Source organism: Lelliottia sp. RWM.1 (assembly GCF_016859735.1).
In the GTDB taxonomy this organism is placed as follows: domain Bacteria; phylum Pseudomonadota; class Gammaproteobacteria; order Enterobacterales; family Enterobacteriaceae; genus Enterobacter.
The window spans coordinates 1-81,449 of sequence record NZ_WLVC01000019.1 but is presented as its reverse complement, the minus strand read 5'-3'; the positions used below and the strand labels follow the sequence as shown (position 1 = coordinate 81,449).

Below are 81,449 nucleotides of genomic sequence, written 5' to 3'. Positions count from 1 at the left end.
TTGTGGTGAGTAAGCAGAGATATTCCGGCATGGGCATTCTTCAGGCTATAGCCTTACAGGAGCAATCACCACCTCCCTAGGAGGTGGTTTAAGGGTGACAACAAAAAACCCGCCGAAGCGGGTTTTTTAGAGTATCGCAAACATTACTGCAGCAATGAAATATCCGCCACGCGCAGGAACAATTCACGCAGTTTTTCGAGCATAGAGAGACGGTTAATACGCAGATCTTTATCTTCTACGTTTACCATCACTTTCTCAAAGAAGGCGTCGATAACATCACGCAGTTCAGCCAGTTCAACCAGCGCTTCCTGGTAGCGGCCTTCCGCGAAGTATGGCTCTAGCTTATCGCGCAGCACAACAACCTGCATCGCCAGAGCAATCTCTTCCGGCTCTTTCAGCGTCGCAGCGTTCACACGCTCGTTCAGAGTCTCGTCGGATTTTGCCAGAATGTTGGAAACACGCTTGTTAGCCGCAGCCAGCGCGGATGCCGCTTCCAGAGTACGGAAATGCGAAACCGCCTTCATACGCGCATCGAAATCTGCCGGACGGGTTGGGCGACGTGCCAGTACCGCCTGAATAATATCGACAGTGTAACCTTCGTCCTGATACCAGGCACGGAAGCGACCCAGCATAAAGTCGATAACATCATCCACAACGTTAGCATTCGTCAGCTTGTCGCCGTACAGGCGTACAGCTTCTTCCGTCAGGGTCTGAAGATCGAGGTTCAGGTTCTTCTCAACGATGATACGCAGCACACCCAGTGCGGCACGACGCAGCGCGAACGGGTCTTTGTCCCCTTTCGGATGCTGACCGATACCGAAGATACCCGCCAGGGTGTCCATCTTATCGGCAATCGCCACTGCACAGGCTACCGGGTTAGACGGCAGATCATCACCCGCAAAGCGCGGCTGATACTGCTCGTTCAGCGCAACAGCGACATCTTCTGCTTCGCCATCGTGACGAGCATAGTGCATGCCCATCACACCCTGAGTATCCGTAAACTCGAACACCATGTTGGTCATCAGGTCGCATTTGGACAGCAAACCAGCACGGGTGGCGTGATTAACGTCTGCGCCGATTTCACGTGCGATCCAGCCAGACAACTCCGCGATACGGTCCGTTTTGTCACGCAGCGTACCCAGTTGTTGCTGGAACAATACGGTCTGCAGACGTGGCAGGTGATCTTCCAGACGTTTTTTACGGTCGGTGTTAAAGAAGAACTCCGCATCCGCCAGACGTGGGCGAACCACTTTTTCGTTACCGGAGATAATCTGTACCGGATCTTTGGACTCAATGTTGGCCACAAAGATGAAGTTTGGCAGCAGTTTGCCGTCGTTAGCGTAAACCGGGAAGTATTTCTGGTCACCCTTCATGGTGTAAACCAGCGCTTCAGCAGGAACCGCGAGGAACTTCTCTTCGAATTTCGCCGTCAGCACAACCGGCCATTCAACCAGAGAGGTCACTTCTTCCAGCAGGCTTTCACTCAGATCGGCGTTACCACCGATTTTACGTGCCGCTTCTTCAGCGTCCGCTTTGATTTTGGCTTTACGCAGTTCGTAGTCAGCAATGACTTTACCGCGTTCCAGCAGGATAGCAGGATACTGATCGGCATTATCGATGGTGAACTCTGGCTCGCCCATAAAACGGTGGCCGCGGATCACACGATCGGACGCAACACCCAGAATGGTGGCAGGAATAACGGTATCACCCAGCAGCAGCGTCACGGTGTGCACAGGACGTACGAAATGCACATCGGAGTCGCCCCAGCGCATCAGTTTCGGGATCGGCAATTTCGCCAGGGACGTCGCAATCATGTTTGGCAGCAACGCTTCAGCGCTTTCACCTTTCACATGAGCACGGTACAGCAGCCATTCACCTTTATCGGTAGTCAGACGTTCGGCCTGGTCAACGGTGATCCCGCAACCACGTGCCCAACCTTCTGCCGCTTTGCTCGGGTGACCGCTAGCGTCGAACGCCTGGGCAATCGCCGGGCCGCGTTTTTCAACTTCACGGTCGGGCTGAGACGCAGCAAGGTTTGCCACTTTCAGCGCCAGACGGCGTGGAGCCGCAAACCATTCAACATTACCGTGAGCGAGGCCAGCGTTATCCAGCTCCGCAGTCACGTTCGCAGCAAAAGATTCCGCCAGGCTGCGCAGGGCTTTTGGTGGCAACTCTTCAGTACCAATTTCCACCAGGAAAGTTTTCTCAGACATCGCCGCCTCTTATTTGTTTCGGTTGCACATCGGGAAGCCAAGGGCTTCACGGGACGCGTAGTAAGCTTCTGCAACGGCTTTGGTCAGCGTACGAATACGCAGAATATAACGCTGACGTTCAGTCACGGAGATCGCTTTGCGGGCGTCCAGCAGGTTGAAGCTGTGGGCGGCCTTCAGAATACGCTCGTAGGCTGGCAGCGGCAGCGGAGTTTCCAGCGCCAGCAACTGCTGCGCTTCTTTCTCGTACTGCTCGAAGCAGGTGAACAGGAAGTCCACATCCGCGTATTCGAAGTTATAGGTGGATTGCTCCACTTCGTTCTGATGGAACACGTCGCCGTAGGTGGTTTTACCCAACGGACCGTCGCTCCAGACCAGGTCGTAAACGCTGTCTACGCCCTGAATGTACATGGCCAGACGTTCCAGACCGTAGGTGATTTCACCCGTAATTGGCTTACATTCCAGACCACCAACCTGCTGGAAGTAGGTGAACTGCGTCACTTCCATACCGTTCAGCCACACTTCCCAACCCAGACCCCATGCGCCCAGCGTTGGGTTTTCCCAGTTATCTTCCACGAAACGAATGTCGTGAATGGTTGGGTCCATACCCAGCTCTTTCAGCGATCCGAGGTACAGTTCCTGAATATTATCCGGAGAAGGCTTAATCACCACCTGGAACTGATAGTAGTGCTGCAGACGGTTTGGGTTTTCGCCATAACGGCCATCAGTAGGACGGCGGGATGGCTGCACATAGGCGGTTGCCATCGGTTCTGGCCCCAACGCACGTAAGCTGGTCATCGGGTGTGAAGTGCCTGCGCCTACTTCCATGTCCAAAGGTTGAACAATGGTACAGCCCTGGCGAGCCCAGTAATCCTGTAAGGTCAGGATCAGGCCCTGAAAGGTCTTGGTATCAAACTTTTGCATAGTATGTCGTGCTGGATACGTGTGGTTTTAAATGGAAGGGATCAGTATACCCGCTGACTGCAAGATATACAGTACGAAACGGGTTTGTTTAGGGAAAATTGGGAAATAAGCCTTTCAGCCAGAGTACATAAGGGATCTGGCCGATGTGTGCACCTACACGTTAGCGCATAGAGAGATGTAAAAACTGACCATCCGAATCAAAAGAGCAGACAAAGCCCTCTTTACGGGATGTATAGCCCCGCATCTCATAGCTCCCCTGAAACTGTTCAAACCCGGTGACATCGATCTTCTTCAAACCGGTGTTATAGCGGTAGGCAGCCTGATCTTTACACAATTGCTCCATATCCAAAGAGCGTTTCACACTCACTTTTCCTTGTTGTGCTTTTTGTACCGGAACCTCTTGCGAAGCACTGCATCCGGCAAGCAGGGTCAGTAGAAAGAGTGACACCGTGCGCTTCATCATCATTTTTATCACTGCCCTGGTCTCTGGCTGTTATTTTTAGTATCAACGTCTTTATAGATTACGGCTTCGCATTCTGCGAATCTCGTGGCCCTCATACAAGCCCGCAAAATAAAACTCGGAATTATCCAGTGAAAGACGATCACACAATGACAGTCACACTGTATTTATAAAAGACATAGAGGAACTGATGCAGTCAAAAATTAACTGGATTGATAACCTGCGAGGCATTGCGTGTCTGATGGTCGTCATGATCCATACCACAACCTGGTATGTCACCAACGCGCACAGTATCAGTCACGTTAACTGGGATATCGCCAATGTGCTGAACTCTGCCTCTCGTGTCAGTGTGCCGCTGTTCTTTATGATCTCCGGTTTTCTCTTTTTTGGCGAACGGAGTGCCCGCCCCAGACATTTCGCACGTATTGCCTCATGCCTGCTTTTTTACAGCGCGGTTGCTCTCCTCTATATCCTGCTGTTTACCCCAATTAATGCCGGATTGTCACTGAAACTGCTGCTGCAAAAGCCGGTGTTCTATCACCTGTGGTTTTTCTTCGCCATTATCGTTATCTACCTGGTTTCACCGCTGATTCAGGTAAAAAAAGTGAGCGGAAAAATGCTGCTGGCGCTGATGGTCGTGATTGGCGTAGTGGCGAATCCCAACACGCTTTCGCAAAAAATCGGCGGCTTTGAGTGGTTGCCCGTCAACCTCTATATCAGCGGCGATACGTTTTACTACGTGCTGTACGGCATGCTGGGCAGGGCGATTGGGATGATGGAGACGCGTAAACCCTGGCTGAACGGAATTTGTGCCTCGTTGTTTATCATCGGCGTATTTATTATTTCGCGCGGGACGCTTTATGAGCTGCAATGGCGCGGCAACTTTGCCGATACCTGGTATCTTTATTGTGGTCCAGTGGTCTTTATCTGCGCGGTGTCACTGCTGATCCTTGCCAAAAACACGCTAAACGAACGCCCACTTCCTGTTCTGGGTTTTATCTCACGCCATTCTCTGGGCATTTACGGTTTTCATGCCCTGGTGATCCACGCCCTGCGTACACAAGGTGTTGAGTTCAAAAGCTGGCCAATACTGGATATCGCCTGGATTTTTTCCGTCACGCTTATTGTCAGTTTACTGTTGTCGATGCTGCTGCAACGCGTCGATGCACGCCGGTTTGTGAGTTAGTTTTTTCATAACGATCCCGACAGATACGTTCTGTCGGGATCTGTTTTTCAGGACATCAGAGGTAATAGCTGCTGATAAATTCTGCGGAAAACATCTCGCCGTTCAGCGTAGCAGGCATGACGGGACACATCGGGCTGATGACGCTGCTCCAGCGGCAACTGTGGCAATAACTCAGCAAGCGGTTGATCAGGGTGAATGGCGATTTGTGCCAATCTGGCGGCTCCCAGTGCAGGCCCGACATCTCCCCCCGTACGATAATCAAGCTGCAATCCGCTAATATCTGACAACATCTGTCGCCAGTAACTGCTCCGCGCCCCCCCACCAATCAGGGTGATACTCGAAGGTTTCAGCCCACAGTCATGGACCACATCCATCCCGTCAGCCAGTGCATAGCCCACACCTTCAAGGACGGCTCGTGCTAACTCGGCAGGACCATGCTGGTGTGTTAAGCCAAAAAAAACACCTTTCGCTTCAGGATTATTATGCGGCGTGCGCTCTCCAGAAAGATAAGGTAAGAACCATACGGCGCCGGCAGACTCATCCGCCTGCTGCGCAGCTGATATCAGCGCTGGCACATCCGCCATGCCGGTGAGTTTCGCTGCCCAGTCCAGGCAAGATGCGGCACTCAGCATTACTGACATCAAGTGCCATTTGCCTGGAAGAGCATGGCAAAAGCTGTGAACGGCACTGTCAGGGTTACTGCGATAACCGTCGCTGACCGCAAAATAGACACCGGAAGTCCCGAGTGAGAGCATCGCTTGCCCGGCGTCAACCATCCCCACACCAACCGCGCCCGCCGCATTATCACCGCCACCAGCAACAACCGGTACGGCAGGTATATTCCAGCGTTCGGCAATAGCCGCCTGTAACGTGCCCGTGATGTCGCAGCCTTCAAAAAGTGCAGGCATATGATCCCGAGTCAGGTGACAGGCCGCAAGCATCGCCTCGCTCCAGTCACGTTTAGAGACATCAAGCCACATCGTCCCTGCGGCATCAGACATATCGCTGGCAAAATCACCCGTCATGCGAAAACGCAGATAATCCTTCGGCAACAGGACCTTCGCGACTTGTCGGAAAATATCCGGTTCATGCCGTTGTACCCAAAGTAACTTAGGTGCAGTAAACCCCGGCATCATCAGGTTCCCCGTGATATCACGGGACGTCGGCACGCGCTCTTCAAGGATCGCGCACTCTTCGCCACAACGGCCATCGTTCCATAAGATCGCGGGCCGTAGCACGCGATGCTGGTTATCCAGCAATGTTGCACCATGCATTTGCCCGGCAATGCCCAGCGCTTTTACCTCACGCAGGCTGTGTTGCTCGCTGAGAGCCTTGATTGCACGATCCGTTGCCAACCACCACTGTTCCGGGTCCTGCTCCGACCATAACGGATGTGGGCGTGAAACATTCAGCTTTTCTGTTTGTGTTGCCAACACGTCGCCCTGCTCGCTCAGCAGGATGGCTTTCACACCCGATGTGCCAAGATCAATCCCGATATACATTGCGGTGACTCCTTTTACAGAAATGCCCGGTAGCGTGACGCTGCCGGGCCTGACTACGTCTTAACTATTCATTATTTGTCGAACAGATAATGGTTCACCAGGTTCTCGAGCAGTTCCTGATGTCCACTCTGGTGCTGTGGGGCCAGGTTGTGTTGCTCAGCGTACTTCGCAATGTCCGCAAGGGATAACTGACCTTTCAAAATTTGCTGTCCCAGCTCACTGTTCCAGCCGCTGTAACGCTTCGCTACACGTTTATCCAGTTCGCCATCTTCAATCATCCGAGCAGCCACTTTCAGCGCCAGCGCCATAGTATCCATCGCGCCAATATGTCCGTAGAACAGATCATATTTATCGGTGCTCTGGCGGCGGACTTTGGCATCAAAGTTGAGGCCGCCGGTCGTGAAACCACCCGCTTTGATAATTTCGTACATCACCAGCGCATTCTCTTCAACGCTATTCGGGAACTGATCGGTATCCCAGCCCAACTGGGCATCACCACGGTTCGCATCGACAGAACCAAAGATGCCCAGCGCAATGGCAGAGGCAATTTCGTGATGGAATGAGTGGCCTGCAAGCGTGGCGTGGTTAGCTTCGATGTTCACTTTGATCTCTTTTTCCAGACCAAACTGCTTCAGGAAGCCGTATACGGTGGCAACGTCATAATCATATTGATGCTTGGTCGGCTCTTGCGGTTTCGGCTCAATCAGCAGCGTGCCACGGAAACCAATTTTGTGTTTATGGTCGACCACCATCTGCATAAAGCGGCCAATCTGTTCGCGTTCCTGGCGCAGGTCGGTGTTGAGCAGCGTTTCATAGCCTTCACGCCCCCCCCAAAGTACGTAGTTTTCGCCCCCCAGTTGGTGCGTGGCATTCATGGCAGTGACAACCTGCGTGCTGGCCCAACTGAACACTTCAGGGTCAGGATTAGTCGCCGCACCCGCGCCGTAGCGTGGGTTGGTGAAGCAGTTTGCCGTGCCCCACAGTAGCTTCACGCCACTTTGCTGTTGTTTTTCAGCCAACACGTCAACCATCTGGGCGAAGTTATTCAGATACTCTTTCAGCGACGCTCCTTCTGGCGACACATCCACATCGTGGAAGCAGTAATACGGCACATTCAGTTTGTGGAAAAACTCGAACGCGACATCGGCTTTACGTTTCGCCAGCTCAAGCGCTTCACCTGGCTGCTGCCATGGACGATTAAAGGAGCCCACACCGAACATATCGGCCCCATTCCAGCAGAAGGTATGCCAGTAACAGGCGGCAAAGCGCAGATGATCTTCCATACGCTTACCCAGCACCAACTCGTCCGGATTGTAGTGACGAAATGCTAAAGGGTTGGTGGATTTTGGGCCTTCGTAACGAACGCGATCAAGTTGGTCAAAATAAGCTTGCATATTCAGCTCCATAATCAAGGGATGCGGCGAGTAGTCGAGACTTAAGTAATAGTGAATACACATTCGCGCTTGCTCAATTACGTTATTTCACACTGCTATTGAGAGAATACGCAAATGTGCGCTGGCTCTCAAAATAATGCGCAAGCGAACTATTTCTCGGCACTTATTCCAGATTCGTATGTAATTAGTAAGTTACGCATTTTAAAATCAGATCGCGGTCATAAATTCAGAAATAAACCAAATATCATAATGAGAAGATAAAAATCTGTAATTGCCAGCCAGCCATTCCACGTTAAAAATTTGCTGCGTCTACAGCAGTGAATGTTTCTTTTATCTCAGCAGCAACATAACCCTACAAAAGGCACTATAATTATGAAGATAAAGAATCTGTCCCTTACTCTCTGCACTACTCTCCTGCTTGCAAGCTTCACCGGGCATGCTAAAGAAGTAAAAATTGGCATGGCCATTGATGATCTGCGTCTTGAACGCTGGCAAAAAGATCGCGATATTTTTGTGAAGAAAGCCGAATCGCTCGGCGCAAGTGTGTTTGTTCAGTCGGCTAACGGCAATGAAGAAACGCAAATGTCACAAATTGAAAATATGATCAACCGTGGCGTCGATGTTCTGGTCATTATTCCTTATAACGGCCAGGTGTTAAGTAATGTTGTTAAAGAGGCGAAACAAGAAGGCATTAAAGTTTTAGCCTATGACCGAATGATTAATAACGCCGATATTGATTATTACATTTCCTTTGATAACGAAAAAGTGGGTGAGCTACAGGCACAAAGCCTGGTTAACAAAGTGCCACAAGGAAATTATTTCCTGATGGGTGGCTCGCCTGTTGATAACAACGCCAAATTATTCCGCGAAGGCCAGATGAAAGTTCTCAAGCCCTTTATCGACGACGGGAAAATTAAAGTAGTTGGCGACCAATGGGCCGATGGCTGGCTGCCTGAAAATGCGCTGAAAATTATGGAGAACGCATTAACGGCCAACAATAACAAAATTGATGCGGTCGTCGCCTCCAACGATGCAACGGCAGGCGGGGCAATTCAGGCGCTCAGCGCACAAGGTCTTGCCGGAAAAGTCGCTATTTCAGGCCAGGATGCCGATCTCGCAGGCGTGAAGCGCATTATTGCCGGTACACAGACAATGACGGTCTATAAACCTATTACCGAGCTTGCGAATACCGCAGCAGAAATAGCCGTTGAATTAGGCAATGGTAAACAACCTAAAGCAGATGCCTCGCTGAACAATGGATTGAAAGATGTGCCGGCTCGTCTGCTTACTCCAATTGAAGTCAATAAAGAGAATATTGACGCCACCGTGATTAAAGACGGTTTCCATAAAAAGAGTGAACTGTAATCCAGCGCTGCCCCTGCACTGCAGGGGCGCATCGACTTGTGCTGTTCTTCCTTCGGGTCACGTGGAGCAGTTATGCCTTACTTACTTGAAATGAAAAGTATCACCAAGGCCTTTGGCGCGGTGAAAGCTGTCGATAACGTTAGCCTGCGCCTGAATCCTGGTGAAGTTGTTTCACTGTGTGGTGAAAATGGTTCCGGTAAATCCACACTGATGAAGGTGCTTTGTGGGATCTACCCTCACGGCAGTTACGATGGTGAAATTGTTTTTGCCGGTGAAGTCATACAAGCCACGCACATCCGTGATACCGAACGCAAAGGTATCGCCATCATTCACCAGGAACTGGCGCTGGTGAAGCACCTCACGGTGCTGGAAAATATCTTCCTGGGGGCAGAGATTTCACGTTATGGCGTGCTTGATTACGACACCATGACGCTACGCTGCGAAAAACTGCTGGCTCAGGTAAGCCTGTCGATTTCCCCCGACACACGCGTAGGTGACCTGGGCCTCGGTCAGCAGCAACTGGTCGAAATTGCCAAGGCGCTGAACAAACAGGTTCGCTTGCTGATCCTTGATGAGCCGACCGCATCACTTACAGAGCAGGAGACCGCCGTTCTGCTCAATATCATCCGCGATCTGCAAAACCACGGCATCGCTTGCATCTACATTTCCCACAAGCTCAACGAAGTCAAAGCCATTTCTGACACCATCTGCGTGATACGCGATGGGCAGCATATCGGGACGCGTACTGCGTCGGGCATGAGCGAAGATGACATCATCACGATGATGGTCGGCCGTGAGCTAACCGCGTTATATCCTAATGAACCTCACACCATCGGAGACGAGATCTTACGCGTTGAAAATCTGACGGCATGGCATCCCGTTAACCGCCATATCAAGCGTGTTAACGACATCTCTTTTTCGCTTCATCGCGGTGAGATCCTGGGAATTGCCGGTTTAGTCGGTGCGGGGCGAACCGAAGCTGTACAGTGCCTGTTTGGCGTATGGCCTGGGCGTTGGGAGGGCAAAATCCATATTGATGGGCAGCAGGTTCATATCCACTCCTGCCAGCAGGCGATTGCGCAGGGTATCGCCATGGTCCCTGAAGATCGTAAAAAAGACGGCATCGTGCCGGTTATGGCTGTCGGGAAAAACATCACACTGGCAGCACTTGACCAGTTTTCAGGGGCGCTAAGTAGCCTGGACGATGCCGCAGAGCAGCACTGTATTCTTCAGTCGTTAACACGCCTCAAGGTTAAGACCTCCTCTCCCGAGCTGGCCATTGGACGTTTGAGCGGCGGCAATCAGCAGAAAGCGATACTGGCGCGATGCCTGTTGCTCAATCCCCGAATATTGATCCTGGATGAACCTACGCGCGGAATTGATATCGGCGCGAAATACGAAATCTACAAACTGATTAATCAGCTCGCGCAGCAAGGCATTGCCGTCATTGTCATCTCGTCTGAGCTACCTGAAGTGCTGGGCCTGAGCGATCGGGTGCTGGTCATGCACGAAGGGAAGCTTAAAGCCAATCTGAACAACCAAAACCTGACGCAGGAGAAGGTGATGGAAGCCGCATTAAGGAGCGAACGCCATGTCGAAAAGCAATCCGCCTGATATCAAAGCCGCTGTTCCAATGGGCAGTGCCTTCTCTGGGCTTAAGACGCTCAATTTACAGGTCTTCGTGATGATCGCGGCGATCATTGCCATTATGTTGTTCTTCACCTGGATGACCGATGGCTCCTACCTGAGCGCACGCAACGTTTCTAACCTGCTTCGCCAGACCGCGATTACCGGCATTCTGGCTGTGGGGATGGTGTTCGTTATTATTTCAGCCGAAATCGATCTTTCCGTAGGGTCAATGATGGGCTTACTCGGTGGCGTCGCGGCTATTTTTGACGTGTGGCTCGGCTGGCCGCTGCCCCTGACAATTGTCGTCACACTGATACTGGGCCTGTTGCTTGGTGCGTGGAATGGCTGGTGGGTGGCATATCGTAAAGTCCCCTCATTTATTGTCACCCTTGCGGGGATGCTGGCATTCCGGGGAGTGTTGATTGGGATCACCAATGGCACAACCGTATCGCCCACCAGCGCATCCATGTCGCAAATTGGTCAGAGCTACCTCTCTGATGGTGTCGGATTTACGCTGGGCGTGATCGGTTTAATGGCGTTTGTTGCCTGGCAGTGGCGCGGGCGAATGCGCCGTCAGGCTCTGGGGCTAGCCTCTCCTGCATCTACAGCGGTTGTTGGACGCCAGGCCATCACCGCCATCATCGTGCTGGGAGCTATCTGGTTGCTGAATGATTATCGTGGTGTTCCTACCCCTGTGCTACTGCTGGCACTTTTACTGCTGGCGGGGATGTTTATGGCTACCCGCACTGCATTTGGTCGTCGCATTTATGCCATCGGCGGCAATCTCGAAGCTGCTCGCCTGTCAGGCATTAATGTTGAACGCACCAAACTCGCCGTCTTTGCAATCAATGGCCTGATGGTGGCTATTGCAGGGTTAATTCTTAGCTCACGTCTGGGGGCAGGTTCACCGTCTGCAGGTAACATCGCGGAGCTGGATGCCATCGCCGCCTGCGTGATTGGTGGAACCAGCCTCGCAGGCGGTGTAGGCAGTGTTGCAGGGGCTGTGATGGGCGCATTTATTATGGCGTCGCTGGACAACGGAATGAGTATGATGGATGTTCCGACCTTCTGGCAGTATATCGTCAAAGGAGCCATTCTGTTGCTGGCGGTCTGGATGGATTCCGCAACCAAGCGACGGGCATGAACACCGCGTTGCCACTTATTTGGGAAAGTCAGCCATGTTCGAGAAGCGTCACCGCATTACATTGTTATTCAATGCTAACAAAGCCTACGATCGTCAGGTCGTTGAAGGGGTTGGCGAATATTTGCAGGCGTCGCAATCCGAGTGGGATATCTTCATCGAAGAAGATTTCCGGACTCGCCTTGAAAACATCAGGGACTGGCTTGGCGATGGCGTCATCGCAGATTATGACGATCCCATTATCGAGCGGCTTCTCGCTGACGTCGAGGTCCCCATCGTAGGCGTCGGCGGCTCTTATCACACACCAGAACATTATCCACCGGTTCACTACATTGCCACCGATAATCATGCCCTGGTCGAAAGTGCCTTTTTGCATTTGAAGGAGAAAGGGGTACATCGCTTTGCTTTTTATGGCCTGCCATCCTCAAGCGGTAAACGCTGGGCAATGGAACGCGAGTACGCTTTCTGTCAGTTAGTTGCCAAAGAAAAGTACCGTGGCGTGGTGTATCAGGGGCTGGAAACCGCCCCTGAAAACTGGCAGCACGCGCAAAACCGCCTGGCCGACTGGCTGCAAACGCTACCGCCACAAACCGGGATTATTGCCGTGACAGATGCCCGTGCGCGTCACGTGTTGCAGGTATGCGAACATTTGCATATCCCTGTACCCGAAAAACTGTGCGTTATTGGTATCGATAACGAAGAGCTCACGCGTTATCTCTCACGCGTGGCACTGTCATCGGTGGCACAAGGAACGCGTCAGATGGGTTACCAGGCCGCGAAACTACTCCACCGATTACTGGACAATGAAACGTTGCCTCTCCAGCGCTTACTGGTTCCACCGGTTCGCGTGGTGGAGCGCCGCTCGACCGACTACCGTTCGCTGAACGACCCTGCCGTTATTCAGGCTATGCATTACATCCGCAATCACGCCTGCAAAGGGATCAAGGTCGACCAGGTGCTGGACTCAGTGGGAATTTCTCGTTCCAACCTGGAGAAACGTTTTAAAGAAGAGGTGGGTGAAACCATTCACGCCGTGATCCATGCAGAGAAGCTGGAAAAAGCACGTAGTTTGCTGATCTCAACGTCGCTGTCGATCAACGAAATATCACAGATGTGCGGCTACCCTTCGTTACAGTACTTTTATTCGGTGTTCAAGAAAGAGTATGACACCACGCCCAAGGAGTATCGGGAGCGCCACAGTGAAGTGCTGATATAGTGCAGAAAAGAAAAACGCCTTCCACTGGAAGGCGTTTTTTGAGGATTACATATGAGCGGCGATTAAGCGCTGGTTATCCTGGTACATCGCGAACAGGTAGTTGTTATAGCTCTGTCCCTGCGTGGAGTACCCTTTCAGCTTGTGGATCATGGTGCTTGCCGTTACTTCCTGATCCGCCTTACGCAACTGAGCACGTGATTTGCGGAACGAAGAGTAAGCCGGGTGCGTATTCAGATTCACCACATAGGCGCTCACAGAATCTTTAACCGATTCAAACTGCGAGTAGCCTTTCACTGCGCCTGGTGCATTGTTACAACGCCCTTTAACGCATTTCATGCCAAAGAGGTTGTTATTGCTACGGGCCAGTTTTGATGTCCCCCAGCCACTCTCGGCTGCAGCCATCGTCGCCACCATGCTGCCAGGAATGATATCCACACGCTCTAACAGTGAGTTCCACGGAACACGACGCGTATTGCCGTTCCAGCTCACTTTATAGCGCTTCGCAATGTCTTTCAGACGCGTACGCTCAGACGGCGACCAGCGGCTATCGTACTGCTTGGAGATAAGCCAGTTACGATCTGCGGTAATCGCAGTATTTTGACTTGTAATATAAGGCATTACCGTCCGGAGAAACGCTTTTTTCCTTGGTGTCCCGGAAGGGTATTTTCGCAAATCAGGAAGTGAACTGCTCTTTGCACTATTGCGAGAATACTCTTGTTTACTGCTAACCTTACTTTTACTCGTCGTCTTTATGACGTGGGCTTTGTGACTCGATGTATCCGTGTGCGTTTTCGCAAGCACCTCACCTGAAAATGACACGGTGAGTAACATGAGTATCGTAGCCCCAAATCGTCGAATGGGAGTCGATATCATTAGGTCTCCTGGTCGGATATAAGCATTCCAACACCTTATTTTTTTCACAAATTTGAGAGCGGAATCTCAAATCATAACAAAAATAGACTTCAAGAGCATCTAAAGAAATAGTCCAATTCCGAAACTATGTCATCAAAAAGTTGCTCACTTACCCATCATTCCCGCGAAATTGTGTGCGATATCGCAGATAACTGTCTAATTTTGCGCGCGATCACTCATCCTTCCATATCCTCCGGGTAGAAAGCGCCGGAGGATGAGTTTTTCACCTGAATCAGGTGGCACACTGGTCAAAAATGCCGCGACAGGAAAATGGAATGAAACGCTCCGCTTTGGCTCTTCTGTTATTACCCGCTATGGCAAATGCAGACTGGACATCCCCCGGTTTTGATACATTTCATACTGAAGGAACCGGGGTGTTCACCAGCCATGCAACGCTGGCGAAGGGTACGCGCCCTCTCACGCTAAGTTTTGACAACACGTGCTGGCAGCCTACTGAAGCAATAAAACTCAATGAGATGCTGTCGCTTAAACCTTGCGAAGGCACGCCGCCACAGTGGCGTTTATTCCGTGAGGGTGATTATCAGATGCGCGTAGACACGCGCTCCGGGACACCCACCTTAATGCTGTCGATCCAAAGCACAGCAGAAAAACCCATCGCAAACGTCACTCGCCAGTGTCCAAAGTGGGACGGGAAACCGTTAACTATTGAGGTCAGTAGCACCTTCCCGGAAGGGTCAAAAGTTCGTGATTTCTACAGTAAACAAACCGCCACGGTACAAAACGGGAAAATCACACTGCAACCTGCGGCTAACAGCAACGGTCTACTGCTGCTGGAACGTGCCGAAACCGACAAACCAGCCTCCTTTAGCTGGCAAAATGCCACCGTCTATTTTGTTCTGACGGATCGCTTTGTTAACGGCGATCCAACCAACGACAACAGCTATGGTCGGCATAAAGATGGTATGCAAGAGATTGGGACCTTCCACGGCGGCGACCTCAAAGGGCTGGCCAGTAAGCTCGATTATTTACAGCAACTGGGCGTCAATGCACTCTGGATAAGCTCTCCACTGGAGCAAATCCACGGTTGGGTGGGCGGCGGAACAAAAGGGGATTTCCCCCACTACGCCTATCACGGCTACTACACACAGGACTGGACGAAGCTCGACGCCAATATGGGCAACGAAGACGATTTGCACCATCTGGTCGATGAAGCCCACAAGCGCGGTATTCGGATCCTGTTCGACATTGTCATGAATCACACCGGGTACGCCACACTTGCCGATATGCAGGAGTTCCAGTTTGGTGCGTTATATCTGCAAGGTGAAGAGCTGAAAAAAACGCTGGGCACACACTGGACTGACTGGAAACCCGGTGTCGGGCAAAGCTGGCACAGCTTTAATGATTACATTAATTTCAGCGACAAAGCCGCATGGGAAAAATGGTGGGGGAAGAAATGGATCCGCACAGATATTGGTGATTACGACAGCCCAGGCTATGACGATTTAACCATGTCACTGGCGTTTTTACCGGATCTAAAAACAGAATCCACCATACCTTCTGGCCTGCCGAACTTTTATCAACATAAGCCCGACACACACGCGAAAGAGATCGCAGGGTATACCCCAAGGGATTATCTGACTCACTGGCTGAGCCAGTGGGTACGTGACTATGGCATCGACGGTTTCCGGGTGGATACCGCGAAGCACGTCGAGTTACCGGCATGGCAGCAGCTCAAAGATCAGGCAAGCCAGGCACTCGCCGCCTGGAAGCTGGCCAATCCGGACAAAAAACTCGACGATGCGCCCTTCTGGATGACCGGAGAATCCTGGGGGCACGGCGTGATGCAAAGCGAATATTATCGCCACGGTTTCGATGCGATGATCAATTTTGATTACCAGGAACAAGCAGCAAAAGCCGTCGATTGCCTGGCCGATATCGATTTAACCTGGCAGCAAATGGCAGAGAAGCTCCAGGGATTCAATGTGCTGAGTTATCTCTCCTCACACGACACCCGTCTGTTCCGCGAAGGTGGTCAGCGCGCAGCAGAACTGCTTCTGCTGACACCGGGTAGCGTACAAATCTATTACGGAGATGAATCTGAACGCCCGTTTGGCCCAACCGGCTCAGACCCGCTTCAGGGAACGCGCTCAGACATGAACTGGAAGGACGTTACGGGTAAGCAATCCTTAACCGTCTCCCACTGGCAGATTCTGGGGCAATTCCGCGCTCGTCATCCTGCAATAGGGGAAGGAAAGCAGACGACCTTATCGCTCAAGCAGGGCTATGGCTTCGTGCGTGAGCACAATGGCGATAAAGCGATGGTGGTGTGGGCGGGGAATCAGTAACCACGCCCCTAACCCTCTCCTTTTTGAGGAGAGGGTGCGTCACAGAATAATTCACCATACAAATACAAACCAACCAAACAAAACAACAAACCAAGCCACATCTCTCGATTTGCACCCGCACGATGCTAGCGTTATGGTTACCCACTTTTAAAATAAGCCCGACAGATCACCTGCTATGACGTTTTCACTTTTCGGCGACAAATTTACCCGCCATTCAGGCATTACCCGCCTGATGGAGGATCTCAACGACGGGCTGCGCACACCGGGCGCAATCATGCTCGGCGGCGGAAACCCGGCACAAATCCCGGCCATGAATGAATATTTCCAGACTCTGCTGGCTCAGATGCTGGAAAGCGGAAAAGCCACTGAGGCGCTGTGCAATTACGATGGGCCTCAGGGGAAAACCGAGCTACTTACGTTGCTCGCAGACATGCTACGCGAAGAGCTAGGCTGGGATATTGATCCACAGAATATTGCACTGACAAACGGCAGCCAAAGCGCATTTTTCTACTTGTTTAACCTGTTCGCAGGACGCCGCGCCGACGGCAGTACCAAAAAAGTGCTCTTCCCGCTCACTCCGGAGTATATCGGTTATGCCGATTCAGGCCTGGAAGAAGATCTGTTTGTCTCCGCGCGTCCCAATATCGAGCTGCTCCCGGAAGGTCAGTTCAAATATCACGTCGATTTCGAGCATCTACACATTGGTGAAGATACGGGCATGATCTGCGTGTCGCGCCCAACCAACCCAACCGGCAACGTGATTACCGATGACGAGTTGATAAAGCTGGATATGTTGGCCAATCAACATGGCATCCCGCTGGTCATCGATAATGCTTACGGCGTACCGTTCCCTGGCATTATCTTCAGCGAAGCCCGCCCGCTGTGGAATCCGAACATCGTGTTGTGTATGAGCCTCTCCAAACTCGGGCTTCCTGGCAGTCGCTGCGGGATCATCATTGCCAATGAAAAAATCATCACTGCTATTACCAATATGAATGGCATTATCAGTCTCTCACCCGGCGGCATCGGCCCGGCGATGATGTGCGAGATGATCAAACGCAATGACCTGCTGCGTCTGTCCAATGACGTCATTAAACCTTTCTATTACCAGCGAGTTCAGGAGACGATTGCGATCATTCGTCGCTATTTGCCTGAAGAACGTTGCCTGATACATAAACCAGAAGGGGCAATATTCCTGTGGTTATGGTTTAAAGACCTGCCTGTCACGACCGAATTGCTCTATCAGCGTTTGAAAAAACGTGGTGTCTTGATGGTTCCTGGTGACTATTTCTTCCCAGGGCTGGATAAACCCTGGCCGCACACACACCAGTGTATGCGCATGAACTATGTCCCAGACCCTGAGAAGATTGAAGCAGGAGTGAAAATCCTCGCCGAAGAGATCAACATTGCCTGGCAAGAAAGCCATTGTTAACAGAAATAAGGCTCTTCAAATCGAAGAGCCTTATTTTTCGCGCTCGGCAACTTGAATTAATGATAAATCCTCTTCGACTGCGGAAAAAATAAACAGTGGGGTGCATTTTGGCTATCCCATTGTATTGACAAAAAAACGCAATTTAACGTCACAGAAGGCGTGGATTACAGCGACAGGCAGGATGATTACGCCCTTCAGGCCAGACTACACGGTCACACCTATCATCTGACTCACTGAATCAGCACACCCGTTATCCTGCGCCGGGACTGAATACCAATGGCCCACATCAGTTCACAACATCCGGTATCGGCAGGAGATGACGGGGACGATAACCTGACATTTTCATGTAATTTCAATAAATTACTGTAGCCTTGACGCGCGTAGCGGGGTGACATCAATGCAAGACAGCGCCTGAGTCGGGCACGCTTCAACGCATGCCGGTCCTTGCGTGCGATGCTGACATAAATCGCACTTAATCGCCTGGGCGTGAGCATCCTGCATAACAACCTGCATCGCGCCAAACGGACACGCCAGGACGCAACTTTTACAACCAATGCAGCGCTGCTGATCGACGCTGATCCTGTCCCGTTCACGACGAATTGCCCCTGTAGGGCAGACATTACCGCAGGGTGGATCTTCGCAGTGATGGCAGGCAACCGCAGTGGAAAAGGTACTCCCTTTGACAACCTGAATTCGCGGGACGAAGCGTTCTGACGAAAGCCGAGCGCAATCTTGTTCGGGCTGATGCGCCACGACACAAGCCACTTCACAAGTGCGACAACCTATACATTTTCCCGAATCCGCAAGAATAAAACGGTTCATTTCCCGGCTCCGTCCATTGGTAAAAAACCAGATTGCCAGAAAAGCGGAAAGTCGCGCTTTGATCGCGCAAGGGAAAGAGACCAGATTTGTGGCATCTGCCATCGTATCTGGCCTTTTGCCAGAAGCTTAATCGCGAACGGTGAAGCCGAGTTCGCGCGAGATGGCTTCAGCAGTTTCACGCAGAGGTTTCAGCAAGTTCTTTTCACCAATCTGCTTCATGCGGGATGTGGAAAGAGAAATGGAGATCGCGAATGGCACGCGGCCATGAATATCAAAAACTGGCACAGCGATACAGGATACCCCCAGCTCATTCTCTTCTTTATCCATCGCCATGCTGTGATCGCGGATTTCAGCCAGTTCATCATACATCGCGCTCAGTTCAGTGATGGTATTGCGGGTCAGCGGCTGGATCTGCTCCTGGTGGCTATCCCAGTAGCTCGCGACGTAATCCTGATGGCCAAACGCCATGTAGATTTTACCCATCGCGGAACAATACAGCGGCATATGCTGGCCGATATAAGCGCGCGTACGCAGCATCCCGGTCGTCGGTTCCAGCTTATAAATCAGAATGGCGTGATCATCTTCCCGGCTGGAGAAATTCACCGTTTCGCCGGTCGCGATGTTCAGCGCTTCAAGGTGTGGAGCCGCCACATGAATAATATTCAGTGACGACAATGCTTTTTGCCCCACGGCGATAAATTTCGTGGTCAGGCGATAGCTACCCGCCGCAGGCGCTGGGGTCACATAGCCGCACGACTGCAGCCCTTGCAGCAACCGATGCACGGTGCTCTTGTTTAGCCCGGCAAGCTCAGATAAATGCGCTAGCGGACAACCATTCGGATAGTTACTGAGGATCTCAATCAGCATCAGGCCGCGAAACAAGCTCTGGCTACCGGCTGGCCTCTCTTTTTCTTGCGTCATTTCGCTCTCTTTCATGCTCATTAAATAGCTCCTTTTTATCGCGCCCTGATGGTAGCGCAAAGTGTGGCTCAGTTCACGATCTCAGCATAAAAAACACAACCATTTGATTTTAATAGATTTTGAAAAACATGAATGTCGTTGATCTGACAAAAATTGATCGCTATATTTGAAATCAGATTTCGCATAGTGAAATTTAGAGATAAAAAAGCACTCACACCTCCCCCTAAAAAAGAACAGGAGAACAGGGATGAAAGTGACCTTTGAAGAGTTAAAAAACGCGTTCAATCGGGTTTTGCTCGATCGCGGAGTGAAAGCCGACACCGCTGAGGCGTGCGCTGAAATGTTTGCCCGCACCACAGAATCCGGCGTCTATTCCCATGGCGTGAATCGTTTTCCACGTTTTATCCAGCAACTCGATGCTGGCGACATTATTCCTGACGCCCAGCCGAAGCGTGTCACCACGCTGGGTGCGATCGAACAGTGGGATGCCCAACGTTCAATCGGCAATCTGACGGCGAAAAAGATGATGGATCGCGCCACCGAGCTGGCCTCCGACCACGGAATTGGCCTGGTGGCACTGCGTAATGCGAACCACTGGATGCGTGGCGGTAGCTACGGCTGGCAGGCTGCCGAGAAAGGTTACATCGGGATCTGCTGGACCAACTCTATTGCCGTTATGCCACCGTGGGGCGCAAAAGAGTGTCGTATCGGGACAAACCCGCTGATCGTCGCCATCCCCTCCACGCCTATCACGATGGTAGACATGTCCATGTCGATGTTCTCCTACGGCATGCTGGAAGTGAATCGCCTGGCCGGGCGCGAACTGCCGGTAGATGGCGGATTTGATGATGAAGGCAACCTCACAAAAGAGCCTGGCGTGATCGAGAAAAACCGTCGCATCCTGCCAATGGGCTACTGGAAAGGCTCCGGTTTATCCATCGTGCTCGACATGATCGCCACCCTGCTCTCAAACGGCTCATCCGTGGCAGAAGTCACTCAGGACAACAGCGATGAGTATGGCGTGTCGCAGATCTTCATCGCCATTGAAGTCGATAAGCTGATTGACGGCCCAACCCGTGACGCCAAACTCCAGCGGATCATGGATTTCATCACCACCGCCGACCGTTCCGACGAAAACGTCGCTATCCGTCTGCCAGGGCATGAATTTACACGTCTGCTCGAAGAAAACCGCCGCAACGGCATTACGGTCGACGACAGCGTGTGGGCGAAAATTCAGTCGCTGTAAGGAGTGACATCATGATATTCGGACATATTTCGCAACCAAACCCCTGTCGCCTGCCGCTGGCGATTGAAAAAGCGCTCGATTTTCTGCGCACCACGGATTTCTCAACGCTTGCGCCAGGCGTGGTAGAGATCGACGGGCGCAACATCTTTGCGCAGGTGCTCGATCTCCACACCAGAGAGCAGCACGAGAACCGGCCTGAAGTACACCGCCGCTATCTTGATATTCAATTTCTGGCATGGGGCGAAGAAAAAATTGGTATTGCCATTGATACCGGTAATAACGAAATAAGCGAATCACTTCTGGAACAGCGCGATATTATCTTTTATCACGCCAGTGAAAATGAATCGTTTATAGAAATGATACCAGGCAGTTACGCCATATTTTTCCCGCAGGATGTACACCGTCCTGCCTGTATTAAAAACAAGGAATCTGCAATTCGTAAGATTGTAGTGAAAGTGGCTATCAGCGAATTAAATTAATTCATCTGATCAATACAGGAAAATACCATGAATCACGCCGGTTTTATCATTGGTGCGTACCCCTGCGCACCCTCGTTTCACCAGAAAGGGGAACAAGAAGAACAGGCATTCTGGCGAGAACTTGCTGATACGCCGCATATCCGCGGTCTGGAACAGCCTTGCCTTGAGGATCTCCACCCTTATGGTGATGAATGGCTGTTTCGTCACACGCCAGGGGACTGGCAAATCGTGGTCACTGCAGTCATGGAAACCATGCGACGCCGTGGCACGAACGGCGGGTTTGGCCTGGCCTCTGCCGATGAAGATCAACGCAAAGCCAGCATCGAGTTTTACCGCCACTTGCGTCAGAAAATTCATGCGGTGAATGCTCGTTATCCTGGAAAAGTGATCACGCTTGAGATGCAGGCAGCGCCTCAGGCAGGTAACGTGTCGGTTGATCAAGCGACTGACGCCTTCTCCCGCTCCATCCGCGAAATCGTGAGCTGGGACTGGTCATGCGATCTGGTACTTGAACATTGTGATGCCATGACCGGCAGCGCACCACGCAAAGGGTTTTTACCGTTAGCGCAGGTGCTGGATGTGGTAAAAGCAACAGACATCAGCGTGTGTATTAACTGGGCACGCTCAGCCATTGAAGGACGCAATACGACCTTACCCCTCGAGCATGTCCAGGCCACGCTCAACGCTGGAAAATTGGGCGCATTGATGTTTTCGGGTACAACTGCAGGCGGGGAGTATGGTGACTGGCAGGATCTCCACGCACCCTTTTCTTCATTCTGCGCCGACAGTTTAATGACAACTGATCATGCAAAAACATTATTTACTGCGGCGAACACCGCAACATTGAAATTCTCCGGTATTAAATTACTGGAAATAAATGCTAATGCTGACGTCAGCCATCGCATCGCCATTTTGCGCGACGGTATTAGCGCTCTAAATAAAGCAACGAAATAACAATAAAAAATAATCTTTTTCCGGTTACATTTAATGAGACGTTAAATATGAACACTTCCTCTAATGCCCAACATGCGGATATTCCGCGTCAGCGCTGGCTCAGAATCATCCCACCGATTCTCATTGCCTGCATTATTTCTTATATGGACCGTGTGAACATCGCTTTTGCTATGCCTGGCGGCATGGATGAAGAGCTGGGTATTTCTGCCACCATGGCAGGTCTGGCTGGCGGGATATTCTTCATCGGTTATCTGTTCCTGCAAGTTCCCGGCGGCAAGATTGCCGTACACGGCAGTGGTAAAAAATTCATCGGTTGGTCGCTGGTTGCCTGGGCGGTCATTTCGGTACTGACCGGTGTCGTCACCAACCAGTACCAACTGCTGGTACTGCGCTTTTTACTCGGGGTGGCAGAAGGCGGGATGCTACCGGTTGTGCTCACGATGATCAGTAACTGGTTCCCGGATGCCGAACGGGGCCGCGCTAACGCCATTGTGATTATGTTTGTTCCTATTGCGGGAATCATCACCGCACCGCTATCCGGATGGATCATTACTGCACTCGACTGGCGCTGGCTGTTCATCATCGAAGGTCTGATGTCTATTGTTGTGCTGGTACTGTGGGCATTGACAGTCTATGACCGACCACAGGAAGCGCGCTGGATCTCCGAGGCAGAGAAAAACTATCTGGTGCAAACCCTGGCGGCGGAGCAACGCGCCATTGCGGGTAAAGAGGTGAAAAACGCGTCGCTGAGTGCCGTGCTGTCCGACAAAACCATGTGGCAGCTCATCGCGCTTAACTTCTTCTACCAGACCGGAATTTACGGTTATACCCTCTGGCTACCCACCATCCTGAAAGAGCTGACACATTCCAGCATTGGTCAGGTCGGAATGCTTGCTGTACTGCCTTACATCGGTGCAATTGCAGGTATGTTCCTGTTCTCCACACTGTCTGACCGCACAGGCAAGCGCAAGCTGTTCGTCTCACTGCCGCTGATTGGTTTTGCGATTTGTATGTTCCTCTCCGTCGCGTTGAAAGAAAACATCTGGCTGGCCTATGCCGCGCTGGTGGGCTGTGGCTTCTTCCTGCAATCCGCTGCGGGAGTGTTCTGGACCATTCCGGCTCGTCTGTTCAGTGCAGAGATGGCCGGCGGTGCACGCGGGGTGATTAACGCCCTGGGTAACCTCGGTGGATTCTGTGGCCCGTATGCCGTCGGCGTGCTGATCACCTTGTACAGCAAAGATGCCGGGGTTTACTGCCTGGCCATTTCCCTGGCTCTGGCCTCACTGCTGGCGCTGCTGTTACCAGCGAAATGCGATGCCGGTGCAGAACCCAATCCCACGGTGAATCCGCATAAGCGTGCAGCCTGATGCCTCACACCACCCTCTCCCACAGGGAGAGGGTGAAATACAAGAGAGTCAAAGATGAGTGAAAAAGAACCCTTCTGGCTGGGTATCGATTGTGGCGGTACTTATCTGAAAGCCGGTTTGTATAACAGCCAGGGAAAAGAAGTCTGTATTGAGCGGCGGTCTGTCGCCACCCTCAGCCCACGCCCCGGCTATGCCGAACGGGATATGCACCAGCTCTGGCAGCACTGCCATGCAACCGTCGCGCTGTTACTCAAAAAAGCGAGCGTCAGTGGAGAACAGATCAAGGGCATTGGTATCTCTGCACAGGGTAAGGGGCTGTTTCTTCTTGATAAAAATGACCAGCCGCTAGGCCATGCCATGCTCTCATCAGATCGCAGAGCGCTGGATATTGTGCAGCGCTGGCAGCAGGACGGTATTCCCGAAACGCTCTATCCCCACACGCGCCAGACGCTCTGGACGGGACACCCTGCGTCGCTTTTGCGCTGGGTTAAAGAGAATGAGCCACAGCGGTATCAGCAGATCGGCTGCGTAATGATGGCGCACGATTATCTGCGCTGGTGTCTGACGGGCGTAAAAGGGTGTGAAGAGAGCAATATCTCGGAATCCAATCTCTACAACATGAACACCGGCAAATACGATCCACAGCTCACTCGCTGGCTCGGGATCGGTGAAATTGATAGTGCACTCCCACCCATTTTCGGTTCAGCAGAAATTTGCGGGGAAATCACCGCTCAGGCAGCCGCACTGACCGGTCTCACGGCGGGAACCCCCGTCGTTGGTGGACTGTTTGATGTGGTTTCCACCGCGATCTGCGCCGGACTGCACGATGAAAATACGCTTAACGCAGTCATGGGAACCTGGGCCGTGACCAGCGGTATCGCTAACGGTATTCGCGATAACGAACCCTTTCCATATGTGTATGGCCGTTACGTTCACCCACAGCAGTACATCGTCCACGAGGCCAGTCCAACCTCATCCGGCAATCTGGAATGGTTGACCGCGCAATGGGGTGACATGTCGTTCGGGGAGATAAACCAGGCTGTTGCCAGCCTGCCAAAAGCCGAAAGCGATGTGTTCTTCCTGCCTTTTCTCTACGGCAGTAATGCCGGGCTGGAAATGACCAGCGGGTTTTACGGAATGCAGGCCTTACACACCCGCGCACACCTGTTGCAGGCCGTGTATGAGGGCGTGGTGTTCAGCCATATGACGCACCTCAATCGCATGCTCGAACGCTTTACCCATGTGCAGACATTGCGCGTTACAGGCGGCCCAACCCATTCGGATGTGTGGATGCAAATGCTGGCTGATGTCAGCGGCCTGGCCATTGAACTGCCACAGGTTGAAGAAACAGGCTGTTCCGGCGCGGCACTGGCAGCCCTCGTCGGCACAGGTATTTATCCCGATTTTTACGCGGCACAACGTGCCCTCAAACATGATATCCGGGTGGTTGAACCCGACATGTGCGCCCATGCGGCCTACCAGCGTAAATATCACCGTTACCAGCGACTGATTTCAGCATTACAGGGCTATCACGCCCGCATTAAGGAGTACGACTTATGAGCCGACCATTACTTCAACTGGCGCTCGACCATACCTCTCTTCCGGCGGCACAGCGTGATGTCGCTCTGTTGCAGGGCCACGTCGATATCGTCGAAGCAGGCACAATTTTGTGTCTGACCGAAGGGTTAAACGCTGTGCGGGCATTACGCACCCAGTGCCCGGAGAAAATTATCGTAGCCGACTGGAAGGTTGCTGATGCTGGTGAAACGCTGGCGCAGCAAGCATTTGGGGCTGGCGCGAACTGGATGACCATCATCTGCGCTGCACCGCTGGCGACCGTCGAAAAAGGCCATGAGGTAGCAACAGCCTGCGGCGGCGAAATCCAGATGGAATTGTTTGGCAACTGGACGCTGGAGGATGCTCGTGCGTGGTATCGCGTGGGAGTGAAACAGGCAATCTACCACCGTGGGCGTGATGCCCAGGCCAGCGGCCAGCAGTGGGGGGAAGCGGATCTCGCCAAAATGAAAGCACTGTCGGATATCGGTTTGCAGCTTTCCATTACCGGCGGTATTACCCCTGCCGATCTGCCGCTGTTTAAGCAGATCAACGTTAAGGCATTTATCGCCGGACGGGCGCTGGCAGGCGCAGCCAATCCACCGCAAGTCGCACACGAATTCCACACGCAAATCCGCAACATCTGGGGAGAATCATCATGCGCCAGCACCCGTTAGGCATTTATGAAAAAGCGCTGTCGAAAGACCTCACCTGGCCGGAGCGTCTGGTTCTGGCGAAAAGTTGCGGCTTCGATTTCGTCGAAATGTCGGTAGATGAAACCGACGAGCGCTTGTCGCGCCTCGAATGGAGTACGACGCAGCGGGCTTCGTTGGTTGAGGCGATGCTGGAGACCGGGGTATCGATCCCGTCAATGTGTTTGTCTGCCCACCGCCGCTTCCCCTTCGGCAGCCGGGATGAAGCCGTACGCGAACGTGCTCGCGAGATCATGACGAAAGCCATCAGGCTGGCGCGGGATTTAGGCATCCGCACCATTCAACTGGCAGGGTATGACGTTTATTACGAAGAACATGACGAAGGTACACAGCAACGCTTTGCCGAAGGGCTGGCGTGGGCGGTGGAACAGGCCGCTGCGGCACAAGTGATGCTGGCAGTAGAGATCATGGATACCGCGTTTATGAACTCCATCAGCAAATGGAAAAAGTGGGATGACATGCTGGCCTCACCGTGGTTTAGCGTGTACCCGGACGTCGGCAACCTGAGTGCGTGGGGCAACGATGTCACCGCCGAGCTCACGCTGGGCATTGACCGTATCGCCGCCATCCATCTGAAAGATACCCAGCCAGTTACCGAGCAAAGCCCTGGACAGTTTCGCGATGTGCCATTCGGCGAAGGGTGTGTTGATTTTGTCGGTGTATTTAACACCCTGAATCAACTGAATTATCGCGGGGCGTTTCTCATTGAAATGTGGACCGAAAAAGCCAAAGAGCCGGTTCTGGAAATTATACAGGCGCGTCGCTGGATAGAGGCTCGTATGCAGGAAGGAGGCATGACATGTTAGAACAACTCAAAGCGGAAGTGCTGGCGGCAAACCTGGCGCTACCGGCCCACCAACTGGTGACATTCACCTGGGGCAACGTTAGTGCCGTTGATCGTGAACGCGGCCTGATGGTGATCAAACCGTCCGGCGTGGAGTACGAGGTGATGACCGCGAATGATATGGTCGTCGTGGACATTGCTACGGGAAACGTGGTGGAGGGCAGTAAAAAACCCTCTTCCGATACGCCAACCCACCTCGCACTGTATCGTCGTTACCCGGAAATTGGCGGTATTGTCCATACCCACTCGCGCCACGCTACCATCTGGTCACAGGCGGGGCTGGATTTACCCGCCTGGGGAACCACGCACGCCGACTACTTCTACGGTGCAATCCCTTGCACGCGTCTGATGACCACGACAGAAATTGAAGGTGAATACGAATACCAGACAGGGGAAGTGATCATCAAAACCTTCGAAGAGCGCGACCTGAGCCCCATGCAGATCCCGGCGGTACTGGTTCACTCCCACGGCCCATTTGCCTGGGGGAAAAATGCCGCTGATGCCGTGCATAATGCTGTGGTACTGGAGGAGTGCGCCTATATGGGCCTGTTTTCGCGCCAGCTTGCTCCTCAGCTTCCGGTGATGCAGCAGGAGCTACTGGATAAACACTATCTGCGCAAACACGGGGCGAATGCGTATTACGGACAATAACCGCAACATCCTGCACTGTTCGCCTGGTGTTACTCCTGCATGGAAAACCCTGAGTGGAAAGAAAGCATAACGCGTGATATTGCTAAAAAAATTGCAGCTACTGCTGCAATAAAATGCCCGGCGGCGTTGCGCTTATGTGGATCTGAGAAAACCCGCCAGATCAGATAAGCGCAGCAGCGCCAGGCAAATCAGGCTCAAGCCTCGTTCCTGGGTGCTGTTCTCATCCCTCAGAAACGCCAGCTCATCCCCGTCATCAGGACGAAACTGTCATCACGGTCAACCATTGGGCTGTTTTTTACGTCATCGGGCAATACGGTATACACCGCGCTGGCATTGACGAACAGGCTCTGCGTCAGTTGATATTTGGCGGAAAGGCCAATATACGGGCTCCAGCTGTCGCCTGCGGCGTATTCATTCAGACCGCTACGGCGAGACTCACTGCCGGAAACACCGTAATAGTAGTCATTGAAGCTTTCGTCATAATAGAAAACACCTACGGAAGGAGTCAGGGTCAGACGTTCCATGCGCAGAGGATGGAAATAGGACAACTCACCGACGACCCCCCCACTTTCATCCATCGCGTCAGCGCCAACCGCGAATTTCAGGCTACCCCAGTGTTCATGACGATAATATGCACCGCCCAGAAACACAGAGGCTTTACGTTCATCCAACTGTTTCATGGCATGATCATCATTATCGTCAGGATCAAAATGCAGCGGCATCCAGGCTGCGGTCAGGCTAATTTCATTTTTGCTGTCTTCCCACACAATCCAGCCGGCCGCAGTCTGGCGAACATAAAAGTGATCACCTTCATAACTGATTAACGGTACGGCTGAGATGTTTTCGTTATACCCTTTATACGGTAATTCATTAAATACTGCCCCTGCTCCAAGGGAAAACTCATCAGCCATCGCTGATGATGTCGAAAATAATGCGGCGGCGATGAGCAAATTCTTTTTGATAATCATTCCATGCAATCCATTATACGCCAATCAAGCGGGGCGAATAATAATGGTTACAAATTTACCAATGCAACGACGCAGTTTATATAATATTATATATAAAATCATATAGATGAGCGCGCATGATGAATAAACTACAATTAAAACCTCGTGAATTGAAAATGATTTCAGTCATTGCCGCGACTCGCAGCATTGGTGATGCCGCTGCATTATTAGGGATGGCGCAGGCCAATGTGAGTAAATATTTATCTGATTTTGAAACGCGTGTTGGCCTAAAGGTTTTTGAACGCACCACCCGCCAGCTGGCGCTTACACAGTTTGGTGAGGCTTTACTACCCTATGTAAATGCTTCACTGGAAAAAAATAGCCAACTCATTAATTTTATTGCAGATTACAAACATGAAAAACGAGGAAAAGTCACCATCTATGCGCCTACCGGTATCGTGACCTATCTGGCTCGCCATGTGATTCACAAGATTGAAGAGATCGGCGATATCCGTCTCTCGTTGAAAACATATAATCTTGATCGTAATGAATTTTCTGAGGGTGTATCATTTCCCGACGACTGCGATATTTTAATTACCTATGCACCGCCAAAAGATGAAAATCTGGTGGCAAGCGTCCTTACCAAATATTCCGTCACCGCTTTTGCCACCGAAGAATATTTAAATAAAAACCCAATAAGTGGCCCTGATGAATTAATTCATCACTCGTGTATATTAATCGACTCGATGCTGGTTGATGATGCTAACATCTGGCGTTTCAGGGCACATGGCAGCGATGATATTCTCGATTACAAAGTCACCGGGAATTATATTTGCGATAATACTCAGGCCGCGCTGGAACTGGCCAGAAATAACCTTGGCATTGTTTTCGCCCCCAAAGAGAGCCTGAGAAAAGAGCTTAAACATGGCTCACTCGTGCCATGCTTCCCCCATCAGGAAGAGTGGTGGCTTGATCTCACCGCCATATTCCGCAAACGCGAATATCAACCCTGGCGAGTACAATACGTCCTGGATGGCGTACTAAACTGCCTGCGCCAGCAAATCAGCCAGGCCGCCAGAGGGCGGCCTGGACTGGATGATTAAAACAGCCCGAGCGGTTTATCAGAATAACTGACCAACAGACACTTCGTTTGCTGGTAATGCTCCAGCATCATTTTGTGCGTTTCGCGCCCAATCCCCGACTGTTTGTAACCACCAAATGCCGCGTGTGCCGGGTAAGCGTGATAACAGTTGGTCCAGACACGTCCGGCCTGAATTCCACGTCCCATTTTATAGGCCAAATTACCGTTGCGGCTCCAGACGCCAGCACCCAGCCCATATTGCGTATCGTTGGCAATCTCCAGCGCTTCCTCCATCGTTTTGAAGGTTGTCACAGCCAGTACCGGGCCAAAAATCTCCTCCTGGAAGACGCGCATGTTGTTCTTACCAAACAGGATGGTCGGCTCAAGATAGTAGCCCTCGTTGAGATCCCCCCCTAACAACTTACGCCGCCCACCGGTCAGAACGTCTGCCCCCTCTTTCTTACCAATATCAATGTAATTGAGGATGGTATCGAGCTGGCCATGTGAAACCTGCGCACCCATCTGTGTGACGCTATCCAGCGGGTTACCGCTGCGGATCGCCTCCACGCGGCGAATGGCACGTTCCATAAAACGCTCATAGATAGATTCCTGCACCAGCGCACGGCTTGGGCAGGTACAAACTTCACCCTGGTTGAAGGCAAATAACGCGAACCCTTCCAGCGCCTTATCGAAGAAGGCATCTTCTTCATCCATAACGTCTGCAAAGAAAATGTTCGGCGATTTTCCGCCCAGTTCCAGCGTCACCGGAATGATGTTCTGGGTCGCATACTGCATGATTTGCTGGCCGACTTCTGTTGACCCGGTAAACGCCACCTTCGCAATGCGTTTTGAGGTGGCGAGATATTCACCTATCTCCCCACCAGCACCGTTAACCACGTTGATAACCCCTGGCGGCAACAGATCACCAATCACCTCCATCAGCAGTAATACCGACAGCGGCGTTAAGCGTGCAGGTTTAAGCACCACGCAGTTGCCCGCCGCCAGCGCCGGGGCCATCTTCCAGCTCGCCATCAGCAACGGGAAGTTCCACGGGATGATTTGTCCAACCACGCCCAGAGGTTCATGGAAGTGGTAAGCGACAGTGTCGTTATCCACCTCGCTTATCCCCCCTTCCTGAGCACGAATACAGGAGGCGAAATAACGGAAATGATCAATTGCCAGCGGCACATCCGCAGCCATGGTTTCACGGATCGGTTTACCGTTATCCCACGTTTCTGCCGTGGCCAGTAGCTCCAGGTTCTGCTCCATTCGATCGGCAATTTTGAACAAAATGGCGGCTCTGTCCTGGACAGACGTGTGCCCCCATTGGTCCTTAATCTTGTGTGCCGCATCCAGCGCCAGATCGATGTCCTTTTTGCCTGAGCTGGCGATCTCGCACAGCGGCTGACCGGTAACAGGCGTCAGGTTCGAATAGTATTCACCGTCGACAGGCGCGACCCAGTCGCCGCCAATGAAGTTGTCATATCGGGGTTTTAACTTAAGGGGAAAACCATACTCGCTAGGCTGAATACGTGATGAGGGAGGATTATTCGTCATGACCATCTCCTTGCTGTTGGTGTCTAATAAGGGTAGTCACGACTGGCGATTTTCTCGCCAGTCGTTTACAGCTTTACGACGGGTATCACGGATTAAAGAGGAGTAAACAACAACGTAATTTGTAATAGTGATGTGCCACTCAAATCGATCTTCAGGGAGAGGAAATGGAACATGAAATAACAGGTGTCGAGGTGTTGTTTGTCGCAGGTTTTGGGCCAATCACCCGCCATACCGAGACCAGTACATCTTTTTACCTGCGAACACTTGGGCTACCGCTAAAGCCCATGGAAGGCAACGAAGATTATTTGCTCACGGAGCAGGACCAACTCTCCGGTGTGAAGCACTTTGCGCTCTGGCCACTTTCTCAGGCTGCCAGCTCTTGTTTTGGTTCAGAACAATGGCCTGCAGACGTGCCTGTTCCTCAGGCCTGGATCGAGTTTGAAGTGCAGGATATCGACACCGCAACCGATGCACTCATCACACAAGGGTACACTTTGCTCATTGCAAAACGGGAAGAACCGTGGGGACAGACCGTCACCCGGTTACTTAGCCCGGAAGGCCTGCTGACCGGGGTAACGATTACCCCCTGGTTGCGCGGGTAAGTAAAAAAGGCCTGTATTCACAGGCCCGTAAAACACAATTACATTGCAGCGCGATAAATCGCCATGATTTCGTCGTGCGTAGCCTGGATTGGGTTAGTAAACCCGCACGCATCTTTCAGAGCATTGGTCGCCAGAACAGGAATATCCTCTTCCTTCACGCCTAAATCGCGCAGACCAGCCGGAATATTCACTTTGCCTGCCAGGGCACGAATTTCTGCGATACACGCCTGAGCGCCCTGCTCAGCATCCATATGACTAACGTCCACACCCATGGCGCTTGCACAGTCACGCAGACGAGCCGCCGCAACCTTGCAGTTAAAGACCTGAACATGTGGCAGAAGCACAGCGTTGCACACCCCGTGCGGCAGATCGTAGAACCCGCCCAACTGGTGCGCCATGGCATGTACATAGCCCAAAGAGGCATTGTTAAACGCCATTCCTGCCAGGAATTGCGCGTAGGCCATCGCTTCACGCGCCTCTGCATCACTCCCCTCTTCAACAGCCTGAATCAGGTTTTCAGCAATCATGGTCACGGCTTTCAGCGCGCATGCATCGGTAATCGGCGTTGCGGCAATTGAGACATACGCTTCAATGGCGTGGGTTAACGCATCCATACCGGTTGCCGCCGTCAGCGACTTAGGCATACCGACCATCAGTGATGAATCATTTACAGACAGCACCGGGGTCACATGTTTATCGACAATAGCCATTTTAATATGGCGAGCTTCATCGGTAATAATGCAGAAACGCGTCATCTCAGAAGCCGTGCCTGCGGTGGTATTAATGGCAATCATCGGTAATTGTGGTTTTTCCGAACGATCAACCCCTTCATAATCGCGAATATCGCCGCCATTAGCCGCCACCAGCGCAATACCTTTTGCGCAATCATGTGGTGAACCACCGCCCAGGGAAATAACACAATCACATTTATTTTCTTTTAACATAGCCAGACCTGCCGCCACATTGGCAGTCGTCGGGTTAGGGTGTGTACCATCATAAATAACACTGGTGATATCGCGCTCTTTCAGTGCAATTTGAATCTCAGCGGCCATTCCCAGCTTACTCAACATCGCATCAGTCACAATCAGTGCGCGACGCCAGCCGTAAGCGCGCATGGTATCCATTGCGCTGCCTAATGAATCAGAACCAATAATATTCACGGACGGAATATAAAATACGGATGCAGCCATGATATTTCCTCAAAGGAATAAAAAGAGCCGGAAGCATACGTAAAAGATAAATTTAAAAAGTTGATCAAAAACCTATTTTTGTATGCACTTTCGCAGGTTGAATAATTTTAAGCCTGCGAAAGTGTTTATTAATATATAAATCAACTTATATCTATTTATTTTCTGTATTAATCACAGAGTTTGCTTCCGGGAATAATAATGAGTCCCGAAGCAAATGGTCATTCCCACGACGTCGCGTAAAACCAATCCGGTTAAAATATTCCAGAATTTGAATGGCCAATTTACGCCCGACGTTGAGTCGATCGCGGAAATCCGCAGCACACGTTGAACCTCGCTCCAGATCCAGCTCGCGAATCAAACTGGCAAACGCCACGATACGATCGTTACGGTAATAGCGATCTTTAACGATCGCCACGATAAGCCCCTGCTGTGCCGCAAGGCGCAGTACCTGCCGCATCATGGCTTCATCGGTGGAGCTATGCTGCGCTAAATCACGCACCCACCAGGGCTCATCAGCAAACAGGGGGGCGACTTTTTGCCATACCGCCTGTTGCTCGGCCGTAAAGCCCGCTTTGTGATCAGGCAGATGCAGCCAGCCGTGGTGACTGTGGATGACACCACTTTCCCGCATCTGCTCAATCAACAGCAGAACCAGGGCATCATCTTCCATCGGCAGAGCCATACGTCGCAATCTTTCCCGCCCAGGGCCTGGTTCATCCAGGTGTTGCTGGTGATAGGTAGCAAGCGTATTGAGGATTTTTCTCTGCCATGTCGCGGCCACGACGGCATTCAACAGGCTGTAACCTGCCTGGATGAAGCCTGGCTGCTGGGTCAGCTTGCGTAAGCCTTCACCACTTAACTGACGTGCCCAGGCAAAGTCCGCCAGGTTTACCGCACCGCGATTAAGATGGATCCCGAGTGCAGCAGCATCCTCTTTTGCCTGCGCCAGGGCTGCCAGCCACTGCAGGTATTCAGGTTTACGTTTACCGCGGCGCGGCGGATTCAGTGTCACAACTCGCGCCCCGGCGAGAGTCACCCTGGCAGAAATATCCCTCAGCACCAGGCGATCGTTATCCGCAAGCCATAGCGGCGAATCAAAGACCAGTTCCGCGAGGTCATTTTCAAGCAATGACACGCGCCCGGTCACATGGCTGGCGGCATGGTGAATATGCAGCGGTTGCCATTGGCTTAACGGGATATGGGCCTGAAGGGAAACAATCACTCGCTCTGAAGGCTCAGGTGGCGCATCGGCCAGCAACCAGTCCCCGCGATTAAGCTGCTCTTTTTCAGCATCACCTGCGATATTCAGTGCGATACGCTGTCCGGCATGGGCCTGTTCAACAGGCTGGTTTTGCGCATGCAACGCACGAACACGCATCGGTTTGTTAACGCCCGTCAACCATAACGTATCGCCCACATTCACTTCACCACTTAACGCCGTACCGGTGACGACCAGTCCTGCGCCTTTTACGGTAAATGCTCTGTCGATGGCTAAACGAAAGCTGTGGTCACTGGCGTGCTCGCGTGCAGTAAGATGCTGTAAATGTTCACGTAGTTCATCAATACCGCGTCCTTCGGTTGCCACCGTCACGTAAAGGGGCGCATCGGCAAAACCATAATCACGCAGCGTGGCCTGAACTTCTGCATGCACCGCATCGATACGCGCCTCATCCACGCGGTCGGCTTTGGTTAGCACAACAGTGAGTTGCGGGTTGCCTGTCAGTTGCAGGATCGCCAGATGCTCCCGGGTTTGCGCCATCACGCCATCGTCACATGCCACCACCAGCAGTGCGTGGTCAATGCCGCCCACACCCGCCAACATATTGGAAAGAAATTTTTCGTGGCCGGGGACATCAATAAAACCCAGAACGCGGCCATCGGGCTGCGGCCAGTAGGCATAGCCCAGATCGATGGTCATGCCTCGTTTTTTCTCTTCCGGCAGGCGGTCAGCATTTACGCCGGTAATGGCCTGCAATAACGTGGTTTTTCCGTGGTCAACGTGACCGGCGGTGGCAATAATCATTTCAACATCATCTCCAGAAATCGCTCTTCATTTTCAAGACAGCGTAGATCCAGCCACAGGCGGCCATCATAAATACGGCCAATGATCGGCGTTGATCGTGCGCGTAAGCGTTCAGACAACGCTTCAAGCTGGCTACCACGCCCGTTACCGGGCGTAAACGTTAGCGCCGCGCTGGGCAGCCTGTCCACCGGAAGCGAGCCGCTACCAATCTGTGACTGGCAAGGTTCTACGCGAACCTCAAAATCGGGGTACTGTGGTGCAATCATTGCCTGTAGCCGCTCCGCCTGGTCACGGATGGCAGCGGCATCCCGCGTAAGCAGACGCAGTGTCGGCAAGCGTTGCGCCAGTTTCTCCGGGTGGAGGTAGAGCCTGAGCGTGGCTTCCAGTGCTGCCAGCGTCATTTTATCCGCACGCAAAGCGCGTTTTAGAGGGTGTTGCTGCAACTTCGCAATCAGCTCACGCTTACCGACGATAATCCCCGCCTGAGGCCCTCCCAGCAATTTGTCGCCAGAAAAACTGACCAGGCTCACGCCCGTCGCAATCATCTCCTGCGGCATTGGTTCTTTCGGCAGCCCGTACAGGCTAAGATCCACCAGCGAACCGCTACCCAGGTCAACAATCACGGGCACATCAAGCTCATGACCAATCTCTGCCAGCTCAGCCTCTGCAACCGTTTTGGTAAAGCCCTCAATCTGATAATTACTGGTATGCACTTTCATCAGCAAGGCCGTATTTTCGTTCACTGCGACACGATAATCTTTGGCATGCGTCCGGTTCGTTGTACCCACCTCATGCAACGTACAGCCCGCCTGGCGCATCACATCAGGAATGCGGAACGCGCCACCAATCTCAACCAGCTCACCCCGCGACACCACCACCTCTTTGCCACTGGCTGTTGCCGCCAGCATCAATAGCACGGCTGCCGCATTGTTATTCACAATGCAGGCATCTTCGGCTCCGGTGAGCTGACAGAGAATATCCGCCAGTGCTCGATCGCGATGCCCTCGTCCAGCACCGTCAAGATCGTACTCCAGTGTGACGGGTGAACGCATAGCTTGCGCCACAGCATTCACCGCCTCTTCTGCCTGCGGAGCACGCCCCAGATTGGTATGCAGTACTGTACCCGTGAGGTTTATCACCGGGCGCAAAGCATTCTGCGATTTCGCTGCCAACCTCTTTTCGGCTTCCTGTCTCCAGTCAGCACACCAGGCTGGCAAGGCGTTTTCTGCCTGGATCGATCCACGGGCCTCCTCCTGTAGCTGTCGCAGCATATCGACCGTTGCAGAATGGCCGAATCTTTCCAGCACCGTAAGGAAAAGAGGCTCACGGAGCAGGCGATCGGTAGCAGGAATAAGGCTATAAAGAGAATGATGAGTAGTCATGACAACGCCTGGCGATTGAAAATCATCCCCCCTCCCGGCGGGAGGAGAGTCCTGTGGGGAGGGATTCTACAGCGCCCAGCCGTGAAGTGTTATAACCCGAGTCAAGCCTTTGGCGGTTCCGTACGGGCAAAACTTTCACGCTGGAAGAGGGTATCCGCGAGCTTCACCAGCAGTGGACGTTCCACACACCAGCCAGGAGAGACATGACGGAAATTGAGATAGCCAATCGCACAGGCAATGGCGATTGTCGCCAGATTCAGGCTATCACATCGTATTTTTCCCTCCCGAATGAGCGTTTCGCACATATCGAGACTGCGGCTAATCTTTTCACGCTGACGTAATAGCTCGGCTTCAGACTGTTGAGCCGCAGGGCGCGCCTGTTCACGCACAGAGACCAGCGCCGCATCCATGATACCATCGGCCAGGGCTTCAATCTGTTTCACGGCAAGAGCCTCTTTTGGCTCAGATGGCAGCATCGCCGGGGCAATGCCTAACAACTCAATGTATTCCGCAATGATCGGCGAGTCGAACCAGTACTCACCCTCATCCGTGACCAGCGCCGGAACCTTCCCCAAAGGATTGTACTGGGCGACGCCATTTTCCGCGTTGTAGGGCTGTTCATTAACAAACTCAAACGCAATGCCCTTCTCCAGTAAGAGAATCGAGATTTTTCGCACAAAAGGACTGGTATAACTGCCGATAAGTTTCATTGCCTGCTCCTTGATGTTCGCAAAGAGGTCAGTATGGAACACGCAACGAAAAAAAGGCAGGTATGCATATCGCATTCCTGCCTCTGGAGGTTAGTGATCGAGATAGAGATAGTGCATCCAGCTGGTCATGCGCAACAGCACCTTACGCATCACCGAGACGTGAGCAAAATGGTCCGAATAGACTGCAACCTGTGCATAAATACCGTCAGGCAACGCATCCACATCGGCATTCGGAGCCAGCTCTATCGTTGCCAGTACACCATCGGTCCCCGGAACAACCGTCAACGACTGTAATGCTCCCTGAGCCTGGTAGGAACCACCAGGTACGACGGGCAGAATACTGGTGAGTTTACCGGAGAACACCTGGCCTGGCAGGGCATTGAACACGACTTCTGCCTCATCACCCGGCTTCAGGCGCAACAAGGAGTTCTGACGGAACTGCGCAACAATCTGGCGTTTCTGCTCGGGAATAAACACCATCACCGGGCGCAGTGGCAGCGCAGCGGCGTAAGTTCCTGGGCGGATCAATACCTGTGTAACATAACCATTGCTGGGCGCACGCACGATGGTTTGATCCAGATTGTATTTGGCTTCCGCCAGTTGCGCCCGCAGGGAGGCAATCTGCGACTGTTCGCCATTAACCATACTGTCTAACTGGCTTTGAATCTGTGTCTGCTCTGCAACTGAGCCTTTCACCAGCGCATCCTGCGCCAGGTAATTTTGCCGTGCGGTATCGATATCACTCTCAGAGAAGGGATTAACTTTCGCCTGGCTCCCCTTCAGGTAACGCTGGTAATCTTTATACAGGCGGTCACGTTCTGCCGACACGCGAGTGGTATTGGCTTGTGCTTCAGAGAGTTGGGCTTTCAGCACATCAATATTGTGCGTCGCCGTCACCAGGTCAGCCTGCAATCTGTCGACTCGCGCCTGATAACGTACCGGATCGAGTTTAAATAACACCTCACCTTTTTTAATGAGCTGGTTATTTTTATCTGTCACCTCGCTCACGACCCCTGTTACCTGTGGCGTAATCGGAATCGAAATAACCGCTTTCTGTGCCATAAACGTATACGGGTGGTTATAGTTCATCAATAAAATCAATCCTGCCACAATAAACACACCACCTAATGTGGCGGTTGCAAGCGTCCATTGGTTCACGGGAATGCGGAATATTTTAAAAATTGCCCAGGCGAACGCCACATAGGTCAATATAATCAACAGATCCATGATTAACGCTCCGCTGTGTTCTTATCGGCGGTAACATTTACCGCAGCCAGTTTTTTTTCTAACTCAGCGACGCGTTTAGAAAGTACGTCCATGCCGGGGACCTCATCGGGCGACGAGATGTGGTTTTGCATCCCCCAGCCTCGCTCTGGCTGGTACAGCGTTGCCCAAATCCAGAGGAACGGCCAAATAGCGTGCAAAGTGAACAGGCTTATCCAGCCCGCCGTATGGATAGCATCAGCATGGGGATGATTACGCTTTTTGGCCATATTATAGGGGATATCATGGATCGCGATGATTCCATAAAACAGAACCAGGAATACGAAGATCAATACGCCCAGCGCAAAATAGTTGAGAAACATATTTGCCTCACTAAAAAACTTTATCAACTCATTAAAATAATAAAATGGTTCGCGACCAAATTAATTCATTTAGGCACAAAAGCTCGCACCTATATATCAGAGCCGGGGAGTATGGTTTTTTATTATATCTCCGCGCAAGTTTATAAACGTGTCAAAATATATCCTGAAAATAATAGACTACAGTTTACAATATGAGCGTAATCCAGGTTTTTGCTTTTTTCCATACCACATTTTGACGAGCTATTTTTAGCCCTAAATGTTGCTCACTTACATCCCGTCATCGAACCGTAAACAGAGTTAGCCTTTGATCACAGCCAGAAAGATCTGCTTGAATATTTTTTGTGAATCAAATCACAATTTACAAACAATTCAGCAAAGTGATTGTGTGATTTTAATCACAAAACAGATGCCATAATGGTTCATTTCTATCCGTTGTATTTTTTTTACACTCAATTTTTGTGATGAAGATCACTTCATTAAATACCACACCCCCTACATTTACGTGACTCGGATCACACAATTTTTCACTGTCTGGACAGTTGAACGATTCAGTGCCAGATTTCACAGCATCAGAACAGGGCTCGGCTACCTCTGCCGCCGCGCATTAACAATAAACCTCGGGCCGCAAGCCTAAGCGTAAACAGAAGAAGGGGTGTTTTATGTCATCCGATTTCAAGATCAAAGTACAAAGCTTTGGTCGTTTCCTCAGCAACATGGTGATGCCAAATATCGGCGCGTTTATCGCGTGGGGTATTATCACCGCGTTATTTATTCCAACAGGATGGTTGCCGAACGAAACGCTGGCGAAACTTGTTGGCCCAATGATTACTTATCTGCTGCCGCTGCTCATCGGTTTTACCGGTGGTCGTCTGGTCGGTGGTGACCGTGGTGGCGTCGTGGGTGCGATCACCACGATGGGTGTGATCGTCGGTGCTGATATGCCGATGTTCCTTGGCGCGATGATTGCGGGCCCTCTGGGTGGCTGGGCCATCAAGAAATTCGACGTTTGGGTTGATGGCAAGATCAAATCCGGCTTCGAAATGCTGGTGAACAACTTCTCCGCTGGCATCATCGGTATGATCCTGGCGATTCTGGCATTCCTCGGTATTGGCCCTGCAGTTGAAGTGCTGTCCAAAATTCTGGCAGCAGGCGTTAACTTCATGGTTGCGCACGACATGCTGCCGCTGGCGTCAATCTTTGTTGAACCCGCAAAAATCCTGTTCCTCAACAACGCGATCAACCACGGTATCTTCTCACCGCTGGGTATCCAGCAATCTCATGACCTCGGGAAGTCTATCTTCTTCCTGATTGAAGCCAACCCAGGCCCGGGTATGGGTGTTCTGCTGGCGTACATGTTCTTTGGTCGTGGTAGTGCGAAGCAGTCTGCTGGCGGTGCGGCTATCATCCACTTCCTGGGCGGTATCCACGAAATTTACTTCCCATACGTACTGATGAACCCACGTCTGATCCTGGCCGTTATCCTCGGTGGTATGACCGGTGTGTTCACCCTGAGCGTGCTGGGTGGTGGTCTGGTTTCTCCGGCATCTCCAGGTTCCATCCTGGCGGTACTGGCGATGACGCCGAAAGGTGCTTACTTCGCTAACATCGCAGCAATCTGTGCAGCAATGGCCGTCTCCTTCGTGGTCTCTTCTATCCTGCTGAAAACCAGCAAGGTAAAAGAAGAAGACGATATCGAAGCCGCTACACGCCGTATGCAGGATATGAAAGCGGAATCCAAAGGTGCTGCAACCCCACTGGCTGCAGGCGATGTTTCTAACGATCTGAGCCATGTGCGTAAAATCATCGTTGCCTGTGATGCCGGTATGGGGTCCAGCGCAATGGGTGCGGGTGTACTGCGCAAGAAAGTCCAGGATGCGGGCCTGACCAACATCTCCGTGACCAACAGCGCAATCAACAGCCTGCCACCAGATGTCGACCTGGTTATCACGCACCGCGATCTGACCGAACGCGCCATGCGTCAGGTTCCACAGGCGCAGCATATTTCGCTGACCAACTTCCTCGATAGCGGTCTGTACGCGAGCCTGACTGAACGTCTGGTTGCCGCCCAGCGCCATGAAGATAACGAAGTTAAAGTCCGTGACAGCCTGAAAGACAGCTTCGATGCGAACAACAGCCACTTGTTCAAACTGGGCGCGGAGAACATCTTCCTCGGTCGTACCGCGACCCACAAAGAAGAGGCCATTCGCTTTGCCGGTGAGCAACTGGTGAAAGGCGGTTACGTTCAGCCGGAATACGTTGAGGCCATGCTTGAACGTGAAAAACTGACCCCGACTTACCTGGGTGAATCCATCGCGGTTCCACACGGTACGGTTGAAGCAAAAGATCGCGTACTGAAAACAGGTGTTGTGTTCTGTCAGTACCCACAGGGGGTTCGCTTCGGTGAAGAAGAAGACGACATCGCCCGTCTGGTGATTGGTATCGCTGCTCGCAACAACGAGCATATTCAGGTGATTACCAGCCTGACCAACGCGCTTGATGATGAATCCGTCATCGAACGTCTGGCCAGCACCACCAGCGTGGAAGAAGTACTGGCTCTGCTGAACAAGTAATCTTGTTCTCCTCCCTCTCCCCTTTGGGGAGAGGGCTAGGGTGAGGGGAAATGCATGCGGTTCCTCACCCCAGCCCTCTCGGGTAAAAACATTGATGAAGGTTAATACTATGAAAGCATTACATTTTGGCGCAGGTAATATCGGTCGTGGTTTTATCGGCAAACTGCTGGCAGACGCGGGAATTACGCTGACATTCGCCGATGTGAACCAGGTGGTGCTCGACGCCCTGAATGCCCGTCATAGCTATCAGGTCCACGTGGTGGGAGAAAACGAACAGATTGAAACGGTATCTGGCGTTAACGCTGTGAGTAGCATTGGCGACGACGTTATCGACCTGATTGCCCATGTTGATTTGGTGACAACCGCCGTGGGTCCCGTGGTTTTGGAACGTATTGCCCCTGCTGTGGCGAAAGGTCTGGCAAAACGTAAAGCGCAAGGTATCGACACCCCGCTGAACATTATTGCCTGTGAAAATATGGTACGCGGCACGACCCAATTGAAAGGTCACGTTATGGCGGCCGTTGCCGATGAAGATAAAGCCTGGGTTGAAGCCCACGTTGGCTTTGTCGATTCCGCTGTCGACCGTATTGTTCCGCCGTCGGAGTCTGCGACCCATGACCCGCTGGAAGTCACCGTTGAAACCTTCAGCGAGTGGATTGTCGACAAAACTCAGTTCAAAGGCGCGCTGCCTGTTATTCCAGGTATGGAATTAACTGATAACCTGATGGCATTTGTCGAACGTAAACTCTTCACGCTGAACACCGGGCATGCTATAACCGCGTACCTCGGAAAATTGGCCGGTCATCAGACCATCCGTGACGCGATTCTCGATGAGAAAATTCGCGCTGTGGTAAAAGGGGCAATGGATGAAAGTGGCGCAGTGCTGATCAAACGCTACGATTTCGATGCTGAAAAACATGCAGCATACATCCAGAAAATCCTCGGTCGTTTTGAAAACCCGTATCTGAAAGATGATGTTGAACGCGTTGGCCGTCAGCCTCTGCGTAAACTGAGCGCGGGCGATCGCCTGATTAAGCCGCTGCTGGGTACGCTGGAGTATGGCTTACCGCATGCCAACCTGGTAAAAGGGATTTCTGCTGCGATGCACTACCGCAGCGAGCAAGATCCGCAGGCGATTGAGCTGGCTCAGCTTATTGATGATAAAGGCCCTCAGGCCGCGCTGGCGCAGATTTCTGGTCTGGATGCCAACAGTGATGTGGTGGCGGAGGCGGTTAACGCATACAACGCAACCAAATGATGCAGAATGCGGCGCAGGAAACCCTGCGCCTAAATTACAGATTGTCAGATATGCAGCCAATAATGGAACAAACCCAGGCCTTTGAAAATCGTGTGCTTGAGCGTCTGAATGCTGGCAAAACCGTACGAAGTTTCCTGATCGCCGCCGTCGAGTTGTTAACTGAGGCGGTGAATATTCTGGTTCTTCAGGTGTTTCGCAAAGACGACTACGCGGTAAAATATGCTGTAGAACCGTTACTGGACGGAGATGGACCGCTGGGCGATTTATCGGTTCGCCTGAAGCTGATTTATGGTCTTGGCGTGCTCAGCAGGCCGGAGTATGAAGATGCTGAGTTGCTGATGGCGCTGCGCGAAGAGTTGAATCATGATGGTAATGAATACACCTTTACCGATGATGAGATTCTGGGGCCATTCGGTGAGTTGCACTGCGTAAGTGCACTTCCTTCCGCTCCCCATTTTGATAACAGCGACCCTGAGCTGTATGCGATGCAAAAGCTGCGTTATCAGCAAGTTGTTCGTTCTACAATGGTCCTTTCCCTGACTGAGCTGATTTCCCGAATCAGCTTAAAAAAAGCGTTTCAGAAGTAAGCCTGCACACATTGGTGTATCCTTTCCTGTAAATTCCCCCGATTTAGAGTCATTTGTCATGAAAGAAGTCGAAAAGAACGAAATTAAACGCCTGAGCGATCGTCTGGATCTGATCCGTCACCAGATGGCAAGCCTCTCCCTGGTCGATTCCGCCGAGAAGTATGCCGAGCTGGAAAAAGAGACCGCTACGCTGGAAACTGAAATCGAACGCCTGCGCGACGTGAAGAACCAGAAGCTGAGCAAAGAAGCGCAAAAACTGATGAACATGCCACACCGTCGCGCAATCACCAAAAAAGAGCAGGCCGATATGGGCAAGCTGAAAAAAAGCGTGCGCGGCCTGGTGGTAGTACACCCGATGACCGAACTTGGCCGTGAAATGGGCCTGAAAGAGATGACCGGGTTTAGTAAGACAGCATTCTGATTTCCCCAGCCCTCTCCTGCCAGGAGAGGGCGAAAACCGCACAGCCTCCTCCTCTTCCCACGCAAAATTGGCCCAACCAATTCCCCAGACAACTGTCCTCGGCTTCACATTTCCATAATTTTCGCTCACAAAACCATTGCTCATTCATAACATCTGATTAACCATTCATTGTCATTCACCCTACATCACAATATTGGTAGTACCACTTTTACGCACTGTGTGACGCAGAGATGAGCGGAGACTCACCCGCGAAGCAGAACGTGTGGTACTCAGGAGACCTGCATGAGCCTCTGGCAACAAAACTACGATCCGGCCGGGAATATCTGGTTGTCTAGTCTGATCGCATCGCTACCGATCCTGTTCTTCTTCTTTGCGCTGATTAAGCTCAAACTGAAGGGGTATCTTGCCGCCACCTATACCGTCGCCATTGCGCTGGCGGTTGCCCTGCTCTTCTACAAAATGCCCGTAGATCACGCGCTGGCCTCTGTTGTATATGGCTTCTTCTACGGTCTGTGGCCCATCGCCTGGATCATTATTGCGGCGGTATTTGTCTATAAAATATCGGTCAAGACCGGGCAGTTCGACATCATCCGCTCGTCGATTCTCTCCATCACACCGGACCAGCGTTTACAGATGCTGATTGTCGGCTTCTCCTTCGGCGCCTTCCTTGAAGGGGCGGCAGGTTTCGGGGCGCCTGTGGCGATCACCGCCGCACTGCTGGTGGGACTGGGCTTTAACCCGCTTTATGCCGCGGGTCTGTGTCTTATCGTTAACACCGCACCTGTGGCGTTTGGTGCAATGGGCATTCCGATTCTGGTTGCCGGACAGGTGACCGGGCTGGACAGCTTTGAGATCGGCCAGATGGTAGGACGTCAGTTGCCCTTCCTGACCATTATTGTGCTGTTCTGGATCATGGCGATTATGGATGGCTGGCGTGGCGTGAAAGAGACCTGGCCTGCCGTCATGGTTGCGGGCGGATCGTTTGCCATTGCCCAGTATCTGAGCTCAAACTTCCTCGGCCCTGAATTGCCGGACATCATCTCTTCCCTGGTTTCACTGGTCTGTCTGACCCTGTTCCTCAAACGCTGGCAGCCAGTGCGCATTTTCCGTTTTGCTGATATGGGCGCGTCACAGGTTGATCAAACGCTGGCGCGCACAGGCTATACCGCGGGCCAGGTGCTTCGCGCATGGTCGCCGTTCCTGTTTCTGACCGCCACCGTGACGCTGTGGAGCGTGCCACCGTTTAAAGCGCTGTTTGCTCCTGGCGGCGCGCTGTACGACATGGTGATCAACATCTCCGTGCCGTTCCTCGACAAAATGGTTGCTCGCATGCCGCCAGTGGTTCACGCCGCGACGCCATATGCTGCGGTATACAAATTCGACTGGTTCTCTGCCACGGGTACAGCCATTCTGTTTGCCGCTATCCTGTCTGTCATCTGGCTACGCATGAAGCCTGCGGCTGCGGTACAAACCTTTTTCAGCACCATTAAAGAGCTGGCGTTACCGATTTACTCCATTGGGATGGTACTGGCGTTCGCATTTATCTCGAACTATTCAGGCCTGTCATCGACGCTGGCGCTGGCTCTCGCCCATACCAGCCACGCATTCACCTTCTTCTCACCGTTCCTTGGCTGGCTGGGGGTGTTCCTGACCGGTTCTGATACATCATCCAACGCCCTGTTTGCTGCATTGCAGGCGACCGCCGCACAGCAGATTGGCGTTTCAGATGTGCTCCTTGTTGCAGCAAACACCACGGGTGGCGTGACCGGCAAGATGATCTCTCCGCAGTCCATTGCCATTGCCTGTGCTGCCGTTGGACTGGTGGGCAAAGAGTCTGACCTGTTCCGCTTTACCGTCAAACACAGCCTGATATTCACCTGCATGGTGGGCGTGATCACCACGCTACAGGCCTATGTCTTAACCTGGATGATTCCATGATAGTGATGCCCAGACGCCTGTCCGACGAGATAGCCTCTCGCGTGCGGGCGCTGATTGAAGAACAACAGCTGGAGGCGGGCATGAAGTTGCCCGCTGAACGTCAACTTGCCGCCCAGCTTGGCGTATCGCGTAACTCACTGCGTGAAGCGCTGGCGACACTGGTAAACGAAGGGGTGCTGCTCAGCCGCCGAGGCGGCGGCACGTTTGTGCGCTGGCAGCATGACGACTGGTCCGAACAAAATATCGTTCAACCGCTCAAAACGTTGATGGAAAACGACCCGGACTACAGCTTCGACATTCTCGAAGCGCGTCATGCCATCGAAGCCAGCACCGCCTGGCATGCGGCCATGCGGGCAACCGATGCTGATAAAGAGAAGCTCAAAACCTGTTTTGATGCGACACAAAGCAGCGATCCGGATATCGCCTCACAGGCCGACGTGCGTTTTCATCTGGCGATTGCCGAGGCATCGCACAACATCGTCCTGCTCCAGACAATGCGCGGCTTCTTTGACCTGCTGCAATCTTCCGTGAAGCAGAGTCGTCAGCGTATGTATCTGGTCCCGCCGGTCTTTGCTCAATTGACCGAGCAGCACGAAGCGGTGCTCAACGCCATTCTGACAGGTGATGCCGAGGCCGCACGCAAAGCGATGATGGCGCACCTGGGTTTCGTCCATACCACCATTAAACGATTTGATGAAGATCAGGCCCGACAGGCGCGCATTACCCGTCTGCCTGGCGATCATGATATTTCCAGGGAGAACAAAGCATGATTATTTCTGCAGCCAGTGACTATCGCGCAGCAGCGCAGCGCATTTTGCCGCCATTCCTGTTTCACTACATCGATGGCGGGGCCTATGCCGAGCACACACTGCGTCGTAACGTGGAAGACCTGTCGGAAGTGGCCCTGCGCCAGCGCGTGTTGAAGAATATGTCTGACCTGAGCCTTGAGACGAAGCTGTTCAACGAAACGCTCTCTATGCCTGTTGCCCTCGCCCCTGTTGGTCTGTGCGGCATGTATGCCCGTCGGGGGGAAGTACAGGCAGCAGCAGCGGCGGATGCGAAAGGTATTCCGTTTACCCTCTCGACGGTCTCGGTCTGCCCGATTGAAGAAGTCGCGCCCACCATCAAACGTCCAATGTGGTTCCAGCTGTACGTTTTGCGCGATCGTGGTTTTATGCGTAATGCGCTGGAGCGTGCTAAAGCCGCAGGGTGCTCAACGCTGGTCTTTACCGTTGATATGCCAACACCTGGCGCGCGCTATCGCGATGCTCACTCCGGTATGAGCGGCCCGAATGCCGCTATTCGCCGTTACTGGCAAGCTGTTACCCATCCACAATGGGCGTGGGATGTGGGTTTGAATGGTCGTCCACACGATCTGGGAAATATCTCCGCCTATCTCGGTAAACCAACCGGGCTCGAGGATTACATTGGCTGGCTGGCGAATAACTTCGATCCGTCCATCTCCTGGAAAGACCTCGAGTGGATCCGTGAATTCTGGGATGGCCCGATGGTGATCAAAGGGATCCTTGACCCAGAAGATGCCCGCGATGCTGTCCGCTTTGGCGCGGACGGGATTGTGGTCTCTAACCACGGAGGACGTCAGTTGGATGGCGTACTCTCTTCTGCCCGCGCGCTGCCAGCCATTGCCGATGCGGTGAAAGGCGATATCGCCATCCTGGCCGACAGCGGTATTCGCAACGGGCTGGACGTAGTGCGCATGATTGCCCTGGGGGCGGATAGCGTGCTGCTGGGACGTGCGTATCTGTATGCCCTGGCGACCCACGGCCAGGCGGGTGTGGCAAACCTGCTGAACCTCATAGAGAAAGAGATGAAAGTGGCGATGACCCTGACTGGCGCGAAGTCGATTAGCGAAATCAGCCAGGATTCGCTGGTGCAAGAACTGGGGAAACGCCAGAAAGCTCTGGCCCCACTGTCGCAGGGGAATGCGGCTTAAGCGTTGTGCGATCCGGCCCTTTAACCCTCTCCCCAAAGGGGAGAGGGGATGTTATTCTGCCCCGCAATTAAGGGGGCAGTATGCTTAACATCGTCTTATTCGAACCAGAAATTCCACCCAATACCGGAAATATCATTCGCCTGTGCGCTAACACCGGTTTTCGTCTGCATATTATTGAGCCGATGGGCTTTACGTGGGATGACAAGCGTCTGCGCCGTGCAGGGCTGGATTATCACGAATTTACGGCAGTGGTTCGCCACCACGATTATGCTGCGTTTATGGCCGCCGAAAACCCACAGCGCATATTTGCCCTGACGACCAAAGGCACTCCGGCTCACAGTGCGGTGAGCTACCAGGAAGGGGATTATCTGATGTTTGGCCCGGAAACCCGTGGTCTGCCAGCAACCATTCTGGATGCCCTGCCAGCAGAACAAAAAATTCGAATTCCGATGATGCCAGACAGCCGTAGCATGAACCTGTCTAATGCGGTGTCGGTGGTGGTGTATGAAGCCTGGCGCCAGCTGGGATATCCTGGCGCCATACTGAGAAGCTAGATGCCGTCACCATACTCGAACGTATGGTGAATGCCGTTGAAGTGCTGATCCATATCCATCGCAGGCTTATCGCTCTCTGGCTTACCGACAATACGTGCCGGTACGCCAGCAGCCGTGGTGTGCGGCGGAACTGGTTGCAGTACCACAGAACCCGCGCCAATTTTCGCTCCGCGGCCGACTTCGATATTGCCGAGGATCTTTGCCCCCGCGCCAATCATCACCCCTTCACGAATTTTCGGATGACGATCGCCACTGGTTTTGCCCGTACCGCCAAGCGTTACGGACTGGAGGATTGAAACGTCATCTTCGATCACCGCTGTTTCACCCACCACAATCCCGGTGGCGTGGTCGAGCATAATGCCCCGCCCAATTTTCGCGGCCGGGTGAATATCGACCTGGAAGGTAACGGACACCTGGTTTTGCAGGAAGATAGCCAGCGCACGGCGACCTTCATTCCACAGCCAGTGACCGATACGGTATGCCTGTAAGGCGTGGAAGCCTTTCAAGTACAGCAGCGGCGTAGAGTATTTATCCACCGCCGGGTCACGCGTGCGCACAGCCTGAATGTCACAGGCGGCAGAGGCGATCATTTCTGGATCAGCGGCATAGGCCTCTTCCACCACTTCACGAATGGCGATAGCAGGCATAATCGAAGAGGCCAGCTTGTTGGCAAGCATATAGCTCAGGGCGCTGCCGAGATTTTCGTGCTTGAGTAGCGTCGCGTGGTAGAAACTGGCAAGCATAGGCTCACAGTCAGCCAAAGCCCGGGCTTCGGCTTTTATATTGTTCCAGACGATATCCAGTTCTTCACACGGCATTGCTTACTCCAGACGTAATAGAACGATCGGCCAGTCTTTGCTGGCCGTATCGTTGGGTGACAACGGTTCCCTGCGACTATCTCCACCTTACTTCAGGCAGCATGTACGTTGGCTGCGCGAATTATTGCGGGGAGATATTGCTACGCTCGTCCTTGCGCGCACGACCTAATAAGGTCAATGCTGCCTCGCGCGCATTTTTTCCGCAATACAATACCTGATAAATTTCCTCGGTTATTGGCATTTCGACACCAAAACGGTGCGCCAATTCCCGTACTTCTTTGGTATTGCGGTAGCCTTCCACCACCTGACCAATCTTCTCCTGCGCGCCTTTCACATCCATGCCCTGTCCAAGCATCATGCCAAAACGGCGGTTACGAGACTGGTTGTCAGTACAGGTCAGAACCAGATCGCCTAAACCCGCCATCCCCATGAAGGTGGCAGGATCAGCACCAAGCGCCGCGCCGAGACGCGACATTTCGGTTAACCCGCGGGTGATGAGAGCTGTTCGCGCGTTTGCACCAAAGCCAATACCGTCAGACATCCCCGCACCAATCGCGATAACGTTTTTCACCGCACCGCCCAGCTGCACACCGATAAAATCGGGGTTACTGTAGACACGGAAACTTTTACCGCAGTGCAGTAGATGCTGGAGATCGTCGGAGAAAGTCTGATCGGTAGAAGCCAGTGAGATAGCCGTAGGCAAGCCTGCTGCCAGCTCTTTAGCAAATGTTGGCCCGGAAATCACCGCCAGCGGGATAACGTCGCCCAGTGCTTCTCGAGCAACATCCTGCAGCAGACGCCCGGTTTCAGCTTCCAGCCCTTTCGTAGCCCAGACAATACGTGCATCCGGCCGCATCAGCGGCTTAATCTGACGCAGAACTTCACCAAACACATGGCTCGGAACCACGATCAGAATGTTACGGCTGGCGGCCAGAGCAGCCGCGAGATCGCTTTCGAGATGCAGTGAATCAGGGAAAGGCACATCAGGGAGAAACGCAACGTTGCAGCGATCGTGCTGCAACGTTGCGATATGTTTGGGATCGTGGCCCCACAGGACCACTTCGTGACCATTTCTTGCCAGAGTGATGGCAAGAGCGGTGCCGTATGAGCCGGCACCGATCACAGTCATTGACGCATTAACTGTGCTCATCAGGCATCCTGATGTTGTTCAGCACCTTCGCCAGACTGCTGCTGCAGATAGTTCATGAACAGCGCATCGAAGTTTACTGGCGCAAGGTTCAGTTGCGGGAACGTACCGCGAGAAACCAGGCTGGTGATGCATTCGCGAGCATACGGGAACAGGATGTTCGGGCAGTATGCACCCAGGCAGTGCGCCAGTTGATTACCTTCAATACCGCCAACTGAGAAGATACCACCCTGCTGAACTTCACACAGGAACGCAGTTTCTTCACCCAGGGAAGCGGTGACGGTTACACGCAGTACGACTTCATACACATCATCCGCCAATTGGGTAGATGCGGTATCAAGATCAAGTTTAACCTCTGGCTGCCAATCTTTCTGGAAAACGTGCGGTGCATTTGGTGCTTCAAAAGAGACATCTTTGGTGTAGATGCGCTGAATCTGGAAAGTCATTTCTGTGTTGTTTTGTTCTGACATGGAAAAACCCTTTTTAATTGTCCTAAAACGCTCTTACAGCAGGGGATCAAGTCCACCACGCGCATCAAGCGCATACAAGTCATCACAGCCGCCAATGTGCTGCGCATCAATAAAAATCTGCGGAACCGTCGTACGACCACTACGTTGAATCATCTCTTCGCGTTTTGTCGCGTCACCATCAATAGGCAGTTCCTGGAACGTTGCGCCTTTGCTGTTCAACAGCGCTTTTGCACGGTGGCAAAACGGACAGGTTGCTTTGGTGTAGATCTCAATATGGGCCATGACTGAACTCCTTATTTACCGCGAACCAACGGAAGATTTTCCCCGCTCCAGCCGGAAATACCTTCTTTCAGTACAGAAACGTTTTCGAAACCTGCTTTATTCAGCGCGCTGGCAGATTCCTGAGCCTGCATGCCAGTACCGTCAACAACAATAATGGGCTGAGCTTTATGTTTTTCCAGCTCACCAACATTATTTGCTTTGATTTCAGCAGGCAGCAAGTTAACAGAACCTGCAATGTGGCCTTTACGGAAATCGTCACGCTGACGCAGGTCGACAACCACGGCGTCTTCTTTGTTGATAAGACGCGTTGCTTCACCACGAGTAATAACCTTAACTTTAGACGTCAGGCCTTTAAAGGTCATGAAAAGCACAGCGACCAGCAGACCAATCCACGCGATGCTCAGCACCGGATGGCGGCTAACAAATTGCATAATTTCTTGCATGGGGGGTAACAACTCCCGACTAAGTGATTAAAAAAACCAGGACAGGAGTATACCTGTGCGTTGTGGCAAATACAGCCAGCGACAATAAGCTAATCCATTTTCTGCGGCATGCCACGAAAAAAAAGCCTCAAAATGACCGGAGAAGAACCTTGCCCCTACGCATTCTTTGATCTTCTGCGGCTATTTGATCGATTCAGCTGTAGTAAAATTACGCAAATTTTTTGTCTCTTGAGCATGAGGTTGTCGCAATGTCGGTTTCTAAAAAACCTATGGTACTGGTGATTCTGGATGGTTATGGCTATCGTGAAGACAGCCAGGATAACGCCATTTTCAACGCCAAAACCCCTGTCATGGATGCACTGTGGGCAAAACGTCCGCATACCCTGATTGACGCGTCTGGCCTGGAAGTGGGCCTGCCTGATCGCCAGATGGGTAACTCCGAAGTGGGTCACGTAAACCTGGGCGCGGGTCGTATTGTGTATCAGGATCTGACCCGTCTGGACGTTGAAATCAAAGAACGTACTTTCTTCACGAACCCCGTGCTGAGCGGTGCTGTAGATAAAGCGGTAGCCGCTGGCAAAGCGGTTCATATCATGGGCCTGCTCTCCGCAGGCGGCGTTCACAGCCATGAAGAGCACATCATGGCAATGGTTGAGCTGGCCGCTGAACGCGGTGCTGAAAAAATCTACCTGCACGCTTTCCTGGATGGCCGTGATACGCCACCACGTAGCGCGAAGTCCTCATTACAAGCCTTCGAAGACAAGTTTGCCGCGCTAGGCAAAGGCCGTGTGGCATCCATCATTGGCCGTTACTACGCAATGGATCGTGACAATCGCTGGGATCGCGTTGAACAAGCTTATGACCTGATGACTCAGGCAAAAGGTGAGTTCCAGTTCGCTACCGCCGTTGAAGGCCTGGAAGCTGCTTACGCGCGCGATGAGAACGACGAGTTTGTGAAAGCAACCGTGATCCGTGCGAAAGGCCAGGCGGATGCAGCAATGGAAGACGGCGATGCGCTGATTTTCATGAACTTCCGTGCTGACCGTGCGCGCGAAATCACTCGTGCATTCGTGAACACCGATTTCGACGGCTTCGCTCGTAAAAAAGTGGTTAAGCTCGACTTCATTCAACTCACGGAATACGCTGCCGACATCAAAGCCCCTTGCGCTTACCCACCTGCATCGCTGGCGAACACCCTCGGTGAGTGGATGGCGAAGAACGATAAAACTCAGTTGCGTATCTCCGAAACCGAGAAATATGCTCACGTCACCTTCTTCTTTAACGGTGGCGTTGAAGAACCGTTCAAAGGCGAAGACCGTATTCTGATCAACTCACCAAAAGTGGCTACCTACGATTTACAGCCAGAAATGAGCTCCGCCGAACTGACTGAAAAACTGGTTGAGGCTATCGAAAGCGGTAAGTACGACACCATCATCTGTAACTATCCAAATGGTGACATGGTTGGCCACACCGGTGTGATGGAAGCGGCAGTGAAAGCCGTTGAAGCGCTGGATCACTGTGTTGAACAAGTCGTCAAAGCGGTTGAAAACGCAGGTGGTCAGCTGTTGATTACTGCCGATCATGGTAACGCAGAACAGATGCGCGACCCGGCAACCGGTCAGGCACACACGGCACACACCAACTTGCCAGTTCCGCTGATCTACGTGGGTGATAAAGCCCTGAAAGCAGTGGAAGGCGGCAAACTTTCTGACATCGCGCCAACCATGTTGACGCTGATGGGTATGGAAATCCCGCAAGAGATGACTGGCAAGCCGCTGTTCATCGTGGAATAATCGCTCCCCATGAGGGGAAAGGCGATTTTTTCAATCACATGGGTCGTGAAGCCGTTACGGTTATCAGTCAGGCCCCTGCTTTACGCCAGCGTACTCAGCGCTGGCGTATTGCTGTGCGCGACATCCGCCCACGCGGACGATCGCGACCAGCTAAAATCTATTCAGGATGATATCGCCGCCAAAGAGCGTGCGGTACGTCAGCAGCAACAGCAACGCGCCTCACTGCTTGCCCAACTCCAGCAGCAGGAAGAAGCCATTTCCGTCGCCACACGCAAACTGCGTGAAACCCAGAACACCCTGGCCCAGTTAAATAAGCAAATCAATGAGATGAATGCTTCGATTGCAAAACTGGAGCGCCAGCGGGACGCACAGGAACGCAACCTGGCTGCACAGCTTGATGCGGCATTCCGTCAGGGTGAACATACGGGTATTCAGCTCATACTGAGCGGCGAGGAAAGTCAACGCGGCCAGCGTTTACAAGCCTATTTTGGTTATCTGAACCAGGCGCGTCAGGAGACTATTGCGCAGCTAAAGCAAACGCGCGAAGAAGTCACCACGCAAAAAGCCGAGCTGGAAGAGAAGCAGAGCCAGCAGCAAACACTGCTCTACGATCAACAGGCGCAGCAAGCCAGGCTTGAACAGGCACGTAACGAGCGTAAGAAAACACTCGCCGGCCTGGAGTCCTCTATCCAGGAAAGCCAGAGCCAGTTGAGCGAGATGCGCGCCAACGAATCCAAACTGCGCAGCAGCATTGCGCGTGCGGAAGCGGCAGCGAAAGCCCGCGCCGAGAAAGAGGCCCGCGATGCGCAGGCCGTGCGCGATCGCCAGCAAGAAGCCTCCCGCAAAGGCACTACCTACAAACCAACCGACAGTGAACGCTCGCTGATGTCGCGTACCGGAGGTCTGGGCTCTCCACGAGGTCAGGCATTCTGGCCCGTCCGTGGTTCGATCCTGCATCGCTATGGCGAACAACTCCAGGGCGAGCTACGCTGGAAAGGGATTGTTATCGGCGCATCCGAAGGTAGCGAAGTGAAAGCCATTGCCGATGGCCGCGTGATCCTTGCCGACTGGCTTCAGGGCTACGGGCTTGTCGTGGTGGTCGAACACGGTAAAGGCGATATGAGTCTTTACGGCTACAATCAAAGCGCCCTGGTCAGCGTAGGCACACAAGTGCGCGCAGGCCAACCTATCGCCCTTGTGGGCAGCAGTGGCGGTCAGGGCCGCCCGTCACTCTATTTCGAAATTCGTCGCCAGGGTCAGGCGGTCAATCCACAGCCGTGGTTGGGAAGATAAGTTTTGCTTCAATTTCGTCGAATTGTTCTCTCCGTCACCAGCGCACTGGTGCTGGCAGCACCGGCATTCGCAGGCAAACTCGCCATTGTGATTGATGACTTCGGTTATCGGCCACAAACCGAAAATCAGGTTCTGGCAATGCCTTCCGCTATCTCTGTTGCTGTGCTCCCTAATGCTCCCCATGCGCGCGAGATGGCCACCAAAGCCCACAACAGCGGGCATCAGGTGTTAATTCATCTCCCAATGGCCCCGCTCAGCAAGCAACCGCTGGAAAAAGACACTCTGCGCCCGGACATGAGCAGTGATGAGATCGCTCGAATTATCCACGATGCTTACAACAAAGTGCCGTATGCCGTTGGGCTGAACAACCATATGGGCAGCGCGATGACATCCAGTTTGCCGGGTATGCTGAAGGTGATGCAGGCGCTGGAACGTTACAATCTCTATTTCCTCGACAGTATGACCATCGGCAATAGTCAGGCCATGCGGGCGGCTCAGGGAACAGGCGTGAAGGTGATTAAGCGCAAGGTGTTCCTGGATGATACGCAAAACGAAGCGGATATCCGCGTGCAGTTTAATCGCGCGGTACAGCTGGCTCGTCGCAATGGCTCCGCAATTGCCATCGGCCATCCGCATCCGACAACCGTTCGCGTCCTGCAACAAATGTTGCCGACATTGCCTGGCGATATCACTCTCGTGCGTCCTGGTGACCTGCTGAACGAACCACAAGTTGATACCTCGACGCCAAACCTGAACACCACACAGCCCGTTTCTCAGCCACGCAATCCGTTCCGTGGCGTAAAACTCTGCAAACCGAAAAAACCGCTTGAACCTGTTTACGCAACGCATTTCTTCTCTGTGATTGGGGAGAGCATCAGCGAAAGCACGCTGGTGAAATACGTTCAGCAACAGTGGCAGGGCTGGGGTAACAAATCCTGATACTAAAAAGCCACCTGGCAAGGTGGCTTTTTTTATCACTGAAGACGGAAGGAACCGTCCAGAATTTGACTGTAAACCGTCGGCTGGCCCTTATCGATGGTGCGGTATTGTTCTTTATGAGAGAGTTTGTAAATACCCACAGGATCACGCTTCAAGACCTCTACAGCCTTCTCATCCGGGACCGAAGAAATGAACTGGCGAATCAAAAAGCGATTATTTCCGGTAATCGGCTGTTCTTCCATGACCTGATGAAACTGCGGATATCTCTCTCTGGCATATAAGAAGCTGTAATCAATTAAGAAATATTCGATCAGGGTATCGTGATGCTGCCAGTAACTGTAAAGAATATCCCGGACCAGCCTGACTAACGCATTCCCCTTTTGAGCCGCAAGAAAATACGCCGTCCAGTATCCCTGGCTCACGGCGCCCTCATGCTGGTCAAAACGCAGCGATGAGAAGCGTTTTTCATAGAAGGATTCAGGCAATGGTTTACTCATGAAAACCGTCGCATCCATCCAGATCCCACCATACTGATACAGCAAAGAGCAGCGAACAATGTCCGAATATTGTGCCTTACTAATCAACCCCGACTGGTACTTCGTTTTAATGTGTTCGGGCAAAGAGAGATAATCAGGAATATTATCATCCGTCAGGATAACGACCTGTGCGTCTGGTGTATGACGCTGTACGGATTCAATGCAACGCTTAACCAGCGCTGGCGCACTCTCCAGCCCCTGAAACCAGCAGATCCAGATGATACGCGATTGCGCAGCGTGAGCCTCAACGACCGGTTCTGCCTGAATACCCAGGCTATCGATGACGCTAAAGAGCGCCTCTTTTTTCTTTTTCTCAAAATGCCACGCCGCCCGTTGAAAAAAAGAAAGCCCGGTCTTCTTATACCAGCGCCGGGTTTTCTTGATGAGTGTATTAATCATATTGATGTTCATCACGTCACCTTACTTCAACTCAAAACATTTCTTTTAATGTGCGACGGAAAAGTTTCATTCTTAACTTAGCGTCTTTCTTATGTCCACGTAATAAACGATTCATTCGTTTAGAGGTAAATCCTCTAAACGACATTAGCTGGAACAGGTTATTACTTTTTGTCTCTTCAGACATATGCTCGCGATATTTAAAATAAAGCTTACGATAAGCATTGTATTTTTTAATTTGTGATGTAATTCGGTTACTGCCGTGTTCCGCATCCACCATTGCCGTAGTAAAGCTGTACTTAATGCCAGGGCCGTATTTCAGGATTAATTTAATCCAGACATCACGATCCTGCTGCTGTTTGATTTCAGGGGAAAATCCGCCGACGCCCAAAAGCTTTTCGCGAGTCGTCAGAACCTGGTTACCAACGACGTTCTCACAAAGAACATCCTGTAATCCTATAATTCTTTTATCATTGGTGTCAGGGTAAGTACCGTGGGTTTTGTCCAGTCGGGCAAGTGTATCCGTCACGAAAGCGTAGTTTTCATCATAGCGAGAAACCAGTTTCGACAAACGCTCTGGCAAGAAGTAATCATCATCATCAAGGCCGGTCACGAAAACACCCTGCGACAGAGCATAACCACGGTTGCGACTGAAGTTAGAGCCGCTATTTTTCGCATTGCGCTCATAAATGAAATTCACAAAGCGTGTTTCACACTCCGCTCTTATGCGCCCTATCAATTGTGGTGTTTTTTCGTTCGAGCAATCATCAACAATAATCAATTCTACCGCAGGATATGTTTGGGCGATTACTGAGCGAATAGCACGCTCCAGTAAGTCCTCTCGATTGTAGGTAGTGATAATTACCGATATCAGTTCGTTCATAGCCTGCTCGTCTGGTCAATGGCATTTCTCCACCGGAAGAATACCGTTTTCCCGGCGGAGAATCAAAATGATTACTTAATGACACTTCGGTGCTTGTTCTGCTCCAGGAAAACAACCGACATAATAAGTGTCAACATCCAGGCAACAGGTGTAGTTTTGGAATAGAACATGACACCACTTAAACCGAATAAAATTAATGAAGCTAAAAAAGCGCATAAAATAATACTATTCAGTTTACGTAACGCGTACCAGGCAAAGGAGATAATAAACAGAATATACAAAATAACGCCCGATGGTCCCTTTAATGAGAGGGTCTCGATAAATTCATTATGCAGATGCCCACGGATATAATCGAGCGCACCGGACAAGCTTGGGTCCTTATCGATCTGGGTAACTATCTTTGCGTTTCGCGCATCCGTTGATTGCCACAGGTAATTATCTTTCGCCGCAGACAACCCGGTTTCCCACATCGCAAGACGCGCTCCGATGGATGTCGTGCTGTTTTCCTTATCATAGGCAACGATATCATTGTTAAAGTCGTTATAGCGGTGCGTCAGACTGTTTTTCATCATGAATGCACCAGCCAGCAAAGCGACAAGAAAAACAGCAACGCCTTTCCAGGGAATATGCTTCTCTTTGTAAAACTTCACCAGCAGCAGACCAAAGAAGATAACGGGATAAGTTAAAATTGCCGCACGGGTTTCAGTCGCGACCAGGATCAGGAAAGTGATAAAGAAATGACCAAGAATAAAAAACTCTTTCCATTTACTGAGGCTATGTTGGGCAACCAGAATAATGTAGAAGGAAATAAAGGTGATGGTATATGCAGCCCCTGTTGCATCCGTGCCGCCCGCCAGAGAAAGCGTGACCCTTTGGCTTTCGAGGAAGAAATGCTGATAACCACCATATATTATAATGCTCAGTTGCAACACGATCGCCAGCAGAGCATGGATTTTATTACTGCCTACTTTTAGGTGGTTATTATTCGCGAAGATAAACAGAGAAAAAGCACCGAATATGCATATTTTTCCGGCCTCAAGATAAGCACGGTAAGAGTTAATGGCCGAACTCCCATCCACTTTGAACATTCTGTACCAGACTAAATCACTGACTCCGATGATAAACAGCACGAGACAAAGCCAAAAAGCATCGTGCTTTTTCACATTTTTAATGTCCAGGATAAAAATAACCAGTGCCGTCATCCACGCCGCGCTAAGCACTTTCGCAGATGCGTTTGGCTCAACAACAACACAGCCAAACGCGATCACGCAAAATCCGAACAGTAATTGCATTAACGCAAAGTGGATCTTTTCTCGTTTCACATCAATCATCATCATTCCATCTACTCAAAGCGCACACGTCGTCATACGTTGAATGCAACCGTGTTAACGAATATTGCCCCAGTCATACAATTTACCCGTGGTGTCCAGTACTGACACATTTTTATTGTAACCGGAAAGCCATGACTGTACGGAATTGACCGGTTCTCCCTGTCGATGGATACCGAGCCACAACTCGGCAAGCGTATTGACGTCATCAGCAGACCATGGGGTTGTGTAGTCCCCGGTAAATTTATTTTTAGAATCAACCTGATGGCTATACCAGATAAACATCGGGATATGCAGCGCTTCTCTCGGTGGATTGACGCCACCATGTGAATACACAACTGAACGCTGCGGATCACGCACTAAACCATGATCGGAAAAGTACATGACCGATGAACGCGAGTTGTCCAGTGCAGCAAAAATTTTGCCCATAACCTTATCCGTATAACGCACTGAATTGTCATAACAATCATCAGCTTCACTGCCACCTTTTAATACGGATTCACTGGCAGGGAAACGACGGCAGGCAGGCTCGTGGCTACCATACAGGTGCAGGACAATGATTTTTTTACCCGGTTTTTTCAACGCATCATTCAATAATGGCAAGAGATCTTCATCGTAGCCACCGTCAACCCACTCATGCTGGCGAGCATTCATGGCAATCCCGGTAATCACGTTGTTATGCGCCCCACCTTTTCCCTGGCGGCTAAACCAGGAGGTATCGTATCCCGCTTTATTGGCGATATTGATGACATTATCACCGTATTTATGCGGATCTCTCGCTTTTACCGTATCGGCTGTTATTGCCAGGGGCACTGCCATGATCGTGACAGGTGCAGGGGTCACCGCATTGCGGAATAACAGGAGTTGCGATTGCTGCTTCACCAGTTCCGGCGTGGTATCCCGTTGATAACCATAGATACCCATGTTCGCCGTCCGTTCCGATTCACCAATAATCAGCACATAGTTATCGATACCGGTATCCGACAGCGTAATTTTATAATCAGGGATATTGTTACCAATATTGGCGACGACTGAAATATCTTCAACCGCCTGCATAAACACTTTTGCCGTGCTGACGGGTGTCGCCTGTACAACGCGCTGAGTCAGGCTTTCAACATTGCTCTTTCTGAGTTGGTGCTGCCAGGCCTGAGCAAAAAAGGCAAAGACCGTCAGTCCCAACACAATGCCCGGCCAGCGGCGAAAACGTGGAGCAACAGGCCATGCCCCCGTATTAGCGGTATAGATAAACAGTGCCGAGAGCGCAACAAAAATGAGACAATCACGCCAGTACAACCCCAGCATCGAACTCGCTTCGCCCGATGTGGTATTTAATACGCTGAGCGCGAATCCATAACTAAATGCAGAATTAAAATTGTTCCAGGCATATAACTGAAGAGTGACATCAGCCGCAACCGGAATTAATAAAACGATGGCCAGAATATTTCTTATATATTTATTATGGATACATTTAACAGTCAGTAATATCAGTAAAAAAACCAACGTCCGGTTAATTACGGCATTATATTTCGCATTTAGAATGTTAACGCCAATCACTATTAGCAAAGAAATCACTATCAGAATACTACCCGTGACGCGCGACGATGTATCAACAGACTTTTGTGAAAACAGAGTGGACATAATGACCTGATTAGTCTGGCCAAATCTTTTCTGACGACATCATTATTACTGCAAAAAATGAGCTCGCTAAAAAGACCAGGTGGAGAAAAATTCGCCAAAAGTTAACAAGTAACCTCTGGAAAGTCAAACCGCTAAATCGGGGTAATGACACCCGTAGATACGGGTGTCATTCGGCAGGATTACTCCCAGCTCAGGATCACTTTTCCTGACTGGCCAGAACGCATTGCGTCAAAGCCTTGCTGGAACTCATCAATAGAGAAACGATGCGTAATAATCGGTGACAGATCCAGACCTGACTGAATCAGAGCCGCCATCTTGTACCAGGTTTCGAACATCTCACGGCCATAGATGCCTTTGATGAACAAGCCTTTAAAGATGACGTTGTTCCAGTCGATAGACATATCCGATGGCGGAATACCCAACATCGCAATACGACCACCGTGGTTCATGGTGTCGAGCATAGTACGAAACGCCGGTGGTGCGCCGGACATCTCCAGGCCCACGTCAAAGCCTTCGGTCATGCCCAGTTCAGCCATCACGTCGTTCAAGCTCTCTTTAGAAACATCTACCGCACGGGTGACACCCATTTTACGTGCCAGCGACAGGCGATATTCATTCACATCGGTAATCACAACGTGACGTGCACCGACATGCTTCGCCACAGCCGCGGCCATAATGCCAATCGGGCCTGCACCAGACACCAGCACATCTTCACCCACCAGATCAAACGACAGCGCCGTGTGCACGGCGTTACCGAACGGGTCGAAGATAGAGGCTAAATCATCAGAGATGTTGTCCGGAATTTTAAAGGCGTTGAATGCCGGGATCACGAGATATTCCGCGAAACAACCAGGACGGTTTACGCCTACGCCGACGGTATTGCGGCACAGGTGAGTACGACCACCACGGCAGTTACGGCAATGACCACAGGTGATATGGCCTTCGCCGGAGACGCGATCGCCAATTTTAAAACCTTTCACTTCCTGGCCAATACCCACCACTTCGCCGACATATTCATGACCGACAACCATGGGAACCGGAATAGTCTTCTGTGACCACTGATCCCAATTGTAGATGTGGACGTCAGTGCCGCAGATGGCGGTTTTACGAATTTTGATCAGCAGATCGTTATGACCGACTTCCGGCTCCGGCACGTCGGTCATCCAAATTCCTTCTTCCGCTTTCAGTTTGGATAACGCTTTCATCACAGATCCTTAGGCAATCACGCCCAGTTGTTTGCCGATGCGGATAAAGGCTTCAACCGCACGCTCAATTTGTTCAGGCGAATGCGCCGCAGACATCTGTGTACGGATACGGGCCTGGCCTTTTGGTACAACCGGGAAGAAGAACCCGGTCACGTAGATACCTTCTTTTTGCAGTTCACGGGCAAAGTTCTGCGCCACGACCGCATCGCCCAGCATCACCGGGATGATCGCGTGGTCAGCGCCGGCCAGAGTAAAACCTGCAGCACTCATTTTTTCGCGGAACAAACGGGCATTGGACCACAGGCGATCGCGCAGTTCGCTGCCTGCTTCCACCATTTCCAGCACTTTGATGGAAGCCGCCACAATGGCTGGCGCCAGCGAGTTGGAGAAAAGATACGGACGAGAGCGCTGACGCAGCCACTCAACCACTTCTTTGCGTGCTGCGGTATAGCCACCAGATGCCCCACCCAGCGCTTTACCCAGCGTACCGGTAATGATGTCCACACGGCCCATCACGTCACAGTATTCGTGGGAACCACGGCCGTTCTCGCCCACAAAGCCAACCGCATGGGAATCATCGACCATCACCAGCGCATCGTATTTATCAGCCAGATCGCACACACCTTTCAGGTTGGCGATCACGCCATCCATCGAGAACACACCGTCGGTCGCGATCAGTACATGACGCGCACCGGCTTCACGCGCTTCTTTCAGGCGCGCCTCCAGCTCGACCATGTCGTTGTTTGCATAGCGGAAGCGTTTCGCTTTACACAGACGCACGCCGTCGATGATAGAGGCGTGGTTCAGGGCGTCGGAGATAATCGCATCTTCTGCGCCAAGCAACGTCTCAAACAGACCGCCGTTAGCATCGAAGCACGAGGAGTACAGAATCGCATCTTCCATACCGAGGAACTCAGCCAGCTTTTTCTCAAGCTGCTTGTGGCTGTCCTGAGTACCACAAATAAAGCGGACGGAAGCCATACCAAAACCGTGGGTGTCCATGCCGTTTTTAGCCGCGGCAATTAGCTCAGGGTGATTCGCAAGACCTAAGTAGTTGTTCGCACAAAAGTTGATCACATGGCTGCCATCAGCAACAGTGATGTCCGCTTGCTGCGCAGACGTAATAATACGCTCTTCTTTGAACAACCCTTCCGCACGTGCGGTGTCCAGGTCGCTGTTTAACTGTTTGTAAAAATCACCACGCATTGCAATTCTCCAGACTCGGCAAATTTCGGCACATATTACCCAAAGCTATACTTCATGACGAGATGACACATTATCTCTTCTCGTTTTTGCAGCATAAATCACGCGTACCCTTGCGCGATGTCGGTGAATGGCTGAAGGGTCGCCATAGTAATGATATGATATGAATATTAGCGTCTGGGATTGTCCCCGGACTCCACACTTCAAAGGTTACAGTTATGATCATCGTTACCGGCGGCGCGGGCTTTATCGGCAGCAACATTGTTAAAGCTCTCAATGACAAAGGCATCACCGACATCCTGGTAGTGGACAACCTGAAAGACGGTACTAAGTTTGTAAACCTGGTGGATCTGAACATTGCCGACTACATGGATAAAGAAGATTTCCTTATCCAGATTATGGCAGGTGAAGAGTTCGACGATATTGATGCCATCTTCCATGAAGGTGCTTGTTCCTCCACCACCGAGTGGGATGGCAAGTACATGATGGACAACAATTACCAGTACTCTAAAGAGCTCCTCCACTACTGCCTGGAGCGTGAAATTCCGTTCCTGTATGCCTCTTCTGCAGCCACGTACGGCGGCCGTACGTCTGACTTCATTGAGTCCCGTGAATACGAACAGCCACTGAACGTCTACGGCTACTCAAAGTTCCTGTTCGACGAATATGTGCGCCAGGTTCTGCCAGAAGCGAACTCACAAATTGTCGGCTTCCGTTACTTCAACGTGTACGGGCCGCGTGAAGGACATAAAGGCAGCATGGCGAGTGTGGCATTCCACCTGAACACTCAGTTGAACAACGGCGAAAGCCCGAAATTGTTCGAAGGCAGTGATGGCTTTAAGCGCGACTTCGTTTACGTCGGTGACGTTGCTGCAGTGAACCTGTGGTTCTGGGAAAACGGCGTATCCGGCATCTTCAACCTGGGTACTGGTCGCGCGGAATCCTTCCAGGCGGTGGCAGACGCTGCGCTGGCGTACCACAAAAAAGGCAGCCTTGAGTACATTCCGTTCCCGGAAAAACTGAAAGGCCGCTACCAGGCATTCACTCAGGCCGACCTGACCAACCTGCGTGCTGCTGGCTATGACAAGCCGTTCAAGACCGTTGCAGAAGGTGTAACGGAGTACATGGCCTGGTTGAACCGCGACGCGTAAGTATGAAAATTTTGGTGATAGGCCCGTCATGGGTGGGCGACATGATGATGTCGCAAAGTCTCTATCGCACGCTCAAGGCGCGCTATCCCCAGGCAGTAATCGACGTGATGGCTCCGGCATGGTGTCGTCCGTTGTTATCGCGTATGCCGGAAGTCAATGACGCGATCCCGATGCCGCTTGGCCACGGGGCGCTGGAAATTGGCGAACGCCGTAAGCTCGGTCATAGTCTGCGAGACAAGCGCTATGACCGCGCCTACGTCCTGCCAAACTCGTTCAAATCGGCCTTAGTGCCTTTCTTTGCAGGTGTACCTCATCGCACCGGCTGGCGCGGTGAAATGCGCTATGGCCTGCTGAATGACGCGCGAGTCCTGGATAAAGAAGCCTGGCCGTTGATGGTAGAACGCTATGTCGCTCTGGCCTACGACAAAGGGGTAATGCGCAGCGCCAAAGATCTGCCACAGCCGCTGTTGTGGCCACAGTTGCAGGTTAACGATGGTGAGAAATCTCAGACCTGTAACACCTTTGGTATCTCGTCCGAACGCCCGATGATCGGCTTTTGCCCAGGCGCTGAATTCGGCCCGGCAAAACGCTGGCCGCACTATCACTACGCCGAGCTGGCGAAGCAGTTGATTGACGAAGGCTATCAGATTGTCCTGTTTGGCTCGGCGAAAGACCACGAAGCAGGCAACGAAATCCTGGCCACACTCAGTAACGAGCAGCAGGCCTGGTGTCGCAATCTGGCCGGTGAAACTCAACTGGAACAAGCGGTGATTTTACTTGCGGCCTGTAAAGCCGTCGTCACTAACGACTCAGGCCTGATGCACGTTGCCGCTGCACTGAATCGTCCGCTGGTCGCCCTTTATGGTCCGAGTAGCCCGGACTTTACGCCGCCGTTGTCGAATAAAGCGCGGGTGATCCGCCTGATTACCGGCTACCACAAAGTCCGTAAAGGCGATGCGGCGGAAGGTTATCATCAGAGCCTGATCGACATTACGCCGCAGCGAGTTCTTGAAGAGCTCAACGATTTGCTGTTGAACGATGAAGGATAACGAATGCGGGTATTGATCGTTAAAACCTCTTCCATGGGCGATGTCCTGCATACGCTACCGTCGCTGACGGACGCCATGCAGGCCATTCCCGGCATTCGTTTTGACTGGGTCGTGGAAGAAGGCTTCGCGCAGATCCCCACCTGGCATGAATCAGTTGACCGCGTGATCCCGGTAGCGATTCGTCGCTGGCGAAAAGCCTGGTTCTCAGCCCCTATTAAAGCCGAACGCAACACATTTCGCGCTGCAGTGCAGGCGCAACACTATGATGCAATTATTGACGCACAAGGGCTGGTAAAAAGCGCCGCGCTGGTTACTCGTCTGGCACACGGCGTGAAGCACGGAATGGATTGGCAAACCGCCCGCGAGCCGCTGGCGAGCCTGTTCTACAACCGTCGTCATCATATAGCCAAACAACAGCACGCCGTAGAACGCACCCGTGAGCTGTTTGCCAAAAGCCTGGGCTATGCAAAACCAGACATCCAGGGCGACTACGCCATTTCGCAACATTTCCTCCATGCTTCGCAGCAAGATGCCCCGCCTTACTTAGTTTTCCTGCATGCAACCACCCGTGATGACAAGCACTGGCCAGAAACACACTGGCGCGACCTGATTGGTTTGCTTGGCAACGCCGGGCTGCGCATCAAGCTCCCGTGGGGGGCGCCGCATGAAGAGGCGCGTGCTAAACGTCTGGCTGAAGGCTTTGATTACGTGGACGTTCTGCCGCGCATGAAGCTGGATGGCGTGGCACAAGAACTGGCGGGGGCAATGGCAGTGGTTTCTGTCGATACCGGCCTCAGCCACCTGACGGCGGCGCTGGATCGTCCTAATATTACGCTTTACGGCCCAACGGACCCGGGCCTTATCGGCGGCTACGGAAAAAATCAATATATCTGCCGTCCGGAACATTCATCGCAGCTGAGCGACCTCAACGCCGCTGCGGTATTTGCGCAATTAGAGCCTTTGCTGGCAGCAGAGAGAGCCTATGTCTGATTTTTTCTCAGCGGAGCGCCCACCAAAGCGCGTGCTGATCATTAAGCTGCGTCACCACGGTGATGTTCTGCTAACTTCGCCGGTCTTTACCGTGTTGAAAAAGAACTGGCCGGACGTTGAAGTGGATGCCCTGGTGTATGACGACACCCAGGCGATGCTAACCAGCCATCCGTATATCGATCAAGTACATACCATTGGCCGCAACTGGCGTAAAAAAGGCTGGTTTGAACAGCTTCGTCTGTATCGTGCGCTACTGAATACCCTGAAAGGTCGCCAGTACGATGTGCTGATTAACCTGACCGAACACTGGCATGGCGCACGCCTGGCGCGTCGCCTGAAACCGCGTGTCTCCGTGGGTTTTAAGCCGGATAAACGCGGTGGCCTGTCGCGTCGTCGCTGGGTGAAATCCTTCACCACGCTCTACCCGGCGATTCAGGACAACAGCCGCCATATGGTCGAAGTGAATCTTGATGCACTGCGGCGCATCGGTATTCATCCGCAATCTGATGAAGACAAGCATACCCTGTTTGTACCGGGCGATGCGGCAGAAGCCTCGGTTGCGGAGAAACTGGCCGGGTTTGGACTCGCCAGTAAATCCTATATTCTGGTGCACCCAACGTCCCGCTGGATGTTTAAGGCCTGGGATATCAAAAAACTGGCGGCAACCATCGATAACCTGGCGGCGCGTGGCCTGCCAATTATTCTCTCTGCAGCACCGTCAAAAGAAGAAACTGCGTATATGGATGAGCTGCGCGCCGCACTCACCCAGCCGGTGTTTGATTTAAGCGGCCAGTTGAACCTGAAAGAGCTGGGCGCGCTCATGAAACACGCGCGTATTTACTTTGGCGTCGATTCTATGCCAATGCACCTCGCCAGCGCCGTAGGTACACCGACGGTGGCCATTTTTGGCCCAACCGGGGCGATCAAGTGGGCGCCGTGGGGCGTGAATTATCGCGTTATCACTGCCGGATTTACCTGTCAGCCTTGCGGCAAAGCAGGCTGTGGTGACGGCGGCGTTTCTGACTGCATTACGGCAATCACACCTCAACAGGTGCTGAGCGCCATTGATACGTTATTGCTGGAATATCCTGCATGAAGCTGGCTATCGTCCGACAAACCTACAACCCGAACGGTGGCGCAGAACGCTTTGTTTCCCGTGCGCTAAACGTCCTGGCGCAGGATACCTCGCTGGATGTGACGCTGATTGCCCGCCAGTGGGAAGATGCTGCGGGCTGGAACACACTCACCGTTAACCCGCCGTTCCGTAATCGCATTGCCCGTGAATCCGGGTTTGCAGCGGAAGCCGCCTCGCATTTCGCGCAATTCGATATCGTGCAGAGTCATGAACGTATCCCTGGCGCCACAATTTTTCGCGCAGGTGATGGTGTTCATGCCACCTGGCTTGAACAGTATGGCCGTATTTTGTCGCCGCTGGCACGCTGGGCGCAGTCGCTGAGCCGCTATCATCGTTATATTTTGCAGGCCGAGACGCAGATGTTTACCCACCCACAGCTGCGTAAGGTTATCTGTAACTCGAAGATGGTGCGTGATGACATCGCCCACCGCTTCGCGCTGCCGGATGACAAGCTAACAGTGATCTACAACGGTGTGGATACCGCGTATTTCAGCCCGGACGTGCGCGCACATTCGCAACGTGCGGCGCTGGGCATCCCGCAAACCGCGCCAGTACTGGCATATGTGGGTTCCGGCTTTAGCCGTAAAGGTGTTGCGACCGCATTACGCGCCATTGTGCCGCACCAGGATGTCTGGCTACTGATTGCCGGGCGCGATAAGCATGCCCGTAAATTTGAAAAGCTGGCACGAACGCTGGGTGTTGCATCTCGCGTGCACTTCCTGGGGCCTGTTGCTGATGTGCGTGAAGTTTACGGTACAGCTGATGCGCTGATTCTGCCAACGCTCTACGATCCGTTCCCGAATGTCTGCGTGGAAGCGCTGGCCTGTGGCTTACCGCTTTTCACCAGCCACGGCTGCGGCGCAGCGGAGTGGGTAGAAGAAGGCCAAAACGGCTGGGTGCGTGATGCACTGGACAGTGCAGGCTATCAGCAGGCGATCACTCACTGGCTGCAAGGCCTTGAGCAGGGCGTTAACTATTCAGCCGCCGCGCGCGCAACGGCTGAACCCTATACTCTGGACAGAATGGCCAAAGAGTTACAGGCGCTTTACCGCGACCTGCTGCGCTGAGCCGCATCAGAGAAGACGTTCTCCATTGCGTCCAGCATACATTCGCGCGTGAAGTGGCTACACAGATAATCGTAGCCTTGCTGTGCAAGCGTCTCACGCATCCCCGCGTCGTCATACAGTTTCATAATTGCATCGTGCAGCGCTTTCTCATCGCGCTGCGCGATCAAAATCCCCGTCTGACCGTTAATCACTGCATCGCCCGTACCGCCAGCATCTGTCGCGATAGTGGCAATGCGGGAAGCTAATGATTGCAGAACGCCCTGCGGTAAACCTTCCATATCGTGTGAAGGACTTAACGCAATATCAAACGCCGGGAACCAGCGTTCAGGATCGCTGCGATGCCCTGCCATCAGGACGCGTTGCTGTAATCCCAGATTCACGATCTCCTGCTCCAGCGTCGCTTTGTGCGGGCCTTCGCCAACAATCGCCAGCTTGATGTGTGGATTGTCGATTGCTGCCAGGGCACGCAACAACACGCTGTGGCCTTTGTTAGGACGCAAATGCGACACCACGCCTAGCCAGAAATCCTCCTGCGATAAACCGCAGTGGTCACGGGCCTCATGCTTATCAGCCGGGTGGAAACGCAGCGTATCGACGCCGCTTGGCACAGAGGTACTCTGGGACATCGGGACACCAATATTCGCCACCTGAAGACGCAGTGCTTCACCGGTCGTCACGATATGTGAACAGGCTTTGCGAAACAGCCAGCGCGTTGTCCAGTTGTCACGTGGTACACCAGAAGCATGGCGGGTACGCACCAGCGGAACGGGGTTAGACAACGTCATATTCGCCAGTGCCACCAGCCAGGTATCGGCGGAGTTATGGCTATTGATGACATCAATCGATTTACGGTTATCGCGCATCCAGCGACGCAATAGCTGCAGATTTTTAAGGTTCTTACGCTTTAACGGCATCGTCACCACCGCCAGCCCGGCGTTTCGCGCCAGCGCATGCAGGGGGGCGGTTTCCGGACAAAGAATGGTCACCTGATGGCCACGCTGAATCATCCCTAACGATTCGTTAATAATGCGCAGAGGCTGCCCGCCTTTGCCACCGTCTGCTTCAGTGTGAACAATATGCATACATTTCCTGTTATGAATCTCGCCAGCGTGACGCTAATTTGCCGCCCAAAAGGATCTTTGTCCCTCCAGGCATATGTTTTTAGTATCCACCGGATATAATACAGCACGAATGGCCTTACCAACATGGGTGGTCTGCCTTGAACACAACGGAGAAAGCATGTCCGACAAACCTTTATTGAGCCTTGTGGTCGCCGTCTATAACGGTGAAAAATTCCTGAGTGCATTTTTCGACAGCATCAAAGCTCAACATCTGGACAGTCTGGAACTGGTCGTTGTGAACGACGGGTCAAGCGACAACTCCTCAGCCATCATTGCGCAGTACGCCAGCGAATTCCCGTTTTATAAGGTCATTGACCAGGCAAATCAGGGGGTTTCAGCAGCCCGTAATACCGGCCTGGCGGAAGCAACGGGTGAGTATGTGGCGTTTCCCGATATTGATGACGTCATCTACCCTGGCATGTACCCACGTCTGCTGGAGATGGCCAAAAAGAACGATCTTGATGTTGCGACCTGCAACGGGACCTATATCTACGATGATGGCAGACCGTCGAAGAAAATCTTCCCGTCCGACAAACTGCAATCCACCGGCGTGCTGGATGGCCCAACGTGGCTACAGCGTGCTCTGGCATCACGTAAATTCCTGCACGTCACCTGGTTGAATATTTATCGCCATACATTCATTAAAGAGCAGGGCTTTACCTTCGAGCATGGGCTACGCCACCAGGATATTCCATGGACCACTGAAGTCCTGTTGACCGCAAAACGCGTGCAGTACACGGACGAAACGTTTTACGACTATCTCATCCACTCCGCGTCAGTATCCCACACGCCGGGTACAGACGATACGCGTATGCGTAACGCGCGCCATTACATGAAAATCCTCGAAATGCTGGAGGCTATCAACCAGCGTTACCCGGAAGCCGTGCGCCGGGTTCCAGCCTGTCAGTGGCAGATCGCGAAAGAGGGCCTGGGCATTCTTCATGCCATTAATAACATCGGCGATCTAACCAAGAAACGCGAAATCATCCGCGAACTGTTCGACCGCGGGATCTGGGCACTGATCTGGAAAAACGCCCGTGGGCTGCGCCAGCACTGGCGACTGGGTCGTCGTTATTTCCGTTTAAAACGGTATCTGGCATAAGAGATAGCTTTACCTGGCTTAAATGCTTAGAATTTGCCCGCCGAAACTAAAAAAAACGGATAATCGCTTGGAATTGTTGTATACCGCTCTGCTCTACATCATTCAGCCACTGGTGTGGCTGCGACTGTTGCTTCGTAGCCGTAAAGCGCCTGCGTACCGAAAACGCTGGGCCGAACGTTATGGCTATTGCCGCAATAAAGTTGCCCCGGACGGTATTTTGCTACATTCCGTTTCTGTTGGTGAGACGCTGGCGGCGATCCCGTTGGTTCGCGCCCTGCGTCACCGCTATCCGTCATTGCCGATCACTGTCACTACCATGACGCCGACAGGATCTGAACGTGCGTTATCCGCTTTTGGTAAAGACGTGCACCACGTCTACCTGCCTTACGATTTGCCCTGTGCCATGAACCGCTTCCTCAATACCGTTCGCCCAAAGCTGGTGATTGTGATGGAAACCGAGCTATGGCCAAATATGATTTCCGCCCTGCACGCTCGTAAAATCCCACTCGTGATTGCCAATGCGCGCTTATCTGAACGTTCCGCAAAAGGTTACGGCAAACTCGGTAAATTCATGCGCCGCCTGCTCAGTAAGATCACGCTGATTGCGGCGCAAAACGAAGAAGATGCCGCACGATTTACAGCGCTGGGTTTGAAACGTAACCAGCTCGCGGTAACCGGTAGCCTGAAATTCGATATTTCCGTGACACCTGAACTCGCCGCACGTGCAATTACGCTGCGTCGTCAGTGGGCCCCACGCCGCCAGGTCTGGATCGCTACCAGCACTCATGATGGTGAAGAAGACATTATTCTCCAGGCCCACCGTAAACTGCTGGAGAAATTCCCGGATTTACTGCTGATTCTGGTTCCTCGTCACCCGGAGCGTTTCAAAGACGCCCGTGACATGGTGCAAAAAGGCGGTTTCAGTTTCACCCTCCGCAGCAGTGGAGAGATCCCATCCAGCAGCACTCAGGTGGTGATTGGCGATACGATGGGAGAACTGATGCTGCTGTACGGAATTGCCGATCTGGCCTTCGTCGGCGGTAGCCTGGTTGAACGTGGTGGTCATAACCCACTGGAACCTGCTGCACATGCCATTCCGGTGCTGATGGGGCCGCATACATTTAACTTCAAAGATATCTGCGCTAAATTGCAGCAAGCCGACGGCTTAATTACCGTGACCGATGCGGATTCCGTCGTGAAAGAGGTATCAACCCTGCTGACAGACGAAGATTACCGCCTGTGGTATGGCCGCCATGCCGTCGAAGTCCTGCATCAGAATCAGGGTGCACTGACCCGTCTGCTGCAACTTCTGCAACCTTATCTGCCTCAGCGGAGTCACTAATGCCCAAGCGTCTGTCGGTCGTAATGATCGCCAAAAACGCCGCCGACCTGCTTCCAGACTGTCTGTCCTCTGTCGCCTGGGCAGACGAAATTGTCCTGCTTGATTCTGGCAGTGAGGACAATACGGTAGAAATCGCCCGTGCCGCGGGTGTAAAGGTCTATACCAATACCGACTGGCAGGGCTACGGTATTCAACGCCAGCGTGCGCAATCTTATGCAACGGGCGACTATGTGCTGATGATCGATACCGACGAGCGCATGACGCCTGAACTCCAGTTCGCGATTCAGAGCGTGCTCGCTGCCCCGCAGCCTGACGCAATCTACAGCATCGCACGTCGTAACTATTTCCTGGGTCGCTTTATGCGCCACAGTGGCTGGTATCCTGACCGCGTCATGCGCCTGTATGAACGCGAGCGTTACCAGTACAACGAAAATTTGGTGCATGAATCTCTGGTGAGTAACAATGCGAAGGTTATCGCCCTGACTGGCGACCTTCTACACCTCACCTGCCGCGATTTTGCCAGCTTCCAGCGTAAACAGCTCAACTACGCCACAGCATGGGCACAAGAGCGCCATCAGCGCGGCAAAAAAGTCTCTCTGACGGGTATTTTCTCCCATACGCTGGGCGCGTTTCTGAAAACGCTGTTGCTGCGCGGGGGTGTGCTGGATGGCAAGCAGGGCTGGTTACTGGCGGTGGTGAATGCACAGTATACTTTTAATAAATACACCGAGCTGTGGGCGCTCTGCCGCGGCTACTCAGAGAAAACGTGAGCCATGAGCACAAAAGCGATTTATCCGGGTACTTTCGATCCCATCACCAACGGCCATCTTGATATCATCACGCGTGCGGCAAGCATGTTTGATACGTTGATTCTGGCGATTGCCGCCAGTCCCAGCAAAAAGCCCATGTTTGACCTGGATGAACGCGTGGCCCTCGCCACTGCATCAGTAGCCCATCTGCCTAACGTTGAAGTCATGGGCTTTAGCGATCTCATGGCAAACTTTGCCCGAACACAACAGGCAAATATTCTGATCCGCGGTTTGCGCGCTGTGGCTGATTTTGAATACGAAATGCAACTGGCGCATATGAACCGCCACCTGATGCCTGAGCTGGAAAGCGTATTTTTGATGCCGTCAAAAGAGTGGTCGTTCATTTCATCTTCGCTGGTGAAAGAGGTGGCCCGTCATCACGGCGATGTCACCCATTTCCTGCCCGCTAATGTTCATCAAGCCTTGATGGATAAGCTCAAATAACTCACTTCTGGCACTGACGGCAATAAAACGTTGCTCGCTGAGCATGCTTCGTCGCCACAATCGGTGTACCGCATACCCGGCAGGGTTCGCCCTTACGCCCGTAAACCTGCAATTCCTGTGCAAAATAGCCAGGCTTGCCGTCACTTTGCAGGAAGTCCTTCAGCGTCGTCCCGCCCTGCTCAATTGACCGCAGTAGCACAGCTTTAATGACCCTGACCAGTAATTCACACTCCTGAGCGGACAACGAAGATGCCAGCCGATCGGGATGGATCCCGGCGGCAAAGAGCGATTCACTGGCATAGATGTTCCCCACACCAACAACCAGCTTGTTGTCCATCAACCAGGGCTTAATTGGCGTTTTCTTCTTCGCGCACTTCGCCCTCAGGTATTCCGCGTTAAACGCGTCACTCAGCGGCTCTGGCCCCAGATGTGCCAGTACGCTATGCCCCTCAAGCTCTTTGGTCCACAACCATGCACCAAAGCGTCGGGGATCGGTGTAGCGCAGCACTTTACCGTTACTCATGACCAGATCAACGTGGTCATGTTTTTCAGCCGGTAGTTCTTCAGGAAGTATACGCAGGCTCCCGGACATCCCCAGGTGGATGATAATCCAGCCGTCAGGCAGTTCCAGCAGCAGGTATTTAGCGCGACGTTGCACGCTAAGAACGGGTTTATCGCTCAAAGCGTGGATCTCATCGGAGACCGGCCAACGAAGGCGGCCATTGCGAACGATCGCATGAAGAATAGTCGCACCAACCAGATGTGGCTCGATGCCACGACGGCTGGTCTCGACCTCAGGTAATTCAGGCATGGTTCCTCCGTTGAGGGTCAGAATGCAAAAAACCCCGCAGTTGCGGGGTTTTTCAGTACGAGAATTCTAAAATTATTTAATTTTAGCTTCTTTGTACAGTACGTGCTGGCGTACAACTGGATCGAATTTTTTCAGTTCCAGTTTTTCCGGCTTAGTACGTTTGTTCTTCGTGGTGGTGTAGAAGTGACCTGTACCAGCAGAAGAAACCAGCTTGATTTTCTCACGAATACCTTTAGCCATGATTTATTTCCTCGTTAAGTACTTAGTACTTTTCGCCACGGGCACGCAGTTCGGACAGAACTGTATCGATGCCTTTCTTATCAATAACACGCATACCTTTAGCAGATACACGCAGGGTGACAAAACGCTTCTCGCTCTCAACCCAGAAACGGTGAGAGTGCAGGTTCGGCAGGAAACGGCGTTTAGTCGCGTTCAGTGCGTGGGAACGGTTGTTACCGGTCACCGGACGCTTGCCAGTAACTTGGCAGACTCGGGACATGTCTATTCTCCAAAAATCAAATTAGCTCGAGCTTCGTATGGGGTATCGGCGCCTCGTCAGGCTTTACAGCCCGGTCATCGCAGTTCTAAGTGAACTCTCGATTGCCAGGCCCAAATGCCAAACCCGAGATTCTCAAAGGTGGCGTAGTATACGCTGACTCGGCGGTGTGCTCAAGTCCCGAACAGACAAAGATCCCAATGGATCGCGTGAATTGGTCTAAATCCAACCACGTTCTGCAAAAGAAATGTACTCTCCACGGCCAATTATCAGATGGTCAAGAACACGAATGTCCATGAATTGACAGCATTTGATAATCCGTTCGGTTATTTCTTTATCGGCTCTGCTCGGTTCAGCGCAACCAGAGGGGTGATTATGCGCGAGGATCACGGCGGCTGCATTCACTTTTATCGCTTCACGCACAATTTCTCGCGGATGGACCTCAACATGACTCAATGTTCCCGCAAAAAGGTGACAATGCTTCAGGACGCGGTTTTTATTATCAAGAAAGATCACCATGAAGATCTCACGTTCTGCATCACTTAACTGGCTTTGCAGGAAATCACGTGTAATTTCAGGGCTTAATAGTGGGTTTTCCACCCGTATCCGGACGTTATAGAAGCGACTGGCAAGCTCTGCAATCCCTTTTAGCTGGGCAAATTTAGCCACACCAATGCCTTCGACATGCTTAAATTCTGCCAGATCGGCGGTAAGCAAACCGTACAGAGAGCCAAAATGTTCCAGTAACTCTTTCGCCAGCAGAAAAACCGTTTTCCCCGACGTCCCGGTACGCAAAAACAGCGCGAGTAGCTCTTCATCATCCAGCGATGTAATGCCATCGCGCAGCATTTTTTCGCGCGGTAATAGCACCGAAGTACTTTCCATAGTCCGATCTCCTCATGTTTCTTGCCATGCTGCCACAGGTGTTCTCCCCTCTCGATGCTCATTTTTCGTTCCTGCGTAGCGCCTCGCAAAGTGACCAATGGACAACCTCACCCCCGCTTTTGGGATTGTGATAAAATGCCCGCACTCTGGTGAAACCCAACAGGAAAGAATCATGATGAGCCTGGCCGGTAAAAAAATCGTTCTTGGCATAAGCGGCGGAATTGCCGCCTATAAAGCGCCGGAATTGGTACGTCGCTTACGCGAGCGCGGGGCTGATGTGCGCGTTGCCATTACGGAAGGTGGAAAAGCCTTTATCACCCCACTGAGCCTACAGGCTGTTTCGGGATATCCGGTATCCGACAGCCTGCTCGATCCAGCGGCAGAAGCGGCAATGGGCCACATCGAGCTCGGTAAGTGGGCTGACTTAGTGATTTTGGCTCCTGCCACAGCCGACTTAATTGCCCGTGTCGCAGCAGGCATGGCAAATGATCTGGTGTCGACCATTTGTCTGGCTACCCCGGCCCCCGTCGCTGTCGTACCGGCCATGAACCAGCAGATGTACCGCAACGCCGCCACCCAACATAATCTGGAGACGCTGGCATCACGCGGGCTACTGATTTGGGGTCCAGATAGCGGCAGCCAGGCGTGTGGCGATGTGGGACCTGGTCGTATGCTCGACCCCCTCACTATCGTGGATATGGCCGCCACCCATTTTGCCCCTGTCAACGATCTGCAACATCTCAACATCATGATTACCGCGGGCCCGACGCGCGAGCCGCTGGACCCGGTTCGTTATATTACGAACCATAGTTCAGGCAAGATGGGATTTGCTATTGCTGCCGCTGCAGCAAAACGTGGCGCGAACGTCACACTCGTGAGCGGCCCGGTGTCTTTGCCAACCCCGGCTTTTGTACAACGTATTGATGTCGTGACCGCACTGGACATGGAAGCCGCCGTTCAGGCTCACGCGCAAAAACAACAGATTTTTATTGGCTGTGCGGCTGTCGCTGATTACCGCGCAGAAACCATCGCAGAGGCAAAAATTAAAAAGCAAGGCGATGAATTAACAATAAAAATGGTGAAGAACCCAGATATTGTTGCAGGTGTCGCTGCACTGAAAGACCATCGACCTTACGTTGTTGGGTTTGCCGCAGAAACGAATAATGTGGAAGAATATGCCCGGCAAAAACGTACCCGCAAAAACCTCGATTTGATTTGCGCGAACGATGTATCGCTGGCCACGCAAGGATTTAACAGCGACAGCAATGCATTGCACCTTTTCTGGCAGGATGGAGATAAAGTCTTACCGCTCGCGCGCAAGGAACTCCTGGGCCAACAATTACTGGACGAGATCGTTACCCGTTATGATGAAAAAAATCGACGTTAAGATTCTGGACCCGCGTGTTGGACAGCAATTCCCGCTGCCAACCTATGCCACCTCCGGCTCTGCCGGTCTTGACCTGCGTGCCTGTCTCGATGACGCCGTAGCGCTGGCTCCAGGTGCAACTACCTTGATCCCAACTGGGCTGGCTATTCATATTGCCGATCCGTCTCTGGCTGCGGTTATCCTGCCGCGCTCTGGCCTGGGCCATAAGCATGGCGTCGTACTGGGCAACCTGGTGGGCTTGATCGATTCTGACTATCAGGGCCAACTGATGGTTTCCGTCTGGAACCGTGGTCAGGACAGCTTCACCATTGAACCGGGCGAACGTATCGCCCAGATGGTATTTGTACCGGTAGTACAGGCTGAATTTAATCTGGTGGAAGACTTTGATTCCACCGACCGCGGCGAAGGCGGTTTCGGCCACTCAGGGCGTAATTGATCGCTCAATAAACACGTATCTCACAGCGCCATAATGCAATAACAAACCGCAAACATCAGTTTGCGGTCGCTGTGTGGATGCCAGCCTGGCAAGTGCTTATTTTTCAGGGGTATTTTGTAACATGGCAGAAAAACAAACCGCGAAAAGGAATCGTCGCGAAGAAATACTTCAATCTCTGGCTCTGATGCTTGAATCCAGCGATGGCAGTCAACGCATCACCACCGCAAAACTGGCCGCCTCTGTTGGCGTATCAGAAGCGGCGTTATACCGTCATTTCCCGAGCAAAACCCGGATGTTTGACAGCTTGATCGAGTTTATCGAAGACAGCCTGATCACACGTATCAATCTGATTCTGAAAGACGAAAAAGACACCACTGCGCGTCTGCGTCTCATTGTTCAGTTGATTCTGGGCTTTGGTGAACGCAATCCAGGGCTGACCCGCATCCTGACTGGTCACGCATTGATGTTTGAGCAGGACCGGCTGCAGGGCCGCATTAATCAGCTTTTTGAGCGTATTGAAGCGCAATTGCGCCAGGTTCTGCGTGAAAAGAAAATGCGTGAAGGTGAAGGTTATGTCACCGACGAAACCCTGCTGGCCAGTCAGATATTAGCGTTCTGCGAAGGTATGCTTTCCCGGTTTGTCCGTAGCGAATTCAAATACAGTCCAACAGATGATTTTGAAGCCCGCTGGCCGTTAGTTGCTGCCCAACTACAGTAACGTTCTTGCCGGATGTCTGCTGCAACGTATCCGGCCTACATGATCTGTAGGCCCGGTAAGCAACACGCTACCGGGCAATTGACTTAAACGCCAAATTCTTCCCGATACGCGCGCACCGACGCCAGGTGATCGGCCATCTCTGGCTTTTCTTCCAGATAGGCAATCAAGTCTTTCAGCGTCACGATGGAAATCACTTTGCAGCCATAATCACGTTCAACTTCCTGAATGGCAGAAATCTCGCCACGGCCCCGCTCCTGACGGTCGAGAGAGATCAGTACCCCCGCAAGCGTAGCGCCGTTAGCCTGAATAATCTCCATGGATTCACGAATTGCCGTACCAGCGGTGATCACATCGTCGACCAGCATCACACGCCCTTGCAGCGCACTGCCAACCAGGTTGCCACCTTCGCCGTGGGTCTTTGCCTCTTTACGATTAAAGCAATACGGCACATCGCGGTCGTGATGTTCTGCCAGCGCCACCGCCGTGGTGGTCGCAATCGGAATACCTTTATAAGCCGGGCCAAACAACAGGTCGAAATCAATCCCTGAATCCACCAGCGCTTCGGCATAGAAACGGCCTAACAGTGCCAGATCGCGCCCGGTATTAAACAGCCCGGCGTTGAAGAAATAGGGACTTTTACGCCCGGATTTCAGCGTAAATTCGCCAAACTTAAGTACCTGCTTGTTAAGCGCAAACTCAATAAACTGGCGCTGATATGGTTTCATGGATTCGCTCCTCATCTTACTTTTCATTTTCTACGAACAAAAAAAAGGCGACTCACTGGTCGCCTTTAAAATCAATTTTCTAATGCCGCTTTCTGCGTCACGATAATGGATTCGATTCCCCCTCTGGCGAGAGCCAGTAGGCTGAGAAGCTCTTCATGGGTGAAGGGCTCGCCCTCTGCCGTCCCCTGAACCTCAATGATGCGACCGTCTTCAGTCATCACCACGTTCATGTCGGTTTCTGCCGCCGAATCTTCAACATATTCCAGGTCACAAAGCGCTTCACCGTTAACAATACCCACGGAGACGGCAGCAACCATCCCTTTCATTGGATTCGTTTTGAGTTTACCGGCAGCAACCAGCTTGTTCAGTGCATCAGCCAGCGCCACACAAGCACCGGTAATTGATGCCGTACGCGTGCCGCCATCAGCCTGAATAACATCACAGTCCAGGGTAATGGTGAATTCACCGAGGGTTTTCAGGTCAACTGCTGCGCGCAGCGCACGCGCGATCAGACGCTGAATTTCCATAGTACGCCCCCCCTGCTTACCCTTCGCAGCTTCACGCGCATTACGGGTATGGGTTGCACGTGGCAGCATGCCGTATTCGGCAGTGATCCAGCCCTGGCCCTGACCTTTCAGGAAACGCGGTACACCTTCTTCAATAGAGGCTGTGCACAGAACCTTGGTATCACCAAATTCAACCAGCACGGAGCCTTCAGCGTGTTTTGTATAGTTACGGGTCAGGGTGACGGGGCGCACCTGGTTGGCGCTACGACCTGCTGGACGCATGATGTTATCTCCGGCTTGAAACGAATGTGGCTGCGCATTATACGGATAAAGGACGCTTATTCCTATCCTGAGAAGCCCCTGAAAGCTATAATCCCCCCATCTCTCCTTTAAAAACGGGAACGTCTATGATTCGCAGTATGACCGCCTACGCCCGGCGTGAAATCAAGGGTAGCTGGGGTAGCGCTACCTGGGAAATGCGCTCGGTAAACCAGCGCTATCTGGAAACTTATTTCCGTATGCCGGAGCAATTCCGCAGCCTGGAGCCTGTTGTACGTGAGCGTATTCGTGCTCGTCTGACGCGCGGCAAAGTGGAATGTAACCTGCGTTTTGAGCCTGATGCCAGTGCGCAAGGTGAGCTGATCCTGAATGAGAAACTGGCCAAACAGCTGGTTAACGCAGCGAACTGGGTCAAGATGCAGAGCGATGAGGGCGAGATTAACCCTGTTGATATTCTGCGCTGGCCTGGCGTTATGGCGGCCGGCGAACAGGATCTCGATGCGATTACATCTGAAATCCTCAGTGCGCTAGACGGTACGCTGGACGACTTCATTGTAGCCCGTGAAACGGAAGGCCAGGCACTAAAAGCGCTCATTGAACAGCGTCTTGAAGGTGTTAGTGCCGAAGTGACCAAAGTCCGTGCACATATGCCAGAAGTGCTGCAGTGGCAGCGCGAACGTCTGGTTGCCAAACTGGAAGAAGCAGAAGTGCAGCTCGAAAACAATCGACTGGAGCAAGAGCTTGTTCTGATGGCGCAACGTGTTGACGTTGCTGAAGAGCTGGATCGTCTGGAAGCACACGTCAAAGAGACGTACAACATTCTGAAAAAGAAAGAAGCTGTGGGCCGTCGCCTCGATTTTATGATGCAGGAGTTCAACCGCGAATCGAATACGCTGGCGTCTAAATCGATTAATTCCGACGTGACCAATTCAGCGATTGAGCTGAAAGTGCTTATTGAGCAAATGCGCGAACAAATCCAGAATATCGAGTAAGCTATCAGCAATATTTAGGACGACGCATAAATCACACCAAGCCCGCAACCCAGCGGGCTTTTTTGTTATCATGGGCTATCATAAAGACGCAACAAAGCGCATAGTTAAGGTGTACACCTAGGTGTACCCATGGCGTTAGGTGTACGCAACTAGGTGTACACCCTTATTAAAAGTTTGGAATAGTTTGGATATTCGCAAAATGCCAAAACTCACAGACATGCAGATCCGCGCATGGATAAAGGCCGGGGAGCGATTCGAGGGACGCTCTGACGGTAACGGGCTTTATCTTTCATACCGCGAAAACTACCAGACCCCCGTCTGGCGATTCCGCTATAAATTCGCTGGGAAACCCCGCGCAATGATGATCGGCTCATATGCTGAGCTATCACTATCAAAAGCCAGAGAGACAGCCAAAGAGCTATCGGCGCGTGTTGCGCTGGGTTATGACGTCGCGGGAGAGAAGCAGGAACGGAAAGCCGAAGCGCTGGCGAAGATGGAAGCAGAGAGAAACGCCATGCGCGTTTCAGAACTTGCCGCTGAATACTTTGAGCGTCAGATCCTGCCGCGCTGGAAGCACCCTGACATTCTCCGTCGCCGCATCGACAAAGATATAAACCCCTGCATTGGTCAAATGAGGGTGGAGGACGTGAAACCACGCCACATTGACGACATGCTAAAAGGCATTGTTGACCGTGGAGCGCCAACCATAGCGACGGACGTTCTGCGCTGGACGCGCCGCATATTTGATTACGGAATTAAACGGCACGCGCTGGAGATAAATCCGTGCTCAGCCTTTGAGGTTTCTGACGCTGGCGGGAAAGAGGTTGCCCGTGAACGATGGCTAACCCGTGACGAGTTAATCAGACTGTTTCAAGCCATGCGACAGGCTAAAGGGTTTAGCCGCCAGAATGAGCTTACATTCAAGCTCCTGCTAACCTTATGCGTACGTAAAATGGAACTATGTGCCGCCCGCTGGGAAGAATTCGATCTTGAGGGGGCAATCTGGCATCTGCCAGAAGAACGAAGTAAAAACGGCGATGCCATCGACATACCGTTGCCGCCACCAGCAGTAGAGTGGTTGCGAGAACTGCGCACCTTTTCGTGCAATAGCAAATGGGTATTACCTGCCAGAAAGATGCAAAACCGCATGATCCCCCATATTCAGGAAAGTACCCTGCCCGTTGCGCTGGCAAAAGTTCGCGCTGAAATGCCCGATGTACCCAACTACACCATTCATGATTTCCGGCGTACTGCCCGCACCCACCTTGCTGCGCTGGGCGTTGATCCAGTGGTGGCCGAACGCTGCCTTAATCACCGAATTAAGGGTGTTGAAGGGATTTATAACCGCTACCAATATTTTGAGGAGCGCAAAGCCGCACTTACGTTGTGGTGTGATTTGCTGGTGGCATTAGAGAGTGGCGAAGATTACAACGTGACGCCGTTAGACTTAGAACGAAGGAAAGTATGAAAGATATCCTTAGAAAATCACCTATTGAAAGGCTTTGCGTATCTGTCTCAATAACCCCACAAGAGATGGCCTTAGCTCTTGCTGGGCTAAACCCTTTGACCAGAATAAGTGATGTTCCTGAAGAATATTATGATTACGTTGACCATACGAGAAGGGCAATTGCTAGAGCATTAAAGGTGTACAGAGATAAAAAGATATCTACAGATGAAGCATGTAACGCACTAGATATTCTTTTAGCCGCTTTCCCATTTGTTGAAGAGAGCACGCCAGAAATAATCACTCAAAAAGTGGCAGAGGCTATCGACGATCTGCGCGGAACCAAAGGATGGGAAGAGAAAGCCCGTAACTTAGGCGGCCTACATCTTGTTAACTACATCAGAGATACAAACCGTAGCGGGCGTGGACAGCACCGTAAGCAGGATGAGGAAGATGGAAATATGAAGATGATGGGTGTACTAATCCAGTTACTAGTAAAAAAATCTGGCGCATCTTCATACTGAATCGCCACAGATAATCTAGACACTTCCGAGCCGCTGATAATATTGTTTTTCGTATTCAGTTGGTGGCATATGAT

Annotated in this window: 76 protein-coding genes and 1 pseudogene; 43 read left to right on the top strand and 34 right to left on the bottom strand. The window is 52.2% G+C overall.

All coding sequences use genetic code 11. From position 1 onward, the window contains the following. Window positions 1-143 precede the first annotated feature (143 nt). The 3 genes from glyS to GF617_RS14960 form a co-directional block, all read right to left on the bottom strand. Window positions 144-2,213, bottom strand: coding sequence for a glycine--tRNA ligase subunit beta (gene glyS, locus GF617_RS14970; protein ID WP_181621765.1), 2,070 nt, complete (start codon window positions 2,211-2,213; stop codon window positions 144-146). Between the two features lie 9 nt (window positions 2,214-2,222). Continuing rightward, complete coding sequence (glyQ, locus tag GF617_RS14965; RefSeq protein ID WP_003860141.1) at window positions 2,223-3,134, bottom strand: glycine--tRNA ligase subunit alpha; 912 nt, start codon at window positions 3,132-3,134, stop codon at window positions 2,223-2,225. Between the two features lie 160 nt (window positions 3,135-3,294). Beyond that, on the bottom strand, window positions 3,295-3,600 hold the full coding sequence (locus GF617_RS14960; protein ID WP_181621764.1) for a YsaB family lipoprotein: 306 nt from the start codon (window positions 3,598-3,600) through the stop codon (window positions 3,295-3,297). A 184-nt stretch (window positions 3,601-3,784) separates the two neighbouring features. On the opposite strand from GF617_RS14960, the gene GF617_RS14955 reads away from it, so the two are divergent. Beyond that, window positions 3,785-4,780 (top strand): acyltransferase, encoded by a 996-nt coding sequence (locus GF617_RS14955; protein WP_181621763.1) that lies wholly within the window; start codon window positions 3,785-3,787, stop codon window positions 4,778-4,780. Between the two features lie 47 nt (window positions 4,781-4,827). Here the strand turns inward: GF617_RS14955 and xylB are convergent, their stop codons facing one another. Together xylB and xylA are read right to left on the bottom strand one after the other, a co-directional pair. Further along, window positions 4,828-6,282, bottom strand: a complete 1,455-nt coding sequence (xylB, locus tag GF617_RS14950; protein ID WP_203451996.1) for a xylulokinase — start codon at window positions 6,280-6,282, stop codon at window positions 4,828-4,830. A 71-nt stretch (window positions 6,283-6,353) separates the two neighbouring features. After that, window positions 6,354-7,676, bottom strand: coding sequence for a xylose isomerase (xylA, locus tag GF617_RS14945; protein ID WP_181621761.1), 1,323 nt, complete (start codon window positions 7,674-7,676; stop codon window positions 6,354-6,356). 372 nt (window positions 7,677-8,048) lie between these two features. On the opposite strand from xylA, the gene xylF reads away from it, so the two are divergent. The 4 genes from xylF (at window position 8,049) to xylR (ending at window position 13,027) form a co-directional block, all read left to right on the top strand. After that, a complete protein-coding gene (xylF, locus tag GF617_RS14940) occupies window positions 8,049-9,041 on the top strand; it encodes a D-xylose ABC transporter substrate-binding protein (protein WP_181621760.1) in 993 nt (330 codons plus the stop codon). 72 nt (window positions 9,042-9,113) lie between these two features. Beyond that, window positions 9,114-10,655, top strand: a complete 1,542-nt coding sequence (locus GF617_RS14935; RefSeq protein WP_203451995.1) for a xylose ABC transporter ATP-binding protein — start codon at window positions 9,114-9,116, stop codon at window positions 10,653-10,655. Next, window positions 10,633-11,814: a xylose ABC transporter permease XylH gene (gene xylH, locus GF617_RS14930; RefSeq protein WP_181621758.1), complete on the top strand. Its 1,182-nt coding sequence runs from the start codon at window positions 10,633-10,635 to the stop codon at window positions 11,812-11,814. Before GF617_RS14935 ends, xylH begins: the two co-directional genes overlap by 23 nt. A gap of 34 nt (window positions 11,815-11,848) precedes the next feature. Further along, a complete protein-coding gene (gene xylR / locus GF617_RS14925; protein WP_181621757.1) occupies window positions 11,849-13,027 on the top strand; it encodes a D-xylose utilization transcriptional activator XylR in 1,179 nt (392 codons plus the stop codon). 45 nt (window positions 13,028-13,072) lie between these two features. Here the strand turns inward: xylR and GF617_RS14920 are convergent, their stop codons facing one another. Next, a complete protein-coding gene (locus GF617_RS14920) occupies window positions 13,073-13,900 on the bottom strand; it encodes a protein bax (RefSeq protein WP_203451994.1) in 828 nt (275 codons plus the stop codon). Between the two features lie 314 nt (window positions 13,901-14,214). Between GF617_RS14920 and GF617_RS14915 the strand changes: the two genes are divergently transcribed. Next, window positions 14,215-16,245: an alpha-amylase gene (locus tag GF617_RS14915; RefSeq protein ID WP_203451993.1), complete on the top strand. Its 2,031-nt coding sequence runs from the start codon at window positions 14,215-14,217 to the stop codon at window positions 16,243-16,245. A 175-nt stretch (window positions 16,246-16,420) separates the two neighbouring features. Next, window positions 16,421-17,677 (top strand): valine--pyruvate transaminase, encoded by a 1,257-nt coding sequence (gene avtA / locus GF617_RS14910; RefSeq protein WP_181621754.1) that lies wholly within the window; start codon window positions 16,421-16,423, stop codon window positions 17,675-17,677. Between the two features lie 360 nt (window positions 17,678-18,037). Here the strand turns inward: avtA and GF617_RS14905 are convergent, their stop codons facing one another. After that, complete coding sequence (locus tag GF617_RS14905; RefSeq protein WP_203451999.1) at window positions 18,038-18,499, bottom strand: 4Fe-4S dicluster domain-containing protein; 462 nt, start codon at window positions 18,497-18,499, stop codon at window positions 18,038-18,040. A 126-nt stretch (window positions 18,500-18,625) separates the two neighbouring features. Next, on the bottom strand, window positions 18,626-19,441 hold the full coding sequence (gene yiaJ / locus GF617_RS14900; RefSeq protein ID WP_181621753.1) for an IclR family transcriptional regulator YiaJ: 816 nt from the start codon (window positions 19,439-19,441) through the stop codon (window positions 18,626-18,628). Window positions 19,442-19,667: 226 nt separating this feature from the next. Here yiaJ and yiaK point away from each other — a divergent pair, with 226 nt between their 5' ends. From yiaK to araD, 8 genes are read left to right on the top strand one after another with little or no spacing between them, the layout of a single operon-like run. Further along, entirely contained in the window at window positions 19,668-20,666 is a 999-nt protein-coding gene (gene yiaK, locus GF617_RS14895) for a 3-dehydro-L-gulonate 2-dehydrogenase (protein ID WP_181621752.1), read from the top strand. Between the two features lie 11 nt (window positions 20,667-20,677). Further along, the gene (locus GF617_RS14890; protein ID WP_181621751.1) at window positions 20,678-21,145 is read left to right on the top strand and encodes a YhcH/YjgK/YiaL family protein; all 468 of its coding nucleotides are present in this window, start codon (window positions 20,678-20,680) and stop codon (window positions 21,143-21,145) included. A gap of 27 nt (window positions 21,146-21,172) precedes the next feature. Next, complete coding sequence (locus tag GF617_RS14885) at window positions 21,173-22,099, top strand: DUF4862 family protein (RefSeq protein ID WP_181621750.1); 927 nt, start codon at window positions 21,173-21,175, stop codon at window positions 22,097-22,099. 47 nt (window positions 22,100-22,146) lie between these two features. Continuing rightward, entirely contained in the window at window positions 22,147-23,466 is a 1,320-nt protein-coding gene (locus GF617_RS14880) for an MFS transporter (RefSeq protein ID WP_181621749.1), read from the top strand. Window positions 23,467-23,520: 54 nt separating this feature from the next. Then, window positions 23,521-25,026: an FGGY-family carbohydrate kinase gene (locus GF617_RS14875; protein ID WP_181621748.1), complete on the top strand. Its 1,506-nt coding sequence runs from the start codon at window positions 23,521-23,523 to the stop codon at window positions 25,024-25,026. Then, window positions 25,023-25,697 (top strand): 3-keto-L-gulonate-6-phosphate decarboxylase UlaD, encoded by a 675-nt coding sequence (gene ulaD, locus GF617_RS14870; protein ID WP_181621747.1) that lies wholly within the window; start codon window positions 25,023-25,025, stop codon window positions 25,695-25,697. Before GF617_RS14875 ends, ulaD begins: the two co-directional genes overlap by 4 nt. Then, the gene (locus GF617_RS14865) at window positions 25,679-26,539 is read left to right on the top strand and encodes an L-ribulose-5-phosphate 3-epimerase (RefSeq protein WP_203451992.1); all 861 of its coding nucleotides are present in this window, start codon (window positions 25,679-25,681) and stop codon (window positions 26,537-26,539) included. Before ulaD ends, GF617_RS14865 begins: the two co-directional genes overlap by 19 nt. After that, window positions 26,533-27,228: an L-ribulose-5-phosphate 4-epimerase gene (gene araD, locus GF617_RS14860; protein WP_181621745.1), complete on the top strand. Its 696-nt coding sequence runs from the start codon at window positions 26,533-26,535 to the stop codon at window positions 27,226-27,228. Before GF617_RS14865 ends, araD begins: the two co-directional genes overlap by 7 nt. Window positions 27,229-27,455: 227 nt before the next feature. Here araD and GF617_RS14855 read toward each other — a convergent pair whose 3' ends face one another. Beyond that, a complete protein-coding gene (locus GF617_RS14855; RefSeq protein WP_203451991.1) occupies window positions 27,456-28,196 on the bottom strand; it encodes a MipA/OmpV family protein in 741 nt (246 codons plus the stop codon). A gap of 116 nt (window positions 28,197-28,312) precedes the next feature. Between GF617_RS14855 and GF617_RS14850 the strand changes: the two genes are divergently transcribed. Next, on the top strand, window positions 28,313-29,278 hold the full coding sequence (locus GF617_RS14850) for a LysR family transcriptional regulator (protein ID WP_181621743.1): 966 nt from the start codon (window positions 28,313-28,315) through the stop codon (window positions 29,276-29,278). Here GF617_RS14850 and aldB read toward each other — a convergent pair. After that, window positions 29,275-30,813 carry an aldehyde dehydrogenase AldB gene (gene aldB / locus GF617_RS14845; RefSeq protein WP_203451990.1) on the bottom strand — a complete coding sequence of 513 codons (1,539 nt, stop codon included), beginning with the start codon at window positions 30,811-30,813 and terminating at the stop codon, window positions 29,275-29,277. The two genes, GF617_RS14850 and aldB, sit on opposite strands and share 4 nt — an antisense overlap. A 164-nt stretch (window positions 30,814-30,977) precedes the next feature. On the opposite strand from aldB, the gene GF617_RS14840 reads away from it, so the two are divergent. Further along, window positions 30,978-31,415, top strand: a complete 438-nt coding sequence (locus tag GF617_RS14840) for a glyoxalase (protein ID WP_181621741.1) — start codon at window positions 30,978-30,980, stop codon at window positions 31,413-31,415. A gap of 38 nt (window positions 31,416-31,453) precedes the next feature. On the opposite strand, the gene yiaY is transcribed toward GF617_RS14840, so the two are convergent. From yiaY to GF617_RS14810, 6 genes are all read right to left on the bottom strand, one after another. Then, window positions 31,454-32,605, bottom strand: coding sequence for an L-threonine dehydrogenase (yiaY, locus tag GF617_RS14835; protein WP_181621740.1), 1,152 nt, complete (start codon window positions 32,603-32,605; stop codon window positions 31,454-31,456). Window positions 32,606-32,756: 151 nt separating this feature from the next. After that, window positions 32,757-34,628 carry a selenocysteine-specific translation elongation factor gene (gene selB, locus GF617_RS14830; RefSeq protein WP_203451989.1) on the bottom strand — a complete coding sequence of 624 codons (1,872 nt, stop codon included), beginning with the start codon at window positions 34,626-34,628 and terminating at the stop codon, window positions 32,757-32,759. Then, window positions 34,625-36,010: an L-seryl-tRNA(Sec) selenium transferase gene (gene selA, locus GF617_RS14825; RefSeq protein WP_203451988.1), complete on the bottom strand. Its 1,386-nt coding sequence runs from the start codon at window positions 36,008-36,010 to the stop codon at window positions 34,625-34,627. Before selA ends, selB begins: the two co-directional genes overlap by 4 nt. Before the next feature lie 101 nt (window positions 36,011-36,111). Further along, window positions 36,112-36,720, bottom strand: a complete 609-nt coding sequence (locus GF617_RS14820; RefSeq protein WP_181621737.1) for a glutathione S-transferase — start codon at window positions 36,718-36,720, stop codon at window positions 36,112-36,114. 90 nt (window positions 36,721-36,810) lie between these two features. Next, window positions 36,811-37,947 (bottom strand): HlyD family secretion protein, encoded by a 1,137-nt coding sequence (locus tag GF617_RS14815; protein ID WP_181621736.1) that lies wholly within the window; start codon window positions 37,945-37,947, stop codon window positions 36,811-36,813. 2 nt (window positions 37,948-37,949) lie between these two features. Further along, window positions 37,950-38,306 (bottom strand): DUF3302 domain-containing protein, encoded by a 357-nt coding sequence (locus GF617_RS14810; RefSeq protein WP_181621735.1) that lies wholly within the window; start codon window positions 38,304-38,306, stop codon window positions 37,950-37,952. 659 nt (window positions 38,307-38,965) lie between these two features. On the opposite strand from GF617_RS14810, the gene GF617_RS14805 reads away from it, so the two are divergent. The 8 genes from GF617_RS14805 (at window position 38,966) to trmL (ending at window position 47,588) form a co-directional block, all read left to right on the top strand. Further along, on the top strand, window positions 38,966-40,876 hold the full coding sequence (locus GF617_RS14805; protein ID WP_181621734.1) for a PTS mannitol transporter subunit IICBA: 1,911 nt from the start codon (window positions 38,966-38,968) through the stop codon (window positions 40,874-40,876). Window positions 40,877-40,985: 109 nt separating this feature from the next. Further along, window positions 40,986-42,134 carry a mannitol-1-phosphate 5-dehydrogenase gene (gene mtlD, locus GF617_RS14800; protein ID WP_203451987.1) on the top strand — a complete coding sequence of 383 codons (1,149 nt, stop codon included), beginning with the start codon at window positions 40,986-40,988 and terminating at the stop codon, window positions 42,132-42,134. After that, window positions 42,131-42,721 carry a mannitol operon repressor MtlR gene (gene mtlR, locus GF617_RS14795; RefSeq protein WP_181621732.1) on the top strand — a complete coding sequence of 197 codons (591 nt, stop codon included), beginning with the start codon at window positions 42,131-42,133 and terminating at the stop codon, window positions 42,719-42,721. The genes mtlD and mtlR overlap by 4 nt, the downstream gene beginning before the upstream one ends. A 58-nt stretch (window positions 42,722-42,779) precedes the next feature. Continuing rightward, window positions 42,780-43,142, top strand: coding sequence for a YibL family ribosome-associated protein (locus tag GF617_RS14790; protein ID WP_181621731.1), 363 nt, complete (start codon window positions 42,780-42,782; stop codon window positions 43,140-43,142). Window positions 43,143-43,424: 282 nt separating this feature from the next. After that, on the top strand, window positions 43,425-45,080 hold the full coding sequence (gene lldP, locus GF617_RS14785) for an L-lactate permease (RefSeq protein ID WP_181621730.1): 1,656 nt from the start codon (window positions 43,425-43,427) through the stop codon (window positions 45,078-45,080). Next, window positions 45,077-45,850, top strand: a complete 774-nt coding sequence (lldR, locus tag GF617_RS14780; RefSeq protein ID WP_181621729.1) for a transcriptional regulator LldR — start codon at window positions 45,077-45,079, stop codon at window positions 45,848-45,850. The genes lldP and lldR overlap by 4 nt, the downstream gene beginning before the upstream one ends. Then, window positions 45,847-47,034, top strand: coding sequence for an FMN-dependent L-lactate dehydrogenase LldD (gene lldD, locus GF617_RS14775; protein WP_181621728.1), 1,188 nt, complete (start codon window positions 45,847-45,849; stop codon window positions 47,032-47,034). Before lldR ends, lldD begins: the two co-directional genes overlap by 4 nt. Window positions 47,035-47,114: 80 nt before the next feature. Then, entirely contained in the window at window positions 47,115-47,588 is a 474-nt protein-coding gene (trmL, locus tag GF617_RS14770; RefSeq protein WP_181621727.1) for a tRNA (uridine(34)/cytosine(34)/5-carboxymethylaminomethyluridine(34)-2'-O)-methyltransferase TrmL, read from the top strand. Here trmL and cysE read toward each other — a convergent pair. The 5 genes from cysE to GF617_RS14745 all read right to left on the bottom strand — a co-directional run bounded on the left by cysE (window position 47,585) and on the right by GF617_RS14745 (window position 50,748). Then, window positions 47,585-48,406, bottom strand: coding sequence for a serine O-acetyltransferase (gene cysE / locus GF617_RS14765; protein WP_059180464.1), 822 nt, complete (start codon window positions 48,404-48,406; stop codon window positions 47,585-47,587). The two genes, trmL and cysE, sit on opposite strands and share 4 nt — an antisense overlap. A gap of 121 nt (window positions 48,407-48,527) precedes the next feature. After that, window positions 48,528-49,556, bottom strand: a complete 1,029-nt coding sequence (gene gpsA, locus GF617_RS14760) for an NAD(P)H-dependent glycerol-3-phosphate dehydrogenase (RefSeq protein ID WP_181621726.1) — start codon at window positions 49,554-49,556, stop codon at window positions 48,528-48,530. Then, a complete protein-coding gene (gene secB, locus GF617_RS14755) occupies window positions 49,556-50,023 on the bottom strand; it encodes a protein-export chaperone SecB (RefSeq protein WP_181621725.1) in 468 nt (155 codons plus the stop codon). The genes gpsA and secB overlap by 1 nt, the downstream gene beginning before the upstream one ends. Before the next feature lie 33 nt (window positions 50,024-50,056). Next, entirely contained in the window at window positions 50,057-50,305 is a 249-nt protein-coding gene (grxC, locus tag GF617_RS14750) for a glutaredoxin 3 (RefSeq protein WP_181621724.1), read from the bottom strand. Window positions 50,306-50,316: 11 nt separating this feature from the next. Beyond that, window positions 50,317-50,748 carry a rhodanese-like domain-containing protein gene (locus GF617_RS14745; protein WP_181621723.1) on the bottom strand — a complete coding sequence of 144 codons (432 nt, stop codon included), beginning with the start codon at window positions 50,746-50,748 and terminating at the stop codon, window positions 50,317-50,319. A 248-nt stretch (window positions 50,749-50,996) separates the two neighbouring features. Between GF617_RS14745 and gpmM the strand changes: the two genes are divergently transcribed. From gpmM to GF617_RS14730, 3 genes are read left to right on the top strand one after another with little or no spacing between them, the layout of a single operon-like run. Continuing rightward, entirely contained in the window at window positions 50,997-52,541 is a 1,545-nt protein-coding gene (gpmM, locus tag GF617_RS14740) for a 2,3-bisphosphoglycerate-independent phosphoglycerate mutase (protein WP_181621722.1), read from the top strand. A gap of 33 nt (window positions 52,542-52,574) precedes the next feature. Continuing rightward, window positions 52,575-53,834, top strand: coding sequence for a murein hydrolase activator EnvC (gene envC, locus GF617_RS14735; protein ID WP_309228262.1), 1,260 nt, complete (start codon window positions 52,575-52,577; stop codon window positions 53,832-53,834). Between the two features lie 3 nt (window positions 53,835-53,837). Then, entirely contained in the window at window positions 53,838-54,773 is a 936-nt protein-coding gene (locus GF617_RS14730; RefSeq protein ID WP_203451985.1) for a divergent polysaccharide deacetylase family protein, read from the top strand. 35 nt (window positions 54,774-54,808) lie between these two features. Here the strand turns inward: GF617_RS14730 and GF617_RS14725 are convergent, their stop codons facing one another. The 6 genes from GF617_RS14725 to kbl form a co-directional block, all read right to left on the bottom strand. Beyond that, entirely contained in the window at window positions 54,809-55,720 is a 912-nt protein-coding gene (locus GF617_RS14725) for a capsular polysaccharide synthesis protein (RefSeq protein WP_181621719.1), read from the bottom strand. 19 nt (window positions 55,721-55,739) lie between these two features. Then, the gene (locus GF617_RS14720; protein WP_203451984.1) at window positions 55,740-56,588 is read right to left on the bottom strand and encodes a glycosyltransferase; all 849 of its coding nucleotides are present in this window, start codon (window positions 56,586-56,588) and stop codon (window positions 55,740-55,742) included. 71 nt (window positions 56,589-56,659) lie between these two features. Continuing rightward, entirely contained in the window at window positions 56,660-57,751 is a 1,092-nt protein-coding gene (locus GF617_RS14715; protein ID WP_309228261.1) for an O-antigen ligase family protein, read from the bottom strand. A gap of 222 nt (window positions 57,752-57,973) precedes the next feature. Continuing rightward, a complete protein-coding gene (locus GF617_RS14710; RefSeq protein WP_203451983.1) occupies window positions 57,974-59,554 on the bottom strand; it encodes a phosphoethanolamine transferase in 1,581 nt (526 codons plus the stop codon). A gap of 179 nt (window positions 59,555-59,733) precedes the next feature. Beyond that, window positions 59,734-60,759, bottom strand: a complete 1,026-nt coding sequence (tdh, locus tag GF617_RS14705; protein WP_181621716.1) for an L-threonine 3-dehydrogenase — start codon at window positions 60,757-60,759, stop codon at window positions 59,734-59,736. A 9-nt stretch (window positions 60,760-60,768) separates the two neighbouring features. Next, on the bottom strand, window positions 60,769-61,965 hold the full coding sequence (kbl, locus tag GF617_RS14700; RefSeq protein ID WP_203451982.1) for a glycine C-acetyltransferase: 1,197 nt from the start codon (window positions 61,963-61,965) through the stop codon (window positions 60,769-60,771). A 215-nt stretch (window positions 61,966-62,180) separates the two neighbouring features. Here kbl and rfaD point away from each other — a divergent pair, with 215 nt between their 5' ends. The 5 genes from rfaD to GF617_RS14675 are packed head-to-tail and all read left to right on the top strand — an operon-like array spanning window position 62,181 to window position 67,354. Next, window positions 62,181-63,113: an ADP-glyceromanno-heptose 6-epimerase gene (gene rfaD, locus GF617_RS14695; RefSeq protein ID WP_181621714.1), complete on the top strand. Its 933-nt coding sequence runs from the start codon at window positions 62,181-62,183 to the stop codon at window positions 63,111-63,113. Window positions 63,114-63,115: 2 nt separating this feature from the next. Beyond that, window positions 63,116-64,162, top strand: a complete 1,047-nt coding sequence (gene rfaF, locus GF617_RS14690) for an ADP-heptose--LPS heptosyltransferase RfaF (RefSeq protein WP_181621713.1) — start codon at window positions 63,116-63,118, stop codon at window positions 64,160-64,162. Between the two features lie 3 nt (window positions 64,163-64,165). Then, entirely contained in the window at window positions 64,166-65,152 is a 987-nt protein-coding gene (gene rfaC / locus GF617_RS14685; RefSeq protein WP_203451981.1) for a lipopolysaccharide heptosyltransferase RfaC, read from the top strand. Beyond that, a complete protein-coding gene (gene rfaQ, locus GF617_RS14680; RefSeq protein ID WP_181621711.1) occupies window positions 65,145-66,248 on the top strand; it encodes a putative lipopolysaccharide heptosyltransferase III in 1,104 nt (367 codons plus the stop codon). The genes rfaC and rfaQ overlap by 8 nt, the downstream gene beginning before the upstream one ends. Beyond that, window positions 66,245-67,354 carry a glycosyltransferase family 4 protein gene (locus GF617_RS14675; protein WP_203451980.1) on the top strand — a complete coding sequence of 370 codons (1,110 nt, stop codon included), beginning with the start codon at window positions 66,245-66,247 and terminating at the stop codon, window positions 67,352-67,354. Before rfaQ ends, GF617_RS14675 begins: the two co-directional genes overlap by 4 nt. Here the strand turns inward: GF617_RS14675 and GF617_RS14670 are convergent. Beyond that, window positions 67,333-68,436 carry a glycosyltransferase family 4 protein gene (locus GF617_RS14670; protein ID WP_203451979.1) on the bottom strand — a complete coding sequence of 368 codons (1,104 nt, stop codon included), beginning with the start codon at window positions 68,434-68,436 and terminating at the stop codon, window positions 67,333-67,335. The genes GF617_RS14675 and GF617_RS14670 overlap by 22 nt on opposite strands. Window positions 68,437-68,593: 157 nt before the next feature. Between GF617_RS14670 and GF617_RS14665 the strand changes: the two genes are divergently transcribed. The 4 genes from GF617_RS14665 to coaD all read left to right on the top strand — a co-directional run bounded on the left by GF617_RS14665 (window position 68,594) and on the right by coaD (window position 72,172). After that, entirely contained in the window at window positions 68,594-69,577 is a 984-nt protein-coding gene (locus GF617_RS14665; protein WP_181621708.1) for a glycosyltransferase, read from the top strand. Window positions 69,578-69,644: 67 nt separating this feature from the next. After that, window positions 69,645-70,919: a lipid IV(A) 3-deoxy-D-manno-octulosonic acid transferase gene (waaA, locus tag GF617_RS14660; protein WP_181621707.1), complete on the top strand. Its 1,275-nt coding sequence runs from the start codon at window positions 69,645-69,647 to the stop codon at window positions 70,917-70,919. Further along, window positions 70,919-71,689 (top strand): glycosyltransferase family 2 protein, encoded by a 771-nt coding sequence (locus GF617_RS14655; protein ID WP_203451978.1) that lies wholly within the window; start codon window positions 70,919-70,921, stop codon window positions 71,687-71,689. The genes waaA and GF617_RS14655 overlap by 1 nt, the downstream gene beginning before the upstream one ends. A gap of 3 nt (window positions 71,690-71,692) precedes the next feature. Further along, window positions 71,693-72,172, top strand: a complete 480-nt coding sequence (coaD, locus tag GF617_RS14650) for a pantetheine-phosphate adenylyltransferase (protein ID WP_181621705.1) — start codon at window positions 71,693-71,695, stop codon at window positions 72,170-72,172. A 1-nt stretch (window position 72,173) separates the two neighbouring features. On the opposite strand, the gene mutM is transcribed toward coaD, so the two are convergent. From mutM to radC, 4 genes are all read right to left on the bottom strand, one after another. Beyond that, entirely contained in the window at window positions 72,174-72,983 is an 810-nt protein-coding gene (gene mutM / locus GF617_RS14645) for a bifunctional DNA-formamidopyrimidine glycosylase/DNA-(apurinic or apyrimidinic site) lyase (RefSeq protein ID WP_181621704.1), read from the bottom strand. 72 nt (window positions 72,984-73,055) lie between these two features. Beyond that, window positions 73,056-73,223, bottom strand: coding sequence for a 50S ribosomal protein L33 (gene rpmG, locus GF617_RS14640; RefSeq protein ID WP_003024094.1), 168 nt, complete (start codon window positions 73,221-73,223; stop codon window positions 73,056-73,058). A 22-nt stretch (window positions 73,224-73,245) separates the two neighbouring features. Continuing rightward, entirely contained in the window at window positions 73,246-73,482 is a 237-nt protein-coding gene (gene rpmB / locus GF617_RS14635; RefSeq protein WP_002436699.1) for a 50S ribosomal protein L28, read from the bottom strand. 216 nt (window positions 73,483-73,698) lie between these two features. Further along, window positions 73,699-74,364, bottom strand: a complete 666-nt coding sequence (gene radC / locus GF617_RS14630; RefSeq protein WP_203451977.1) for a DNA repair protein RadC — start codon at window positions 74,362-74,364, stop codon at window positions 73,699-73,701. Window positions 74,365-74,539: 175 nt separating this feature from the next. Between radC and coaBC the strand changes: the two genes are divergently transcribed. The 3 genes from coaBC to slmA all read left to right on the top strand — a co-directional run bounded on the left by coaBC (window position 74,540) and on the right by slmA (window position 76,905). Beyond that, the gene (gene coaBC / locus GF617_RS14625; RefSeq protein WP_203451997.1) at window positions 74,540-75,751 is read left to right on the top strand and encodes a bifunctional phosphopantothenoylcysteine decarboxylase/phosphopantothenate--cysteine ligase CoaBC; all 1,212 of its coding nucleotides are present in this window, start codon (window positions 74,540-74,542) and stop codon (window positions 75,749-75,751) included. Continuing rightward, on the top strand, window positions 75,729-76,187 hold the full coding sequence (gene dut / locus GF617_RS14620) for a dUTP diphosphatase (protein WP_203451976.1): 459 nt from the start codon (window positions 75,729-75,731) through the stop codon (window positions 76,185-76,187). The genes coaBC and dut overlap by 23 nt, the downstream gene beginning before the upstream one ends. Before the next feature lie 121 nt (window positions 76,188-76,308). Then, on the top strand, window positions 76,309-76,905 hold the full coding sequence (gene slmA, locus GF617_RS14615) for a nucleoid occlusion factor SlmA (protein ID WP_181621701.1): 597 nt from the start codon (window positions 76,309-76,311) through the stop codon (window positions 76,903-76,905). 83 nt (window positions 76,906-76,988) lie between these two features. Here the strand turns inward: slmA and pyrE are convergent, their stop codons facing one another. Both pyrE and rph read right to left on the bottom strand, forming a co-directional pair. Beyond that, complete coding sequence (gene pyrE, locus GF617_RS14610; protein ID WP_181621699.1) at window positions 76,989-77,630, bottom strand: orotate phosphoribosyltransferase; 642 nt, start codon at window positions 77,628-77,630, stop codon at window positions 76,989-76,991. A 71-nt stretch (window positions 77,631-77,701) separates the two neighbouring features. Next, a complete protein-coding gene (gene rph, locus GF617_RS14605) occupies window positions 77,702-78,418 on the bottom strand; it encodes a ribonuclease PH (protein WP_203451975.1) in 717 nt (238 codons plus the stop codon). A gap of 125 nt (window positions 78,419-78,543) precedes the next feature. Here rph and GF617_RS14600 point away from each other — a divergent pair, with 125 nt between their 5' ends. From GF617_RS14600 to GF617_RS14590, 3 genes and pseudogenes are all read left to right on the top strand, one after another. Then, the gene (locus GF617_RS14600) at window positions 78,544-79,407 is read left to right on the top strand and encodes a YicC/YloC family endoribonuclease (protein WP_181621697.1); all 864 of its coding nucleotides are present in this window, start codon (window positions 78,544-78,546) and stop codon (window positions 79,405-79,407) included. 199 nt (window positions 79,408-79,606) lie between these two features. Beyond that, window positions 79,607-80,875, top strand: coding sequence for a site-specific integrase (locus GF617_RS14595; protein WP_203451974.1), 1,269 nt, complete (start codon window positions 79,607-79,609; stop codon window positions 80,873-80,875). After that, window positions 80,872-81,372: pseudogene (locus GF617_RS14590) on the top strand (hypothetical protein); the annotation flags it as partial. The gene GF617_RS14595 and the pseudogene GF617_RS14590, both read left to right, overlap by 4 nt. Window positions 81,373-81,449 lie beyond the last annotated feature (77 nt).

Bases quoted from the DNA above. Each gene is read 5' to 3' on its own strand.
- GF617_RS14865 (WP_203451992.1), top strand. From the start codon at position 25,679: ATGCGCCAGCACCCGTTAGGCATTTATGAAAAAGCGCTGTCGAAAGAC.
- xylF (WP_181621760.1), top strand. From the start codon at position 8,049: ATGAAGATAAAGAATCTGTCCCTTACTCTCTGCACTACTCTCCTGCTT.
- GF617_RS14745 (WP_181621723.1), bottom strand. From the start codon at position 50,748: ATGCAAGAAATTATGCAATTTGTTAGCCGCCATCCGGTGCTGAGCATC.
- rfaQ (WP_181621711.1), top strand. From the start codon at position 65,145: ATGTCTGATTTTTTCTCAGCGGAGCGCCCACCAAAGCGCGTGCTGATC.
- GF617_RS14665 (WP_181621708.1), top strand. From the start codon at position 68,594: ATGTCCGACAAACCTTTATTGAGCCTTGTGGTCGCCGTCTATAACGGT.
- rph (WP_203451975.1), bottom strand. From the start codon at position 78,418: ATGCGTCCAGCAGGTCGTAGCGCCAACCAGGTGCGCCCCGTCACCCTG.
- GF617_RS14790 (WP_181621731.1), top strand. From the start codon at position 42,780: ATGAAAGAAGTCGAAAAGAACGAAATTAAACGCCTGAGCGATCGTCTG.
- GF617_RS14820 (WP_181621737.1), bottom strand. From the start codon at position 36,720: ATGAAACTTATCGGCAGTTATACCAGTCCTTTTGTGCGAAAAATCTCG.
- lldP (WP_181621730.1), top strand. From the start codon at position 43,425: ATGAGCCTCTGGCAACAAAACTACGATCCGGCCGGGAATATCTGGTTG.
- GF617_RS14670 (WP_203451979.1), bottom strand. From the start codon at position 68,436: ATGCATATTGTTCACACTGAAGCAGACGGTGGCAAAGGCGGGCAGCCT.
- araD (WP_181621745.1), top strand. From the start codon at position 26,533: ATGTTAGAACAACTCAAAGCGGAAGTGCTGGCGGCAAACCTGGCGCTA.
- GF617_RS14725 (WP_181621719.1), bottom strand. From the start codon at position 55,720: ATGAACATCAATATGATTAATACACTCATCAAGAAAACCCGGCGCTGG.
- GF617_RS14805 (WP_181621734.1), top strand. From the start codon at position 38,966: ATGTCATCCGATTTCAAGATCAAAGTACAAAGCTTTGGTCGTTTCCTC.
- glyS (WP_181621765.1), bottom strand. From the start codon at position 2,213: ATGTCTGAGAAAACTTTCCTGGTGGAAATTGGTACTGAAGAGTTGCCA.
- lldD (WP_181621728.1), top strand. From the start codon at position 45,847: ATGATTATTTCTGCAGCCAGTGACTATCGCGCAGCAGCGCAGCGCATT.
- GF617_RS14710 (WP_203451983.1), bottom strand. From the start codon at position 59,554: ATGTCCACTCTGTTTTCACAAAAGTCTGTTGATACATCGTCGCGCGTC.
- dut (WP_203451976.1), top strand. From the start codon at position 75,729: ATGATGAAAAAAATCGACGTTAAGATTCTGGACCCGCGTGTTGGACAG.
- aldB (WP_203451990.1), bottom strand. From the start codon at position 30,813: ATGACGAATAATCCTCCCTCATCACGTATTCAGCCTAGCGAGTATGGT.
- gpsA (WP_181621726.1), bottom strand. From the start codon at position 49,556: ATGAGCACAGTTAATGCGTCAATGACTGTGATCGGTGCCGGCTCATAC.
- GF617_RS14905 (WP_203451999.1), bottom strand. From the start codon at position 18,499: ATGAACCGTTTTATTCTTGCGGATTCGGGAAAATGTATAGGTTGTCGC.
- glyQ (WP_003860141.1), bottom strand. From the start codon at position 3,134: ATGCAAAAGTTTGATACCAAGACCTTTCAGGGCCTGATCCTGACCTTA.
- gpmM (WP_181621722.1), top strand. From the start codon at position 50,997: ATGTCGGTTTCTAAAAAACCTATGGTACTGGTGATTCTGGATGGTTAT.
- mtlD (WP_203451987.1), top strand. From the start codon at position 40,986: ATGAAAGCATTACATTTTGGCGCAGGTAATATCGGTCGTGGTTTTATC.
- GF617_RS14955 (WP_181621763.1), top strand. From the start codon at position 3,785: ATGCAGTCAAAAATTAACTGGATTGATAACCTGCGAGGCATTGCGTGT.
- GF617_RS14920 (WP_203451994.1), bottom strand. From the start codon at position 13,900: ATGATATCGACTCCCATTCGACGATTTGGGGCTACGATACTCATGTTA.
- rpmG (WP_003024094.1), bottom strand. From the start codon at position 73,223: ATGGCTAAAGGTATTCGTGAGAAAATCAAGCTGGTTTCTTCTGCTGGT.
- xylH (WP_181621758.1), top strand. From the start codon at position 10,633: ATGTCGAAAAGCAATCCGCCTGATATCAAAGCCGCTGTTCCAATGGGC.
- GF617_RS14675 (WP_203451980.1), top strand. From the start codon at position 66,245: ATGAAGCTGGCTATCGTCCGACAAACCTACAACCCGAACGGTGGCGCA.
- kbl (WP_203451982.1), bottom strand. From the start codon at position 61,965: ATGCGTGGTGATTTTTACAAACAGTTAAACAGCGACCTGGACACCGCA.
- rfaF (WP_181621713.1), top strand. From the start codon at position 63,116: ATGAAAATTTTGGTGATAGGCCCGTCATGGGTGGGCGACATGATGATG.
- xylR (WP_181621757.1), top strand. From the start codon at position 11,849: ATGTTCGAGAAGCGTCACCGCATTACATTGTTATTCAATGCTAACAAA.
- yiaJ (WP_181621753.1), bottom strand. From the start codon at position 19,441: ATGAGCATGAAAGAGAGCGAAATGACGCAAGAAAAAGAGAGGCCAGCC.
- GF617_RS14855 (WP_203451991.1), bottom strand. From the start codon at position 28,196: ATGATTATCAAAAAGAATTTGCTCATCGCCGCCGCATTATTTTCGACA.
- rpmB (WP_002436699.1), bottom strand. From the start codon at position 73,482: ATGTCCCGAGTCTGCCAAGTTACTGGCAAGCGTCCGGTGACCGGTAAC.
- coaD (WP_181621705.1), top strand. From the start codon at position 71,693: ATGAGCACAAAAGCGATTTATCCGGGTACTTTCGATCCCATCACCAAC.
- rfaD (WP_181621714.1), top strand. From the start codon at position 62,181: ATGATCATCGTTACCGGCGGCGCGGGCTTTATCGGCAGCAACATTGTT.
- trmL (WP_181621727.1), top strand. From the start codon at position 47,115: ATGCTTAACATCGTCTTATTCGAACCAGAAATTCCACCCAATACCGGA.
- tdh (WP_181621716.1), bottom strand. From the start codon at position 60,759: ATGAAAGCGTTATCCAAACTGAAAGCGGAAGAAGGAATTTGGATGACC.
- GF617_RS14915 (WP_203451993.1), top strand. From the start codon at position 14,215: ATGAAACGCTCCGCTTTGGCTCTTCTGTTATTACCCGCTATGGCAAAT.
- slmA (WP_181621701.1), top strand. From the start codon at position 76,309: ATGGCAGAAAAACAAACCGCGAAAAGGAATCGTCGCGAAGAAATACTT.
- cysE (WP_059180464.1), bottom strand. From the start codon at position 48,406: ATGCCGTGTGAAGAACTGGATATCGTCTGGAACAATATAAAAGCCGAA.
- selA (WP_203451988.1), bottom strand. From the start codon at position 36,010: ATGACTACTCATCATTCTCTTTATAGCCTTATTCCTGCTACCGATCGC.
- GF617_RS14850 (WP_181621743.1), top strand. From the start codon at position 28,313: ATGATGAATAAACTACAATTAAAACCTCGTGAATTGAAAATGATTTCA.
- GF617_RS14815 (WP_181621736.1), bottom strand. From the start codon at position 37,947: ATGGATCTGTTGATTATATTGACCTATGTGGCGTTCGCCTGGGCAATT.
- coaBC (WP_203451997.1), top strand. From the start codon at position 74,540: ATGAGCCTGGCCGGTAAAAAAATCGTTCTTGGCATAAGCGGCGGAATT.
- grxC (WP_181621724.1), bottom strand. From the start codon at position 50,305: ATGGCCCATATTGAGATCTACACCAAAGCAACCTGTCCGTTTTGCCAC.
- xylB (WP_203451996.1), bottom strand. From the start codon at position 6,282: ATGTATATCGGGATTGATCTTGGCACATCGGGTGTGAAAGCCATCCTG.
- GF617_RS14880 (WP_181621749.1), top strand. From the start codon at position 22,147: ATGAACACTTCCTCTAATGCCCAACATGCGGATATTCCGCGTCAGCGC.
- mtlR (WP_181621732.1), top strand. From the start codon at position 42,131: ATGATGCAGAATGCGGCGCAGGAAACCCTGCGCCTAAATTACAGATTG.
- pyrE (WP_181621699.1), bottom strand. From the start codon at position 77,630: ATGAAACCATATCAGCGCCAGTTTATTGAGTTTGCGCTTAACAAGCAG.
- ulaD (WP_181621747.1), top strand. From the start codon at position 25,023: ATGAGCCGACCATTACTTCAACTGGCGCTCGACCATACCTCTCTTCCG.
- GF617_RS14875 (WP_181621748.1), top strand. From the start codon at position 23,521: ATGAGTGAAAAAGAACCCTTCTGGCTGGGTATCGATTGTGGCGGTACT.
- selB (WP_203451989.1), bottom strand. From the start codon at position 34,628: ATGATTATTGCCACCGCCGGTCACGTTGACCACGGAAAAACCACGTTA.
- GF617_RS14810 (WP_181621735.1), bottom strand. From the start codon at position 38,306: ATGTTTCTCAACTATTTTGCGCTGGGCGTATTGATCTTCGTATTCCTG.
- GF617_RS14655 (WP_203451978.1), top strand. From the start codon at position 70,919: ATGCCCAAGCGTCTGTCGGTCGTAATGATCGCCAAAAACGCCGCCGAC.
- GF617_RS14720 (WP_203451984.1), bottom strand. From the start codon at position 56,588: ATGAACGAACTGATATCGGTAATTATCACTACCTACAATCGAGAGGAC.
- xylA (WP_181621761.1), bottom strand. From the start codon at position 7,676: ATGCAAGCTTATTTTGACCAACTTGATCGCGTTCGTTACGAAGGCCCA.
- GF617_RS14935 (WP_203451995.1), top strand. From the start codon at position 9,114: ATGCCTTACTTACTTGAAATGAAAAGTATCACCAAGGCCTTTGGCGCG.
- GF617_RS14890 (WP_181621751.1), top strand. From the start codon at position 20,678: ATGATATTCGGACATATTTCGCAACCAAACCCCTGTCGCCTGCCGCTG.
- GF617_RS14600 (WP_181621697.1), top strand. From the start codon at position 78,544: ATGATTCGCAGTATGACCGCCTACGCCCGGCGTGAAATCAAGGGTAGC.
- GF617_RS14885 (WP_181621750.1), top strand. From the start codon at position 21,173: ATGAATCACGCCGGTTTTATCATTGGTGCGTACCCCTGCGCACCCTCG.
- lldR (WP_181621729.1), top strand. From the start codon at position 45,077: ATGATAGTGATGCCCAGACGCCTGTCCGACGAGATAGCCTCTCGCGTG.
- rfaC (WP_203451981.1), top strand. From the start codon at position 64,166: ATGCGGGTATTGATCGTTAAAACCTCTTCCATGGGCGATGTCCTGCAT.
- mutM (WP_181621704.1), bottom strand. From the start codon at position 72,983: ATGCCTGAATTACCTGAGGTCGAGACCAGCCGTCGTGGCATCGAGCCA.
- yiaY (WP_181621740.1), bottom strand. From the start codon at position 32,605: ATGGCTGCATCCGTATTTTATATTCCGTCCGTGAATATTATTGGTTCT.
- GF617_RS14960 (WP_181621764.1), bottom strand. From the start codon at position 3,600: ATGATGATGAAGCGCACGGTGTCACTCTTTCTACTGACCCTGCTTGCC.
- avtA (WP_181621754.1), top strand. From the start codon at position 16,421: ATGACGTTTTCACTTTTCGGCGACAAATTTACCCGCCATTCAGGCATT.
- GF617_RS14840 (WP_181621741.1), top strand. From the start codon at position 30,978: ATGGAACATGAAATAACAGGTGTCGAGGTGTTGTTTGTCGCAGGTTTT.
- secB (WP_181621725.1), bottom strand. From the start codon at position 50,023: ATGTCAGAACAAAACAACACAGAAATGACTTTCCAGATTCAGCGCATC.
- GF617_RS14595 (WP_203451974.1), top strand. From the start codon at position 79,607: ATGCCAAAACTCACAGACATGCAGATCCGCGCATGGATAAAGGCCGGG.
- yiaK (WP_181621752.1), top strand. From the start codon at position 19,668: ATGAAAGTGACCTTTGAAGAGTTAAAAAACGCGTTCAATCGGGTTTTG.
- radC (WP_203451977.1), bottom strand. From the start codon at position 74,364: ATGGAAAGTACTTCGGTGCTATTACCGCGCGAAAAAATGCTGCGCGAT.